This window comes from Kribbella sancticallisti, from assembly GCF_039530625.1.
Taxonomy (GTDB): domain Bacteria; phylum Actinomycetota; class Actinomycetes; order Propionibacteriales; family Kribbellaceae; genus Kribbella; species Kribbella sancticallisti.
In genome coordinates this window covers 1-115343 of record NZ_BAAAOS010000008.1, presented here as the reverse complement: position 1 = coordinate 115343, position 115343 = coordinate 1, and the positions used below count along the sequence as shown (strand labels likewise).

The 115343-nt window shown below is 66.4% G+C and carries 107 protein-coding genes and 2 pseudogenes (1 of these 109 running past the window's edge); 54 read left to right on the top strand and 55 right to left on the bottom strand.

The features are described 5' to 3' along the window. Nucleotides 1-2216, bottom strand: the 5' portion of a protein-coding gene (locus tag ABD255_RS06265; protein ID WP_344210745.1) for a S8 family peptidase. Its footprint begins 1225 nt before the window's first position; the window shows 2216 of its 3441 coding nt (coding positions 1-2216); its start codon is at nt 2214-2216; its stop codon lies off the left edge, out of view. A 196-nt stretch (nt 2217-2412) separates the two neighbouring features. Here ABD255_RS06265 and ABD255_RS06260 point away from each other — a divergent pair, with 196 nt between their 5' ends. Further along, nucleotides 2413-3384, top strand: coding sequence for a winged helix-turn-helix transcriptional regulator (locus tag ABD255_RS06260; protein ID WP_344210743.1), 972 nt, complete (start codon nt 2413-2415; stop codon nt 3382-3384). A 429-nt stretch (nt 3385-3813) separates the two neighbouring features. Here ABD255_RS06260 and ABD255_RS06255 read toward each other — a convergent pair whose 3' ends face one another. The 3 genes from ABD255_RS06255 to ABD255_RS06245 all read right to left on the bottom strand — a co-directional run bounded on the left by ABD255_RS06255 (nt 3814) and on the right by ABD255_RS06245 (nt 7080). Continuing rightward, nucleotides 3814-4590, bottom strand: coding sequence for a hypothetical protein (locus ABD255_RS06255; protein ID WP_344210741.1), 777 nt, complete (start codon nt 4588-4590; stop codon nt 3814-3816). A 528-nt stretch (nt 4591-5118) separates the two neighbouring features. After that, nucleotides 5119-6702, bottom strand: a complete 1584-nt coding sequence (locus ABD255_RS06250) for a hypothetical protein (RefSeq protein WP_344210739.1) — start codon at nt 6700-6702, stop codon at nt 5119-5121. A 228-nt stretch (nt 6703-6930) separates the two neighbouring features. Beyond that, entirely contained in the window at nt 6931-7080 is a 150-nt protein-coding gene (locus tag ABD255_RS06245; RefSeq protein ID WP_344210737.1) for a hypothetical protein, read from the bottom strand. A 586-nt stretch (nt 7081-7666) separates the two neighbouring features. On the opposite strand from ABD255_RS06245, the gene ABD255_RS06240 reads away from it, so the two are divergent. Both ABD255_RS06240 and ABD255_RS06235 read left to right on the top strand, forming a co-directional pair. After that, complete coding sequence (locus ABD255_RS06240; protein ID WP_344210736.1) at nt 7667-8251, top strand: hypothetical protein; 585 nt, start codon at nt 7667-7669, stop codon at nt 8249-8251. Between the two features lie 380 nt (nt 8252-8631). Continuing rightward, nucleotides 8632-8859 carry a hypothetical protein gene (locus tag ABD255_RS06235; protein ID WP_344210735.1) on the top strand — a complete coding sequence of 76 codons (228 nt, stop codon included), beginning with the start codon at nt 8632-8634 and terminating at the stop codon, nt 8857-8859. 323 nt (nt 8860-9182) lie between these two features. Here ABD255_RS06235 and ABD255_RS06230 read toward each other — a convergent pair whose 3' ends face one another. The 3 genes from ABD255_RS06230 to ABD255_RS06220 all read right to left on the bottom strand — a co-directional run bounded on the left by ABD255_RS06230 (nt 9183) and on the right by ABD255_RS06220 (nt 10825). After that, nucleotides 9183-9818, bottom strand: coding sequence for a LysE family translocator (locus ABD255_RS06230; RefSeq protein WP_344210734.1), 636 nt, complete (start codon nt 9816-9818; stop codon nt 9183-9185). A 443-nt stretch (nt 9819-10261) separates the two neighbouring features. After that, nucleotides 10262-10504, bottom strand: a complete 243-nt coding sequence (locus tag ABD255_RS06225) for an alpha/beta hydrolase family protein (RefSeq protein WP_344210733.1) — start codon at nt 10502-10504, stop codon at nt 10262-10264. Nucleotides 10505-10657: 153 nt separating this feature from the next. After that, complete coding sequence (locus tag ABD255_RS06220; RefSeq protein ID WP_344210731.1) at nt 10658-10825, bottom strand: SDR family oxidoreductase; 168 nt, start codon at nt 10823-10825, stop codon at nt 10658-10660. 10 nt (nt 10826-10835) lie between these two features. On the opposite strand from ABD255_RS06220, the gene ABD255_RS06215 reads away from it, so the two are divergent. The 3 genes from ABD255_RS06215 to ABD255_RS06205 all read left to right on the top strand — a co-directional run bounded on the left by ABD255_RS06215 (nt 10836) and on the right by ABD255_RS06205 (nt 13042). Continuing rightward, nucleotides 10836-11669, top strand: coding sequence for an acetyl-CoA C-acetyltransferase (locus tag ABD255_RS06215; protein WP_344210729.1), 834 nt, complete (start codon nt 10836-10838; stop codon nt 11667-11669). Between the two features lie 208 nt (nt 11670-11877). After that, complete coding sequence (locus ABD255_RS43635) at nt 11878-12333, top strand: CoA transferase subunit A (protein ID WP_425554385.1); 456 nt, start codon at nt 11878-11880, stop codon at nt 12331-12333. A 4-nt stretch (nt 12334-12337) separates the two neighbouring features. Further along, nucleotides 12338-13042, top strand: coding sequence for a 3-oxoacid CoA-transferase subunit B (locus ABD255_RS06205; RefSeq protein WP_425554384.1), 705 nt, complete (start codon nt 12338-12340; stop codon nt 13040-13042). Here ABD255_RS06205 and ABD255_RS06200 read toward each other — a convergent pair. Next, entirely contained in the window at nt 13017-13601 is a 585-nt protein-coding gene (locus ABD255_RS06200; protein ID WP_344210727.1) for a TetR/AcrR family transcriptional regulator, read from the bottom strand. The two genes, ABD255_RS06205 and ABD255_RS06200, sit on opposite strands and share 26 nt — an antisense overlap. A 32-nt stretch (nt 13602-13633) precedes the next feature. Here ABD255_RS06200 and ABD255_RS06195 point away from each other — a divergent pair, with 32 nt between their 5' ends. The 11 genes from ABD255_RS06195 to ABD255_RS06145 all read left to right on the top strand — a co-directional run bounded on the left by ABD255_RS06195 (nt 13634) and on the right by ABD255_RS06145 (nt 25658). Beyond that, nucleotides 13634-14560: an alpha/beta fold hydrolase gene (locus tag ABD255_RS06195; protein ID WP_344210725.1), complete on the top strand. Its 927-nt coding sequence runs from the start codon at nt 13634-13636 to the stop codon at nt 14558-14560. Continuing rightward, entirely contained in the window at nt 14560-15444 is an 885-nt protein-coding gene (locus ABD255_RS06190) for an alpha/beta fold hydrolase (protein ID WP_344210723.1), read from the top strand. The genes ABD255_RS06195 and ABD255_RS06190 overlap by 1 nt, the downstream gene beginning before the upstream one ends. A 301-nt stretch (nt 15445-15745) precedes the next feature. Further along, the gene (locus ABD255_RS06185; RefSeq protein ID WP_344210721.1) at nt 15746-16783 is read left to right on the top strand and encodes an acyltransferase domain-containing protein; all 1038 of its coding nucleotides are present in this window, start codon (nt 15746-15748) and stop codon (nt 16781-16783) included. Between the two features lie 86 nt (nt 16784-16869). Then, nucleotides 16870-18231 carry an ABC transporter substrate-binding protein gene (locus ABD255_RS06180; protein WP_344210719.1) on the top strand — a complete coding sequence of 454 codons (1362 nt, stop codon included), beginning with the start codon at nt 16870-16872 and terminating at the stop codon, nt 18229-18231. Then, nucleotides 18231-19100, top strand: coding sequence for a carbohydrate ABC transporter permease (locus ABD255_RS06175; RefSeq protein ID WP_344210717.1), 870 nt, complete (start codon nt 18231-18233; stop codon nt 19098-19100). The genes ABD255_RS06180 and ABD255_RS06175 overlap by 1 nt, the downstream gene beginning before the upstream one ends. A gap of 89 nt (nt 19101-19189) precedes the next feature. Next, nucleotides 19190-19921, top strand: a complete 732-nt coding sequence (locus tag ABD255_RS06170) for a carbohydrate ABC transporter permease (RefSeq protein ID WP_425554383.1) — start codon at nt 19190-19192, stop codon at nt 19919-19921. Between the two features lie 218 nt (nt 19922-20139). Beyond that, a complete protein-coding gene (locus tag ABD255_RS06165) occupies nt 20140-21216 on the top strand; it encodes a dipeptidase (RefSeq protein WP_344210713.1) in 1077 nt (358 codons plus the stop codon). A 62-nt stretch (nt 21217-21278) separates the two neighbouring features. After that, the gene (locus ABD255_RS06160; protein ID WP_344210711.1) at nt 21279-21818 is read left to right on the top strand and encodes a DUF3995 domain-containing protein; all 540 of its coding nucleotides are present in this window, start codon (nt 21279-21281) and stop codon (nt 21816-21818) included. A 5-nt stretch (nt 21819-21823) separates the two neighbouring features. After that, complete coding sequence (locus tag ABD255_RS06155; RefSeq protein WP_344210709.1) at nt 21824-22777, top strand: alpha/beta fold hydrolase; 954 nt, start codon at nt 21824-21826, stop codon at nt 22775-22777. Beyond that, complete coding sequence (locus ABD255_RS06150) at nt 22774-23919, top strand: M20 family metallopeptidase (RefSeq protein ID WP_344210707.1); 1146 nt, start codon at nt 22774-22776, stop codon at nt 23917-23919. Before ABD255_RS06155 ends, ABD255_RS06150 begins: the two co-directional genes overlap by 4 nt. Nucleotides 23920-23987: 68 nt before the next feature. Beyond that, nucleotides 23988-25658 (top strand): CocE/NonD family hydrolase, encoded by a 1671-nt coding sequence (locus tag ABD255_RS06145; RefSeq protein ID WP_344210705.1) that lies wholly within the window; start codon nt 23988-23990, stop codon nt 25656-25658. A 59-nt stretch (nt 25659-25717) separates the two neighbouring features. Here the strand turns inward: ABD255_RS06145 and ABD255_RS06140 are convergent, their stop codons facing one another. The 6 genes from ABD255_RS06140 to ABD255_RS06115 are packed head-to-tail and all read right to left on the bottom strand — an operon-like array spanning nt 25718 to nt 33973. Then, a complete protein-coding gene (locus tag ABD255_RS06140; RefSeq protein ID WP_344210703.1) occupies nt 25718-27310 on the bottom strand; it encodes an N-acyl-D-amino-acid deacylase family protein in 1593 nt (530 codons plus the stop codon). 60 nt (nt 27311-27370) lie between these two features. Further along, nucleotides 27371-28612 carry an NAD(P)/FAD-dependent oxidoreductase gene (locus tag ABD255_RS06135; RefSeq protein WP_344210701.1) on the bottom strand — a complete coding sequence of 414 codons (1242 nt, stop codon included), beginning with the start codon at nt 28610-28612 and terminating at the stop codon, nt 27371-27373. Between the two features lie 22 nt (nt 28613-28634). Continuing rightward, nucleotides 28635-30494: an ABC transporter ATP-binding protein gene (locus ABD255_RS06130; protein WP_344210699.1), complete on the bottom strand. Its 1860-nt coding sequence runs from the start codon at nt 30492-30494 to the stop codon at nt 28635-28637. Next, entirely contained in the window at nt 30491-31366 is an 876-nt protein-coding gene (locus ABD255_RS06125; RefSeq protein ID WP_344210697.1) for an ABC transporter permease, read from the bottom strand. Before ABD255_RS06125 ends, ABD255_RS06130 begins: the two co-directional genes overlap by 4 nt. Then, nucleotides 31366-32325 (bottom strand): ABC transporter permease, encoded by a 960-nt coding sequence (locus tag ABD255_RS06120; RefSeq protein ID WP_344210695.1) that lies wholly within the window; start codon nt 32323-32325, stop codon nt 31366-31368. The genes ABD255_RS06125 and ABD255_RS06120 overlap by 1 nt, the downstream gene beginning before the upstream one ends. Before the next feature lie 46 nt (nt 32326-32371). Further along, entirely contained in the window at nt 32372-33973 is a 1602-nt protein-coding gene (locus tag ABD255_RS06115) for an ABC transporter substrate-binding protein (RefSeq protein ID WP_344210693.1), read from the bottom strand. A gap of 196 nt (nt 33974-34169) precedes the next feature. Here ABD255_RS06115 and ABD255_RS06110 point away from each other — a divergent pair, with 196 nt between their 5' ends. Then, nucleotides 34170-35531 (top strand): serine hydrolase domain-containing protein, encoded by a 1362-nt coding sequence (locus tag ABD255_RS06110; protein WP_344210691.1) that lies wholly within the window; start codon nt 34170-34172, stop codon nt 35529-35531. Between the two features lie 139 nt (nt 35532-35670). Next, nucleotides 35671-36564: a GNAT family N-acetyltransferase gene (locus ABD255_RS06105; protein WP_344210689.1), complete on the top strand. Its 894-nt coding sequence runs from the start codon at nt 35671-35673 to the stop codon at nt 36562-36564. Nucleotides 36565-36583: 19 nt separating this feature from the next. Here ABD255_RS06105 and ABD255_RS06100 read toward each other — a convergent pair whose 3' ends face one another. Next, nucleotides 36584-38176, bottom strand: a complete 1593-nt coding sequence (locus tag ABD255_RS06100; RefSeq protein WP_344210687.1) for a PucR family transcriptional regulator — start codon at nt 38174-38176, stop codon at nt 36584-36586. 178 nt (nt 38177-38354) lie between these two features. After that, nucleotides 38355-39464 carry an o-succinylbenzoate synthase gene (menC, locus tag ABD255_RS06095; protein WP_344210685.1) on the bottom strand — a complete coding sequence of 370 codons (1110 nt, stop codon included), beginning with the start codon at nt 39462-39464 and terminating at the stop codon, nt 38355-38357. A 1151-nt stretch (nt 39465-40615) separates the two neighbouring features. Between menC and ABD255_RS06090 the strand changes: the two genes are divergently transcribed. Further along, a complete protein-coding gene (locus ABD255_RS06090; protein WP_344210683.1) occupies nt 40616-43813 on the top strand; it encodes a M36 family metallopeptidase in 3198 nt (1065 codons plus the stop codon). Nucleotides 43814-44068: 255 nt separating this feature from the next. Here the strand turns inward: ABD255_RS06090 and ABD255_RS06085 are convergent, their stop codons facing one another. Further along, entirely contained in the window at nt 44069-45355 is a 1287-nt protein-coding gene (locus tag ABD255_RS06085; protein WP_344210681.1) for an ATP-binding protein, read from the bottom strand. Nucleotides 45356-45652: 297 nt separating this feature from the next. On the opposite strand from ABD255_RS06085, the gene ABD255_RS06080 reads away from it, so the two are divergent. The 4 genes from ABD255_RS06080 (at nt 45653) to ABD255_RS06065 (ending at nt 48157) form a co-directional block, all read left to right on the top strand. Beyond that, entirely contained in the window at nt 45653-45907 is a 255-nt protein-coding gene (locus ABD255_RS06080; RefSeq protein WP_344210679.1) for a hypothetical protein, read from the top strand. Between the two features lie 68 nt (nt 45908-45975). Continuing rightward, nucleotides 45976-46455: a hypothetical protein gene (locus ABD255_RS06075; protein WP_344210677.1), complete on the top strand. Its 480-nt coding sequence runs from the start codon at nt 45976-45978 to the stop codon at nt 46453-46455. A 109-nt stretch (nt 46456-46564) separates the two neighbouring features. Further along, nucleotides 46565-47053 carry a hypothetical protein gene (locus tag ABD255_RS06070; RefSeq protein WP_344210675.1) on the top strand — a complete coding sequence of 163 codons (489 nt, stop codon included), beginning with the start codon at nt 46565-46567 and terminating at the stop codon, nt 47051-47053. A gap of 594 nt (nt 47054-47647) precedes the next feature. Next, nucleotides 47648-48157 (top strand): hypothetical protein, encoded by a 510-nt coding sequence (locus ABD255_RS06065; protein WP_344210673.1) that lies wholly within the window; start codon nt 47648-47650, stop codon nt 48155-48157. Nucleotides 48158-48490: 333 nt separating this feature from the next. On the opposite strand, the gene ABD255_RS06060 is transcribed toward ABD255_RS06065, so the two are convergent. From ABD255_RS06060 to ABD255_RS06015, 10 genes are all read right to left on the bottom strand, one after another. Then, the gene (locus ABD255_RS06060; protein WP_344210671.1) at nt 48491-50842 is read right to left on the bottom strand and encodes a DUF4838 domain-containing protein; all 2352 of its coding nucleotides are present in this window, start codon (nt 50840-50842) and stop codon (nt 48491-48493) included. Between the two features lie 134 nt (nt 50843-50976). Continuing rightward, nucleotides 50977-52401 (bottom strand): rhamnulokinase, encoded by a 1425-nt coding sequence (locus ABD255_RS06055; protein ID WP_344210669.1) that lies wholly within the window; start codon nt 52399-52401, stop codon nt 50977-50979. After that, a complete protein-coding gene (locus tag ABD255_RS06050) occupies nt 52398-54617 on the bottom strand; it encodes a family 78 glycoside hydrolase catalytic domain (RefSeq protein ID WP_344210667.1) in 2220 nt (739 codons plus the stop codon). Before ABD255_RS06050 ends, ABD255_RS06055 begins: the two co-directional genes overlap by 4 nt. A gap of 20 nt (nt 54618-54637) precedes the next feature. Then, complete coding sequence (gene rhaI / locus ABD255_RS06045; RefSeq protein ID WP_344210665.1) at nt 54638-55813, bottom strand: L-rhamnose isomerase; 1176 nt, start codon at nt 55811-55813, stop codon at nt 54638-54640. Nucleotides 55814-55930: 117 nt separating this feature from the next. Next, the gene (locus ABD255_RS06040) at nt 55931-56926 is read right to left on the bottom strand and encodes a LacI family DNA-binding transcriptional regulator (RefSeq protein WP_344210663.1); all 996 of its coding nucleotides are present in this window, start codon (nt 56924-56926) and stop codon (nt 55931-55933) included. Next, nucleotides 56923-57645, bottom strand: coding sequence for an alpha/beta fold hydrolase (locus ABD255_RS06035; RefSeq protein ID WP_344210661.1), 723 nt, complete (start codon nt 57643-57645; stop codon nt 56923-56925). Before ABD255_RS06035 ends, ABD255_RS06040 begins: the two co-directional genes overlap by 4 nt. A gap of 220 nt (nt 57646-57865) precedes the next feature. After that, nucleotides 57866-58783: an NADP-dependent oxidoreductase gene (locus ABD255_RS06030; protein WP_344210659.1), complete on the bottom strand. Its 918-nt coding sequence runs from the start codon at nt 58781-58783 to the stop codon at nt 57866-57868. Nucleotides 58784-58866: 83 nt separating this feature from the next. Then, entirely contained in the window at nt 58867-59514 is a 648-nt protein-coding gene (locus tag ABD255_RS06025; protein WP_344210657.1) for a nitroreductase family protein, read from the bottom strand. 60 nt (nt 59515-59574) lie between these two features. Beyond that, entirely contained in the window at nt 59575-60369 is a 795-nt protein-coding gene (locus ABD255_RS06020) for an isocitrate lyase/PEP mutase family protein (protein ID WP_344210655.1), read from the bottom strand. 107 nt (nt 60370-60476) lie between these two features. Next, nucleotides 60477-60860, bottom strand: a complete 384-nt coding sequence (locus tag ABD255_RS06015; RefSeq protein WP_344210653.1) for a carboxymuconolactone decarboxylase family protein — start codon at nt 60858-60860, stop codon at nt 60477-60479. Between the two features lie 604 nt (nt 60861-61464). Between ABD255_RS06015 and ABD255_RS06010 the strand changes: the two genes are divergently transcribed. Together ABD255_RS06010 and ABD255_RS06005 are read left to right on the top strand one after the other, a co-directional pair. Further along, complete coding sequence (locus tag ABD255_RS06010; protein ID WP_344210652.1) at nt 61465-61695, top strand: hypothetical protein; 231 nt, start codon at nt 61465-61467, stop codon at nt 61693-61695. 86 nt (nt 61696-61781) lie between these two features. Next, complete coding sequence (locus ABD255_RS06005; RefSeq protein WP_344210763.1) at nt 61782-61994, top strand: MmcQ/YjbR family DNA-binding protein; 213 nt, start codon at nt 61782-61784, stop codon at nt 61992-61994. A gap of 630 nt (nt 61995-62624) precedes the next feature. Here ABD255_RS06005 and ABD255_RS06000 read toward each other — a convergent pair. Further along, nucleotides 62625-63383: a class II aldolase/adducin family protein gene (locus ABD255_RS06000; protein ID WP_344210650.1), complete on the bottom strand. Its 759-nt coding sequence runs from the start codon at nt 63381-63383 to the stop codon at nt 62625-62627. A gap of 67 nt (nt 63384-63450) precedes the next feature. Here ABD255_RS06000 and ABD255_RS05995 point away from each other — a divergent pair, with 67 nt between their 5' ends. Then, the gene (locus ABD255_RS05995; RefSeq protein WP_344210648.1) at nt 63451-63717 is read left to right on the top strand and encodes an alpha/beta fold hydrolase; all 267 of its coding nucleotides are present in this window, start codon (nt 63451-63453) and stop codon (nt 63715-63717) included. Nucleotides 63718-63772: 55 nt separating this feature from the next. Continuing rightward, the gene (locus tag ABD255_RS05990; RefSeq protein WP_344210646.1) at nt 63773-64777 is read left to right on the top strand and encodes an MFS transporter; all 1005 of its coding nucleotides are present in this window, start codon (nt 63773-63775) and stop codon (nt 64775-64777) included. A 112-nt stretch (nt 64778-64889) separates the two neighbouring features. Here ABD255_RS05990 and ABD255_RS05985 read toward each other — a convergent pair whose 3' ends face one another. Continuing rightward, nucleotides 64890-65891 carry a GNAT family N-acetyltransferase gene (locus ABD255_RS05985; RefSeq protein WP_344210644.1) on the bottom strand — a complete coding sequence of 334 codons (1002 nt, stop codon included), beginning with the start codon at nt 65889-65891 and terminating at the stop codon, nt 64890-64892. 188 nt (nt 65892-66079) lie between these two features. Beyond that, nucleotides 66080-66850: an SDR family NAD(P)-dependent oxidoreductase gene (locus ABD255_RS05980; RefSeq protein ID WP_344210642.1), complete on the bottom strand. Its 771-nt coding sequence runs from the start codon at nt 66848-66850 to the stop codon at nt 66080-66082. Between the two features lie 408 nt (nt 66851-67258). On the opposite strand from ABD255_RS05980, the gene ABD255_RS05975 reads away from it, so the two are divergent. Beyond that, entirely contained in the window at nt 67259-67915 is a 657-nt protein-coding gene (locus ABD255_RS05975) for an MFS transporter (RefSeq protein WP_344210640.1), read from the top strand. 55 nt (nt 67916-67970) lie between these two features. Next, the gene (locus tag ABD255_RS05970; RefSeq protein ID WP_344210638.1) at nt 67971-68321 is read left to right on the top strand and encodes a GNAT family N-acetyltransferase; all 351 of its coding nucleotides are present in this window, start codon (nt 67971-67973) and stop codon (nt 68319-68321) included. A 196-nt stretch (nt 68322-68517) separates the two neighbouring features. Here the strand turns inward: ABD255_RS05970 and ABD255_RS05965 are convergent, their stop codons facing one another. The 3 genes from ABD255_RS05965 to ABD255_RS05955 are packed head-to-tail and all read right to left on the bottom strand — an operon-like array spanning nt 68518 to nt 70429. Next, nucleotides 68518-68655 (bottom strand): hypothetical protein, encoded by a 138-nt coding sequence (locus tag ABD255_RS05965; RefSeq protein ID WP_344210636.1) that lies wholly within the window; start codon nt 68653-68655, stop codon nt 68518-68520. Nucleotides 68656-68679: 24 nt separating this feature from the next. Then, entirely contained in the window at nt 68680-69801 is a 1122-nt protein-coding gene (locus ABD255_RS05960; RefSeq protein ID WP_344210634.1) for a hypothetical protein, read from the bottom strand. Between the two features lie 55 nt (nt 69802-69856). Beyond that, nucleotides 69857-70429 (bottom strand): GNAT family N-acetyltransferase, encoded by a 573-nt coding sequence (locus ABD255_RS05955; RefSeq protein ID WP_344210632.1) that lies wholly within the window; start codon nt 70427-70429, stop codon nt 69857-69859. 230 nt (nt 70430-70659) lie between these two features. Between ABD255_RS05955 and ABD255_RS05950 the strand changes: the two genes are divergently transcribed. The 5 genes and pseudogenes from ABD255_RS05950 to ABD255_RS05935 all read left to right on the top strand — a co-directional run bounded on the left by ABD255_RS05950 (nt 70660) and on the right by ABD255_RS05935 (nt 73272). Continuing rightward, nucleotides 70660-71625, top strand: a complete 966-nt coding sequence (locus tag ABD255_RS05950) for a GNAT family N-acetyltransferase (RefSeq protein ID WP_344210630.1) — start codon at nt 70660-70662, stop codon at nt 71623-71625. A 189-nt stretch (nt 71626-71814) separates the two neighbouring features. Next, nucleotides 71815-72021 (top strand): annotated as a pseudogene (locus ABD255_RS43630) (TetR/AcrR family transcriptional regulator); the annotation flags it as partial. Next, nucleotides 71982-72452: an LmrA/YxaF family transcription factor gene (locus tag ABD255_RS05945; protein WP_344210761.1), complete on the top strand. Its 471-nt coding sequence runs from the start codon at nt 71982-71984 to the stop codon at nt 72450-72452. The pseudogene ABD255_RS43630 and the gene ABD255_RS05945, both read left to right, overlap by 40 nt. 3 nt (nt 72453-72455) lie before the next feature. Then, nucleotides 72456-72836 carry a CorA family divalent cation transporter gene (locus tag ABD255_RS05940; protein ID WP_344210628.1) on the top strand — a complete coding sequence of 127 codons (381 nt, stop codon included), beginning with the start codon at nt 72456-72458 and terminating at the stop codon, nt 72834-72836. After that, entirely contained in the window at nt 72820-73272 is a 453-nt protein-coding gene (locus ABD255_RS05935; RefSeq protein WP_344210626.1) for a CorA family divalent cation transporter, read from the top strand. Before ABD255_RS05940 ends, ABD255_RS05935 begins: the two co-directional genes overlap by 17 nt. Nucleotides 73273-73305: 33 nt before the next feature. Here the strand turns inward: ABD255_RS05935 and ABD255_RS05930 are convergent, their stop codons facing one another. Together ABD255_RS05930 and ABD255_RS05925 are read right to left on the bottom strand one after the other, a co-directional pair. Continuing rightward, the gene (locus ABD255_RS05930; protein ID WP_344210624.1) at nt 73306-74034 is read right to left on the bottom strand and encodes an SDR family NAD(P)-dependent oxidoreductase; all 729 of its coding nucleotides are present in this window, start codon (nt 74032-74034) and stop codon (nt 73306-73308) included. 184 nt (nt 74035-74218) lie between these two features. After that, nucleotides 74219-74857: a TetR/AcrR family transcriptional regulator gene (locus tag ABD255_RS05925; protein ID WP_344210622.1), complete on the bottom strand. Its 639-nt coding sequence runs from the start codon at nt 74855-74857 to the stop codon at nt 74219-74221. A gap of 336 nt (nt 74858-75193) precedes the next feature. On the opposite strand from ABD255_RS05925, the gene ABD255_RS05920 reads away from it, so the two are divergent. The 4 genes from ABD255_RS05920 (at nt 75194) to ABD255_RS05905 (ending at nt 76894) form a co-directional block, all read left to right on the top strand. Next, nucleotides 75194-75634: a DUF5709 domain-containing protein gene (locus ABD255_RS05920; RefSeq protein WP_344210621.1), complete on the top strand. Its 441-nt coding sequence runs from the start codon at nt 75194-75196 to the stop codon at nt 75632-75634. A 13-nt stretch (nt 75635-75647) separates the two neighbouring features. Continuing rightward, nucleotides 75648-76241: an SDR family NAD(P)-dependent oxidoreductase gene (locus ABD255_RS05915; protein ID WP_344210620.1), complete on the top strand. Its 594-nt coding sequence runs from the start codon at nt 75648-75650 to the stop codon at nt 76239-76241. Between the two features lie 118 nt (nt 76242-76359). Beyond that, nucleotides 76360-76536 carry a hypothetical protein gene (locus tag ABD255_RS05910; RefSeq protein ID WP_344210619.1) on the top strand — a complete coding sequence of 59 codons (177 nt, stop codon included), beginning with the start codon at nt 76360-76362 and terminating at the stop codon, nt 76534-76536. A gap of 64 nt (nt 76537-76600) precedes the next feature. Beyond that, entirely contained in the window at nt 76601-76894 is a 294-nt protein-coding gene (locus ABD255_RS05905) for a DUF427 domain-containing protein (RefSeq protein WP_344210617.1), read from the top strand. 34 nt (nt 76895-76928) lie between these two features. Here the strand turns inward: ABD255_RS05905 and ABD255_RS05900 are convergent, their stop codons facing one another. Beyond that, on the bottom strand, nt 76929-77528 hold the full coding sequence (locus ABD255_RS05900) for a sulfite oxidase-like oxidoreductase (RefSeq protein ID WP_344210615.1): 600 nt from the start codon (nt 77526-77528) through the stop codon (nt 76929-76931). A 134-nt stretch (nt 77529-77662) separates the two neighbouring features. Further along, nucleotides 77663-78331: a sigma-70 family RNA polymerase sigma factor gene (locus tag ABD255_RS05895; protein ID WP_344210613.1), complete on the bottom strand. Its 669-nt coding sequence runs from the start codon at nt 78329-78331 to the stop codon at nt 77663-77665. Nucleotides 78332-78753: 422 nt separating this feature from the next. Between ABD255_RS05895 and ABD255_RS05890 the strand changes: the two genes are divergently transcribed. Further along, the gene (locus ABD255_RS05890) at nt 78754-79365 is read left to right on the top strand and encodes a uracil-DNA glycosylase family protein (protein WP_344210611.1); all 612 of its coding nucleotides are present in this window, start codon (nt 78754-78756) and stop codon (nt 79363-79365) included. Here the strand turns inward: ABD255_RS05890 and ABD255_RS05885 are convergent. The 6 genes from ABD255_RS05885 to ABD255_RS05860 form a co-directional block, all read right to left on the bottom strand. After that, nucleotides 79356-79682, bottom strand: a complete 327-nt coding sequence (locus ABD255_RS05885) for a hypothetical protein (RefSeq protein ID WP_344210609.1) — start codon at nt 79680-79682, stop codon at nt 79356-79358. The two genes, ABD255_RS05890 and ABD255_RS05885, sit on opposite strands and share 10 nt — an antisense overlap. Nucleotides 79683-79824: 142 nt before the next feature. Then, nucleotides 79825-80208, bottom strand: coding sequence for a DUF4440 domain-containing protein (locus ABD255_RS05880; protein WP_344210607.1), 384 nt, complete (start codon nt 80206-80208; stop codon nt 79825-79827). A gap of 153 nt (nt 80209-80361) precedes the next feature. Continuing rightward, nucleotides 80362-80598 carry a DUF6510 family protein gene (locus tag ABD255_RS05875; RefSeq protein ID WP_344210605.1) on the bottom strand — a complete coding sequence of 79 codons (237 nt, stop codon included), beginning with the start codon at nt 80596-80598 and terminating at the stop codon, nt 80362-80364. 5 nt (nt 80599-80603) lie between these two features. Then, nucleotides 80604-81353 carry a ferredoxin reductase gene (locus ABD255_RS05870; protein ID WP_344210603.1) on the bottom strand — a complete coding sequence of 250 codons (750 nt, stop codon included), beginning with the start codon at nt 81351-81353 and terminating at the stop codon, nt 80604-80606. Further along, nucleotides 81323-81919, bottom strand: coding sequence for a sulfite oxidase-like oxidoreductase (locus ABD255_RS05865; RefSeq protein WP_344210601.1), 597 nt, complete (start codon nt 81917-81919; stop codon nt 81323-81325). Before ABD255_RS05865 ends, ABD255_RS05870 begins: the two co-directional genes overlap by 31 nt. Beyond that, entirely contained in the window at nt 81919-82416 is a 498-nt protein-coding gene (locus tag ABD255_RS05860) for a Dps family protein (protein WP_344210599.1), read from the bottom strand. The genes ABD255_RS05865 and ABD255_RS05860 overlap by 1 nt, the downstream gene beginning before the upstream one ends. Nucleotides 82417-82561: 145 nt before the next feature. Here ABD255_RS05860 and ABD255_RS05855 point away from each other — a divergent pair. Next, nucleotides 82562-82951, top strand: a pseudogene (locus tag ABD255_RS05855) (ATP-binding cassette domain-containing protein); the annotation flags it as partial. Nucleotides 82952-83012: 61 nt separating this feature from the next. Further along, nucleotides 83013-83507, top strand: coding sequence for an aminoacyl-tRNA deacylase (locus ABD255_RS05850; RefSeq protein ID WP_344210597.1), 495 nt, complete (start codon nt 83013-83015; stop codon nt 83505-83507). Nucleotides 83508-84038: 531 nt separating this feature from the next. On the opposite strand, the gene ABD255_RS05845 is transcribed toward ABD255_RS05850, so the two are convergent. The 6 genes from ABD255_RS05845 to ABD255_RS05820 all read right to left on the bottom strand — a co-directional run bounded on the left by ABD255_RS05845 (nt 84039) and on the right by ABD255_RS05820 (nt 89234). After that, nucleotides 84039-85172 (bottom strand): epoxide hydrolase family protein, encoded by a 1134-nt coding sequence (locus ABD255_RS05845; protein ID WP_344210595.1) that lies wholly within the window; start codon nt 85170-85172, stop codon nt 84039-84041. Nucleotides 85173-85208: 36 nt separating this feature from the next. Further along, complete coding sequence (locus tag ABD255_RS05840) at nt 85209-85766, bottom strand: NADPH-dependent F420 reductase (protein ID WP_344210593.1); 558 nt, start codon at nt 85764-85766, stop codon at nt 85209-85211. 75 nt (nt 85767-85841) lie between these two features. Further along, a complete protein-coding gene (locus ABD255_RS05835) occupies nt 85842-86804 on the bottom strand; it encodes an SDR family oxidoreductase (RefSeq protein ID WP_344210591.1) in 963 nt (320 codons plus the stop codon). An 80-nt stretch (nt 86805-86884) separates the two neighbouring features. Continuing rightward, nucleotides 86885-87508 carry an NADPH-dependent F420 reductase gene (locus ABD255_RS05830; RefSeq protein ID WP_344210589.1) on the bottom strand — a complete coding sequence of 208 codons (624 nt, stop codon included), beginning with the start codon at nt 87506-87508 and terminating at the stop codon, nt 86885-86887. Between the two features lie 298 nt (nt 87509-87806). Beyond that, nucleotides 87807-88430 (bottom strand): NADPH-dependent F420 reductase, encoded by a 624-nt coding sequence (locus ABD255_RS05825; protein WP_344210587.1) that lies wholly within the window; start codon nt 88428-88430, stop codon nt 87807-87809. Nucleotides 88431-88499: 69 nt separating this feature from the next. Further along, nucleotides 88500-89234 (bottom strand): SDR family NAD(P)-dependent oxidoreductase, encoded by a 735-nt coding sequence (locus ABD255_RS05820; protein WP_344210585.1) that lies wholly within the window; start codon nt 89232-89234, stop codon nt 88500-88502. A gap of 219 nt (nt 89235-89453) precedes the next feature. Here ABD255_RS05820 and ABD255_RS05815 point away from each other — a divergent pair, with 219 nt between their 5' ends. After that, on the top strand, nt 89454-90365 hold the full coding sequence (locus tag ABD255_RS05815) for a LysR family transcriptional regulator (RefSeq protein ID WP_344210583.1): 912 nt from the start codon (nt 89454-89456) through the stop codon (nt 90363-90365). Between the two features lie 455 nt (nt 90366-90820). On the opposite strand, the gene ABD255_RS05810 is transcribed toward ABD255_RS05815, so the two are convergent. Next, on the bottom strand, nt 90821-91342 hold the full coding sequence (locus ABD255_RS05810; RefSeq protein ID WP_344210581.1) for a malectin domain-containing carbohydrate-binding protein: 522 nt from the start codon (nt 91340-91342) through the stop codon (nt 90821-90823). A gap of 18 nt (nt 91343-91360) precedes the next feature. On the opposite strand from ABD255_RS05810, the gene ABD255_RS05805 reads away from it, so the two are divergent. Continuing rightward, nucleotides 91361-92371, top strand: coding sequence for a LacI family DNA-binding transcriptional regulator (locus tag ABD255_RS05805; protein WP_344210580.1), 1011 nt, complete (start codon nt 91361-91363; stop codon nt 92369-92371). A gap of 1 nt (nt 92372) precedes the next feature. Here the strand turns inward: ABD255_RS05805 and ABD255_RS05800 are convergent, their stop codons facing one another. Next, nucleotides 92373-95567 carry a family 78 glycoside hydrolase catalytic domain gene (locus ABD255_RS05800; protein ID WP_344210578.1) on the bottom strand — a complete coding sequence of 1065 codons (3195 nt, stop codon included), beginning with the start codon at nt 95565-95567 and terminating at the stop codon, nt 92373-92375. Nucleotides 95568-95827: 260 nt separating this feature from the next. On the opposite strand from ABD255_RS05800, the gene ABD255_RS05795 reads away from it, so the two are divergent. Genes ABD255_RS05795 through ABD255_RS05780 form a run of 4 tightly spaced genes read left to right on the top strand, consistent with a single transcriptional unit; the run spans nt 95828 to nt 101567 of the window. Continuing rightward, nucleotides 95828-97162: an ABC transporter substrate-binding protein gene (locus ABD255_RS05795; protein WP_344210576.1), complete on the top strand. Its 1335-nt coding sequence runs from the start codon at nt 95828-95830 to the stop codon at nt 97160-97162. Between the two features lie 57 nt (nt 97163-97219). Further along, the gene (locus ABD255_RS05790; RefSeq protein WP_344210574.1) at nt 97220-98173 is read left to right on the top strand and encodes a carbohydrate ABC transporter permease; all 954 of its coding nucleotides are present in this window, start codon (nt 97220-97222) and stop codon (nt 98171-98173) included. Beyond that, complete coding sequence (locus ABD255_RS05785) at nt 98173-99000, top strand: carbohydrate ABC transporter permease (RefSeq protein WP_344210572.1); 828 nt, start codon at nt 98173-98175, stop codon at nt 98998-99000. Before ABD255_RS05790 ends, ABD255_RS05785 begins: the two co-directional genes overlap by 1 nt. Nucleotides 99001-99032: 32 nt before the next feature. After that, a complete protein-coding gene (locus tag ABD255_RS05780; RefSeq protein ID WP_344210570.1) occupies nt 99033-101567 on the top strand; it encodes a family 78 glycoside hydrolase catalytic domain in 2535 nt (844 codons plus the stop codon). Here the strand turns inward: ABD255_RS05780 and ABD255_RS05775 are convergent. Beyond that, on the bottom strand, nt 101553-104552 hold the full coding sequence (locus ABD255_RS05775; protein WP_344210568.1) for an MGH1-like glycoside hydrolase domain-containing protein: 3000 nt from the start codon (nt 104550-104552) through the stop codon (nt 101553-101555). The two genes, ABD255_RS05780 and ABD255_RS05775, sit on opposite strands and share 15 nt — an antisense overlap. Nucleotides 104553-104949: 397 nt before the next feature. On the opposite strand from ABD255_RS05775, the gene ABD255_RS05770 reads away from it, so the two are divergent. The 5 genes from ABD255_RS05770 to ABD255_RS05750 all read left to right on the top strand — a co-directional run bounded on the left by ABD255_RS05770 (nt 104950) and on the right by ABD255_RS05750 (nt 111455). Then, nucleotides 104950-107367, top strand: a complete 2418-nt coding sequence (locus tag ABD255_RS05770; protein WP_344210566.1) for a DnaJ-like protein C-terminal domain-containing protein — start codon at nt 104950-104952, stop codon at nt 107365-107367. Nucleotides 107368-107399: 32 nt separating this feature from the next. After that, nucleotides 107400-108092 carry a glycoside hydrolase family 78 protein gene (locus tag ABD255_RS05765; RefSeq protein ID WP_344210564.1) on the top strand — a complete coding sequence of 231 codons (693 nt, stop codon included), beginning with the start codon at nt 107400-107402 and terminating at the stop codon, nt 108090-108092. Nucleotides 108093-108307: 215 nt separating this feature from the next. Further along, nucleotides 108308-109630, top strand: a complete 1323-nt coding sequence (locus ABD255_RS05760; protein ID WP_344210562.1) for an ABC transporter substrate-binding protein — start codon at nt 108308-108310, stop codon at nt 109628-109630. A 62-nt stretch (nt 109631-109692) separates the two neighbouring features. After that, nucleotides 109693-110631 (top strand): carbohydrate ABC transporter permease, encoded by a 939-nt coding sequence (locus ABD255_RS05755; RefSeq protein ID WP_344210560.1) that lies wholly within the window; start codon nt 109693-109695, stop codon nt 110629-110631. Beyond that, entirely contained in the window at nt 110628-111455 is an 828-nt protein-coding gene (locus tag ABD255_RS05750) for a carbohydrate ABC transporter permease (protein ID WP_344210558.1), read from the top strand. Before ABD255_RS05755 ends, ABD255_RS05750 begins: the two co-directional genes overlap by 4 nt. 15 nt (nt 111456-111470) lie before the next feature. Here ABD255_RS05750 and ABD255_RS05745 read toward each other — a convergent pair whose 3' ends face one another. From ABD255_RS05745 to ABD255_RS05735, 3 genes are read right to left on the bottom strand one after another with little or no spacing between them, the layout of a single operon-like run. Continuing rightward, on the bottom strand, nt 111471-112676 hold the full coding sequence (locus ABD255_RS05745; protein WP_344210556.1) for a cytochrome P450: 1206 nt from the start codon (nt 112674-112676) through the stop codon (nt 111471-111473). A 2-nt stretch (nt 112677-112678) separates the two neighbouring features. Beyond that, a complete protein-coding gene (locus ABD255_RS05740; RefSeq protein ID WP_344210554.1) occupies nt 112679-113911 on the bottom strand; it encodes an NAD(P)/FAD-dependent oxidoreductase in 1233 nt (410 codons plus the stop codon). Then, complete coding sequence (locus tag ABD255_RS05735) at nt 113908-114099, bottom strand: ferredoxin (protein ID WP_344210552.1); 192 nt, start codon at nt 114097-114099, stop codon at nt 113908-113910. The genes ABD255_RS05740 and ABD255_RS05735 overlap by 4 nt, the downstream gene beginning before the upstream one ends. Nucleotides 114100-114241: 142 nt before the next feature. Between ABD255_RS05735 and ABD255_RS05730 the strand changes: the two genes are divergently transcribed. Beyond that, nucleotides 114242-115126: a helix-turn-helix domain-containing protein gene (locus tag ABD255_RS05730; protein ID WP_344210759.1), complete on the top strand. Its 885-nt coding sequence runs from the start codon at nt 114242-114244 to the stop codon at nt 115124-115126. Nucleotides 115127-115343 lie beyond the last annotated feature (217 nt).

The window sequence follows — 115343 nt, the reverse complement described above, 5'->3', positions numbered from 1 at the left end:
TTGCCCTTGGCATCCGTTCGGAGGTAGTTGGCAACCACGTTGTCAATCTTGGTGACGCGTCCGGCGACCGCGGCCTGGATCGGGCTGGCCATGGTGGTGTCGACCGTGATCTCCGTGTCCTCGGTTACGTCGATCTGATCGTTGAACACTGAGGAGCTCGTATCGATGCTGCCGTCATCGTTGAACCGCATTATCTGGCTGGCAATTGCATAGTGGCCTGGTACGACCCGCATCGACACGTCTCCGCTCACTGGCGTGGAAGGCGGACCGGTCAGGCGGCTCGCGTCGTCGACATTGAAAACATGTACGGATCCAGTCGCGGGCGCGCCTTGGTCGCGCATGTGGACTGTCAGCTGGACGTGCGGTGTGTCTCGGACCAAACCAATCGGCACATGCAGGGCGACGCCAGAAGCGTCTGGTGTAGCGGTGAGCATGCCACTGTATGCACCGACGGCCAGCCCTCTCGGGTCGGCAGTGACCGTAACACTGCCGGACTCACCAGCATCGAGGACGACCTGCGCAGGCGAGACCGTGACCGTACCGGCAGGTGCGGCTGCCCCGTCCGGCCCAACGACCGCGGCCGCCATGTTCAGTGTCGCCTTGGACGCACCGGTGTTCGTCAGCGTCACGGTCTTGGACGACAGGCCGGACGTACCGGCATCGGAGACGCCGAAGTCCAGGTTGTTGATGTCGGTGATGATCCGTGCAGAGATCGCCTTACCGATGTCGAGCCGACCTCCGCCTTGCTGGTAGACGTTCAGTCCGGGCAACACGGTCGCGGTGACCTCGAGCATCGCTTTGATTCGCGCAGCACTCCAATCCGGATGCTGCTCGGCCAGGATCGCTGCGGCCCCGGAAACGTGCGGCGTGGCCATCGACGTCCCGGACGCCCTCGTGTAGAGGTCATTGAGCGGCTCACCAAGCGACGTTCCGGCAGCACGTGCCTGAATGATGCCCACGCCGGGGGCCGTAATGTCCGGCTTCATGGCGAGGTCGCCCGTTCGGGGTCCACGCCCGGAGAACGAGGCCAGCGCATCGTTTGCATCAACGGCACCAACCGTGAGGGCCGCGCTGGCCGCGCCCGGCGCCGTGACTGTGCTCTGCCCCGGACCGTCATTACCTGCGGCGATGACGAACAACATGCCGCTGCTGGCCGTCAGCGCATCGACAGCCTGGCTCAGCACGTCCGAGCCATCGGTGAAACCACCGCCGAGGCTCATGCTGGCGATGCGCGCGTCGTGCGCGGCCGCCCACTCCATGCCTGCGATGATCTGCGAGGCGAGGCCGACACCGTCGTCGTCGAGCACCTTGACGTTCAGCAGGTCGGCGCCGAACGCGACCCCCTTGCGGCCCCCATCAGACGCGACCCCCGAGCCCGCGACCGTCGCCGCTACGTGCGTTCCGTGCCCTACGCGATCACCGGCATCAGCCGAACCGGTGAAGTCGACCTCATCGACCACCTTCCCGGCAAGGTCCGGATGACTGGTATCTACGCCTGTATCCAAGACCGCGACCGTGACGCCGTCGCCGTCGAAACCTGCACTCCAGGCCTCCGGCGCGCTGATCTGGCTCAGGTTCGGATCGAGCGCAGTCGCGTGCACCGTGTGGTCGAGCCAGATGCGGGTAACGCCGGCCAACGGACCACGATCCGGATGGTCGAGTGCAGCGCCGAGCTCCTCGGCGCGGGCGCGTGGCGCGCGAACCGCCATCGCTTGCACGCTGGGCAGAGCACGAACATGCTGCAGTCCCACCGAGTCATACGACTGGCTTGTAGCCGTGCTCGTGTGTTGCACGATCAGCGGCAGGCTCGGGGCGTGCGCATCGTCGTAACCCTCTTCAACCAGGCGAGTGACGTTGAACAAGCTGCGATCCAGCATGCCTCCAATCAACGGTGCGACGTCGCTGGGTAGAACGAAGATGTCGCCCGCGACCTGCTCGATATGGAACGTGACAACATCTCGTCCCGGATCTCTGGCCGGAATCACGTTGATCGCCGGACGCTCTCCGCTGGCCGGGCCGACCAGCACCCGGTCGCCTGTCACCAACGTCAGCTCAGTCTGCTGTCCATTGACGCGCAGTGGCCCGAAGTTGGTCGTCTGACCTGGCGGCAACGGCGGCGGCGCCGCCTGCCCAGTCAACGCGCCACAGAGCATCGTGACGCCTGCGATTGCCAAGCAGATGGCGAACCGGCGACGACGACGGTCTGGCACACGCATACTCATGCTCCTTGTGAAGTCATCGGGACACATTGCAGCCGCGCCTGGATACCGAAGTCAGACGGGCCGACCCTTCGCGGATAAGCTTCTCTAGAAGAACCGACTGGTCATTGCTTGTCCATAGTCGAGGTGTCCACTTGGAGTCGATCGCCCTTTCCGGCCAGCTCGACCAGGCGCATGACGGATTGGGGAGCCCGTGTTGGAAGCGCTCGGTGTCGATGGGATCAGCGAACGTGTCTACCGAGCCTTGCTGGCCCATCCCGGTTCGTCGATCTCCGCGCTAGCCACCGCAGCAGGCGTCTCGCCAGCTCGTGTCCGGGCCTCACTTGACCGGTTGCAGTCCGCGCGCCTGGTGCAACGGCTGCCCGACGGGTCCGCCGAATTCACGGTCACCCCACCAGACGTAGCCATCACTGCCTTGGTGAACGAGCGTCAGCACACGCTGGACAACGCCCGACTCGCCATCCAGCCGCTACTCATGGAATACCGCGCTGCCAGTGCTAGGGCCGATCCCAGCGCTCTGATCGAGGTGCAGTCCGGTCCGACGATCGCAGCTGAGCGGTTCCGCGAACTGCAGGCGACGGCGACACAAGAATTACTCGGCTTCGACCGTATGACAGCGCATGAGGAGAGCGGGAAGCCAGAGGTAGAAGCGGAGGCGCCGATGCTCGAACGCGGTGTCCGATGCCGCGCGATTTATGAAACAGCAGCGCTGACCTCGCCAAGCCGCCTCCCGTACATCCGGCAACTGGTTGCGTTGGGAGAGCAGGCGAAGGTGACGGACACACTGCCGTTCAAGATGATCATCGCCGACCGGAAAGTGGCGATGTTGCCGCTCGTCGCTGACGGGCCCCGTACCGACAGCCTGCTTATCGTCTACTCATCGACCCTGCTGGACGGACTGATCGACCTCTTCGAATCGTACTGGCACAGGGGAGCACCAATCCGCGCATTGTTGGCGCAGGCATCGCCAGTAGAGGGCCTGTCGCAGGAGGAATTGGAGGTGCTCGAACTCCTCCACACAGGTCTCAAGGACGAGGCCATCGCCCGCCAACTCGGCGTCAGCATTCGAACCGCCCGCCGCCGAGTCACCAGTCTGCTCAATGCGCTTGGCGTCGGAACACGGTTTCAAGCAGGTGCTGAAGCCACGCGCCGCGGGCTGATCTAGTTGCGTCCAACGGCGTGAAGCGGCTCCCTGCTCGAACTCGCACGTGCTGGTGTCTTCCTCCTTCCAACGGACACCCGCACGCAGGTGCGAGGACCTAACAGGCTGCTTCGGCAACGTCAAGACGACCGCATGTGATCCCACCAAGTCATTCCCGAACACACCGATGCCGCCGCCAGCGATCAGCTGACGACGGCACGGTCGGTGCTTGACTCCTAGAGTGCCAGCATCCAGTCGAATTCGCCGAGCCGACCCAGTGCCTCGAGGGTCTCAGCACAGTGCGGCAGGCTGCAGCATCGCCAGATCGTTGTCGCTAGCAATCACTTGGAGGACGACCGGAGAACGACAGTAGCGGTCATACTGCGCGACGACCTCGTCCGGACGTTCGCAGAGACCAGCGCCCGATACGCCGAATGCGAGTAGGTCGTGGGATCACTCCCCCGCCATGTTCGGATCCGTCAAGTTGGTCCGCCGGAAGTAGACCGGATCGGTGAAGGATCCTGGCACCTTTCCGAGCCCTCTGATTGCTGTGGCCGTTCCATTGGCGTGCCCAACCGAGTACAGGTAGCCGGAGCCGGTGTCCTTGTCGATGCCGAGCAGCAGCGTACCGGTGCCGCAGGGCGCGGCCACCAAAGACTCGAACGCCTGCCAGGTCGAGCTGCGAACCTGCTTCACGACGCCCGGGATGATGTGGCCACCAGCCAGCGGCAGCCGTGCGGTGTAGAGCTTCCCGCTGGTCAGTGTCATCAGGAACGTGTCGTACGTCGAGGTTTGGCTGATCAGCGTCATCGCCTTCACACCCTTGTAGCCTGACTGCCACCCGGTGATCCGCCGGGACGGCTTGCCGTCGGTGTACGTGACGCTGCGGCGGTAGATCGTCCCGTCCAAGTGCAGCGCGTACTCGGTGTCGCGCTGACTCCCGGCGGTGACGTATGTGGACCGGTCGAGTGTCCGGTAGACGTCCCATCCGGCCCCGACCCGGACGACCTGCTTCTGCGACACGGCCCCACCGCCAGCCGGCGTCAGGTAACTGGTGTCGTACATCGTCGACCCCATGATGACCGGGCCCTCGTGCGCGTCGCCGCCGACCTCTGCCGCCCCGTAGCGGATCCTCGCGCTGAGCCGGACCTGCCCGTCAGGATAGATGTCCCTCCCGACGATCTTATCGGTGGTTCTGGTGACCGGGGACGTCGCCGCGAAGGTTTGCATCCGATGATCCCCGCCAGCCGTCACCGAGCCGACCGAGACCGCACAAGCCGCCGACGCTTTGTGCTGCACCGCAGAGGCGGGCAGTGGCGACAGCATCCCCGCAGCAACTACTCCAACGGCCAAGAATCCGCCGTACCTGGTTGCCTTCTTCAAGGTTTCCCACCCCTCCAAGTTGATGTAGACGGTGGTTGGACACCAACATGAACCCCGGAGTTCGCCATCGCTGATCCTTTCGAACCAGGTCGAAACGAGATCAATATCCTTCACCTGCGCCGTGTCTCGATTTGTGCGGGCACCGAGGCATCCCTCCGCTACGCCCGGCCAGAGCACCGGGTGGCAGAGCTTCACCTTCGCCCGCATCGACGGACAGGAGGGCGTTGATGATCGACTGCGAAAGGACCGCCGAGATCCGCCCCTCACCGCAGGCGCTAGCCGGCGAGCCAGAGCATTGCCGCAGCCCAGGCGCCAATGCCGATCTCCACGCCGGACCGGGAGAGGTGCTGGTTCAGCCGTGCCTGTCAGCCGGTATCAGCGGTCGCCGGCGACGAGGATGCGGGCAGCGAAACGTTCATGCACATCGAGTGTGAGAGGCAGGCTGGAGGCCGGTGTCGCCTCCACCCAAAGCCCGAAGCCCATGAGCCCGATCACCCGCGGATGGCGCGCCGCCAGGTCCGCATACTGACGTTGCAGCACGGTCAACTCGGCGTCGGTCTGGTAGCCGGGCCTGGTGCCGCACGCCTTGAGCGGCGTCGTCTGCGGGAGCAGGAACAGGCGCTGAGTCTCGGTGGTTCGCGATTCCAGCGTGCGCAGCGTCCGCTCGATCCGGTCGATCGGCTCGCAGTACCAGTCGAAGCCGACCCAGTCCACGTCGGCCGGCACGACCATCGTGTCAGTGACCTTCGGTCCGGCTTCGACCATCATCACCGGCTTGTCGGGGTACGTCTCCTTGATCGTGCGCGCCGAGATCGCCACCTCCTCGGGTGATGCGCCACGGTGGTACGGCTCATCCTTGAGGTAGAACCCGGCAATTTTGCTGAGGTAGGGCTCGACCACCTTGGCCAGCCTCAGCCAGCGGTCCCGGTAATTCGCATACAGATCGCAGTTCGGGCTGTTGGCCTGGTCGCAGCCGGTGAAGAACTCGTGGCCGGTGTAGACAATGCAGGAGTTCGGGGCGCACTGCTCGAGCACCTCGGGGGCGTACCTCGAGAAGTCGCTGATGTTGACCCAGTTGAGATTCGTCCGGCCCTTGATCTCAGGCAGATGGTTGCCTCCGGCCTCTGTGATCCGGGCGGCGAAGTAACCGAAGTACCGCAGTTGCGTCGCCGCGATGGCGTCGACCGGCGCACCCACGGCAGAGGCGGCCAGGTCGTCGAAGGTGCTGACCATCTTGTCGTTCGCCAGGTACGCACCCAGATGAAGCCACGTCGAGCTGGGCATCGCCTCCCCCAACTGGATCTCGGCCAGCACCGCGCCGACCTGGACCGTCGCGCTTGGCCTACCCGGAGCAGCGGTTACACGGATCCGGAACGAGCCATTGTTGTCCGGCGTCGCCCGTTCTGCAGGCTCCGCGACCAGCCTGCCACGATGGAAGACCTGAATGCCGCCACTGGAGCGGACCAAGACGGCCAAGACTGCGGACTTGTCGGTCACGTAGCCGCTGCCGCTTCTGTCGGCGGACAGCACGAGCGACGTCCAGCTGCCGGCAGTTGTGTCGCCAACGACTGGATCCGCGCTGACGGCCGCCGTCAGCAGGCCGTCCGCCGCCGTGACTGGCGCTTCGAGCCGCACCGCTGACGTGCCGAGCCAGAACGACAACCGGCCGCCGTGAGCGGCGTGGTTAACCTGCGAGTACCACGGCCGCGGCGCGGGAGCCGCGTACCACACGCCCGGTACACGGGTGTAGGTGATACCGCGATGGGGGCCCGCCTGCCGGGTCACCAAGCCATCGTTCAGCCCGTAGGTGGGATCGCGGTCGACGGCCCCGTCGAAGGAATCGGTGAACCCCGGTTCGGTAGCCGCCGTCTGTTGTTCAGCAGTCGCGTCACGGAGCGGCCCTGCCAACGCGGCTACGACCAACCCCACGGCCAGCAGAATCACTCCCCAGATGCGCATGGGCCCGGAACATAGCACTGCCCAAGCGCGTCGGCCGCACCATTCGATCCAGGCCATAATTTCGCGTCGGCCTCATGAGTCTCACCTCCAGCGCGCGTGGCTTCAGCCCGACTCGACGCTCGTGCTGCGCGAAGCGCAGCCGTGGCATTCCAGTGTCACCGATCCGGCATCTGCGGCCACAACCTTGGCTCGGCCACCAGGTTCTTGCCGTGTCCCGTTCCAGCGGGTTCAGCGCCAGAACGTCGAACTCGACGCCTGGATCCGCGATGACGGCGAGTGGCTCGCGGAATCGGCCTCGTTGAGGTTCTCGACGTACCACAGGACCACCACATTGCGTTCGCGCCGGGTCAGAGCAGCCAGCGCCCCGAGCAGATCCACCCGCTGGGTGACCCTGACCGCCGGAGCGTCGACGTACGACGCCGAACGCGAGGCGGAGTGAACCTCGCCGACTGTCCAGCCGGTCTACCATTCCTTGAACGATTGCAGGCTCCAGGTGCACCGACCCGGCATTTGGTTCGTTCCGGGTCGAATCTCTTGGCTTGAGAAGAACACCGTGCTCATCTGGCGGTTTGCGATGGACCAGCAAACACACCCGATGCTCTGCGGCGTAGCGAGGACGTTGATGGTGTCATAAGGCATCCGGTGCTGTGCTGTGTGCCGCGCTGCTCGAGTCCTCGGCGGTGCAGCAACCAACGGAGTCGCGGCGGTTGGCTGGGTGCGGAGTTTGGCCCGGGTTACCGCCGCTGGGACGCCACGCAAGGGGTTTCCGCCGGCGGCCTTGCCCACACCTGTGCCCCTTCGATGCTTAGTCTTGACCGAAGCGTTGTGGAGGGCGGGAAGCGTCGAGGAGCCATATATGTCCGCAATCGTGGGTCCGCTGTGCTTGTTGGGACTGGCCGTCATCGCTGCCTTCGTCAGTCGGTCGCTGCTTCGTCCCCGGAATCGGAACCAGGAGTTCTCTCGGTTGGCGCAGCGGCTCGGTCTGTCGTACTCGGTCCGGGATCAGGCGATCGCTGAGATGGTGGCCGGGGAGCATCCCACCTACAAGTTCCGGCGAGCGAACGATGTCGTCCAGGGCAACTTCTTCGGGTTTCCAGTAACGGCCTTCAACTACTCCGGATATGGCGAGCCCTCCGGCGGCGGAAAAGACAGCGACGTCCGTCATTACGACGGGTACCGGTACGGCTATGTGTGGATCACGCTTCCGGCTCGGTTGCCACGGCTCGACGTCACCCGGGCCGATGCACTGATCAACAACTGGGATCGGATCCTTGGCTGGCAACCGGTGCGCACCGAAAGCGCCGCCTTCGACCGGTTCTTCAACGCCAAGACCGTCGACGACCGGTTCGCACACGCAGTACTTCACCCCCGGATGATGGAGTTTCTGCTCGCCCGGAACGCGCCGGCGATCGATATCGACGGCGATCGGGTGATCCTGCGCCGGAGTGGCTGGTTCTCACCGGAAGATGTGTGGTGGGGTATCCATTTCTTACGGGAGTTTGTTCAACTAATTCCTCCGTTCGTCCTGCGCGACTACGCTCTCAAGTGATTCTCGCGACCCGGGCTCGCTCGAATGCGGGATGACCGCGGGCGCTATGCGGCCGACGTATCACAGTGCCATGATCTCTGCCCTGTTCCGCGAGCTTGCATGGACTCGATGCACAGACGGGGCGATCAGAAACGTCGAGGCTAATGGCGCGTCATGCACCTCAGGTGCACGGCTTCTCAGGTGGTCGCGCTTCGTGCCTGCCGCAACATGCAGCGGCGGCGTATACCTGACGCTCCGACGCCCGCTCCTGGTCCCTGCACCCTCTGCGCTGCGCTCTGTGAGAGAGGGTGCCCAGTGGCTGTGGCAGCGCCGATTCCCAGGGGTCGGCCGATTCCAGGGGCGGGGAGTGATCGGGCTGCACCATCGCTCACGGAGCCGCCGTGCGGGCCCTCCGGCGCCTCGAGAATCCCGAGCAGGAGGATCAGCGGGCGCTGGACCACATGCGGCGGGTTATCGACCTGGAGGGTCCGAGCACGATCGCGGCGGTGATTCTCGAGATGGTTCCGGGCGCAGCCGGTGTCCTGACGCCACCGCGAATGAGAACCGCCCCCTGTTCACCTGACTCCCCCGACGACGCCAGGCACGATGTCGCGCACCTGCTGCACTGATCACGCTGACAACGCCGCCGCCACAGTATCGCCTTCACTTCGCGGGCCTGGGTCATCGACCCGCCCGCTGGTCAGCAAGGGCCCCACGGCACCAACCTGGAGGCCGTCGCCCTGACCGCACTCGTCCTCGGGTTCGGCGTACTGGAGATCGTGCTGCTGGCCTGTATGGCGGTCGCGGTCGGCGCACATCGCCAGACCCGTGAGCTCGACCTCAAGCTGGCCGCCGGCGGGAACCCGCGAGACGTCCGCCGGTCGCGGTCCATCGCCCACGACTGGCTTTCGACCGCCGCGACACCCGTGGCCAGGCCCGCGAAACAGCCCCTTCAGCCCGCGGAGCGACTGCTTGCCATCTTGACGGCGAACGCGCCGAGCAGAGTTCCGGTGACCCACCGTTGGACGCGCATCCATTTCGGACGGGCGCGCAGGAAGCCCGCCAGGGCAGCAGATCCCACCACGATGAGAAGGTTCACGCTGAGGGCGACAGCGATCTGAACCCCGCCGAGGATCAGCGCCTGGACCCATACAGGGCCGCGGTCAGGATCGACGAACTGCGGGATCAGCGCCATGTACATCAACGCGATCTTCGGATTGAGAAGGTTCGTGACCAGACCCATCAAGAACAGGCGCCGGGACGCGTCACGAGGCAGTTGACGGGTCTCGAAGGTCGCCATCTTGCCACTGAAGACCTGCCAAGCCAGATAGGCAAGGTACGCGGCACCTAGGAGTTTGATCACCGTGAACGCCACCGGTACCGCAACGAGGATGGCCGTGAGGCCAGCGGCGGCGGCCACCAGGTAGCAACCGAACCCGACAGCGACACCTGCGAGTGAGACCAGCCCAGCACGCCGACCCTGGCTGATCGATCGGGAACTCAGGTACATCATGTTCGGCCCGGGAGTCAGGACCATGCCGAGCGCCACCAGGGACACTCCGACGACCGAGGCCGCGGTGACGATCATCAAATCACTCCTGTGCTGTGTCGACTGTCTGACGGTGTTCGCCACAGCCATTAGCGTCACCGACCCGCAGAGTATTCCGGCCGGCCTGGCCGATGGGCGGCATGCCCTGGTCAGGGTCCGGCTCCAGTGGAGCGCCTGCGAGCAGCTCGCCGAACCGCACGGCGTCCACCCGGTCGGGATGGACGACCTGGCGATACCCGCCCCACTCAGTGCGGATGCGACAGCCACCGAGCAGACGGCAACCGCACGATGTGCGCCTGGACACTCGTTCGCACATTGACTGGCAGGTGCTCGTCCCAGACTGCGTCGGCGAGCCGCCCGGTCGACACTGGCCGGCCCGCCTCCATCGTCAGCACTGCCCAACACTTTGGCCGATATCGAATGCGTCAGCAGGGCAAGGCGGCTCGCATCGGGAAGCTGTGAACGAGACCGCGAACGCCGCCTCATAAGTAGCGCAGGAACCAATCACGGCAGACCACGGCTGCTTGCCTCGTCTTCTCCGGATCCCGGTAGAGCTGATGGTGGTCGGTATCCGGAACGACGTGCAGTCGTTTCTCCGGCGTGGGAATCGCCTGATAGGTACGGGTCTCAAGATCCGACCAGGTGAAGTCGTCGTTATCGGCCAGCACCATGAGTGTCGCCGTGTCGACCAGTTGACGAATGTGCGGTTCGACGGCGTACTCCATCAAGAGCTCCGCGGACGCGACAGTGTTGCGGTTGTCGTAGGCTGGCGCTTCGTTTTCCTACAGCATCTGGAAGAGTGGGGGGCTGCCTGGGAACGGCCAGGTGCACAGTTCGGACCGAACTCCTTGCTGGTAGTGGTGAGGACGGTCAGGCAGTCAGCCGCCGTCGACGGGGAGCACTGCACCCGTGATGTAGGGGGCCTCGTCAGACGCGAGGAAAGCGACAGCCGAAGCCTGCTCGGCTGCCAGTCCGAACCGCCTCATCGGGATCCGGGCGGTGAGCGCGGCGGCCTTGCTCAGGTCCCCACGCAGCGCCAGGTTCATTCCCGTCGCGGTGACGCCGGCGCGACCGCGTTTGGCTGTGGTGGGCGTTGGCACCGAGGTAATGGGCCTGGGCCCGATCCCCGCGACGGCGCTGGCGGGGGACAAGGCGGGTCTGTCGCTCGATGAGATGGAGCTGATCGAACTGAACGAGGCGTTCGCGGCCCAGGTGATCGCCTGCCTGCAGGAGTGGAAGCTCACGCAAGACGACATCAACGAACGGCTGAACGTCAACGGCTCCGGCGTCTCCCTCGGTCACCCGCTGGGCGCCACCGGCGCCCGCGTACTCGCCACCCACGCGCATGAGCTGCGCCGCCCGCTATGGACTCGAGACCATGTGCATCGGCGGTGGCCAAGGCCTGGCCACGATCTTCGAGACCGTCCGATGAACGTCCCGGCGCAGCGTGAACCGGCAGGCGGGTGCTGTACAGCGTCGATGGTCCCGCCGATGCGTTGGCCGTCGTGCTGTCCGACGCTCGCGGCGCCGCGTCACGGATGCGGGATCAACAGCAGCTCGACCGCGCTCGCTGCTCAGCGTCCGCGCGTGCGGCCGGTTGTCCTGTGTACGTCGGGGCTGCTCCGGTCGGCGTCGATTTGGCAGGAGTGGGCTCTCCTGGTGCGAGTGCGAGTAACGGCGGCCGTCTCGCAGGCTGTCGTGTCCCGCTGGTACACGAGGGCCTTACGCGAGAACCGCATCGAGGCCGTTGAGAGCTCGGAGCGCACCCTCGCGTCGACATCGCCCGGCGAAAACGCGTCGTGCCGCGAGGCGATCGCCACGACGGACCTCACCGGCGACCTGCCCACGATCGCGGCGCCGACCGCGGCGATCCTCGGCGCGACAGGCTGATCATGGACAAGGTCGTTGCGGCCGCTGCCGAGGCGGTCGCGGACATCCCTTCGGAGCGAGTATCGCGGTCGGCGGGTTCGGCTTGGCCGGAATCCCGTGGGTGATGATCGAGGCGTTGCTGGACCCGGCAATACCTGGCCGGTGAACTCGAGGTGGAGCTGACGCCGCAGGGCACCCTGCCGAACGGCTTCGCGCGGGTGGCTCCGAGATCGGCGCCTTCTTCACTCCGACCGGCGTCGGGACGCTCGCCGAAGAAGGCGGTCTGCCGTGGCGTTACGCTCCAGACGGGACGGTCGCCGTCGCCTCATCCGCGAAGGAGTCCCGCACCTTTCACGGCCGAACGATGGTGCTGGAGGAGTCGATCGTCACTGATTTCGCCCTCGTCCGCGCAGCCGTCGCCGACCGCGCGGGCAACGCTGTGTTCAACGCCTCCGCCTGCAACTTCAACCCGGCTGCCGCCATGGCAGGCCGTCGCACCATCCTCGAAGCCGAATCTCTGCTCGAGGTGGGCGAACTCGACCCAGATGCCGTCCACCTCCCGGGCGTTTCGTCCACAACGTCGTCCCCTCCACCCCCGCGCAAGCCGGTCTCAAAGGCGTCGAGAAAACGCACCACCCGCCGCCCCCGCCCAGTCGAGGGAGGGCAAGATGCCCTGGACGCGTGAGCAGATGGCCGCGCGAGCAGCGGAAGAACTTTCCGATGGCCAGTATGTCAACCTCGGTATCGGCCTGCCCACGCTCATCCCGACCCACCTCGGCCCGGACCGTCAGCCGGTTATTCACTCCGAGAACGGCATCATCGGTGTCGGCCCCTACCCGTACGAGGACGATATCGACCCCGACCTGGTCAACGCCGGCAAGGAAACGATCACCGTCCTCCCCGGCGCGTCCCATTTCGACTCTGCCACCAGCTTCGCGATGATCCGCGGCGGCCACATCGACGTTGCAGTCCTCGGCGGCATGCAGGTCTCCGCCACCGGGGACCTCGCCAACTGGATGGTGCTCGGCGGGATGGTCAGAGGTATGGGCGGAGCCATGGACCTCTGCCAAGGCGCCAAACGCGTCATCGTCCTGATGGAACACACCACCAAGGACGGAAACCCGAAACTCGTCGACCAGTGCACCCTGCCCTTGACCGGCAGGCCCTCGTCCGACGCGTCACCAATCTCGCCGTCCAGAACATTGCCGGCGGGAGCTTCCACGTGGCCGAACTCGCACCGGACGTGTCGGTTTCCGACGTCCGATCCGCCACCGCGGCCTCCGTCGTACCGGCACTCGCCCGGAGCTGAGGAAACAGGATCGGCCACCTCGGGACGGTATGACGTGTACATGCCGACTCAGGAGGTGCCTACGAATCATCACCGAACGCCGTAAGGAGTCCCGCGATGGCGGGATTCGGAACGGCATCGGGGTCAGCGAGATGCTCGAGAGCGAGCCCTCGCCCGACCGCCAGGCCGAGGAGGGCGATGAGGTCGGCTGGAAGCGGCAGGGCAGAGGCACGGGCTTCGGCTCGGTGCTCCAGCGCGGCAGCGACGTGCGAACGCATCTGTTCCATACGCTTCGCGAACTGCAGGCGGACCTTCGGCTTGCGCACGGCATAGGCCCAGAACTCGATGAACACCAGGAACTGGTTGGCGCTCTCATCGGTGAGCGTCAGCCATCGCATCACCGTGCCAGCGAGATCCGGCTCGTCGAGACGGGCGGTGACCTGCTCTTCGAACCAGTGGACATGGTTGTCGAAGACCGCGAGCAACAGATCGTCCTTACCGGCGAAGTTCGAGTACAGCGCTCCGATGGACAACCCGGCACGCTCGGCAATCTGGTCGACCGCCGCGGCATGGAATCCGCGTTCGGCCACGACGTCAGCGGCGGCCTTGACAAGGCGCTCCCTGGTGCGCGCACGCCGCTCGCTGGTGGGCTGTCTCGAGACCATCTTGTAGACCATATCTCTGGGTACGGCGTCGCGTGACCAGACCCATCATTGCATTCATAGTGAGCGCTCGCTATTCTCAGCCCATGTCCAGATCTTCGACCATGGCCACCCCGCAGGACCTGCCCATGGTCGCCGACCTCGAACACCATGTCGTCGACATCGACGGGCTGCGGATCCACTACGCCGTAGCCGGCGAAGGCGAACCGCTGATCCTGCTGCACGGCTGGCCGCAGCACTGGTGGTCATGGCGCCACGTGATCGGTCCACTCTCCGAGCACTACCGCGTCATCTGCCCCGACCTGCGCGGCATGGGCTGGTCCGATGGGTCGCAACGCGGGTACAGCCTGGAGCGCATGGCTCGCGACGTCGTCGACTTGATGGACGAACTCGGAGTCGACCGTGCGCGGTTGATCGGGCACGACTGGGGCTTGGCGATCGGGTACCGGACCTGCCTCAACTGGCCTGACCGCATTCTGCAATTCGTGGCGCTCGCAGGGGTCCATCCGTGGACACTCGACGGCGCCCCATTTCGGCTTTGGCGCGCCCCGTGGCACATCTACCTCATCTCCCTACTGGGAAACACTGCGACGACGCGCCTCGGTGTCACCGAGCGCTGCCTTCGAGCTTGGCGTCATGCGGGGGAATTCACGCCGGAAGAAGCCGAGATCTTCATGCGGCAAATGCGCCGGCCGGTTTCCGATGACGCCACGATCCGGTACGACCGCAACCTCTTGCGGCGTGAACTGCCGTTCTTCATCAACCACTACCGAGCCCTCCGCCAACGGGTCCAAACCTTGCATCTCAACGGCGAGTATGACCCGCTGACGATCGGCGTCCCGGACAGCTACCGCGACTACGCCGACGACATGCGTCTCGAACTGGTGCCAGACTGCGGGCACTTCATCGCCGAAGAGCGACCGGAATGGCTCGTTGAGCGGTTGAAACGATTCCTCAACTAATGCCCGAAGTCACTCTCGCCAGCGGCCGCATCCGCTATCGGGATCGCGGCAGCGGTTCCCCGATAGTTTTCGTCCATGGCCTGTTCGTCAACGGATCGCTGTGGCACAAAGTCAGTGATTCCCTTGAGGCAAACTTCCGCTGCGTTTGCCCAGATTGGCCGATGGGCGCCCACACCCTCCCGATGACGGCCGAAGCCGACGTGAGCCCGCTGGGCGTAGCTCGCATGATCGGCGAGTTCCTCGAAGTCCTCGATCTGCGTGACGTGACCCTGGTCGCCAACGACACGGGCGGTGCCGTCACGCAACTCCTTCTCGCTGAGGGATGTGATCGCGTAAGCCGCCTGGTCATGACGCCGAGCGACTCGTTCGAGAACTTTCCACCCCGCGGCTTCCGGCCGCTGCAGTACATCGCGCGCGTGCCCGGCGGCCTCACAGTTGGCCTTCAAGTGCTGCGCGCGCGGCCGTTCCACCGGCTACCGATGGCCTTCGGCTGGCTCGCCAAAGATCCGCTACCAGCGGAAACGACCAGCGCCTGGCTGCGGCCTTTCCTCTCCACCCGCGGAATCCGTCGCGACGCTCGTCGATTCGTGCGTGCCTTCGACAACATCGACACGCTCGCCGCAGCCGATCGACTGAGCGCCTTCGACAAGCCCGTGCTGCTCCTCTGGGCGCCGGAGGACCGATTCTTCCCAATCAGCCATGCCCACCGGTGGATGGAGATCTTTCCCGACGCACGGCTCGTCGAGGTGCCCGACAGCTACACTTTCGTCGCACTCGATCAGCCCGAACTGGTCGTCGACGAGATCGCGCGATTCCTCGGTTCGCCGATCCACGGCGGGCAGGGACGGAGCGGTGTCGGACCGCCCCCACCACCGCGACGGTGAACGGTTCCGATCCAACACGCTCCGGTCGCACCATCTCCGCGAAACTCGGCGCGCCGAAACTCGGCTGAGCCGACAGAGCGGTGCATCGCCGACCCTTCGAGCGGCCTGCCGGCGCGTCGATGGCGTTGGGTCGGATCGACAACCGACGGTTCCGACATCGGCTGCAGTCTGTCCGCAGCGCTTGACAGAACGATGGGGCCCGCGCATATTCGACTCAGCAGTTGCAAGATACAAGATTTAATTTCGATATTTCGAATCTTGAGAGGCTGCGGCGAGTGACCAAGTTCGCAGAGTGGGCACCGTGTTCCGGGTAGACGATGACGACGCGGCGGCGCCGGGCGACAATGTCGAGCGCGCACGTCGAGCCCTCGGCCTGACAGACGGCGATCTGGATGATCTGGCACACCTGGCGGCGTTCGATTCCTCGCCGGACAGGTTTCGGCTACCAGACGGCCCCGAGGCCGACAGGTATCTACGCGATCTGGGCGTCAGCGATATCGACCGAACCGAGATCCTTGCTGCCCGTCCGGACCCCCGGGGTCATCCCGAACTCTGGTGGCTGCTCGAGAGGTGCTACCAGCACCTGGCCGGGAACCTCGGCCGGCCGGGAAGGCTTTCACCAGCGTGGCCGACCCTGTCGAACTTGGGTGCCGTCGGCCGGTTCGCGTATGTTTGGGTGTTCCTGGCCGCCGTCCCACACGCCCGGCGCTACCACGCTCTCCACCACGTCCCGGACGAAGTGTCGTGGGACAGCCTGGGAGTCGTCGCTGCGCAGATGGTCAATCACCGCGCCATCTACGGAAGCGGCGGCCTGCACACCCAGGACTGGATGACCCATCACTTCCGTGGCGCGGTCTACGCGCTGGGGCGGCTGCACTACGAACGGCTGATCGTGCCGCCCGGGACCGTGACCGACGATGGTGGACCGGAACCTGGCGACCGCGTCCTTGGCCTGCATATCCCCGAAGGCAGGCTGACGCCCACATCGGTGGACGACTCCGTCGGACTGGCTTGCTCGTTCTTCACACGGCACTTTCCGCACGAGAAGTACCGGTACGCCGTCTGCACCTCATGGGTGCTGGACCCTCAATTGATGGAGTACCTACCCGTGGACTCCAACATCATCCGCTTCCAGCAACGCTTCACGCTCCGCCCGGTCGACCCGGCCAGGGACGACTCCGCCACCGTGGTCGAGTTCCTTTTCAAGCGACCCCTGGCGGATCTCGCGCTATTGCCCCGGGCCACCACTCTGCAACGAGCTGTTATCGATCAGATCAGAAGGTGTCGGCCCTGGCATTTCCGCGAGGGCTGGTTCCGGCTCGGCTCCGGGCCCGCCTAACCGCGCCGCCTACCGCATCTGACCCATCTCTAGCCAAGTCATCGCGGTCCCAGCGAGCACCGCATGCAACCTCTAAGGAGAGCCACATGACCGGCATGGCGCGCGCGGCGGGAAGCATCGACCGCCGGAAATTCTTGAAACTGACCGCTGGGGTGGGCAGCGCCCTGCTTCTGAGCAGCTGTGGGGACGACGGCGAGCGAGCCGGGAGCGGCCAGCCGGTCTACTGGACCCAGCCGAACGCCGGACAGAAGGAGATGCAAGCCTTCCTCACCGAGATCGAGAAGGGCTTCGCTGCAGACAACCCCGGAATGACGGCCAAAACGCTGCTGGTTCCCTGGGAGGACTCACTTACCAAATACACAGCCGCCTTCTCTGCCGGCAACCCGCCGGACGTGACCTACCAGATCATTCCCTGGATGAACAAGTGGCGTGACTCCGGTGTGCTGGCCGACTTCCGGGACATCGCCCCGAAGGAGGACATCGACAAGCTGCTGGAAAATGTGAACCCGAGTCTGCTCAAGGTCGCGCAGGGAGCCGGCGGCGAACTGCGGGCGATCCCCTACGTGACCGACAGCGGCCACAACCTCACCGTCAACCTGAACGTCTGGGAGAAGGCCGGCAAGCCGCCGTTCCCGACCACCTACGCCGAGATGATCGACTTCGCGAAGGCGATGACCGTCGATGCCAAGGGACGCAGACTGGGCGAGGCCGGCTTCGACAAGTCGAAGGTCGACCACTATGGAATGACCTGGCCGACGGCGCCTGCTATCCAGGAGAACTACGTCTGGCATTACTTCTGGTCGTTCGGCACCGAGTACATCTCCGAGGACGGCAGGGACATCGGGTTCGACAACGAGGCCGGCCGAGGCGCACTGGAGAACATGAAGGAAATGGTCGACTCCGGCGCGGCCACTCCGCCGGGACTCTACACCGACGAGTCGAAGTGGGCCAACGCCATGGTCTCCGGCAGGTCCGGCATGCAGTGGACCCACGCGCTGTCGGCGGATCAAGCGAAAGCCTTCCCGGCTGCCCGGCTCAAGCTCCTCGAGCCGCCGAATGGTCCGGGAGGTGACCAGTTCATGGTCGGTGGGTGCGGATACATCGCGGTGGCGGCGAAGAGCAAGAACAGGGAGGCCGCCTACAAGCTGGCCAAGCACATCCTTTCGCCCGGTCCCAAAGAGCGCTATACCCGGCTGATTCTCGGTCTGCCGATCAACGGGTCTGCCGGTGCCTTCTACACTGAGCTGCCCGATCCGCGCATGAACGAGTTTATGAACGAAGCCTCGAAGATGACCAGGTTTCAGCGGATCCCGCCGGCGTTGAAGTACCAGCCGAACGAGTACCTGATCGGAAAGATCAACGACTACGTCACCGGCCGCCAGTCACTGGACGACATGATCCGCGACGCCCGCAACCAGATCAAGCAGATGGCCGCGGCGGCGGGCTGATGCGGCGGCCGATCCGGGAACTGGCGGTCGCCACGCCGTTTGTGCTGTCCAAAGCAGCGGTGTTCGGCTTGTTCATCGCAGTACCGTTCGTCTACACCTTTGTCCTGACGTTCCAACGTGGCAGCATCCTGAGCGGGCTACGCTTCACCGGGCTGGACAACTACCGCACCATCTTCGCCGACACGCTCTTCCGTGACTCCTTGCGCAACACGCTGCTGTTCATGTCCATCTCCACACCCGTGACGCTGATCGTCGCCGGCTCGGTGGGTCTGCTACTGGCCTCCAAACTTCGGGGAATGGTCATCCATCGCACGCTCATCTATCTGCCCTCTCTGCTGTCCGTGGTTGCGACCGGATTGATCTGGAAGGTCCTCATCGACCCGGAGCAGGGACCTCTGCACCTGCTGATGAGAAGGGTCTTCGGCCTCGAGATCCCCTGGCTTACGGATGGGACGACCGCCATCGTCTTCCTGGCCCTGATCACGGCATGGAGCGGCTGCGGCTTCTACGGTCTCGTCTTTATGGCCGGGTTCAACAGCATCCCTGGTGACCTCCTCGAAGCGGCCCGGATCGACGGCGCCAGCACCTGGCAGGTGCTAACCCGGATCAAGTTGCCGCTGATCCAGCCCGTCATCCAGGTGGTACTCGCTCTGGTCACGATCAATGCTGTCCAGGTGTTCGACCTGGTCTTCATCATGACCAACGGCGGCCCGGGAACCGCGACGTACACCGCGATGTGGTACGTCTACCAGAACGCTTTCAACGGCGGGTCCGTCGCCTACGCCGCGACCATGAGCGTCATCCTGCTCGGGATCACCGCCATCATTTCTGCGGCGTTCCTCGGCCGCCGCGCGGCGGTTGACCAATGAAGGCAGGTCTTTCGAAGTGGCCATCTCTACTTGCCATGCACCTGACGGCTACGCTGACCAGTCTCTTGTTCGCCGCACCGGTCCTCATAGTGGTGGTGGTGTCGCTCAAGTCGACGACGTTCCTGGAGTTCTCGTTGTCACCGGCAACCTGGACGCTCCAGAACTACCGGGAGGTCTTCAACGACCCGCTGGTTCCGCGGTACGTCGCGAACAGCCTGTTCGTCGGCGGAGCGGTCACGGCCCTCACGGTGCTGGTCGATCTGCTGGCTGCGTACGCGTTCGCCAAGCTGAGGTTCCCGGGCAGAGACCTCAGCTTCGGGCTGCTGCTGGCCACGCTGATGTTGCCCTTCTCAGCCACCTTGGTGCCGGTGTACCTGATCGCGGCCAGGCTCGGCATGGTCGACACCTACGCAGGTCTGATCATCCCGTCGTTGGCTGGGCCTTTCGGTGTCTTCCTGCTGCGGCAATTCATTCGTGGTATTCCGGACTCGCTGCTGGAGTCGGCACGCATCGACGGTGCCTCGGAGCTGCGCATCTTCGGCAGCGTGGTACTTCCGCTGTGCCTCCAGCCGATGGCCGTGCTTGCGATCTTCACCTTCGTGGGCAGCTGGAATTCCTTCCTGTGGCCGCTGCTGATGGCCCAGTCCGCCGAGATGCGCACCCTCACCGTGGGCATCGCCACGACCAACACCCAGTTCACCCAGAACATCGGCGGCACCACAGCCGTCGCAATGCTTAGCCTGTTGCCGATGGCGATCCTCTTCGTCGGTTTCCAGCGATACTTCGTGCGCGGCGTCCTCGCCGGCGCGTTGAAGGCGTGATCACGGCCCAGTCCGGCGACGCCCGGCATCCCGTCTGCATCACCGGAGATCGACGCGTGGGGCCGAGTGGCCGCGACGGTGTACCGACGAGAACGACCCCTAGTGCTGACGGACGAAATTGTCGTAGTGCGAGTGTGCCAGAAAACCATGACGGACGGACCTCCGTTGGACATGCTGTTACTCGACTTCCGTGAGAGAGAGAAGGAAGAAGTGCGCACGTGAATGAGGCGGAGCAGCTGCATCACGACTCCCTGGTCGTTGACGCCCACAGTGACCTGCTGATGCTCGTTAGTCTCCGGCCGGGGATCCAGCAGTCGCGATACTTCCGCGAGCACTGGATTCCTCAGCTGCGGGCCGGTGGGATCGACGTGCAGTGCTTGTCGGTCTTCGTCGGCGAAGACGTCGCTCCTGAGAGCATGCTCCGGCGAACCGTCCGGATGATCGAGTGCGCCCACCGCATCGCGGAGCAGAACGCCGACCAGGTGACGTTGTGCCTGACCGGCGCGGACGTCGATTCGGCCGTCGCTGCAGGGCGCATCGCCTTGGTCCTGGCGCTGGAGGGCTGTGATGCGATCGGCGTCGACGTCGACCTTCTCCAGACGCTGTTCAGGCTGGGAGTACGGATTGCATCGCTGACCCACTTCGGCCGCAACCCACTCGCCGACGGAAGCGCGGAGGAGGACACGCACAGCCGATTGACGCGCGCCGGCCTCGAGGCCGTCACTGTGATGGAGCGCATCGGAATGCTGGTCGACGTCTCACACCTCGCCGGTTCGGGTGTGGACCACCTCGTCCGGCACACCCGGCGTCCGGTCGTCGCTACGCACTCGTCGGCCTGGGTCCAACGCCCGCATCACCGCAACCTCACCGACGAGAGACTCAGGGTGCTGGCCCAGAGCGGCGGGGTCGTCGGAGTCGCTTTCGTCGCCGGCTTGATCGACCCCGATCGCCCGACGCTGAGCCGGATCGTTGATCACATTGCGCACGTGGTGTCGGTGGCAGGCATCGAGCACGTTGGCCTAGGGCCTGACTTCGTCAAGGAGGTTCACGAGGAAACGCTGCGCTCTTACGGAGCCAGCGACGACGTGGGCTTCGACCGACGCAGGTTCGTCCCCGGCCTCGGAGGACCCGAGGGCTTGCCGAAGGTCACCGAGGCCCTGTTGAGCCACGGCTTCAGTGCAGACCAGGTGCGGCTCATCCTCGGCGAGAACTGGGTCCGCTTGTTCCGTGCTCAGTTGGGGATCCCCGGCGACGGGCAGCAGGAGCGGTCCAATATGCCCGCCGACGCATGCTGACTGAGGCCGACCGAGAGCATGCCGACGACACACAGGAGGGATCACCAGTGCCGAAGAGGTCGATGAGAGGAGCGCCCGGTCCCCGCGACCCGGCGGCGCAGATCACCGTTCCCGCGCCTCGACTCGCCGCCGCAGGCTCTTCGGCCGTGTGGTCCGCAGCCTTCGCCGCCCTGCACCTGTATTGGGCCGCCGGTGGGCGCAAAGGGCTCGGCGACACGTCCGACGCGGCCGACCAGGCATTCGCGAAGACGTGGTTCATCAGGTACAACTACGTGGTCTCGATCCTGGCGACCCTCGGCGCAGTCCTGGCGGTCGCTTCCCTTCGACCGTCGCGAGGAAGCCAACTGACCCGCTTGGTGCGCCTCTTCGCCACGGTCGCCAGCGGTGCCCTGTTGTCTCGTGGGGCACTCGGCCTGACGATGCTCGCCGTCGAGCGGAGCAGGCCTCCGGCAAGATCAACCCCGCCGCTGCTCGTCCTCATCGAGCCCGGATTCGTCCTCGGCGGTCTGGCCTATGGGTTGCTGGCTCGTGGCCTTCGCCGCTCGGGCGGCGGCGCCCACCAGCGGACTGATCGACTCGACACCCACACAGCGAGGAAATGAGGAGCATGTCCGGCAGTGACACAGAGCACGACAGCAGCGTCGACGGCAGCGACGGGATACGTATCGCAGTGCGTGATTATGGCGGCAAGGGCCAGCCTATTCTCCTTCTGCATGGAGCCGGCCGCACGCTGACCGACTGGTCGCCGATGGCCGAGCACCTGGTGCGGGGCCATCGTGTCGTCGCCATGGATCTCCGCAACCACGGCAGGTCGGGTGACGGTGCATGGATTTGGGAAGCCGTCCTGGATGACGTTCGGTCCGTCGTCACCGCCCTCGGACTCGAGCGGCCGGCCGTCGTGGGACACTCCCTCGGCGGCATGGTCGCCGCCATGTACGGCGCCGACGAGGTGGACTGCGCCGGGGCGGTGAACCTGGATGGTCATGGGATGGGTCGTCCCGAGCAGTACGTCGGCATCGACCGCCAGACCGTGATCGAGCACCTGGCCGACATGAGGAGCCGGCGTGCGGCTGCGCTCGCCCAGCGTGGCCACGCGTTGACTGAATCGGAGCTCGCCGCGGTCAAGGACGAGTTCCTCGAAGAAGCCGCGGAGCACGGGATGCCCCGGGAGTTCGGCCTGGCCGCCTTGGAGCGAACGGTGACGGTCGATGCCGACGGTCGCTATCGCCTGCGCCCCGGGATCGAGGCGGCCGAGGAACTGAGCGCTCGGATCGGCGAGCTGGACCTGATGGCTCTCTACCGTCGCGTCCGTTGCCCGCTGCTCGTCTACTTGTCGCTCGGACGTGAGCCTGGAGGAGAGCAAGGACGGTCGGAAGAAGAACCGTCGTCGCTACTAGAGCTGATGGCCGCCTATCGGGTCGGGCTGCGACAAGATCTCACCGCGGTGACCGAGGACTGCCCCACCGTCGAGTTTCGACAGGTCGAGGCGACGCACGGGATGATCGTCGAGGTGCCTGAGTTCCTGGCCGCGCAAATCAGCGAATTCCTGCGCGCAGGATGACGTCGATCAAGGACGAGCTGGCGGAACGCGTACACGCGGCCGCCGACGACCTGATCGCCCTGAGCCACCGGATCCACGCCCACCCGGAGACCGCGTTCGAGGAGGTACGCGCCTGCGGCTGGGTCGGTGACCTGCTCGAGGCGCACGGCTTGCCGGTCGAGCAGGGCGTTTACGAGCTCCCGACTGCTCTCCGGGCCACAATCGGCAGTGGCCCGGTCCACGTGGTGATCTGCCTGGAGTACGACGCACTCCCAGGTGTCGGGCATGCCTGCGGCCACAACGTGATCGCCGCGGCCGGCGCGGGTGCCGGTCTGGCGCTGGCGCCGTTCGTCGACGACCTGGGGCTCACACTGACCGTGCTCGGCACCCCCGCCGAGGAGAGCGGAGGTGGCAAGATCATCATGCTCGAGGGTGGCGCCTTCGACGGAGTCGACGCAGCGATGATGGTGCACCCCGCGCCTTTCGAGCTCGACCAGATGCCTTGTCGCGCGTTCACCCCGTTGGACGTCACCTACCGCGGCAAGGCAGCGCACGCTTCTGCCTTCCCGGAGGCGGGGCTGAACGCGGCTGACGCACTCACGGTAGCTCAGGTGGGGATCGGCCTTCTGCGGCAGCATCTACACCCCGGTGATCGGGTCCATGGGATCGTCCGGCACGGTGGCGACGCCCCGAACGTCGTGCCCGACCAGACCAGCGGGCAGTGGTACGTGCGGGCGCCTGACCTCGATAGCCTCGAGGTGCTGCTCGACCGGGTCAACGGTTGTTTCCGGGCCGGAGCCGAGGCAACGGGCTGCGACGTGTCGGTGGAAAGTGGGCGGACCTACAGTCACTTCGCCCATTCCGAGGAGCTGGCCGGCCGGTACCGCTCGAACGCAGAGGCGCTCGGTCGTAGCTTCGCCGAGTTCTCCGCTGAGGCGCTGGAGCGGATGGCCGGGTCGACGGACATGGCCAATGTCAGCCAGGTCTGCCCCGCCATCCATCCGACCCTCAATATCTCGAGCGGTGATGCTGTGAATCACCAACCGGAGTTCGCGGCGGCTTGCGCTGCCCCGCCCGCGGATTGGGCGGCTCTCGACGGGGCGACCGCCATGGCGTGGACCTGTGCCGATCTAGCAAACGCTGCCAGCAAGGAAAGACCGTGACGAGCAACCGTGTGCCAGCTCACGATGAAGGTCCGCCGCTGCGGCGGCTTCGGGACGTGGCAGTTCCGATGAGGGACGGCACCCGTCTGTCTGCTGACATCTACTTCCCGGAAGCCGGTCCCCATGGAGGCCCGTATCCGGTCGTCCTGCACCGCACTCCCTACAACAAACAGCGTCCGAGCTACGTCGCGACCGGACAGTATCTATCTGACCACGGGTACGTCTTCATCACACAAGATGTCCGCGGTCGCCACGACTCCGAGGGGCACTGGACCCCATTCCGGTTCGAGGGCGTCGACGGCTACGACAGCGTCGAATGGGCCGCCGCACAGCCGTGGAGCAACGGCAAGGTCGCGACGATGGGCGGGTCCTACAGCGGGTGGTGCCAGTGGGCCCTCGCCCGCGAACGGCCGGAGCATCTGACGACGATGGTCAGCACTGCCACCAGCGGCAAGTGGTTCCAGGAGAATCCATACCACAACGGCTGCCTCATGCTCGTCATGCTCGCCTGGCTGAACATCGCCGGCAGGCGTGTCGTGCAGGATCCCGGGCTGGTGGACAACTGGCCCGAGGTGTTCAGGCATCTGCCGCTCGTCTCGATGGACGAGCGCCTCGGACGCAGGCTGGAGACCTGGCGCGAGTGGCTGACGCACGCGCGGCTCGACGACTACTGGCAGTCGCAGCGACTGGACGACGACTTCCGCCGCATCGACATCCCGGTGCTGCATGTCACCGGTTGGTACGACGACGACCAGCCCGGCTCGCTCTACTTCTACGACGCCATGAGCAGTGAGTCTCCTCGAGCCGACGACCAGCACCTCATCATCGGTCCGTGGGATCACGGTGGCACCCGCAAGCCGCGTCAGGACTTCGGCGGCGTCAACTTCGGACCCGGCGCACTGATGGACATGGACGATGTGCACAGGGCCTGGTTCGACCGCTGGCTCCGCGACCTTCCGGCAGCAGAGCCGGACAGTGAGAAGATCCGGCTCTTCCTCACCGGTGCCGACACCTGGGTGGCGACCGACAGTTGGCCGACGTCGCCGGCCAACTGGGCCACGATGTACCTGCACAGCGACGGTCAGGCGAACACCTTGACCGGCGACGGCCGGCTCACCTCCCAGTCCCCTGTGGGTCCGGAGCAGGCCGACTCGTACCACTACGACCCCGCTGATCCGGTGCCCAGTGTGCTGGACGAAGAATTCTTCTCCCCGACCTGGTCGGAGGCCCCGCTGGATCGGCGCTTCCAGCAGAGCCGGAGCGACGTACTCGTCTTCACCGGTGACGCCCAGCCGGAGGACCTGATTCTCCTGGGGCAGCCACGCTTGCACCTCTTCGGCAGCTCTAACTCACCGGACACCGACTGGTTCATCGCCCTACACGACGTCTCGCCCGATGCCGGCTCAATGCTTCTGGCTGAGGGTCGGCTGAGGGCGCGGTTCCATGCGTCCCTGACCGAGGAGACACTCCTCGACGCTGGTGAGGTCTACGAGTTCGTCATCACCCTGGGTGGAGTGGGCCATGTCGTGAAGACAGGGCACCGGCTGCGGTTGTCGATCACTAGCAGCGACTTCCCGACCTGGGATCGCAACCCCAACACCGGTCACCCGCTCGGACAGAGCGATGAGCTGCGGATTGCCGTCAACGCCGTGCACCATTCACCGGCGTCCCCTTCGAGGATCGAGCTCCCGATCGGCTCCTCTCTCCGATCCCAGCTTGCACGCCGCCAGGGCGCGTGACCTCGATGGCGAACCGAGATGGGGCCGACGTGGCCTCGTCCGACCGGCGTGAGGTCGGTTCATGAAGCGATGGTGGAGGCACCGTGCCGGAGTATCCGGCCGGAACGTGAGCCGTTGAAGACGCCGTCGTCGACGACCACCTCGCCGGCCAGGAGGACGGTGTGCACGCCGGTCACGGGGCCTGACGGATCCAGGTAGTCGGCTTCGTGCCCGATCTTCTGCGGGTCGAACACGGTGACGTCAGCGATGTAACCGGGCAGCAAGGCGCCGCGTCCGGTGAGGCGGAACTGCCGCGCCCCGAAGGACGTCGCCTTCCGTAGCGCTTCAGGCAGGTTAAGGACGGCGAGCTCACGGACGTAGCGACCCAGCACCGTCGGGAAGGACCCCCAGGTGCGCGGATGCTGAAGACCGAGTGGCAGACCGCTGTCCGACCCGATCCCGACGAGAGGGCTCGCCATGATGGTCCGCACGTCGTTCTCTGCCATCAAGGTCAACGCCGCTTCTGCGCGTGGGTCCTCGCCGACCAATCGACACAGGGCCTCGAAGGGGTGCTCGTCACGTAATCGGCACACCTCCGCGAGCGTCAGCCCCACGACGCCTGCGTCGGTGTGGTCGATGATGAGGACGTCGTCGGGCGTGCACGCGGCCCACAGCCCGTCGCCTGGCTCGCCCCGATCGGCATCGGACCGCAACGAAGCTCGGACGGAGGGATCGCGGAGCCGCTCGGTCAGGGCGGTGGCGCCTCCGGCTGTCGCTCTGGTTGGCAGAAGGGCCAGCAGGACCGTCGACCCGGCGGCATACGGGTACTGGTCGCCGTATACGTCGACGCCGTCGAGTCGGGCAGCCTCCAGCATGCTAACCAGAGCGGCGGCCTTGCCGTGGTTCCCACGTCCGGCCACTTTGCAGTGCGAGATCTGGAGCCGGGTCCCCGCCTGGCGAGCGACCGCCACCGCTTCGGCCATCGCCGCTTCGAGTCGGCGGCCCTCGTCACGCATGTGGGTGGCGTACAGGCCGCCGAACCGAGCGGCGACTCGCGCCAGGGCGGTAAGCTCCTCGATGCCGGCGAAGCTCCCGGGCGGGTAGATCAAGCCGGTGGAGAACCCGACAGCGCCGGCCTCGAAGGCCTCCGCGGCAAGTCGTTCCATGCGCGCCAGTGCCGATGGCCCCAGCTCCGGTTCGGTGCCGTTGGCGCTCAGCCGCAGCGCGTTGTGCCCCACCAACATCGCCATGTTGTTTGTCGGGCCGGCGTCCGCTAACCGATCGAGCAGCGCGGCGAATCCGCCCGGTTCGAGGGCCACTCCTTTGGCCAGATTGCCGACCAGGTCCGCAGCACTCTCTAAGGCCGCATGGTCCAGGGGTGCGAAGCTGATGCCGCAGTTGCCCACCACCTCGGTGGTGACGCCCTGCAGCAGCTTGAACGGCTGAGGGTCGGGCAACAGCGGGACCACGTCACTGTGTGCGTGGGTGTCGACGAAGCCCGGTGCGACCGCCCGACCGGTGCAGTCGATTCGCATCGCCGAGGGGACTTTGAGCGGTACGTCGGAGATCGATGCGATGCGACCGTCACGGACGAGCACGTCCGCGGTCCTCCCGGGCGAACCGAGACCGTCATAGACGGTTCCGGAGCTCAGCAGCACGTTGTCGTTTCCCATGGCCTCCATCATCTCTGTGCGACCCTGCCCGGATGAGGATGTCGCTGGCAGGAGCGGATTTCAAGCACCGAAGCGGCGCGGACTGAAGGGTTCGAGTACCGCCGGAACGTGACCCTCGGTCATGGCTTCGGCCATCACCGACCCTGTCGCCGGTCCCAACGTGAGGCCTAACATGCCGTGGCCGGCAGCCACGTAGCAATTTTGCAAGGCGGCGAGACGCCCCATGACTGGCAGGCCGTCGGGAGTCATGGGGCGAGCACCCGCCCAGACGCTCTGGGCCGGCGAGGAGGGGTTCCAGTCATTCAGGTACTCGACCGGGGCCTTGGTGATCGCTCGGACACGTCGTTCGTTGACCTTCAGATCCAGGCCGGCGAACTCCATTGTGCCCGCGAGCCGCAACCAGCCGTCGAACGGGCTCAAAGCAACTTGCGGTTCCATCAGCTTGACCAGGCTGCGCAAGGCGAGCGGCGACTCGGTGTAGTCCAGGCTGTAGCCCTTGCCCGGCCGGATAGGCAGCCCGGCACCGAACTTGCGGGAGAGCGAGCCCGACCAAACTCCGGCGGCCAGAAGGAACACGTCAGCGGAGTACCGCCCGTCGTCAGTTTCGACCTCCACCACCCGCCCGGCTCGGTCGTGCACGCGCTGTACGGCCGCACCCTCGATGAGCTTTCCCCCTAGCGCGAGGCAGCGCCTGGCCAGGCCGTCAGCCAGGCTGTCCGGCCGGACGTGCCGTTCGTCGGGGAAGAAGATGCCGCCACGAAGCCCGGATCGAAGTGCCGGTTCGACGCGGGTCAGTTCGGTGCCGTCGAGCAGCTGCGGCCGGAAGCCGTGGCCGCGCAGGAGATCCAGCCCCGCCACGTGGTTGTCGAACTGCTTCGCGGACGCGAACACCTGGAGCAGGCCCTGGGCGTGCATCTCGAAATCGATACCGTCCTGCTTGTAGTCGTCGAGGAGCTGCATGCTGCCCTCCGCGAGGAGCAAGTGGGCCAACAGACCTGCCCGGAAGCTCTTCTCGTTGCAGTGACGCCACATCCCGTACATGAATCGGATGAAGCCCGGACTCAACGACGGCCGGATGTAGAGCGGACTGTCGGGGCGCAGCATCCAGCGCAGGGCCTGGGCGACCATGCCGGGGGCCGGCACGGGACGCATCTGGGCAGGCACCATCCACCCCAGGTTCCCGAAGGAGGCACCCGAGCCGGCAGTGTGTGCCTCCAGAATCGTCACCTCCTCCCCCCTGCGCAGCAGCTCGTAGGCGCAGGCAAGACCGATCACTCCACCGCCGACGACGACGACTCTCACGTGCTTCCTCCTGGACGACGGCTCATGCTCGTGGAACCGCCTGCACGAGCCGCTTGGTGTATGGGTGCTGGGGATCCGCGAAGACCTCACCGGTGACGCCTTGCTCGACGATCTCGCCTCGGTGGAGCACGACGACCCGGTCGGTGATCTGCCGTACCACCGCAAGGTCATGGGAGATGAAGAGCATGTTCATCGACAGCTCGCGTCGCAACTGTCGGAGGAGCTCGAGCACTTGAGCTTGCACCGACACGTCAAGGCCCGCCACCGGCTCATCACAGATGAGGAGCCGAGGTCGAATCGCCAGAGCACGCGCGATCGCCACCCGCTGTCTCTCTCCACCGGACAGCAACGCCGGTCGCCGACTGCTGTACGCACGGGGGAGCCCGACCAGCTCGAGCATCCGGTCGACCTCGACGGAAAGGTCGACGGCATGGCCTCGCACGTTGACCGCCTCCCTCAGGGTGGCGCCGACCGTGCGCGCGGGATTGAGCGAGGCGTACGGGTTCTGGAAGACGCACTGCACCAGGTGCCGCACCTTGCGGAGGTCGCTCGGTTTGAGCTTGCGATAGTCGGTGATGTCGATGCCATCGAGGTGGATGTTGCCTTCGGTGGGACGGTTCAGTCCGAGCAAGCAGCGCGCGATGGTCGTCTTTCCTGACCCCGACTCCCCGACCAGTCCCACACTCTCTCCGACGCCGATCTCGAATGACACCCCAGCGAGTGCTTCGTGGGTCCGTGCTGGTCCTACCATCCCTTCGACGCGGTAGACCTTCCTCAGCTGGTGGACGCTCAGGATGGGGCTGTCGAGGGAGGCGGGCGGCGCGGGCGGCACGGCCGCATCGTCGCTGGTCTGTCGTTCCCGAAGGCCGGGTCGGATGTCGTCGATGCGTCGGCATGCGCTGCGATGGTCCGACTCGACCACGGCAAGAAGTGGTTTCCCGGCGCGGCACTCGGGCGTCGCCCAATCACACCGTGGACTGAAACCGCAGATGTTCTTGACGGTGTCCGCGGACGGAACGTTGCCGGGGATGCTGGACAGGTGCGCCCGGGCATGGGTCAAAGGCGGCTCAGCGCGCAGCAGTCCGAGTGAGTAGGGGTGCTGCGGAGCCGCCTTGACGGCGGGCGACGGGCCGTCCTCGATGACGGTACCGGCGTACATGACCATGATGCGGTCGCAGACGGACAACGCCACGCGCAGGTCGTGGGTGATCAGGATGAGGCCCATGTTGCGATCGCGTTGGATCTGCCTCAGCAGCAAGAGCACGTCGTGCTGGATGGATGCGTCCAACGCAGTCGTCGGCTCGTCCGCGATCAGCAGGCTCGGGTTCTTGGCCAGGGCGGCGGCAAGCGCGACCCGCTGTTGCATGCCGCCGGAGAGCTGGAAGGGATACCGGTGCGCGGCGTCGGCGTCTTCGATGCCGACCTCGGCAAGGCGCCGGCGAACCTCTCTGGCACGTTCGGCCCGCGACAGTCGCCGGTCCGAGGCAAGAGACTCGTCGATATGCCTCGCCGCTGTCTGCAGCGGATTGAGCATGGTGAAGGGGTCCTGCAGAAGCAACGAGATCTGGCTGCCCCGCAGGCGCCTCAGTTCCCGCTCGGGGCGGCCCACGAGCTGTTCACCCCCGAACGTCGCGTTGCCTCCGGCACGGACGCCGGGCGGAAGCAGCCCGACCAGAGCCTTTGCGGTCATCGACTTGCCGCTGCCCGACTCCCCGACGATGCCTAGCGTCTCCCCCGGCCGCAGCCGGAATGACACATCCTGCACGAGCGTGCGCGACGCACCACCCGCCGTCGCGTGCACGGTCAGGTCGCGGACCTTGAGATGAGCCTCGCCGCGGGCGACCTGATGGACCTGATCGGTACCGGTCTTCACCGCCTTCATGCGCGGCCTCGGTCCTGCGAGAGACGGTCATAGAGCCAGTCGCCAACGACCGTGCCCGACACTGCCGTGAGAATGATCATCAGGGCCGGGCCCAGCGCGGCCCAGACGTTCAGATCCATGATCGACCGCTCCTCAGCGAGCATCAGGCCCCAGTCGGCTGTCCCGGGCGCCACACCGAGTCCGAGGAAAGCCAGGGACGACAGGCCGACCAACGCACCGACGAAGTCGAGCATGCCGGTCGCGACGACAGTGGGCAGGATGTTGGGCAGCACGTGCCGGAACAGGATGCGGGGCGTGGAGAGTCCCAACGTCCTGGCCGCATCGAGATACGCGAGCTTTGACTGTCGCAAGGTTGCGCTGCGGGTCAGTCGGATCTCGGTCGGGATGGAGAAGAAGATGAAGACCGCCCAGGCGATGAGCGAGCCGCCACCGACCATACCGACGATGACGACAACCATCAGCAGGGCGGGCAGGGCGTAGACGAGGTCGGCGAACCTGCAGATGAGCGAGTCCACCCGGCCGCCGCGCAGGCCGGCCAGCATGCCCAGCGTCGTCCCGATGAGCACAGTGCCGATGGCCACCAGCAGGGGGCCGACGACCGCGTTGCGCGTACCGGCGATGAGCCGGGAGAAGACATCACGCCCCAACCCGTCCGTGCCGAGCCAGTGGTCGGCACTCGCTGGAGCCGGCCCCAACGCGAGGTCCTGGGCGCCCGGGTCATGAGGCGCGACTGCGCTGCCGGCGACCGCACACACGGCGACGAACAGCAAGACGCCCGAGCAGGCGATCAGGAGGGGGGAGATCCGTCTGCGCCTGCTGCGGCGAGTCGGGATCGCGATGAAGGTCGGATCGATCGTCGGCGTGTCTGACATCAGGCCGTCCCGGCGTAGCGAGTGCGTGGGTCGATGGCGAGCGCTAGTAGGTCCGTGAAAAGGTTCCCGAGCACGACGATCGCGGCGGTCAGGAGGGTGAGCCCTTGGACTACCGGGATGTTCCTGCTGTTGATCGACTCGATCAACAGCGACCCGACGCCCGGAAGCCCGAACACCGTTTCGACGAAGACGGCACCCGAGAGGCTGAACACCAGGAGGAGTCCGACGGTCGTCACGACGGGCAGGGCCGCGTTGTGGAACGCGTAGTTGAGGAAGATGGTTCTTCGCGAGAGCCCGCGTGCTCTCGCGAAGAGTACGTAGTCCTGGTCGATGACACCTAACGCCGCTGCCCGCGTCTGTCGGACCACGATGGCAAGCGCGGCGCTTGCCAGAGCCAAGGCCGGCAGCACGAGATGCCTGAGCCGGTCCACGGCGCCGTCGCCTACCCCGAACGGCGGGAGCCAGTCGAGCCACACGCCGAACATCAGGATCAACAAGATCCCCACTGCGAACGGAGGCGCGCTCGCCAGGAAGATGGCCGCCGAAGTGACGACGCGATCGAAGCTGCTGCCACGCCGGAGACCCGCCAGCATTCCCACCGGCACACCGACGAGCAAGACGATCGCGGCCGCGAACAGACCGAGCTGCGTGGTGAGCACGAGCCGCTGGGCGATCACGTGGGTGACCGCCTCACCCGACTCGGTGGAACGTCCGAGGTCGAGATGCGCCACGTCGGCGAGCCAGTTCCAGTATCGCCGCAGGAGGGGCTGGTCCAGGTGGTACTCCTCCCGGATGGCCTCGACCGACGCCGGGTTGGTCCGTGCCTCAGGCCCGAGCAGCGCCTCCTCGGGGCTGCCCGGGCTGAGGTCGAGCAGGCTGAACACGGCAAAGGACACGATGAGGAGCAACAACGCCAGCGCGACCAGGCGCCGCTGGATGAATACGGTGGTGAACTTCATCTGCGCTCCATGTCGGTGAACAGCGTCGAACTGGCTCTCGACCTGGCTACGAGACTGGCTCGATGTGGTCGATCCAAGCGCCCGTCGAGTAGTCGCCGTAATCAGCCCCAGCCGGGTCGTACCTGAAGCCCTCGCTGGTGACGGTGACCGACTCCTTGTTGAACAGCGGGATGTAAGGCACGTCCGTGGCAATGGCTTCGAGGATGCTCTTGGCGGCGGCAAGTCGCTGCGCCTTGTCTGGGCCCCCCGTCAGTGTGGCGACGTCGGAATCGAGCTGTTTGGACGTGAAGTTGGCGATGTTCTGCCCGCTCGGGACTGCCTCCGCGCTGCTGACCATCAGGCTGAGGATGCGTGCCGGGTCCGCGATGAGAGGCCCGTAGCTGAAGGTCTGCATCCCGAGGTCCTTGTGCGCGATCAGCGGTGCGGTCCACTCTTCCTCCGACACCGGGTTGATTTCGATGTCGATACCGAGCGGCTTCAGGTTCTCCTGCAAAATGAGCATCGTCTTCTCACCGTAAGCGATGTTCGACCCGACATTGACCTTGATCGAGAACCCGTTGGGATACTTCGACCTTGCGAGCTCGGCCTTGGCTGCGGCCAGGTCGTAGTCGTATGTCGGCAGGCCGCTGAGGATCTCCTCGGCCTCCATCGGGGAGGAGATGCTGGAGAGCTCCTCGGGTGTCAGCATGCCTGTCAGCGGGCGCGCGCGTCCGCCGTAGACGATATCGATCAGCCCCTTGCGGTCGACGGCGTGGGCGAACGCCCGGCGCACGTGCACGTCGTCGAACGGCGGCGCAGCCACGTCGAAGGTGAGGTAGTCGATCGAAGTGGTCGGCAGGGCGGCCAAGCTCGCGCCCGGCACACTCTCCCATTGCCTGGCCGTGCCCACGTCACGGAGGAACTTGACGTCCAGGTCTCCCGATCGCATGGCGAGTCGAGCGGTGTTGTCGTCAGGGACGAACGTGGACTTGATCGTCTTGAACGCGGGCGCCTCACCCCAGTAGGTGGAGTTCTTGTCCAGCACGACCTCGTCGGTGCTGAACTTGCTCACCACGTAGGGCCCGCTCCCGATGGGCGGCGCAGACGCCGATCCGAAGTCCTTCGGGTTGGCCCCGACGTTCGCCTTCTCGACGACGCGCACCGCGAAGGCGATGTTGTTGCGAAGAGAAGGGTCGCTTCCGTCGCTCGTGACCGTGACCTGGTGCGGGCCGGTCGCAGCGACGTCCTTGACGGCCACCAGCAGGGAGGCCGCTACGGGCGCGGTCTTCGGATTGGTCAGCCGCTTGATGGAGAAGGCCACGTCTTCGGGGGTGACCGGCTTGCCGTTGCTGAACTTGGCAGACGGCTCGAGGTCATAGACGAGCTTCTTGGGCGCCACGCTGACCGAGGTCGCGAGTCGAGGGGTGAAGGTGCCGTCGGACTTGGTCCTCTCGAGTGGCTCGGTGACCAGGCTGGCGATCGAGCGCTCCACCTCGATCTGGGCGACATCGAGGGTCTTGATGGGCGCGATGGCCGCCACCGTGATCTGTGTGTCCGGGGGCTTGCTGCTACCGCTGCTCTCGCTGCAGCCGGCGGTCGCGAGGAGCGCGATGATCGCGATCGCTACACGGGACGGCGCCGCACGCAGAGTGGCACGTGAACGAGTCATGAGACCCTCCTTGGCATACTGGCCACGGGCGCGGTCAGGGTGCCCCAAGCCTTACGCGCGGCCCTCTGGGCTGTCTTGGGAGCACGTAACAAAGTCCCCTGCGAATTTGGTACTCCGGCCCAACCATGGGATTCCTCTCTTTGCGTCATGATGTCTGTGACGTGGCACGGCTCGCCCCCGCGAAAGGTTCCATGGCATGGAGCACACCCTGCAAGACAGCTTGGACGAGAGGTGTCACGAGTATCAGGTCGTCGGCGCCAGCCTCGCTGTCTACGCTGACGACCAGACTGTCGAAGTAGCCTCCGGTGTCCTCAACGTCGACACCGATGTCGAGGCGACAACCGACTCGGTCTTTCAGGTCGGCTCGATCACGAAGGCTTGGACCGGAACACTCGCCCTCCAGTTGGTCGACGACGGTCTCGTGAGCCTCGACGAGCCGATCGCCACCTACCTGCCTGAGTTCCGGGTGGCCGATGCGGAAGTTCGTGACCGCGTCACGTTGCGGCATCTTCTGTCGCACACCAGTGGCTTGGAGGGCGATCACTTCGCTGACACCGGTCGTGGGGACGACTGCCTGCGAAAGTACGTCGAGTCCTGTGCCGCTCTCGCGCAGACGCATCCGCTCGGCGCAACGATGTCGTACTGCAATTCCGGCTACTCGATCGCAGGACATCTCGTCGAGAAGGTGCGCGGCAAGCCCTGGGACGAAGTGCTGATGCAGGGACTGATCGAGCCTCTCGGCTTGTCGAAGACCACCACGATGCCCGAGGAGGTGCTCCGATTCCGGGCGGCCATTGGCCATGTGGGCGACTTGACGCGACCGAGGACGTCTCCGCGCTGGGGACCGCCGCGGTCAGCAGGGCCCGCAGGCCTGGTCTGCTCGACTGCCGGCGAGGTTGTGACGTTTGCCCGCATGCACCTTGACCACGGACGCGCCCCCGGCGGTGACCGTCTCCTGACGCCTGAATCGGTTCATGCCATGCAGTCGGCCCAGGCCACCGTGCCAGACGCTTGGACCCTGGGTGGCAGCGCGTGGGGGCTGGGCTGGGCGTTGTCGGAGACCGAGAGTGGGCGACTGTACGGTCATGATGGCTCGACCTTCGGGCAACGGGCCTTCCTCCGGATCGCACCCGAGGCTCGTGTGGTCATCGTGCTGTTGACCACCGGCGGACGGGCGACGGAGATGTTCGACTCACTTGCTTCGGAACTGCTCGAGGGGCTCGCAGGATTTGCGATGCCCGCTCGCCCCCGTCCAGCCGGTGATGTCGACCCGGGAGATGCCCTGGCTCGCGCAGGCATCTACCAGAGCCCCAGCACTCGCCTGGAGTTCACTTCCGGTGAGAGCGGTGCACTGCAGCTCGAGATGACGGACACCACTTCGTTGGCCGGCATCCTCTCGGATCCTACCCGGCGTCTGGACCTGCTTCCGGTGCGGCCGGGCTTGTGGGTCACCAGGCTCTCAAGTCAGCACCATTGGGTGCCGGCCGTCTTCTTCGAACTGGAGGACGGTCAGCCGTACGTCCACTTCGGCGGCCGGGCGACACCACGCGTTGCATGACCGCACCGGCCAGCCGGCTGCTTGAACGCAGCTGGAACCTGATCGTGCGATCGGCTCTGTCCAGCGGCACATAAGTGTGCGTCGGCATCTGTGTCTCGGGCACCATGACGCCTGTCCAACGACCTTCGACAATGGGTGGATGGAACAACAACGCCTCTCGCCGATAGCGACATCGAAGGAGGACGTATGGTCGATCGGCGAGGCGGCCGCCGCCGCACGAGCCGCGGCCAACGCGGCCCGGGTCACGGTGCGCAACCTATCTTTGCTGTCGGAGTTCGATGAGGTCTGTGCGCTCTACAACGAGATCTGGCGTCCGGAGCCGCAGAACCCGCCGGTCACGACTGAGCTCCTGCGGGCGATGGTCCAGGCCGGGAACTATGTGGCGGGCGCCCTGTCTCAGGGTGCCCTCGTGGGCGCCTGTATCGGGTTTTTCGCTCCCCCTCGTGCCGCGACCTTGCACAGCCACATCGCGGGAGTATCCGGACGGGCACAGGCACGCGGCGTCGGCTTCGCCCTGAAGCTGCACCAGCGGGCATGGGCCTTGGAGCACTCCGCCACAGCCATCGAGTGGACCTTCGACCCGCTCATCCGCCGGAACGCGTTCTTCAACTTGACCAAGCTGGCCGCGGTGTCGACTCAGTACCTGCCGAACTTCTACGGTCGCATGGGTGACCAGATCAACGCTGGCGATGACAGTGATCGGCTGCTAATCACGTGGCCTCTTCGAGCGACGAGCGTTGCAAGAGCCTGCTCCGGCGATCTACACGAGCCGAAGCTGGCGGCGTTGCTTGACGCTGGGGCAGTCATCGGTCTGGATCGCGACCGTGCCGGCTGGCCGGTCGAGGGAACGGCGGACGGGCGGACAGTACTGCTCGCAGTCCCCGCGGACGCCGAACGACTGCGCAGCGAGGATCCGGCTTGCGCGCAAGCTTGGCGCCGTGCGGTGAAGCAGATGCTCGAGCCGCTCCTGCGGGCCGGCGGCGAGGTCCGCGGGTTCGTGCGTGAGGGTTGGTACGTCGTCGAGCGACAGTGACGGTGGCGGGATGGAGCTGTCACCCGTGCACGCCGGCGGCGCTACGCCGTCCCTGACCCTCCATCAGCCGGAGCTGGAACATGGCGGCGAAACGAACCTGGGGGTCCGACAGATCGAGCTCTCCGATCTCGACCAGCCGCTTCAGCCGATATCTGAACGTGTTCGGGTGGACGTTGAGCACCGCAGCCGCCGCTTTGACGTCGCCGAAGGCGTCGAGCCAAGCGTGCAGGGTTTCCACCAAGACGGTACCGTGCGTCGAATCGTAAGCCAGCAACCCCGCGATCGGCTCTGTCAGCGGCTGTTCCTCGGCAGCCATCAGGTCGCCCAGTTGCAACAGGAGCGAGTCGCACCATACGTCGCTGATCGTGCTGACGCGCTTGGCCGATCCCTGCGAGCGCAGCACCCGGACGACGCGGTCAGCGTCCCGGCGCGACTGTGCCAGCGCCGCAACGTTCGCAGCGATCCTTCCGACGCCTATCACTCCGGCGCCTCGCGAGCCGGTGCGACGGAGGAAGTCTTCGGCAATTCGTAGCGGGCGGTGGTATTCATCACAAGCGCCGTGCTCGATCGGCAGGATACCGTAGACCACGCCGCCCACCAGAGCAGCAGCCGAGCCCGGATGGGCCGCTGACAGGTTCATTGCGTAGGCGCTGGCCAGTCGTTCCCGCTCCGCCTCGAGCCGGGCGGCGGACAATCCAGGTTTCGTGGTTTGCGCAAGGGCGAGGACGACGGCGCGTTGCGTCAGTCGCAACCGGCTGGCGGCCTCACGGGCGCCGGGACCTCCCTCGAGCACGGTGGCGACCAGGTCGGTCCGCAGCCTGCGCTCGACGTCCGCACCAGCGCGGTGTCGCAACATGTGCAGGGCGACTAGTTTGGCACAGTCGACGAAACCTTGCTCCCGCTCGGCGGTCAACGGTTGTCGAACGGCTGCCCACATCGACCCCAGGATCTCGTCGCCCGCCCGGACAGCAATCGCCACCCGCGGGTAGACCACGTCGGCGAAGTCCAGGGACATCGGGTCCAAGAAGACCGGTCGACTGCTTCGGTAGAGCTCCTGCAGCATCCCGCCCTCGTCGAGGGCTCGGATGAGACGCTCGGGCACCTGCCGGCCGAGCACCGTTTCTACCCGGCTCTGGTCAACCTCGTCCTGCCGTCCGGAGAAGGCCAGCACACGCAAGTTGCGGTCCTCGATGGTCACCGGGGAGTCCAAGAGCGCGCTGACCGCATTGGCAACCGCGAACAGATCGCCCGCCGGGATGCCGCCCAGTGACTCCGAGCCGGTGACGCCAACCTCCTCGCCAGCCAGCGTCGACCGCAAGAGGGTGGTCAGCTGGGTCCACGAGGCGCCGCGGGTGAGACCGAGCAGGACGACCCCCGTGCGGCTGACGGCGTCTTGAACCTGTTGATCGACCGACACGGGCGCACGAACCACGAGTACGGCGGCACCCTGGTCTGCGACATGAGTGACCAGATCCGCGATCGCGCTTGCTTCCCGCACATCCACGGCGAGCACCATGGCACTTGTGGGAAGGGGCGCCTCGTCGTGTGGGTCATGGATGGCCACTCCACCGATCTCTGTTACTGAATCGGGCTTGCCGAGGACCAGGTCCAAGAGGGTCGAACCTACGTCGTCCAAGACGCGGCCCAGACTGGCACGGGGGTGTCGTGTCACGGTGTGCCGCATCCCCTCACCGTAGGGCACCGCTGGTTTGTGCTCAAGCACGAGATTCCTTCCAAGATATATTGCGCAACGGGCAACCCGCGGGAACGGAGATTGCTCCTTGCAACTACTAGAAGGAGATGGTTTCGGTGGAAACCGTCAGCTCCTCGAGCCAAGGCACGTCCGGCTCCACCCCCAGGCCCGGCCCAACAGGCACAGTCATGTAACCATCGTGGGCGAGCGCCGGCGTCGTGACCAGGTCGCGATGCCAATAGCGGTCGGACCCGGAGATGTCCCCGGGCAAGGTGAAGTTGGGGAGTGCGGCGAGCGCGGTGTTAGCCGCCCTGCCGAACCCCGTTTCCAACATGCCACCGCACCAGACCGGTACGCCGTGAGCGGCGCAGACGTCGTGGATCCGCCGCGCCTCGAGATAGCCACCCACCCGGCCAGGTTTGATGTTCACGATAGAGCAAGCGCCCAGCGCGATAGCGTCCGCAGCCGAACGAGCGGAGACGATCGACTCGTCGAGACAGATCGGAGTCGTCAGCCTCTGCGCCAGCTCTGCATGACCTCGAAGATCATCCTCCGGAAGTGGCTGCTCGATCAGCAGGAGATCGAAAGCATCCAGCTTCGCCAAGTGAGCCGCATCCGCCAATGTGTAGGCTCTGTTGGCGTCCACCTGCAACGCCATGTCGGGGAACTTGGATCGGACTGCCGCCAGGGGCGCAATGTCCCATCCCGGCTCGATTTTGAGCTTCACGCGCCGATAGCCGGCTTCGACGTAGCCCTCGACCTCCTCCACCAGTTCTGGCAGGGTGTCGGCGATCCCCACGGAGACGCCCACGGAGACGGCGTCGCGCACGGCGCCGAGATGGCGGCCGAGCGAGACGCCCAGCTCACGCAGCTCCGCGTCCAGGACAGCCATCTCTGCGGCCGCCTTCGCCATGGTATGGCCTTTGATGGCCGCCAACGTGGGAGCCACCTGATGTGCAGTCAGCTCCGGCACCGCCGCCAAGCGGGGAAGGAGGAACTGTCTGATCAGCATGTGGGCGCCTGAGACATGCTCGCTGGAGTACAAGGGCGCGCTGTCCGCGACACACTCGCCCCAGCCCTGCGCTCCGCGATCGTTCACGACCCGGATGAGCAGCACATCTCGTTTGACCTCCGTTCCGAACGACGTACGGAACGGGCGGACGAGCGGCAGACTCAGTCGTCGCAGCTCTACTTCGGTGAGGCGCATGGCCCGTTCAGCTCCCTTTCGGGGTCGGAGTCGACCAGGCGGTTCCGCGCCGCCTTGCCGGCGTGTCTTCGGCCACCGGTTAGCACCGCGTCGGTCCTCTCGTCGTGCCACCTGGATCTGGGAACGGGGTGTGCGCTCGTCAGCGGATGATTCACTCCCGACACCGCGGCCGGTGCGCTGGAGGCCAGCCTCAGTGCTGTTGCCTCAGCCCGCATCGTCGAGACGGATGAAGATCCCAGAAGCCTTTGGCCGCTACGCACAGTGACATGCAACCCGAGGTGAGCCGAGAGGCTATCCAGCCCGCCGAATTCGGGAAAGCTCGCCTGGATCCGATCCCACGCACCCCGCAAAACCACAGCCATAGCCCTCGACCGAGCCGGCCAAACCGCACGCCAATTCGCCGACCAACTAGGACAAGCCAAGATCTCCATCACCCAAGACACCTACCTGAGCCGCCAACCCCGCCGCCGCCCCGTTCGAGCAGCTTCACCGTCTCCTTGACCTTGCCGGGTTTCGGTCGCTTTCGTGTGCTCCTCGAGCGCCGCCGGCAGGCGGCATCACACCGGCGGGAAGCGCTTTCCCGACAAGCTTGCAGGTCGCTGAGGTGCGCAGACAGGCGGGGACGGGTGGAGGTCGGAGCTTGATCAGGCGGCTGTTGGTCGGTAGTTATAACGTCTCCGCGCTGGGCCAACAAGGCCTTGCGGATAAGCGCCGGCGTCCACTTTCGGTTACTCCTTCCGCCCTGCTGCCCAAGGGATGTGGACAACCCGCAGACCGCGCCCCTCCGCCGCAGAGAAGTGAGATCGGCTCAGTTGCCGACATAAGGTTGCCGCAAGCAATGACATCGCCCGGACGCTCAGTGGCGTGGGATGTCGACTCGGCGACCCACTGCCTCGACGGCGCACTCGAGGTTGCTGACAGCATCAATGTAACGCCACGGCGCTCCGCTGCGATGTTCCAGCCGACGGGATCTCGCTCGCCTCCCCAACGGGCGGGGTTCCGCCCTTGCGTTGCCGAGCCGCTCGTGGTCAGATCCGTCTGTTCGTCACTTGCACCGGATCGAGTCATTGACAGGTCAGATTCACCGCCCGAATCTCGTTCGCCCTTGGTGGCGAACCGTGCTCAGGAGTACGACCGTGCACATTCCGCCCATGTCCAGATCCATCGCCCTGATCGCCGTCGGTGCCACAGTCCTCGCGGGTCTCGGCGCCGCGTCGGGCGCTTCGGCGCTCACCGAACCACCAGGCTCCGGGCGACCGCCCGGCGACTCCGTCGTCGATGCCCGCTCCGCGCTCGGGAATCTGATCCGTCCGACCACCGAGCAGGTGTCCGCGGTGGCCAAGGTCCTTGCCGTGGGTGGTAAGGGTTCCCGCGTCAGCTGGGATCCTCGGTACGGCACGCCGCGGACGATCAGGCCGGATGTCGGCGGAGCCCTGTCGGGCCCGCGCTCGGGTTCCGCGGTAATGGTCGCTCGGGAGTGGCTGACCGAGCATCGGGAGATGCTTGGACTCAGCGCGGGTGACATCGCGGCGATGGTGGTTCGCCGCGACCACCTGCTGCCGGGCACCGGGACACACGTTGTCGATCTCACCCAGGTGTTCGATGGGATCGCCGCGGCCCGCGGTGGTTCGGTAGGCCTCGCGGTGGCCTCGGACGGCCGGGTGCTGAGCTACACCGGCTCCACCAGCCGCACGAACGGCCTGGCCGGATCCTTCAACTTCAGTCCCGAGTCGGCCTTGTCGAAGGTGGCGAGCTTGCTGACACCGGCGGCGAGCTACACCCCGTCTCTCACCGGGGCGACGCGGGCCGGATTCCAGGTAGTTGCTGCCGGCCCCTTCGCCGCCGAGTCCTACGTTCGCAAGTCCGCGTTCGGCACAGCGGCGGGTGGGCGCGCGGCGTACCAGGTGCTCTTCCTGAAGGCACTGAACGAGGCGTACGACATTCTGGTGGACGCGCGAACCGGTGAGGTGTTGTACCGCCGCAGTCTGGTCCGCCACGAAGGACCGCTCGACCCGGAAGGCACCGTCTACCGCAACTATCCCGGCGCACCAGGCGGAGGTACCGCGGAGCGGGTGTCGTTCGGGCGCACGCCGCAGTCACCCAACGGCTGGGTCGATCCGCTCGGCCTGACCGGCACCGGTGTGACGACCTTTGGCAACAACGCCAACGCCCACGCGAACTGGTCGAACTTCATCGGCCCGGTCGACCCGGGTCCACGGCCGATCGATCCGCTCGGCAAGTTCAACTACGTGTTCACCGACCAGTGGGGCACCCAGCAGTGCGCCGTACCGTCGTACAGCCAGGACGTCAACCCCTCGACGACGAACCTCTTCTACCACCACAACCGGATTCACGACGAGTTCTACGCTCTCGGCTTCACCGAGTCGGCCGGCAACTTCCAGATCGACAACTTCGGCAAGGGCGGCCTCGGCGGCGACGCGATCCAGGGCCTGGTCCAGGCGGGAGCGGTGTCCGGCGGCGCACCGACGTACACCGGCCGCGACAACGCCTACATGCTCACGCTGCCGGACGGGATCCCGCCGTGGAGCGGGATGTTCCTCTGGGAGCCGATCAACGACGCCTTCGAGGGCAAGTGCCGAGACGGTGACTTCGACGCCGGCGTCATCGAGCACGAGTACGCCCATGGGCTGTCCAACCGGTACGTCGGCACCGAGGACGGCGCACTCGGCGGGCATCAGTCCGGCTCGATGGGCGAGGGATGGAGCGACTGGTACGGCCTGAACTACCTGCATCGCGAAGGGCTGCAGACGACCTCGGAGCTTGGCGCCTACGCGACCGGCAACGACATCCGGGCCATCCGGAACTGGCCGTACGACGACAATCCGACGACCTTCGCCGACATCGGGTACGACCTCACCGGGCCCGAGGTGCACGCCGACGGCGAGATCTGGACCGCCACACTGTGGCAGCTGCGCAAGGCTCTCGTCGCGAAGTACGGTCAGGCACTCGGCGCCGACATGTCGGCCCGCATCGTCACCGACGCGATGCCGCTGTCGCCCAACGACCCGTCCATGCTGGACGTCCGCGACGCCATGATCGTTGCCCTGGACAACCGGTACCACTCGCGCCCGGATGCGGGTCAGCTGGTCGACCTGGTCTACACCGCCTTCGCCCAGCGCGGGATGGGCACCTCGGCCCGGAACCACACCACCGCCGACGATCCGACCGGGACGAACGACACCGACCCGGTTCCGGGCTTCGAGCACCGCAACCCGGCCCGCAACGGCAGCATCACCGGCACCGTGCTGAACGCCTCCACCGGGCAGCCGATCGCCGGGGCGAAGATCATTCTCGGCGTCTTCGAGGCCAAGGTCACGCCGGTGGCGAAGACCGGCACGACCGGCGCCTTCACCGTTCCCGCAACAGCCGGCACCTACTCGGTCACCATCCAGGCGCCAGGCTTCGGCGCGCACACCTTCCCCGCCGTCACCGTCTCGGCCGGCAAGGCAACAGCCAAGCGGTTCACCCTCGCGCCCAACCTGGCGTCCGCAGCCAACGGTGCCGAGGTGATCTCGACCACCAACCCCGACGGCGCGAAGCCCCTGATCGACGACACCGAGGCGACCACGTTCTCAGCCGCCAAGGGCACCGGAAACGCGGTGATCAAGGTTGCGAAGTCCGCAAGCGTCTCCGCGGTGCAGGTGTCGGCGTACACGTCCTCGCGGTTCGAGGCGCTGAAGTCGTTCACGCTGCAAACCAGCACCGACGGCGTCAACTGGACCACCGTCTCCGGGGCCTTCGGCAAGGACGCGTTCTCCTACCAGGCGCCTCGGCCGGTCGTGCCGGATGTGCACTACAAGACGTTCAAGCTGGCCAAGCCGGTGACCGCGTCGTACGTGCGGTTCTGGACCGATGAGGCCATGGGTGACACCAAGACATCCGTCCAGACCGGCGAGCTGCAGGTGTTCTCGGGCACCGTGAAGCAGGTGGATCCGCTGCCGCCGACACCGCCCGACGCACCGGTGACCGAGGAGTTCACCATCAGTGCCGGCGACCCGGCCAACGTGGTCGATCCAGGCGTCACCGGGACAGAGTTCGTCACGACCTGCACAGCCCCACCCGCGAGCCAGGACGCCGACGGACATGTGACCACGCTGACCGGTGAGTCAGGCGACGGCGCGCACGCGATCACCATCAAGGGCGCGGGCGTCGGCATTTGGGACCTGGACATGTACTTCTACAACTCGTCCTGCCAGCTCCTCGGCCAGGTCGCCACCGCGGCAGCCGACGAAACCGGCGTCATCCCCTCCAACACCAAGTACGTCGTGACCCACCTCTACCTCGGCGCGGCCCTCCCAGTCACACTCACCATCACCGACACCCAGTAACCACTCCGACCATGGGCACGGAGACGCCCAACGCCCCGCGGGCGTCCCGTGCATACCTGCCAAACCAAACGCGCTGTCCCGATGCGAACGGCCAGATGCCTTCATTTGAGAATGTGACGCCGAACGCGCCCGACATCCCCGCCAGAAGATCACCGATGGGCACGCCGGCCCTGGTCGGGTTGGCGGCGACGGGCCGGTGAGCGCCATCAATCCCGCCTCAGCCGGTCCGTGTGGCGAATCATCCTCGGGCCTGATTCACGGCTTCAGTTCCCAGAGCGCGCTGATCGGCATGGCGCGCAGCTTGGGGCCGAATGGGAGCGTGTGTGGCCCCGTGTGCAGGACCACACCGGCGATGAAGTCATCCCCGAGTCGATCTTGGAGATGCCGTAGGCCGCGGAAGTCGTCGGAGCGTGGGGTGGACGACGCTTTGACCTCGATGCCCACCACCTCGCCGCGTCGGTTCTCCAGCACGGCGTCGACTTCAACCTGATCGCGGGTGCGGTAGTGGTACAGATCAACACGCGTGTCGTTCCAGCTCTGCTGCCGCGCGAGCTCCATCAACACAAAGCCTTCAAGCAACGGCCCGAACGAGCTCTTTGGTCGCTTGAACTGTCCCGTATCGGCGCCCACCAGGTTCGCCGCGATCCCCGAATCCGTCACGGCGACCTTCGGGGTACCGGTGACTCTGGTGCTGAGGTTGCGGGACCATGCAGGGATCAGCTTGATCAAGAAGATCTCCTGCAGCAGGCTCACGTACCGCGCGACCGTGTGATTCGCCAGCCCCGCTTTGCCAGCCAGCTCGTTGATCACCAACTGCCCGCCGGAACGCGCAGCGATCAACCGGACCAGCTTCTCCATCTCGCCGACCTTCTCGATCTCGCCGACCTGGCTGACATCGCGGCTGATGAGATTGCTGACATACGAGTCGAAGAATCGCTGCCGCCGGCGCGGCTGATCACGGGCAACCGCCTCGGGGAAGCCGCCCCGCACAACACGGTCGGCATAGTCGGCGCGGTCGAGACCGGATACGTGGCGCAGATCCGGACCATGGCTGAAGATCGCGTCGATAAAACGATCGGGTCTTCCGTCGATCTCACCTTGCGCGAACGGCCACAGCTCGATCGTCTCCATCCGGCCCGGAAGCGCATCCGGCAACGTGCGCAGACCCAGGACACGCGCTGACCCCGTCAGCAGGAACTGGCCGGCCAGCGGTCGCTCGTCGACCCGGGCCTTGATCGAAAGGAGGAGCTCAGGGAGCCGCTGGATCTCGTCGATGATCATCGGCGCCGTCCCGGCAACGAACTCCCTGGGATCCTCACGGGCCGCCTCACGGATGTCGGCGTCGTCGAACGTGTACCACTGCGCGTCCACGGCAGCCCCGACCAGGCGCACCAGGGTGCTCTTACCGCTCTGCCGCGCACCGTTCACAAGAACAACCCGAGTGTCAGCCATCGCCTCGTCGACGAGCGCACGCGCATGCCGGGGCAGTACACGTCCCAACGGAGACTCAGGCTCAGCTCGGGGTTCCGATTCATCGCTCACCCCTCCGAGTATGCACCAGACTGCAAATCTGCCGCCAGTTAGCCTGCAGATCTGCCGGTCGGTGACTGCAAATCTGCCGACACGCTTGCTGCAGATCTGCCGCTCATGGTGATATTTCAACAGTTGCGCATCGCCCGTTCTCGGGCAGACCCTGCCGGGCGCCGTAGCCAGCCACTCAACTAGCCGTCGACACGACCGGACTCAGGACGAGCTTCGATTCTGGAGAGCCGACCTCGCAGTCCCCTGTTCGGCGACTTCGATTTCGATCGGCACCGGTGGATCCGTTACCGGGTGGCGATGTCGGAGTTCGACAACACCTTGACCAGGATGTACGACAACTATGGGCCAGACGGCTACGAGCACTTCGTCAGGCAATACGGCGCTAACAACCCGAGCTACGAGATCGGCAGCGTACAGATGACCCGCCGCGAACGCGAACTGACCGCCGAGCTGATGCGGCATGCCGGCGAATCCGCACAAAAGAAGCACCCGCCGAGTGCCGGCCGGGTTCCGCAGCCGGCGCCACTCCTCCGAATCCTGCCGAGGCAATGATGAGGACTGCGGCCTGGATCGCGGCCCTCGTCGGCTGCGGCCTAATCCTGCTGCGAGCGAGCCGGCCAATGGCGAGAACGGCGGGCGATCTCCGCCAGACCGGCGGACCCGACATCGTCGCCTTCGAGCTGGCCGGATCCACCAAGCAGTCCCGGGAGATTCTCACCGCCTGGGGTCCCGCCGGTTGGCAGGCGGCCAAACGGAACATCCATGCCGACTTCCCCTTCATCCTCGGCTACACCGGTGTTCTCGCGATCCCTGCCTTGGTCTCGGCCGACACGATCGGCCGCCAAACCTGGCCCTCGACTGAGGGTATCGGCATCGCCATCGCAATCGCCGTCGTACTGGCAGGCCTGCTGGATGTCGCGGAGGATGTGCTTCTGCTGTCGGTCCTGAGCAGTGCAAACAAGGCCGACGACCTCCAGCCGCATGCACTCGCGGCGAAGGTCTGCGCACTGATCAAGTTCAGCCTGATCGCTCTCGCCATCGTCTGGCTAATTCTCGTCGCGTTCCCGGTCGTCCTGACGGCGGCCGGGACAAGCTCATGACCCTGGAGGGACGACTACGGCACCGGTGACCCGACAAGCTGCTTGGCGGACCGGACCGGTCAACGGATGGCACGACGATCTGATCTGGTACGCGGCGGCGATCCATCAGATGAAGACCCTGACCTTCAGGCTCGACGAGTTCCCGGAGGTCTTCAATGATGCCCTACCACAGGGCTTACCTCTGCAGCAGCGCAGGCAGATGGCGGCGATCGCCCGCACCTGGTCCGATCCGCTGAGCCTCGGCTACCAGGCGCAGGTCCACGCCACCTTCGCCCCGGCGGCATCGCGGCCGAAACACCAAGGCCGGATGGCGATCTGGCACCAATGTGCACACAACCACTGGTTCTTCCTGCCCTGGCATCTATCTCCTGGAGTTCGAGGCCGTCGTCCGCGCCCACATCAAGGCGCTGGGCGGTCCGGCCGACGACTGGGGCCTCCCTACTGGAACTATTCGGATCATCAGACCCAGCCGGAGGCGTTGGGGCTGCCCAAGCCGCTTCGCGGCGCGGATCTGCCCGCCGACGTCACCATTCCCGGCGTACCAGCGCGCGTGGACGAATCGTTCCCGAATCCACTGTTCGATCCCACTCGGTCATGACCGGAGACCCGGATCCGCGCGACGGCACCGCGTGGGCGACAGTGACCGCGGCTCTTATCCGGCCGCACTACGCCAATCAGCAGGACACGGGGATGGTCTCGTTCGGGGCGGCGTGCTGGACGATCCCAACAACGCGGCATAGTTCCATCGTGCACAGGAGGCCGGAGAGCTCGACCGTCAGCCGCACGGTTCGGTGCGACCGAAGACCGGATGCGTAGGAACCTTGCGCTGTACATGTGGTCGGACTGCCGGCTGAACACGCGACCATCGGGCAGAATGTGGTTTGCGCTGCAGCTCGAGATCGTCGTCCTAGCTGTCGAGCTCGTAGCTTTGGCGCTTGAACTCGGAGGGACCTGAGATGCCCGACGAGACACGGCCGACTGCTCCTGCTCCGCAGCCCGACCTTCCGTATCCCGGAGTCCCGGAACGGAGAGATAATCCGCGGAACGACCCGCCTACTCGACACCCCGTAGACCCGCCGATTCACCGCCGCTAACGACGAGCCTCAGCCCGGGCCGGAACTCGCTCAAGCTAGACCGGTGGATGCTGCCTCAGTCACCGAGAGCCTGGGCTATCTCTGGCATGCTTGGGGTCATGCTGTCGGTCGACGAGGTTGAGCAGTCGCTCGCAGTCGGCCACGAACTGCGCGCCTTCGAGCTCAAAGGTCCCGGCTCGTGTGACAGCAAGCAGTTCCGCGCAAAGGTCATTCGCGCGGCGCTCGGGATGGGGAACCTCCGCGATGGCGGGCATGTGGTGATCGGGATCGACGATCGCGACCCGGCGGCAATGTTGCCTGGATTGAGCGCCGACGACCTCCGCTCCTGGAGTTCGCACGATACGGTCGCGAGCCGGTTCGCCGAGTATGCGGATCCTCCGCTGCAGTTTGAGCTGGCCAAGATGACGCTGTCATCAGGCGCGGATTTGGTGGTCCTCGCAGTCGATCAGTTCACAGACATTCCCCATCTCTGCGCAAAGGACTATCCCTCAGACCTACGCAAAGGAGCGCTCTACGTCAGGGCCCGGAGGATGCGCGAGACGGTTGAGGTCGCCACGGCTGCGGACATGCGTGATGTGATCGACACACCCAGGCCCAGGCGAAGTTGAAGACGATGACGACCAGGCGCATCACCGGTTGCGGGCCACTCGGCCAGCAGCGCACCGCCCACCGCGCTCACGGCGAACAGATGGGCAAAGACCCTCAGTGCATGTGCGATACGGCCCCTCGGCATACCGCATGATCACCTCTCCGGCCATTCTCCGACAGGGGGTTGCCTCCTGGGCCAGCCGGGCGGCGGTCAGCTGGATCGCTCGGCGGTTGACCGACTCGATCACGGCCAGCGCCGCCTCCAGGCTGTCCTCGCTCTCAATGGCACGACAAGTCGCGACCGACGTGGGTCATCAAGGTCTGACCGGGGACGTCACAGCGCGCTGCCTTGATCACGCCTTGATCGCATAGATGCGGTCGACGCTCACGGAGTTGACTGCGGCGTTGCCGGGGGGAGCGACGTACGCGTAGGTGCTCGCGTCGGCGGTCCGTTCGTATGTGCCGGGGAAGGCGATGTGGTGGTACTTGCCGTCGGCAACCTGGCTCACCGGTACGCCGGTGGACGGGCCCGGGTGGACGCCGAGGGTGAGCGCGGACGCGCCCGGGGCGGCCGTGCCCGTGTCGACCCGTACCGAGAGGTGCAGGGTCCACCGGCCCTCGGGCAGGATGTCGAGCGGCAGTTGGACCGCCCAGTCCCTACTCCGGCCAGGCATCCTGACGGTGTGGCCGTTCGAGGCGGAGCTGTCCTCCGCGACCGTGACCGCGGGGGCGTAGAGGACCAAGACGTCCTCCTGGTAGTCCGCCCAGTCCGAGGCCGGCAGCCCTTCGGCCGCGTCTGGGCGGGTTGCCGGACGGCCGGCGGCCGCGGCGATGCCGCGGAACACCGGGATCAGCGTCTGCGGGTCACCGCCGCCCTCCTCGAGCTGGGTCAGCCCGGCGGCCTTGAGCTCGACCTCGAACCGGCGGGTCCGGGCCTGCGTGTCCGGGCTCCAGTCGATTCCGTCCCGCTCGGCGACGAGCCGGAAGTAGCCGCTGCGCTGCAGGAGCAGGAGGTCGATGCCGAGCCGGAGCGCGTGCACGTGCCGCAGCAGGGTCGCGTCGCCGCGTATGGCTGCCTCGGCCTCGTCGAACAGCTCGTCCGCCCGGGCCAGCGTGCGAAGCCCGAGGTATGGCGCGTCGTCGGGGGTGTAGGCGCCGAGCATGGTCGACGTCTCCTCGACGGCGTCGCGCATCAGCTGCATGTAGGTGTAGATCGGCTTCGCCGCGGCGCCGTAGTACCCGGCGAGGAACTCTCGGATCAGGGCGTCGGGATCGAGCGACGGGTCCCAGAGCAGCCGGCTGATCACCCAGATGCGCAGCTGGGTGAACTCGGCACCGATGGCGTTCCAGGCGCTCTGGCCGAAATAGCCCTGCATGGTCGGGATCTCGGCCAGCGTCTTGATCGCGTCGCCCAACGCCCACCAGTCGGGGAAAGGCTGAGTGTACGAGCGGAACGTGCACAGGTAGGTCCAGAGCACGTTGTGCTCGGAGATCTTGCCCCAACGGCGGATGCTGTCGCCGATCTCCTGGTTCGTCTCGCTGAACAGTGACTGACCGAAGTCGGCGTGGATCGGCGCGATCGTCATCACCACGTTCTCGTTCACCCGCAGGCCGTTCGGCGGGGTGAAGCTCCACATGTAGCCCTGGGTCGACAGGCGCGCGTTCGGGATCTGCTTGCGGACCTGGCCGACGACATCGTTGATCATGTCGACGACCGGCGCGGCCAGGGAGCCGCCGTGCGCGTCCGCGAAGGCCTGGCTCGCCGGGTCCGGCGACGTCCACCAGCGGTCTTCCTGGTAGAACGACGTGGAGACGTCCTGCCCGGCGGCCACCCGCTCCTTGATGATGTCCACCAGCCCGCTGACCGCCGCCGAGCGGGTCTCGGGGTTCATCAGCGTGATCTGCCCGCCGTACCAGTGCTTCGGGTCGGTCACCACCTGCTGGAACGGGTACTCGACCTCCTCCGGCCAGTACGTCGACCAAGTGTCGATCCCGGCGGCCCGCGGCACGGTCCAGTACTGGTCGCGCAACCCGTTGAGCATGTTGTGCTGCCGGTACGCCGCGTCGTTCGCGTCGCCAGCCAGGACGGTGCGGAAGCGGAAATGCGGCACCTGGTCGCCGTTGAGGCGAGCGCGGGAGATCGAGAGGTCGGGCGTGCGCGGCACCTTGGTGAAGTCCGGGCCGAACCAGCGGACCCCGAACAGCCGGTCCAGCACCCAGTAGGCGCCGTACAGGGTGCCGCGGGAGCTGTCACCGGCGATGACGACGGTCTGGCCGTGGGTGCGGAGCGCGAACCCGTCGTCGGACAGCGCGCCGTAGTCGATTCCGGCGCGCTGGGCGACCAGGTTGTGCCGGCCGACCACGATCAGGTGATCGGTCGACCGCGGCCGGTCGGCCACCACGACCGGGAACGTCGCGGTCGTGATCGACTTCAGGTACGTCGCGAGCTCGTGCGCGGCATGCCGGACCACCGCGTCCTCGCCAGCGCCGACGTAGATCGTGTACGCCGTCCGCCCGCCGCGCGCGAACCGGATCGACGGGGCGCTTCCGGTGGCCAGCGCCTGGCCCGGTGACAGCGCCATCGCCCCGGCGGCGAGACCCGCGCCGGCCTGCAGAACTCTTCGTCGCGGCAGTCCTCCCGGCGCGGTGCTGTCCGTCTCGGCGCCGTTCGCCACGGTGCCGTTCTCGACGCTGTCGTTCGACATGCGCGATCCCTCCCCAGTCCGGTGCTGAGCTGCAATATGGAGCGCTCCAATTGGCCGCTTCCGGCACAGTAGGAGGTGGAGTTAAGCAAAGTCAATGGCTAAGTCCCCAGGTGGACGGATCGAGTTGGAGCGCTCTAGGCCGGTTGGAACCGGCGCGCGGCGGCAGACCCGGCGATGCTGGCGCGGACGTCCTCCAGGTTTCCCGTGGCGGCGCCGTGGGTTCGGGCCTGGATGAGGACGTTGCCGAGCGCCGTGGCCTCGACCGGGCCCGCCACCACCGGTACGCCGGCCAAATCCGCCGTGAGTTGGCAGAGCAGCGTGTTGCGGGAACCACCGCCGACCAGGTGGATCGCGTCCAGGGTGCTGCCCGCCAACGATGCCGCGCGGTGCAGAGAGCGCGCGTAGGCGACGGCCAGCGAGTCCAGGATGCAGCGGGTCACGGCGGCCGGACTTTCGAGCGGCCGGTATCCGGCGGCGACTACCGCCGCGTCGATCCGGGCCGGCATCCCGCCCGGCGCAAGGAAGTCCGCGCTGTCGACGTCGACGACGGGACCCCCCGAGGGCAGCGCGTGCGCCTTTGCCAGCAAGGCGTCGAGCCCGTACGGCGTACCGGCGGCGGCCCACGTTCGTTGGGACTCCTGCAACAACCACAATCCGCTGAGGTTGCGCAGGAACAAGACGCGGTCGTCCACACCGCTCTCGTTGGACAGGCCGGCCTGCAATGCCTCAGGGGTGACGACAGGCTCATCGAGTTCCAGCCCGGCCAAGGACCAGGTGCCACAGGACACGAAGCCGAAGCGGGGTGCCGTCGCAGGCAGGCCGACCACTGCGGAGGCGGTGTCGTGCGAGCCCACGGTCGTGACGACTGTGCTGCTCGGCAGCCCTGTTCTGCGGACGATCTCGGGTCGCAGTGGGCCCACCACCTGACCCGCGTGGCGCAGTGGAGGGAGGAAGTCGTCGGGCAGGTCGATGGCTGCCCTTGCCGCTGGTGACCACCGGCGGGTCCGTGGATCCACCAGCCCGGTTGTCGAGGCGATCGTCAGTTCACTGCCGAGCTCACCGGTCAGCCAGTAGACCAGCAGGTCTGGCAGAAGGACCGCGCGCTTCGCCGTCGGGTATTCCGGTGAAGACCGCTCGGCGCAGAGTTGATAGATCGTGTTGAACCGCAAAGGCTGCAACCCGTTGACGGCGTACATGGCCTCGGGGCCACCGACCTCGCCGTGCAGTTGCGTCAGCGCGGAGCCCGTCCGCGCGTCGCGGTACGAGATGGGTTCTGCGAGCAGCCGGCCGTCGTCGTCCAGCAGGCCGTAGTCGACGCCCCAGGTGTCGATCCCGATCGACACGACGTCGGGGTACCGACTGGCCAACTGGCGGAGGCCGGTCAGCACTTCCTCGAAGAGGGCCGTGAACGCCCAGCGGAGGTGTCCACCCTGAACGACGGCTTCGTTGCGGAAGCGGTGCACTGTGTGCAGGCGCGTTGTTCCGTCGTTGACCACTCCGGCGATCACCCGCCCCGAGGACGCGCCGAGGTCGACGGCAGCGAAGACAAGGGAGGTCATCGCTTCACCACGTCCGCGGCGTCCTCCTCGTCGATCGATGACTTGAACAGGTGTGACCCCTCGGCGACCTGACGTACCGCGCCGTCCGGAAGTACGACGGTCGCGATGGTTTCCGGCGGTACCGCTACGTCGAGAGTGAAGGTGGAGCCATCGAGGACCCACGCGCTGCGCAGGATCCCAGTGGTGGTCCGATAGTCGGCCGAGGCCCGGGTCAGCCCGCCGCACGGGCGTGGGCGGATCACGACCTTCCTGAATCCGATGTCGTCGGCGGCCTGCTGGAGACCGGCGACGTGCGCGAAGAACCAGTCGTCGATCGCGCCGTTCATGAAGTGGTTCTGGCTGAAGCCGAAGGTCGGACCGTCCCACGTCTCGGTGAGCGACGTGGCGCCGTGCTTGAGCATGTAGCCGTATCCCGGCCGGTCGTCGCCGTGTGTCAGCCGGTAGACGGTCTCGTGCCGGTCATGTTCCGCCAGCACCTCGACAAGAGCCGCCATCGCGACCTCACCGACGTCGAGGTAGTAGCAGTCGGCAACGATCAGGTCCTCCAGCCGCTGCACGGCCGCGGGTATTTCGGCCTCGGTCAGCACGCCGCTGTTGATGGCCACCGCGAGTTCCGCGACGCTGCCGGTGCCGACCGTGCCATCGAGGTGCACGAACTCGCCGCGAAGCAGCGCCGTCAACCGCCCCTGGACAGCGGTCCAGGACCGCTGCTCGTCCTCCTTGCCGAGGACGGCGGCGATGGCGGCCAGGACGCCGAGCGCCCGGGCCAGCGTTGCCGTCGCCACCAACGGGACGAAACGAGGGTCTCGACCGTTCCAATCGCCGAGCCCGTAGGTGACCAGGCCGTCGTCCCGGGAGGCAAGCAGGTACTCGACGTAGCGGCCGGCGGCGGCGTAGTTGTCGGCGAGTACCGTCTCGTCGGCGTAGCTGCGGTACAGCTGCCAGGGCAGGAAGACGATGGCCAGGCCGAAGTTGACGTCCCCGCGCCAGGGGTCCGGGAACGGGTCCCACTCCGGGACGTACAGCGGGAGATGTCCAGTCGGTTCCTGCGCCTCGCGGGTGATCCGCAGGCTGTTCTCGAGCAGCGCCTTGACATCGTAGTTCCAGCGCAGGATCGGGAACACCAGGTGCAACTGTTCGAGGTACCCGAGCTTTTCCCGCTGGGGGCAGTCGGTGAACATCGAGTACATGTTCGACGTGATCGCGCGGCGAATGATCCGGTGCAGATCGGACAAGCGGCGGTCGGACGCCGCGAACGTTCCGGTCGGCTCAGTGTCCGCCGCCAGCACCAGCCCGCGGACGGATTCGGCGGACGGTGGCTCGGGGAGACCGCTGAGCTCCAGGTACCGCAGGCCGTTGTAGGCGAAGCGAGGGTGCCAGGTCAGGCCGGCGTCCGCCGTACGAACGGTGTGGTAGACGGGGCCCCAGCCCTGGGTGACCGGGTCGATGTTGCCTTCGGCATCCAGCAGCTCCGCGGGACGCAGCCGTACTTCGGTTCGTGGTGGCAGGTCGAGCTCGATCCAGCCGGCGAAGTTCACACCGAAGTCGACGACATGGACACCCGGCTGCGTCTCCCGGACGTCGAGTGCCGGCAGGCGCTCCACGACTCGCACGGGTGGAATGGTCTTCGGGCACAGGCGTATCCCGTCCGGGACCTGCGCGGTCACGGCAGGAGGCCAGGTCAGGACTACGGCAGTGTCGGTGTCGAACGCGGACGTGGCGTCGTAGTCCTCGCCGCCCACCCAGTTCGACCACGTGACCGGACCGGTCGTGCCGTGCCAGGACGCGTCGGTGCGGAGCAAGTTGGTGCCACCGGCATCGATCCAGTCGAGGGTCGCGCAGGTGCCCAGGTCGCCGTAGTCCGTGGCGATCTTGGCCCAGCGGTCGTCGATGGTCTTGGAGCGGTAGCAGCCCGGACCGAGCTCGACCGTGATGACGTTGTCGCCGGGCCGCAGCAACGCCGTCACGTCGTACGTGCAGAACTCGGCGCGTCGACTGTAGTCGCTGTACCCCGGTTCGAGGGGGTCGCTGACTACTTGGCCGTTGACGCTCGCGATGAAGACGCCGAGGCCGGCGATGCGCAGTACGGCGCGTTGCGGCGGGCCGACGACTGGGAAGACAGCGGCGACGACGGGGAGCGGACCGTCCGGCGCGGCCTTCCAGGCGGCACTGATGATCCACTCGGCCCGAACGTCGGGCGCGTGGGTGCTGGTCATGAGCTTGGAGCGATCCAGAGTCACCAACCCGCAGGGGTGCCGACGCGTTCGGCGGCCCGCCGGGCCGGGGCCTCGGAGTCGAGATAGGCCCGGAGCGGATCCGTCCTCGCACCGAGCCGTTCGCGGGCGCGGGCGAGCAAGGGCCGGACGTCGGTCTGGAACGCGGAGTCGACGATGCTGTTGGCACCGACGACGTCGCCCGCGGTCTGCGCCCGCAGCAGTGCCTCGCGGTCGATCAGCAGCGCCTTGGCGTACGCGATCTGGCAGGCCTCGACGCTGCGGAGCATGGCCGGCAGCTTCTCCTCGACCATCGCGCACTGGTCGATCTTGAACAGCACCTCGCGCGCACCGCCGGCCACCACCGCGTTGTCGTCGTTCGCCGCCGCCGCGATCTCAGCCATGATGAGGAAGAGCTCGTACGGGTTGGTCGAGCCCACCATCAGGTCGTCGTCGGCGTACCGCTTGCCGTTCAGGTCGAAGCCGCCCAGTCGGTCGCGGTCCAGCAGCGTCGCGACGATGTGTTCGATGTTGACGCCGAGCGCGTGGTGACCGAGGTCGACCAGGACCTTCGCGCGGTCGCCCAACTCCTGGCACAGCAGCAGCGACTGGCCCCAGTCCGCGATGTCTGTGTGGTAAAAGCCGGGCTCGAACAGCTTGTACTCCAACAGCATCGACATGTCCGGATCGAGCGCCTGGTACACCTCGCGCAGGCTTTCCAGCAGCCAGTGGCGCCGGCGGCGGAAGTCGCCCTGGCCGGGATAGTTCGTGCCGTCGGCGACCCACATCGACATCTGCGTCGAGCCGGTTTCGCGCATGATCCCGACGCACTCGACCGAGGCCTCGACCGCCTTGCGGCGGATGGCCGGATCGGGGTTGGTGAACGAGCCGTGGTGGTAGTCGTCGTCCTGGAACAGGTTCGGGCTGATCGAGCCGATCCGGACGCCTTGCTCGGCGGCGTACTTCGCCAGCGCGGCGTAGTCGGTCCGGTCCCACGGGATGTGCAGGGCGACCGTCGGGGTCACGCCGGTGAGGGAGTGGACCAGCGCGGCGTCGTCGACCTTCTCGTGCACGGTGCGCGGCGTACCGGGGGTGTTGAACACCTTGAACCGGGTGCCGGTGCTCACGTACCCCCAGGACTGGGTCTCGATGGTGAAAGCGGCGATGCGCTCGACGACCTCGTCGCGGCTGGCGGCCATGCGTCCCCCTCGGATCGAAAAATTTGGATCGCTCCAATGTAATCGTGGCCGAAGGCGATTGGGAAGGGGAGATCAGCGGCCCGCCGTCGGCTTGTCGGCCAGTGGCGGCGGTGGGGGTCAGGCTTGGCTGGTGGAGCGACGGACGACCAACTCGGGGGCGAAGCGCTCGCCGCGGTGCGTGTGGTCCTTGCCGGACACCTCGTCCAGGAGCAGCTCGAACGCCGCCCGGCCCATCGCGTCCATCGGCTGACGGACGGTGGTGAGCGGGATCGCGAGGTGCTGCGCCAGGTCGATGTCGTCGTACCCGCAGATCGCCACCTGGTCCGGTACGCGCACACCGCGCTCCTGGAGGCCGAACATGATCCCTATAGCGATCAGGTCGTTGCCGCAGAGCACCGCGAGCGGCGCCGACAGGTCGCCGACGGCGATGACCGCCGCCGCCTCCCGGCCGCTCGCGACGTCGTCGTTGGCGACCTCCAGTTCCTCCACCGACAAGCGGTCTTGGGCGAGCGTCTGCCGCAGACCGGCCAGCCGGTCCGCGTGCTGCGTCGTACGCCGCGGCCGTCCGGCGAACGCGACCCGGGTGTAGCCACAGTCCAGAAAATGTCGGCCTGCGAGCCGGCCGCCCTCGACGTCGTCCACCGACACCGAGCACTCGTCGTCCCCGCCCGGCGTGTCCAGCAGCACCACCTTGGTGCCGATATTGCGCAGGCTGGCGACCGCGGTGGCGCGCAGCGCGGTCGTGGTCAGCAGCACCCCTTGGGCGCGTTGGCGCATGAGCAGCCGCAGTGCGTTGTCCTCGCGGGTGGGCTCGGCGCCGGTGCTGGTCAGCGTGACGACATAGTCGCGGTCGAGCGCGATGTCCTCGACGGCGCGGGCGATCTGGCCGAAGAACGGGTTGCTGGCGTCGTGCACGACCATGCCGATGAAGCGGCCCATTCCGCCGGCCAGCACCCGGGCGGACTCGTTCGGCACGTACCCGAGCATCTCCATGGCGGCGGTGACTCGCTCGCGCGTGGTGGTGGCGACGATCTCCGGCCGGTTGATGACGTTGCTGACGGTCGAGCGGCCGACGCCGGCGAGGCGTGCCACGTCCTCGATGTTCGCGATCACACGGCACACCCTTCGTCGAGACTGCCGCGCGTCCCCGGAACCGCGGCTGGAGCGCGCCAATCGTAGCGCCACAGAGCGCTGGCGGCGGCGTCCAGGGGCTGCCGTCGGCGCACCGCCACGCTCCGGCTGCTGCCGCCTTCGCAGACGGAATGCAGGTCCATGTTCCAGTTGTCCGGGCTGATCGTCGTCGGATCGGGGTGACCGGTCAGGTAGATCGCCTTGACTGCCTCCGCCTCCAGGAACGTTTCGGGCGGTACTTCGATCTCAGCGTCGCGTCCGGCCCAGACGGCGTGACGGATCCCGTCCCAGGCCGCCACGAACCCCTCTTCGTAGATGTTCGCGTTCTGGATCACCTGCCACTGGAGCCAGTCCGGATGAAGCGAGATGAGCCGGTTCCCGATCGGGCCTCCGTAGCCCTGCATGTACAGGCCCATCCGTCCAGTGAAGTCGATGGCAAGCAACGTCTCATCGACGATCTCCGCGAGATGGTCGAAGGTGTAGTCCCACTCCGCTGGATCCGGCATCTCGGTGTTTCCGAAGCCGGGATAGTCGATCGAGATCAGGTGGAATCTGTCGGCGAGTGCCGGCATCAGGTTCCGGAACTGATGCGACGAGGACGGGAATCCACCCAGCAGCAGGAGTTTCGGTGCTCCAGGCTTTCCCGCTTGGCGGTAGAAGACCTCCAACCCGCCGGCCGACACGGTCTGAAAACTCGTCATGGCACTCCACACTCATTCCACAGGGACGGGATCGAGCGCCCGCTCGTCAGCCATGTCGTTCGGAATCGGACGATCGGTCCAGCGCCCGCGCTCGTACGAGTTGGCCTCCGCGACAGATCGGTTTCTTACCTGCCAATTTGCTGCTCGACCGCGAGGGTTCGCAGGATCGGGCCTCGTGGTCAACCTGACCCCGAGGCCCGATCACTTCTTCCATGAATCCTTACGGCCGCATGCGGACGACGGTCTTGCCTTTGGCCCGCTCGGTCGCGTTGAAGGCGGCGACCGCATCGTCGAGGGTGGTGGTCGTTCCGATGTTCGTGCGCAGTCTTCCGTCCTGCACCCGTCGCGCGATCTCACCCAGCTCGGCGCGGTCGGCCTCGACCACGAAGTCCACCGCCAGGCCGTCAGCCGGCCTGGCCTCGACCGGGCCGACGATCGATACCAGCGATCCGCCGGCCTTGATCATGGCCGCGGACCTTCGCTGGACGTCGCCGCCGATGACGTCGAAGACCAGATCGACCTGGCCGACGTCTTCCAGTGCGTCGTTCTCGAGGTCGATGAACTCGTGTGCGCCGAAGTCGAGCGCCTTGTCACGGTCGGCGGCGCGTCCGGTACCGATGACGTAGGCACCGGCCTCGCGGGCGAGCTGGGTCACCATGGTTCCGACCGCGCCGGCCGCGCCGTGCGCGAGGACGCTCTGTCCCGCCTGGAGGCGTCCGTGCTGGAACAGCCCTTGCCACGCGGTCAGCCCTGAAATCGGAAGACTCGCGCCCACCGTGAAGTCGATGTCGCCCGGCAGCGGTGCGAGGTTGCGAGCCTCGATCGCCACGTACTCTGCCAGAGTGCCGTTGCGATGCCAGTCGGCGAGGCCGAACACTCGCTGTCCCACCGACAGTCCGGTCGTACCGTAGCCGAGGGAGGCGACCAGTCCGGCCAGCTCGTGTCCGGGGGTCGACGGTGCTCGGTTCTGGTCGGCGCGATCGGTCCAGGTCGAGGGCCACTCCAGCTCGGTCGAGATCCAGCCCGACGCATGAACCTCAACGACGACGTCGTTGATGGCTGCTTTCGGCTCAGGACGCTCGGCCAGCGTCATCCCAGCCGTTCCCGCTGCCTCGTCGTTCACAACAATCGCCTTCATCAGGCACCTCCTTGTATCCAGTCTTCGAGTAAACAACCATTTCGGCCCATAAGCGGTACCGGTAGCAGACGTGCCGCGGGTGCTCAGACGAACGTGAACAGCTGGTCCATGTCGAATCGCGAGATCGGATTGCTGTACTGCTTCTCAGGGTCGGGGTAGCCGAGCGCCAGCAGCACGGTCGTGGCGTGCCCGGTTTCACGGATCTTGAACGCCTTGTCGACACTGGTCGGGTCGAACCCCTCGAGTGGCGTGGCTTCGACACCGAGCTCAGCGGCCGCCATCATGGTCAGACCCACCGCCATGTAGGTCTGCTTCTCCATCCAGTGGTTCAGGTCCTTGTAGCCGTAGTTGCGCATGTTGAGGAAGTCCCGGGTCATTGACTCCCACAGCGCCTGCTTCGCCGGGTCGGGGAACCGACCGTCGGTCCTCTCCTTGGTGAAGACCGCCTCGACGTGGCTCTCGGGCAGATCTGCCCGGGTGGTGAGGATGATGGTGTGCGACGAGTTCAGAATCTTCTCGGCGTTGTCCTGGAATCGTTCGCCCAGGTTGTCGGCCAGCCGCTTTTTGCCTTCGTGCGTGGCGAGGACGTAGAAGTGGTTCGGCTGGATGTTGGTCGACGAGGGCGCGGAGCGCAGGAAACTCAACAGCTGCTGAAGAGTCTCCTCCGGGATCGTCCTGCTGGGATCGAAGTACCTGGTGAGGTGCTTGCCCATGAGCTTGTCGAGATCCATGTCAGGTCTTCCTTCTTCTTGCAGTCAATGGGTGAGGACGAGTGGTTGGTGGAGTCTGGACTAGTTCTTGCTGCGGGCGAGTAGTTCGCCCATGCGCTCGAAGCTGATTCCCGTCGTCGCCGAGGCGAGGTCGCCCGCGACGAGAGCATTGGTGGCCTGCTCGAGCGCCCCCATGGCGTGGACGTAGAGCCACGGACCCAGGCTGATGCGTTTGACCCCGGCCTTCTGCAGTTCAGCGACGGTCAGCACCTTGTCCGCCGGTGACACCAAAACGTTGACCGGTGTCGGCGCGACCGCGGTGATGATCGCGCGCAGCGCGTCGAGGTCGGGTGGGTACGGGGCGTGGAGCACATCTGCGCCGACCTCCGCGTAGGCCGTCAGGCGCCGGATGGTGTCGTCGAGATCGGGCCGCCCCTGGATGAAGTTGTCAGTGCGGCCGGTGACGACGATGCGCTTCTTGGCCGCGTCGACAGCGCTGCGCACGCGATCGACCGCGTCGTCGAAGTCGCGGATGGGCTGACCGGGATCACCCGAGGTGTCCTCGATGCCGATCCCGGCCAGGCCGGACTCGACGGAGGCTTCGACCGTCCAGGCGACGTCTTCGGGCGTGTCGCCGTAACCGTCCTCGAAGTCGCCGTTGACGGGCAGCCCGGTGAGCCGGCCGAGCAGTCCCGCATGCTCGAGATGCTCGTCACGGGTGACTTCGTGGCGTCCGTCGGACCTGCCGAGCGTAGCGGCGAGCGCCACCGACGACGTCGCGATCGCCTCGAAGCCGGCATCTGCCAGCATCAACGCCGAGAGACCGTCCCAGGCGTTCGGCATGACGAGGCCACCGTCGCGAGTGTGCAGCGCCATGAATCTCTCATAAAGTTCGGAGCCCGCCATATCGCATCTTCCTGAATGATCGTTGGGGCAGTGAGGGTTCACCGGGCCGTGAGGACGGCCTCGACGGGATCGGCCGATCAGCCAGGCATACCGGCCGAGGTGGCGGCGGGGATGTCGATGTCTGTCTGGAGCTGAGCGAAGTGAGCGGCTGCGGCGCGCTTGGGGTCGACCGAGGTCCCGGCGCGGCTGAGATCGATGTCGTCGTTCGACATACCGCCGAATTCGGACGATACGTAGGTGTGGATGGCCAGGCAGTAGTCGCAGTCGTTGGCTTGCGACACCGCCAGTGCGATGCTGTGCCGGGTCTTCGCGTCCAGAACCGCGGCCCATGGTGGCTTGCAGGGTCGTGACGGCCTCGTGAACGGTCGGGTTCGACGCGATGGTGGTGAAGATGGTCGGGACGAACCCGAGCCGCGCGCCAACCTTGTCAAGGATCTGCCGAGCGCCGGCGGGGACGTCATCTGGAGAGGGGGGCTCAGTCGTGACACAGCGATCCAGCCTTCGACTAGGGGGTGTGGGTGGTTAGCGTCGAGCCCCATCCGGTTCTTACCGCCGCACGGTGCGATCGCGTTGGGGTCCAGGGCATCGATTGGGCCGACTAGCCCACTTCCTGCAGCTGAGACCGGCCGATCTGGGCTGTCAAGCCCAGTTTTCGGCATCGTGCTGAGCATGGAGTCCACTGAGCGAGCTCGAGGGCCTCGCGAATTCACGGACAAGGGGCAGGCGACGCGCGTGCCCGCATCCTGGAGCACGCTGCGGACCTCATCTACGCCAAAGGCGTCCACGCCACGAACAACGCAGCCATCGACTACGTGCAGACCTTCACGACGTCTCCCCAAACGGACGTGCGCCAACCGTGATTGCCGCCAATGCCGCCGAGTGCCGGTCGCGACGGCCGCGACTCCAGGTCACTGATTGCTAGTGGCAACGGACTTGGATCGTCGTACCCACGTAACTCTTCCGGTGAACACCGTAAGATCCGCACTTCTTCGATCACCAATGGATATCTGAAATGGCGGCCGAGAGGCTGTCCAGGCTACTGATCACAGGTAGGGGTTGAAAGTGATGACCGGGTGGCAGGAGGACCTCGAGCGATTCCTGGCGACCGATCCGCGAGACGTCGGGTGTGATGAGGCGATGGATGTCATGCACATCTACGCCGAACTACTCGCGGCCGGAGTCGATGCTGCTGAGCGCTATCCGGGGTTGGCATCACACCTGGCTTCGTGTGGACCGTGCGCTGAGGATGTGGAAGGACTGTTGGCCGCGGTGCGGGAGCACGATCCCGAGATCTGAGTCCCCTTTTGGCTGCGTGGGTCAGGACACTCGAATCGACCAGGAGTTGATCACGTTGGACGCACTAGAACTGGCGCCCCGTCGTAATCCTGAAAGCCGATCCGGACAACGCGGCGGCTCTGCGTGAGCAATACGCAGACATCACCCCCGGCTATCACATGAACAAGAAGCACTGGATCACAGTGGAAAGCGGCGGCACCGTCGACGAGAAGCTGCTGAAGCAGCTCGTGACCGATTCCTACCACCTGGTGGTGGGCGCCCGCGGGCCGGTGTGGACTCCACGGCAAGAGGACACCTGAAAGGCCTGGGGTGCGCCGGTCGGTCGGCAGAGTCGAACTGCACGACAACCGTCAGGCAACCGAAAGCGACGGCCAGGCCTCACGGACCAGCCTTGGAACGCGCCCGCGGTCGGCGACCTGGTAGCAGTTTCTCACGAGCCCGCTCATTGATTGATCCTGTCCTCGGCGAACTCTCACGCCGCCAACCAGGGCTGGGCGAGCCGAGAAAGGCATCGGAGAGCCGAAGATCATCGAGCTGCAGACCTCCATCTTGGCAGCCGACCTCAGCGTTCAGCCACATTTCGGCCGGCGACGATGTCGGGTAGGCACGTGAGGGCTTAGGTGAGGGCGGACAGGCCGGCGGAGCCGATCCGGTCGAACACCAGCACCGCGAGTGACGCGGGCAAACTTGTCACCGGCCACCGACGCCAGTTGCGCGAACCACACGCATGGGCATAGGAGCCTGACCGCCATCTGAACCCGTGAGCGCCACGGCGGCAGCCCGACGACATCCCGGCGGCACCTTCCGTTGCGCGCCCATCCGAACATCCAGGTGCAGCTGGCCCCGTCCACGAACGTGAGCGTGGACCTGCCGTTTCGCCACGGACGGAAGTCGGTACCGCGGAGTGGCTCACCCGAGTCCCCTCGCGGTCAGCGTCCGTCGAGCACCTTTCGGCGGAGCAACTCGTCCGGGCGGGTGTGGATCCGGTCGGCCAGTACGTCGTCCAGGTATCGCGGTTGGCCGATGGCGAGCGTGTCGCGGAGGACCCGGGCGACCTTGTCCGCCATCACGGTGATGCGCCGAGCTTGATCCGCGGAGCTGCCAAGGGCGACGAATCCGTGGTTGCCCAGGTAGACGGCGAGCGGGCGTTCGCCGGTCCGGGATCGGTAATCTCTGACGGCCGCGCGAAAGGACCTGCCGAGGTCGAGGCCGGGGTCGACGTACGGCAGCAGGATCTGCTCGCGACCGAGCACGACGATCTGGTCGGGGAACAGCGCGCCGTCGACCAGCGCGGAAGCCCGGTTCGAGCAGACGATCGCGTTGACCGACTGCGGGTGGCAATGGGCGACCACGTCGGCTCTCCCGTCGGTGAGCGCCACCGCGTGCATCAACGCCTCGACCGAGGGCTGCGGCGCCTCGGGATCGACCCGGCTGCCGAGCAGCGCCTCCCGGACGTCGCCGTCGTCGGCATCAGGCTGGTCGAGAAGCTCGAGCAGCGGTCCCAGCCGCACGGTGACGAGCGTTTCCGCCGTCGCTGTGGCGAGCGACGACCCGCTCGCCTTCACCAGCATGTGGTCGGCATCCAGGCGCGCCGACATGTTGCCCTCGCCGAGTACCGCCAGGTCCCTGCTGCTGTCGCCAAGCCAGCGGGCCAGTGTGCAGAGTTCGTCGGCGGTGCGGTCAGTCATCAGCCTTCCCCTTTCGTTTGGAGCGCTCCACAGCGTACACTTTCTGGCGCGGCCGAACGCGCACCGGGTGCAGCTGGATCTGCTCTACGACGACCGGACGAACGCGTCGCGGTACACGGCCTGGCAGGCGCGACTGCGCCGTGACCAACCCAAAACGCTGGTCTTCTGGGGCCAAGGAGACTTCTTCTTCACCCCGGCCGGCGGAGAGGCGTACCTACGCGATCTCCCCGACGCCAAGCTGGTTCGCCTCGACTCGGGACACTTCGCGGTGGAGGACTGTCTGCAGGAGATCGTTGACGGGATCAACAGCTTCTACGACGAGAGCGTCAAGTAGCTCCGCCCAAGCGGTTCGTCAGAACGAGAGAAGGGCACACACCTCGATGCGACAGGTGACAGGGGCCACGAACCGGGCCAGTCGGGACAGAACGCTCCGGCTGGCGTTCGTCTCCGCTGTGGTCTCGTTGGTGGCCGTGTTCGCGGCGGTGGGCTCGACCATCCCTCTTTTCAACATCCACCGGGCGGAGGACGGGTTCACGAACGCTGACATTTCGTTGACTGTCGTCGACGCCGCGCCCACCAGGCCGGCTTGGCTGGCCTCCGTTGCTTCGAGCCAGACCGTCATGCTCGGTCTCGCTGTCGGCGCCATCGCCTCCGGTGCCCTGGTCCAGTTCGGCCCCTGGCCACGTGACCTCATCTACGTTGTTGTCATCAGCGTGCTGCTGCTGACTGTCCTGCTCATCGCCATCAGCCCGGAGACGGTGACCCGGGCCCCGGGCGGTTGGCGATCACTGCGGCCCAGCGTTCACGTTCCAGCCCGAGTCAGGCGTTTGCTCCCCGTGGCGGCCGCGGTGTTTCTGGCCACCTGGGCGACCGGAGCCTTCTACCAGGCCTTCGTACCCGCACTGATCGCAGATCAACTCCACACCAACAACTCACTGATCCTCGGACTGGTCTTCGCCGCATACATGGGCCCCAGCGCCCTGGGCGCTCCCCTCGCCGGCCGATTCACACCCGCGGCAGCCCAACGCATCGGCATGACCGCCTTCCTGGCCGGATGGGTCGGACTGATCACCGCGATCACGACCGGTGCATTGCCCTTGTTCTTCGCCGCGTCCGTCACTGCGGGAGCCGCACAAGGCATCGCCATCAGCGCCGCCACGCGTGGGCTGCTGTTCGGCAGCGCCCTGCCCGACCGGGCCCCCACCTTCTCCGTGGTCTATCTCCTCAGCTACAGCAGCGCGACCATTCCCAGCCTCGTCTCCGCCCGACTCGCCAACGTCTACTCACTACGGCACATCGCACTCGGGTACGGCGGGCTCGCGCTCCTCTGCACCCTGTTCACCGTCGTTGGTGCACGCAACCCGCGCCCGGACACGCCCAGCACGGTGAGCTGAACCGAAGTGCCGAGACGGAACGACGTGGTGCGGTTGACCTTGTGTGCGAAGCGGAACAGCGGCGTACGGCCTCCGTTGATCAACGTCCGCTCGGTGCTCACGGATCGGCCACCTACAGGTGCTCGTCCGCCTCGTCATCGATCCGGCTGCCACGCAGATAGTGGGAAAAGGCGGAGTCGTGCTTCGGGTGCCGGCGGTATCGCGCCGGTACCACCCTGCCTTCGAGGTCGTCCGCGGTGCTGTCCGCGAACCGCCACAATCGCCGGATGAGACGGCCGGCAATACCGGTGTGCGGGGAGTGGGGGTGGGTACGCGTCGGTGAGCTGTCCTGCGAGATCATCAGGTCCTCGGCGATGACGGCTACAGCATCCCAGTCGGAGTCCGTCGCGATCCGTGCGGCGACCACGTTTTCGAGTTCCTCGTGCTCGGACAGGAGCCGGTTGATCACTGCCCACACTTCGTCGTGTCCCAGGTCCAGATAGCGCTTGTCGCCGTACTGGCGGCCTTTCAGGACGCGCAGGGACTGCTCGAGCTTCTTGAGGTTACCCAGGTATCTGGAGGCCTCGTCCGATGGCCAGCTCTTCGTCTGCTTCAGCAGCACATCCGCCGATGCGGCGAGATGCTGGGCGGTGTACGCCGTGAACAGATCCGCTCCGTGGCGGCGATGGTGCGAGGCGACCTGACTGCTCTGTGGCACCGCGGCAAGGTCGTGCAGCCGCGCATGCTCCGAACGCAGCGCCGCGTCGAGGCGTGTTTCCGGTGCTCCGCTTCGCGTCAGCGCCTCCCGGCCGGACATCCCTGGTTGCAAGGAGTCGATCACACGATGATGCTCCGGATGCTTCCTGAGGTAGCGATCGATGGCGGGGCAGTAGTTTGTGACCTGAGCACCCGACGTCTCCAGGTCTGTGAACACAGTCCGGATCAGCAGCGTGGCCAGACCGCGTCCACGAAGGTCCGACCGAACTTCCGTGAGCCCGAAGACCCGTCGATCGTCCACATCTCGATAGTCGAGCGTGCCGGCGGTCTCATGACCGAACCGGAGCTCGTAGTATCCGAGCTCCGGGTTCTCGACGACTCTGATCCGGGCATCTTGGTCGTCCAGGAGGATCTTCACGACGCAGGAGCCTCCTCATCAAAGGGTTCGCGATTTCGCAGATCAATCCGATGGTGTCACCGCAGCGCGTGAGTCTTACCTCGATCGTCCGCCGGTTGCGGTGCATGGTGGTTGTGGCAGGTTGCGTCGGGCAACATCGCCGCCGGCGTAGCCCACCGGCGGCGACATCACTCTCGGGTGCTTCCTGATCAGCTCCGCCCAGCCATCACTCCGCCATCCACGTTCAAGATCGCGCCTGTGATCCAACTCGCCTGCTCCGACAGCAGGAAGGTGATCGCCGACGCGATGTCGCCGGCTGTGCCCACCCGGCCCAGCGGGTGGAACGGGTTGAATTGCTGGATGGTCTGCTCGAGCTGGTCCTTCGGGATGAAGCCCTCGTAGAGCGGTGTGGCAACCACCGCCGGCGCAACCGCGTTCACGCGGATGCCATCCGCAGCCAGCTCCATTGCCAGGTTGTGCGTCAAGGCATGCAGGCCCGCCTTTGCCATCGAGTATCCGGTGGCAGGAGTGACCGCGACTGCCTGGTGCGCCCACATGGAACCGATGTTGACGATCGCGCCACCATGGCCGGCAGCCTTCATGCCTCGGACCACGGTCTGGGTCAGGAAGAACGTCGCGCGACTCAGCTCGAGGTACGCGTCGTAGTCCGTGCCCTCGTAGTCCAGGAAGCTCTTCGGGATGAAGAAGCCTGCCGCGTTCACGAGCAGGGTGGCGCCCGAATGCTCTTCCGCAAGCCGCTTCTGGACTTCGTCGACCTGGCCGCGGTCGGCCAGGTCCGCGGTGATTCCCCAGGCCCGGCCCTCACCGAGCTCAGCGACAGTCTCGTCCACCTTGGCCTGGTTGCGGCCGACGATCACCGCACTGGCGCCCTGCGCGACCATGTCCGCGGCAGTCTGACGACCCATCCCGCTGCTGCCACCGATCACCACAAGTTTGCGTCCGTCGAAGTTCCCGGTCATGACGTACTCCCCTTCGGATCGAGCTTTCTGTAGTCCATGCCTTGTGGCGAAGCGAAGGCCCGTCCTTACCCCGGCCGCTCACGCGACCACGACGCGCGGCACGCACCTGACGAAGCCGCAGACCGGCGCGGACCCGGTGGAACAGCATCGAGGAGCGCACGAAATTTGTGGCCTTGCCGGTAAGACGGCGCGGACGGATCGACGCTCACCAGATGGACAATGACCGCCACTCGTCGAGTCTTCTCGGCGACCGGCGCCCGCCCACTTGATACCGACACGAGCCGAAGCTCGTCGGTGTTCGAGACCGGAGGAAGGCACGCCTCGATGCAAAATGTGGCCCCGGCGATCAACTCGGCCCACCGAGGCAGAACGCCCCGGCTGGCGTTCGTCTCCGCGACGCTATCCCTGTTGGCCGCGTTTGCCGCGTCGGCCGCGCCCATCCCCCTGCTCAACACTTACCGGGGCGAGGAAGGCTTCACCAACGCCGACATCTCGTTGACCATCGTCGTCTACGACCTCCCCACGTTGGCCGCACTGCTGATGATGGGTCGGCTGTCCAACCATCTGGGCCGCCGACCCACCGCGCTGGCCAGCCTCGGACTGCTGGTTCTGGGCTGTCTGCTGCTGCTGAATGTGCACGACGTCAGCACCCTGCTGGCCGGACGGGTCCTGATGGGCCTCGGCGCCGGGCTGGCCAGCAGCAACGTCACCGCCTACATCGTCGACGCCGCACCCAGCAGGCCGACCTGGCTGGCCTCCGCTGCCTCCAGCCAGACCCCGATGCTCGGCCTCGCTCTCGGCGCCATTGGCTCCGGGGCAGCCACCCGCGGACTGCTGCACGGCAGCACGGTCGCCGACCGGGCACCGATCTTCAGTGTCATCTACCTGATCTGCTACAGCGCCGCCGCCTTTCCGAGCCTCGTCTCCGGCCAGCTCTCCAAGACCTTCTCGCTCCCGCAGATTGCCCTCGGATACGGCGGACTTGCCCTCGTTGCCACGCTGTTCACCGTCCTCGCCGTACGTGACCCGGACCCCCAGCACATCCAAGAAGGGCCAACATTGTGAGCGGTCAGCATGATGGACTTGAAGCCTCGTATCGACCGTGTGAAGGGACGAGGCGATGAGCAGCGAAGAAGAGCTGATCGACAACCTCGATCAAGGCCGCTTCGAACTCCACCGCGACGGCAACTTGGTCGGCTGGCTCTACTACACCCGCCTGAGGCCCAACCGGTACGCCCTCCGGCACACCGAAGTCGAGCCGCGTCATCAACACCAGGGCGTGGCAGGCGCGATGGTGCGGCGGGTACTCGACGAGCTCCGCAGCCGCGAGGGCACGGTCACCGCCATCTGTCCCTTTGTGGTCGACTTCCTCTCGCGAACGGCAACCTATGCCGATCTGATCGATGCCAGACACCCGGGCTACTCAGATCGCGCCGCTGCCGAGGCAGCACAGCGGACGCCGGGCGGCTGAGCCGTCAGGCGGCACCGGTCGAGGTGACAGCAGCCGCCTTCGCTTCGATCTCGAACGCCTTCCGTGGGTCCTGGACCGTCGTCCCCCGCAGCCCACGCGTCGGGCACGATGTGTCCTCGGTGCCGATCCGCAGATCGGCACGGACCTGGACCAGGCCTCGCGGCGTGTGTGGCAGATCGGTGTGGTTGCGCAGCAGTTAGGTGGCCGCGTCTCCCGCGGTCCACACGATCAGCTCGGTGTCGAACTCCGTCCCGTTCGACAGCCCCACGTGGCCGTTCTCGGCCGAGTCCATCGTCGTGCTCAGGTGCACGCACGCACCACGACGTTCGAGCATCCTCACCCGCGTACCCGCCGCCGATCACCAGGATTCTTCGCACCGACTCATCCCGGGACGTTCGGTTTCAGGGTGCAGAATCGGGATCCCTCGATTGATCATGACCGCGACGGTGTAGTTGCTGGCATGCCACCCGCGTACCGCACCGCCGGCGAGCTGTTCAAGTTCCTCGTGCGTCTGACGTCGCCACCGGGGTCGGCCGTACGGCTCCTCGAAACTGACAGCTTGAATCACGCCGAAGTCGGCATCCGCGTCCTGGAACTTGCCCGGCGGGTCGACTTGAACCCATTGGTACGCGTCCTGCGTGCCGCCACCAAGCACGTACTCGGTCACGACGGCCGCGACTTCGTGCACCACATTCGTGATCGACTGAGAATGGTTGTCGCTCAAGTCGCCGATCACCACGACGGGCAGCCTGCCGGATGGCCTGAACACCCGTACATGGAACCGGCTCTCGTTGACCATGCCCGGCAGCCGCCACTCCAGAACGACCTCGGAGTCCAGTGTCGACCCGTCCTTGTGGCCGGCTCCCGCTACGGCGTTGACCGTGTGCTGCAGGTTCGCGATCTGCCCGGACAGTTCCTCCAACTTCACGGCTGCCTCGCCGAGCAGGGCCGCGATCATCTCGGCCATCCCTCGCTGATATGCAGGCTGGTTCGAGAGGCTCTTCGCGCCGGCCGGCGACGGGGCGACGACGCTGCCTCGGTCGAGGTTGTCGAGCACCGGTTCGATTGCGTACGGGATCAGGCCGGCCAGCAGCTCACTGACCCGAGAAGCCTCGAACAGCGCGCTCGCCGCGTCGGCCGGCCAGCCGCGCTCGACGCCTCCCGACGAGAACTCGCTGACACTGGTGAGATGGTCCAGCCGCGCGGCGGCGTGACGCAGTTCTTCGCCGGCATCCGGCTTGGCGCCGTACTGATGGTCACGGGCTACTGGTGCACCGCCGGCGCGCGCCGAGGCGTCCGTGCAGAGTACGTACCTGAGCTCGTCACTGACCAGTTCCCTCAGTTGCAGCTTCAGCGCAGGTTCTTCATGACACGGATCCCGCAGTACCAAGTCAGTGACAGCCACCCCGGCGCTGCCGTCGTCGAGGCTACCGACCCATGCTCTGACAGCGTCGAAGAGCTCACGCATGCAGTCGTTCACGCGTCCCCCCTCTTGATCGATCTCCTCGGGTGCGGTCAGAGGATCCACGCAGAGGTCAGGATTCGGTCGCACGGTGCAGTGCCGCCAAAGGCGCGGCGTCGAGCTCGGCCGCGCGGATGCGATAAACCTGCATGGCCAGGCCGTAGTACTTGTCGGTCTCGCCGACCCATTCCATGCCGAGACGCCGCGCTGTCGCGCAGGCGCGGAGGTTCTGAGGTCGAGCGACCGCGTACACCTCGTCGATCGAACCGGTCGCAAATGCCCATCGCATCAAAGCGTGACTCGCCTCGGTCGCGAATCCATGACCCCACGCTGCCGGTTTGAGCTGCCAGCCGATCTCGAAGTCCTCCTCGTACGGCGGTAGCAAGCTGAGCACCAGGCCGCCGACCACTTCACCGTCCGCCTTGTTCACTACTGCCCACCGCCCGGCGGGCGGTACGAGACTCTTGCCGGCCTGGATCCAGCTGCGCAGCACCAGGCGCATGGTCGCTTTGTTCGGTATCTGGCCCATCGCGGGCGCCAACCAGCGCGCCACTTCGATCGAGCCGAAGATCGCCAGGGCGTCGTCTGCGTCGGCCTCGCTCCACTCCCGGATCTCGAGCCGGTCACTTTCCGTGATCACTGTCATTTCGCATCCTGTCGATCGAGAGATTCCACCGCCGAGCCGGGCCACTCAGAGGTGTCTGCCTCCCGGGCCGGTCGAGGTCAAAAGGCGAACTGCCTCAGCCAACAACAGGCCGGTTCGGTCCACTTTCCGAGACGGAAGTCTCTCATGACCTTGCGGTGTCTGACCGCGGCATGAGCCGTGATTCAGTCGGTGGCAGTTACGTTGCGGTGTTGTCGACAGGTCGATGGCCGATGGTGGGCGGACAGGCTGCATCATCGCTCATGATGGACGATATAGTCCACTCTCAGAGCGCGACGCGGCACCCCGCCCGCGGCGTCGCGGTGTGTTCACAGAAGACAAAGGAGGTAGTGATGAGTGATCAGGTTCTTCGACCCGATGGAACAGGCTTCTACCTCGCCGCCGGCGAGCTGACGCTGGCAGATTCCGCCGAGCAGACAATCGCATTCGACCAGCCTGTCGACTTCAGCGTCACCGCAGGTCTGTTCGGCGGTGCCGACCTGGATGTGATGCTCGCGAGCTGGAGCACTGCGCAGCCACACGATCTGGACGGCGTGCGGCCGCAAGACGGGCGCATGGTCCTGCCGTTGCGGACCCAACCGCTGATGCTCAACTCGCTTCCGAGCAGTGTGCGAGTGCAACTGCGAACAGCGGCGGGGCTCCACGACACCGAGGGCATCTGGCAACTCACTCTCCACTTCCGCAACGAGGCCGGATCAGGACTCACGTGGCACGCGAGTCTTCCCACTGAAGCCTTCGGCGCCGGCTGGCTGGCTCCTTTGTCCGACCTTCTGACGATCGACAGCGCAGACCGCCCCCTGTCGACGCCTAGCGGACGTGGTGGCGTGACTGCCCGCACAGGCGGTCAGGCGGCCGGTGCGCAGGGCACGGGCACACTGGAGTCAACAGCAGTCACCGTTGCTCACCACGCGGACGACGAGTACTACGAGCTCCTCGTCGACAGCCATCGGGCCGGGATCCTCGTCTACCACGTGATCGGTTCGCACCTGTCGATCACGCACACGGTCATCGAACAGACCTACCGCGGACAGGGACTTTCATGGGTACTGGTCCGTCGCGCTCTCGACGACATCCGCACGAGGTCGGTGACGGTGTCGAGCTACTGCGCGATCGTGAACCGATTCGTCGAGAAGAACCCTGAGTACCGCGGCCTCTTCAGCACGCCGCGGCCGGCCTGATTCCTTCCTTGGGCAAGAGATGTCCCGTCGCCGACTCAGCAACTCCGAAGGCGCCTCCTCGGTATCGGCAGATCAGACCCTGGATCGCCCAGACCTCGCATTGGAAGGAGCCATCGACCGTGGCACCTGAACAGCAACCGGATCGGTGTTGGCCACTCGTTCGACACACCCGTCAGGACGGGTGAAGCCATGTCCGATCAGAGGGCAACAGACGGCCCAGCGGCGGACGCCACCCGAAACGGGTGTGACCTCGAAACTCGCACCCGCATCGTCGACTCGGCCGTCAGACTCTTCTATCTCAAGGGAGTCGGATCGACCACACTCGACGATGTCCGGAAGGCCAGCGGCACCAGTGAATCACAGCTCTACAACCACTTTCCGGACAAGATGGCCCTGATCCACGCCGTGATCGACGTCCAGTCCCAAACGGTGCTCGCCCGGGAGGAAGACCGACTGGGAGGCGTGAAAACCTTTCCGGATTACGAAGCTGGCGCGACGCGCTCATCCAGTCCAACACGCTGCACGACGGATCCTACGGATGCGCTCTCGGCGCGATGTCCACCGAGCTGTCGGACAAGGACGAACGGTCGCGCACAGCACTGGCCCGGGCTTTCGGAGACTGGCAGCAGCTCCTCGTCGAAACGTTGACCCGCCTGCGCGATCGCGGGATTCTCGCGGCTGACGTCGACCCGCACAGGCTCGGAACCGGACTGTTGGCCGCCTTGCAAGGCGGATACATCCTGGCCCAGAACGCCCACAGCTCTCAGCCGATGGCAGACGCGTTGGACATGGCCCTGGACCGCATCAACTCCTTCGTCGAACGCTGACCGATGATCGTTCACAGTGAGCTGTACTGCGGCGGACAACGGACGCCTGACACCCCGGAGATCGTCGCCAGGAACCGGACGGCGTCGGACACCGCGTTCGCGTGGATCGATCTCCACGAGCCGTCGGACTCGGAGTTGCGTCAGGCACAGCGCCTGTTCGGTCTGCATGATCTCGCCGTGGAGGATGCGCAGGCACCGCATCAGCGACCGAAGATCGAACGGTACGGTGATGCTCTGGCCGTCGTGTTGTGCACACTGCGCTATCTCGACGAGGTCCAGGAAGTCCGCACCGGACAGGTCAGCGTCTTCGTGGGCCACGACTACGTCGTGACCGTGTGGAGCGGCGATCGAGGCGGCGGTCTTCGGGGTGAGGTGCACCAGTGAGGCCGAGCGGATCTACATGCTGAAGCGGGAGGTGCTGGAGATGCGCCGGGCCGTAGTTCCGTTGCGCGAGCCGATCGAGCAGTTCGCCCTCGCCGCTGTTCTGCACGTAGACTCCGATGCCGCGGTCTACTTTCGGAACGTCGCCGGTCACGTCGCCAGAGTGTGTGAACAGACCGACTCCCTCGACAAACTCCTCGGCTCCGCACTGGATGCGCACATCGCGCGGGTGTCGGTTCAGCAGAACGACGACATGCGCCGCATCTCCGCGTGGATCGCAATCGCCGCCGGGCCGACGGTCGTCTGCGCGATCTACGGGATGAACTTCGAGCGGATGCCGGGACTGCAGTGGCGCTACGGCTACTTCGTGGTCCTCGGGCTCATTGCGGCCGGCTGCGGCGCGCTCTACGCGAGCTTCCGCCGCTCTGGCTGGCTCTGAGTTCCGCACGGGTTCCCGTCTTTGCCAAGGGCATCAGTCCGTCGGAGCGGCACTCCAAACGCGACCCGTCTGCGTCGTGACCAGGTGATCCAGCAGCGTTGCGGCCGAACGGTCGGAGTCGACCGTCCCGAGACCGGTCTGGTGGAGAACGAATCGCCGGATCAGGGGATCGTCAACCGCATCCGGATCGATTCCAGCCAGCCAGGTCCGCAGCGCTGTACCCGCCCACTGTGCACGGAGAACGTTGACCGTGATTCCGGTGCCGGCGAGCTCCTCGGCCAGGTTCACACTGTGAGCATCCAGCGCAGCGACGCAGGCCGCGTAGACGTTACCACCAGGCCACGAGACCAGATGGCCGACCGAACTGCACACGTTGGCGATCCGCCCCCAGCCCTGACGGGTCATCGGCGGTATCACCGCCCCGGCCAGCGCCACCGCGCTGGCGACATTCAGGGTGAGGGCACGCAGTACAGCTGCCGGATCGAGCGTGGTGACAGGGCCGAGCGGCGCCACCGTGGCAGCGTGGTTGACGAGGATGTCGATCTGACCGAACACCCGCTCGATGCCGTGAACGAGAGCAGGAATCAACTCGGGATCAGCGAGATCGGCGGTGAACCCGTCCGCCTCGCCCCCGGCGGCGCGGATGGCTTCCACCGTAGCGTCCGCACGAGCTGTCGACCTGGCGACGACAGCGACTGCGGCACCGGCGGCACTCAACCGCTCGGCAATCGACCGCTCGATCCGACTGCCTGTCCCAGTCACCAGAGCAACTCTGCCGACGAAGGGTCGTGCTGAACTCACACTTGGCAACATGGTTGTTGGAGCCCCTACGACGCCCGCTTCTTACCTGCAAGACGGTGATCGCCGCGCCATGGCCCGGCGTTGAGTCAGGGCCGCGAGCTGCTGCCTGTCAGCTGAAGGGCCGACTCAACCGGCCGATGGCCGCCTACTTGTCGCTGGGCGACTTCGCGTGGGCTTTGACCGAGTCCATCGCCAGGTCGAGCGCGATGTGCATCGGTCCCGGATCGCGGGCCGCTTGAGCGAGAACGTACCCGCCCTGGAGCGCGGCCATGATGCCCGTGGCCAGAGTTGCCGGATCAGCGTCCTCGGACAGTGTGCCGTTGGACTTCATCCGCTCGAGCACACCGGAAAGGAGGGAGATCCAGGTGGTGATGTGTGCGTCGAGATCGATCCGTGCGGCCTCGTCCTGGTCGGACAGCTCGGTCGACAGCGCGCCCAGTTCGCAGCCCCGCGCTCCGCGGCGTGCTGTGACTCGCTGAAGAATGGCCCTGCACCAGCGATCGAGACCACTGAACGAGTCGACCCTTCGGAGGTACTGTTCCTCGCGCTCGAGCACTCGGCTGCCCCGCAGTGCGATGACGGCCTGGACCAAGGCGCTCTTGTCCGCGAAATGTCGGTAGAACTGCGACTTGCTCGTCCCGCTCGCCGCCGTCACCTCGTCGAGCGTGGTCGCCGCGGCCCCCTTGAGGGACATCAGCTCGTCGGCGGAGGCGACGATCCGGGCTCTCGTGGCCGCTCCACGCGCCGTCAGGCGGCGGTCGAGATCGTTCATTGTCTCGGGCACGCAAAGAGCTTATCTGGGCCGCGCGACGATTGCCGCCGCTTCGTCGAGATGCTCGACGTGGAGCAACACGCCTGCCGGCTCACGAACCCTCGACAACCAGGTCCACCGAGCCGGCCAGTGTCCGACAGGTGTCGGCGAGGAGTCCGCCATCAGACCAGCGTACCTGGCGGCAACGGTCCATGATCGAGGATGTCCAGGTCGATGAGTGCCCTGTACGGCCAGCCGGCCTGATCCCTCGAGCGCTGACGACCTCGAGCCGAGTAAGCCTCGATGCTGGGGACGACACCAACTCTTGTGAGGAGCCGGCACGCCGTCGGCCGGTCGACAGGAGGACGTATGAGCGAGGTCAGTCGGGAGTACTACGGCAGTTACAGCGTGGATGACGAGGACCAGCTCCAGTCCTCCGACACGCTCGATGAGCGGGGGGTCTCCGACCTGCTCGACGAAGGCTACTCACCCCCGGAGAAGTGGTCGGCCGGCGAGGGCTTCGGTACCACCGCCGCGGAGGCACTGCAGGGTGAGACCTTCGAGCAGCGCCTGGCGCAGGAGGAGCCGGACATCGACCCGTACGCCGAACCGTCGGAGGATGTCGACGGCCCGGAGGTGGGCCGCGTCCGCGCCGGCCGGCTCGTCGCGCCCTACGAAGGGGCCCACTTCGATCTCGAAGAAGAGCTCATCGCGTCCGACGTCGGGATCGACGGAGGTGCTGCGAGCGCGGAAGAGGCTGCGATCCACGTCGTGGACGACGAGCCGCTCGAGCTCGACGACGTCAGCTGAGCTGCGCAGCATCGTGTCCGCCCAGGAACGGGCAGGGCCGGCTCCCGATCGGCACACAGACAGGGGCATCGAACAGTTGCAGGAACAACTCGCGGCAGAGCATGCCGATGCGACGCTGCTGGTCAACGCGGCCGGATTCTTCGCGCCCAGGAAGTTCCTCGACTACGGCCAGGACAACTACGACGCCGACCTGGAGCTGAATCGAGCTCTCTTCTTCCTGACCCAGACCGTGGTGCGAGGCATGACAGCGGCGGGCAGTGGCGGTGCGATCGTCAACATCGGCAGCATGTGGGGACATCAGGCGGTCGCGGCGTTACCTGGAACCGGCTATTCAATGGCGAAGGCCGGCCTGCATGCCTTGACTCACAACTTGGCCATGGAACTGGCGGCGGACGGCATTCGCGTCAATGCAGTGGCTCCCGCAGGGGTGGCGACGCCGGTGTACAAGGAGGCCGTGAAGGGATTCGACAGTTTCCACCCGTTGGGACGGGTCGGAACCGCCCAGGACATCGCCTCCTCCATCGTCTTCCTCCTCTCGCCGGAATCCAGCTGGATCACCGGAGCGCTCCTCAACGTCGACGGCGGTGTGATGGCCGGCCGCAGCTGACCAAACAGCAGCGGGAGCTCCAAGCAAGAACCCGACTGTTGCCGGCGCGCCCAACGCTGAAGTGCGCGTGCCCGCGCCGGAAGACCTGACAGACCATCATCCCGAGGAGTTCGACTTGATGCCCATCAGGCCTGCAACAGGGGGCCGGCTGCTGCGGCCGTCGCAGGTCTGTCTGACCGTGGAGGACGGGCTGGTGAGCATCGAGGTCGACATGTCCGGCTTCATCGACGAGATCCAACGGGACTGCTGGATGTCCGGATATGCGCTGCGGTCGACCGCGGGACTGGGCCAGTAAGACCGAAGCTCGACCAGGACACGAGTCTTCGAAGGCCTCCATCGAAAGGACGACAGTGCGAGCAATGATCGACGGTGTTCTCCTCGCCGACGCGGACGCGCAACACATCATCTCGATCGACGGGAATCACTACTTCCCTCCGGACTCCCTGACAATCGGCACCCTGAAGGAGAGCCCGACTCCCTATGTGTGCCCCTGGAAGGGACGAGCCCGCTACTTCAGCGTGGAAACTCCGCACCACGAGTACGTCGACGCTGCATGGTCCTACCCGCATCCCAGGCGCTCGGCGATCGAAACGGTCCGGCATGACTTCACCGGCTACGTCGCGTTCGACACCACGGTAGTAGTGGTCGAGTAGGCCCACGCGGCCGGCGCCGGTTGATCCGTACCAGTCAGTCGAACTCGTAGCGTTGCTCGCGCCACGGGTCACCGTGGTTGTGGTAGCCGGCTCGCTCCCAGAAACCTGGCTCGTCCCGCGCCAGCAGTTGCAGACCGTTCAGCCACTTGGCTGACTTCCAGAAGTACAGATGCGGGACGAGCAGACGAGCGGGACCGCCGTGCAGTGCTGCGAGGTCGTGGCCCTCGTACCGGTAGCAGATCCAGGCCTTCCCACCGCGGAGCTCGGTCAACGGTAGGTTCGTCGTGTAGCCACCGTAGGAACCGACCATGACATGGGTCGCCTCAGTGGTCACGTCCGCGAGGACGGCATCAACGGAGACTCCTTCCCAACGGGTGCCGAACTTCGACCACCTGGTGACGCAGTGGATGTCGGCGACCACCGACTCGGCCGGAAGGGCGAGCAGATCGCGCCACTTCCAGCGTCGCTGCGCACCGGTCTCCGACGTGACCGTCAACTCCCACTTGTCCTTCGGGATCAGCGGAGTCACGCTCGCCGACAACACCGGGAAGTCGTCAGTGAGATGCTGACCTGGCGGGAGTCGGTGGTCCTCAGATCCGCCCCTGCCGGCAAAGCCGTGGTTGACGATCGCCATCTGCACCTCCACGTCGGCCGGCCGCTCGCACTTCGCTCCGCCCGCTCGGCCAGGCCGAGTGGGACTCGATTCGGGAACCGCAGCCGCCGATCGGATCGACAGAGCGGCGGCAGTCCGCTGTTCTCGAGACGTTCTCAGACGATCAGCTGCTCCGGCAGGTACCCAGCGTCGACCAGGGCTGCCCGCAGCTTACGGCGGGCGTCGAACATCATCTTGTAGATCGCGTTGTGCGTCGCTCCGAGCTGATCCGCGAGCACGTCGGTCGGCATCCCGTTCAGCACCAGCGCGACAAAGACAGTCCGTTGCTTCTCTGTCAGTCTCTCGTCGACGGCGCGATGCACAGCTTCCATCAGATCCCGGCTTTCAGCATGAGCCTCCGGCTCGATCCCCAGCCGGGCGGGGAGGCGATCCCAGTCCTCGTCGTCGAACGCGACACCCGCCCGCTGCCAGAAGTGCCGGTTGACCTTGGCCGCCACATCGAAGATCACGAACTTGTACGCCCATGTCGTGAACTTGCAGTCACCACGGAACGTCTCGACTTTGCCGCAGATCGCCAGCAGCGCATCCGCGGCCGCCTGGTGCGCGATGTCGTCCAGCTCCGGTCCGGCGAGTCGCAGCCCGGCGGCCCGCCGGCCCACCTCTGACCTGGCCGCCCGCAGAAGAACCTCGTACAAGCGCCGGCTCGCGAGTTCGCGCTGATCACCACTGCTGCTCAGGTCGCGAACCCACACGCGGTTCTCTGCCGCCGCCTCCGCAGAGACAACCCGCACCTGAGACAAGGACTTGGAAACTTCGCTCTTCATGGATCTCCGGCGATCAACGCGACGTAGTGACCACGGGGCCGGCTCGTCTGTGGGCCGGTTGGAAACAACATGATGGACGATACCGTCCATTTTGCCTCACGTCCACTTGTCTCGGGACGACGACCCGTCAGGTGATAGGTCAGCTCTGCCGCCAGCGGACACCAGGCTAAGCAGGCAAAGGAAGAAAGACAGACAGGCCGTGCCGAATCGCGTTCAACCGCTACCCCTGTGTGATGCGACGGCGACGCCTGGAGGAGACCGACGAACGGGTCTATATCGTCCCGTTTCCGATTGGCTGCGGCACACGCCTCGGAAACCTCGAAGCACTCGGAAAGGTCGGCCGGGCAACTTGATACGAATATGCAGCCGGTGTGTCGTACGCCGGCACAGAGCCAGACTTCTCGGACGAATTGAGGTTCCCTGTGGATGAGCTGGCAGAGCTGCAGAACGAGATCAGGAACCACCCCTCGAACGCGTGGGCGCTCGAACGTGGCTACGAGCCGATCTACTCCGTGTCGCCGAGGTCGAGGATCGCCGTCATCGGCCAAGCACCCGGCAGGCAGGCTCAGGAGAGCCAGATCCCGTGGAACGACCTCAGCGGCACCAAGCTGCGGAAGTGGATGGGGGTCACCGACGCCCAGTTCTACGACCCGGACACGATCGCCCTCCTGCCGATGGACTTCTACTACCCGGGCAAGGGGACGCACGGCGATCTGCCTCCGCGCCCCGAGTTCGCGCCGCTGTGGCACCCGAGAATCCTGAAGTTGATGCCGGGACTTCGTCTCACGGTACTCATCGGCACCTATGCCCAGAAGCACTATCTCGGTGCCGGTGACAAGAAGAATTTGACCGAGACCGTCCGCGCCTATCGGGACTACGCCCCGGACCGGATTCCGCTGGTCCATCCGTCGCCTCTGAACTTCAGGTGGCAGGCCAAGAACCCCTGGTTCGAGACGGACGTGATTCCCGCTCTGCGGTCAAGTGTTGCGGACGCCCTCTCGGAGGCACCCGGGCCGCTCCTGAGCTACTCGTAGCGGCCCTCGAACGTGACACCGTCCCTGACCCCGGTGAACTCGAGTCCGACGATCCGTGTGTTCTCAACCATCCAGCGGAGCACGTAGCAGGCCCGGTACGACGGCGGCCAGAACGAACAGAACCGCCCATCGTCATCTACGTACCACTCGCCCGCGCTGTCGCCGCGCGGTTCGGAATAGGTGGTCAGCCCGTCGGTCGTGAAGACCTGACTCGCACCGTCGACGTACACCAGCCGGCCGGCCGTCACCGCCTTCGGGATATCGGCAGCGGCAACGGCCGCGCCGTCCTCGGCTTCGATCCCCTGCAACTTGTCCATCATCGTGCCGTAGCCCTCTCATCTTTGGTTTCTTCGACTCGTTGCTGCCCTCTTGTCCATCGATCGCCCAGGACCCAAGTCTGCAGTCGTCGTCCTGCACAGCAGCCAGCAGGCGACCGGCCGCTCCTCAGCACGCCCCGAGTCAGGGAGCGATCTGGAGATGCGCGATGAGGTCGTCGGCGAGGGTGAACCTGTAGATGACGTCAACGACTCCGCCGGGAAAGTCGCCCTCGAGGTGAGTGGTGACGACGTAACGAGTGTCGTCGAACTTCTCGACGTGGCTGATCTCGACCGTGTAGGTGTACTCGCTGGACTCGGCCGCCCGCCAGCGGTGGATCTCGTCGTGCCCGGTGTAGGTGGTGCCGTCATCATCGACCACGGTGGCGTCAGTCGCGAAGGCCGCCAGCAGGTCGTGAGCATTCGCCTTGTGCTGGGGGTCAGCCTCGCGCAGGAACCTTTTGATCGCGTGCGGCAGGTGCTGGGCCATGTCGGCGGCGGTCGGGTCGGGCGGGGTCTGGATGGTCATCAAACGCCTTTCAAGGTGACGGTGAAGTGAGCGGCCGAGGGTAGGCCGTCGGTCTGAAGTTCGAGAGCGTTCTCAGCCGGCTTGGTGCCGGCGGGGTGAATCCGCCTTCAAAAGCACGCCGCTGAGCGACGGTCAAGCCGGAGGGAGCACTGACTACGCCAATCCCGGCGTGTCGATGCAGTACATTCCACGGCGCTCGGTGAGCATCACGAGGATCGCGTCACAGTCCCTGCAACGCGCCACCGTTCCGGGTCCTGACATGTACACCATCATCTCCGCCAGAACCCCCGTCCGGCCACAACTTCCGCACTTGTATCCGACGGTCGTCATGTCTCGCGCGAAGAGGTCGTGCATGAGGCCGGCCATCGCGTTGCCGTCGACGATTCCCATCTTCGTCACACCCCTGTCCCGCCGAAGCGTTCGGTCCGGATCCGTCCCGGGTCGTATCCCATGGTCACCAATCCGTGGGCAGCCGCCTCGACAAACGCCGTCGGTCCGCAGATGTAGGTCAGCGGTTCTTCATCGGTGGGCCATCCGACCTTGGACAGCAGCGCCGGGTCGATGCGACCGCGGTGACCGTGCCAGTCGTTCGGGGCCTCACGAGTCAGTGTGATCGAGACATCGATGAGGTCGCAGGCAGCCAGCTCCATGAGCTCCTGACGGTAGATCAGGAGCTCGATCGAGCGGGCTGAGCACAGCACCCGGACAGGCACTCGACTGTCCCTCGCACGGTGATGCCGAAGCATCGCCCGCAAAGGGACCAGTCCTGACCCGCCGGCCACCAGGAACAACGGGCCGCCGGTCTCGTCGTCCCAAACGAAGTGTCCGCCGATCGGACCACGGAACTCGAGTTCATCGCCTTGCCGTAACTCGTCGACCAGGTACGGGGAAACCTCACCGTCGTCGAGCCGCTCGACGGTGACTGACAGGTGCTCGTCCTCCGGCGCTGAGGCAATCGAGTAGCTCCGTTGCGTCTGATACCCGTCGGGTGCTGTCAGCCGCACATCCAGGTGCTGACCCGCACGATGTCCAGGCCAGCCCGGCACGGCGAGCGTGATGGTCTTCACTCGCGGAGTCTCGACGGTCGTCGCGATCACCGTACCGGTCTGCCAGGTCAGTCGCCGTAGTAGCGCTGCTCTTTCCACGGGTCTCCATAGGTGTGGTAGCCGTACATCTCCCAGAAACCGGGCTGGTCGTCGGTCAGCAGGTCCAACCCGCGGATCCACTTCGCGCTCTTCCAGAAGTAGAGGTGAGGCACCAGCAGTCGCGCTGGCCCACCGTGCTCCGGATCGAGCGGCTGCCCGTCGTACTCGTCGACGATCCAGGCCTTCCCGCCGCGTAGGTCCGCCAGCGGAACGTTCGTGGTGTAGCCACCGTCGGAGAAGGCCATGGCATGCGCTGCCGGGGTCGACACCGCGTCAAGGAAGGTGTCGAGAGGTACCCCCGCCCAGGCCATGTCCAGCTTCGTCCACTTCGTCACGCAGTGGATGTCGACGGTGAATCTCTCGTGAGGCAGAGCCTGGAACTCCGCCCACGACCATGAGACCGGGTTGTCCACCGATCCGCGGATCGTGAAGTTCCAGGCATCCAGGCGCGTGTGCGGAGTCGGTCCGGCGGACAACACCGGGAAGTCTCGAGTGACGTACTGCCCGGGCGGCACCCTCGAGGAGTCTGCGGGGGGCCGTCCGAGGAACCCCCTGGTGACGGCCATCAGGCCTTCTCACCGAGCTGGACGCGCAGCAGCCACTGCTGCTTCTCCAGCGTCCCAACCACCCTGGTCAGTACCTCTTGAGTCACCAGATCCGCCGCACCGACCGGCACAAGCCGCGCACGAATCCGCTCAGCCACCGCCGCCACTCGACGTCCAAGTTCCCAGACCACCACGTGATCGAGCAGCGACCGCACCTGGACAGGGTCGACACGTGACCCGCTCGCCACAGTCGCGCTCTGTCCGTCGGGGATGAACCCCAACGTCACCGCACGCTCGGCGACGACATCTGCGAGCTCCCGCCACTCCTCCACCAGCTCATCGAGGAACAGGTGCACGCCATGAGCGGCCGCACCGACAACGCTCCAGTGCAACTGCTTCCCGATCAGCGACAGATCGACCAGATCCTGCAGGGCAGCCTGCAGCTCCGCACCAACAGCCGCTCGCTCGTTCGGATTCTCGAGCGGCGGCAACTGCACCGAGTTCGCAACAGTTTCCATAGACATATCTCCCCTGTGTCACGACCAGCGCCGAACCTTTCCTCACGGACTCGGACCAATCGCTTCCAGGACCGGATTCACAGCAAGTCGGTCGGCAACAGTCCTCACACGTCGAGATACTTGCACCGCTCAGAGATGTGAGCCCGACCTCGAGATCGAGGACGGCGAGTTCATGGTGCTCGTCGGACCGTCGGGATCCGGCAAGTCAACGGCCCTATGGATGCTTGCCGGGCTCGAAGAGGTGAACGCGGGAGTGATGGCCATCGGCGATCGCGACGTCACCAACGCTCCGCCGAAGGACCGCGACATCGCGATGGTGTTCCAGAACTACGCGTTGTACCCGCACATGACAGTGGCCGACAACATGGGCCTCGCCTTGAAGATGCAGGGCATCCATCACGACGAGCGCGCCCTGCGCGTACGGGAGCAGCCATGGCATGCCGAAGGTGTTCTGGACCAGGTCCGGGACGGGGCCCGGGTCGCCGAGCTGACCGGGCTGACTCGACCGGTTGCTTCGTGCTCTGGAGCCCGCCGGTTATTGTCATACTCGTGCGTAGGGTCACATACCTGCGCGCTCAAGCCCGAGAGGTGGAGGAATGAGCGACGCAGATCGTGTGATGGACGGCGCGGAGCGGTTCGAGGCGGACGCGGTCGCGCGCGGACTCGACGTTGAGATCGTCGAGCATCTGGAGGCGCAGAGTCTCGCAGAGGTAGCCGAACTGCTCAGCATCGAGCCGGGCGACATCGTGAAGTCGCTTGTCGTGAAGCGGCACGACGGAAGCTTCCTGTTCGCGCTGATCCCCGGCGGCCGCCAGATCTCGTGGCCGAAGCTCCGCGCGGTGGTGGGCGTCAACAAGCTGCGGATGTCGGACGATGGAATGGCCCTCGACGCGACGGGCTATCGGCACGGAGTCACGCCGATCGGGTCGACCACGGCCTGGCCGGTCGTCGCCGACGAGCGAATAGTCGGCCGCCGTATCGCCGTGGGCGCGGGGACGGGCGGGCGCATCGCCTTCGTCGACGCGGACGCCCTAGTCGCCGCCTACGGCGCGACTGTCACCGACATCAGCGCTGAGCAATCGCCTCACTGACCTCCGCGCCCGGTCCTCGGATTCCGGTACGTTCCTTCAGAAGGTCTGCAGTTGGCATCCACCACGACTGCCCGTCACGCACCAACGCTCCGTGGACGAAAATCAGTTCCATTGCTTGTTCCTTCCGTGCGCTGGTTACGACGCATCCACCTCTTCCGGCGTACAAGCCATCTTGCTCCGGTATGGGCCCGCCCACACGATTGATCAGTGTCCGAACCATTTCGCCGTGGCCCCGGCGGACGCTACTGGCGCGATCCGATCTCGACGATCGACGCGCTTCGCATCGCGGCACGCGTCGCGACAGCGCAGGGTTGGTCATGGTCACGTCGCCGAAGCCCAGGCCTCGGGTACAAACGGCAACGACCGTCGAGGTGACCTCCGTTCCGTCGCCGAGATGGCCGTTGACTGTATCGCCGACACCCACGCCCGCCGCTAGCGCCGCATCGGAACTCAGCGCGATGGTTTGCTCGCCGGTCAGAGCCTCGCAGACATGACGTCCGCGGAGCCGCTCCGACTGCTGCAGGGTTGGTCTCAGCGCAGTTGGCGGAAGAACTCGGTGATGTCGTCGGCGAGCAGTTCGGGCTCTTCGTGGGCGGCGAAGTGTCCGCCGCGTGGCATCGACGTGTACCGAGTGATGTTGTAGGTGCGTTCGGCCCAGGAGCGCGGGGGCTGGGTGAGGTCGGCGGGGAAGACGGCAACAGCGGTGGGCACTTCGACCTTGTCGACGCGCCGGGTCAGGCCGCGGGCGTACTCGTAGTAGGGCCGGAACGACGTCGAGATCGTGCCCGTGAACCAGTACAGGGACGTCTGGGTGAGGACGAAGTCGTCGGTGAACCGCGACGACAGGTCGCCGCCCGAGTCGCTCCAGGCGCGGTACTTCTCGACGATCCAGGCCAGCAGGCCGGTCGGAGAGTCGGACAGAGCGTGGGCCAGGGTGAGCGGGCGGGTGTTCTGCTGGTGCTGGTAGCCGCCCTCCTCCGCGCTCCAGGTGGCGACCTGATCGAGGTAGGCCTGTTCGTCCAGGGTGAGGCTGGCGGCGTCGTACTCCTGGGGTGCGGCGACGGCGAGCAGGTGGACGCCGGCTAGCGACTCCGGGTAGGCCTCACCCAGACGCGAGGTGATCCCCGCGCCCAGGTCGCCGCCGTGGGCGGCGTACCGGTCGAAGCCGAGCTCGTCCCGCATGAGCCGGTGCCAGACCTGGTGAGTCTGGAGCGTCGGCGGGAGGGACGGTCGTTGCGGCGAGAACGCGTAGCCGGGCAACGAGGGGACGACGACCGTGAACGCGTCGGACGCGTCGCCGCCGTGCTTCGACGGCTCCGCGAGACGCCGGGCGAGGTCGGTGAGCTCCAGGAAGGTGCTGGGCCAGCCGTGGGTCAGGACGATCGGCAGGGCGCCGGGCTGCTCGCCGTCGAACCGGAGGTAGTGGACGGGCGTGCCGTCGATGACGGCCATGTGGTGCGGCAGGGCGTTGATCCGCGCCTCGTGGGTGCGCCAGTCATAGCCTGTGGCCCAGTACTCCGCCAGGCGGCGCACCTCAGTGGTGTCGGCGCCCGCTTCCCAGCCATCGACGGGCCACCGGGTGGGCCACCGGGTGGCGCGTAGCCGCGCGCGCAGGTCTTCGAGTTCTGCATCGGTCACCGCGATCAGCGGCGGATGGTCGGTCATGTGCCTCTCCTGATCTTGCTCACGTGCTGGTCGTGCTCACGCGCGGTGCGACAGCGCCTGGACCTGGTCGACGACCAGGTCGGGACGGGTGACGAACGGGTGATGCCCAGTCGGCAGCTCGACGGAGCGCCGCGGCCTGATCGGCAGGTAGGAGCGGTCGGCCGCCCCCACCGGGCGGGCGAGTGACAGCAGGTGCTTGAAGTAGATGGTGTTGAACGCCTTCACGAGCCCGGCGTCCGGGATGTACCGCAGCAGCAGCTCGCTCGAGGTGAGCGACGTGCCGTCGAGCTCGGGGATGTCTCCGTCACGATCGGGGCCGTAGTTGCACGTGTCGATGACCGTCTTCCCCGCCAGTGGCGCGGCGGGCAAGTTGGGGAAGGCCTTGACCGGCACCGTGACCACGACGATGTCACCGGCCGCCGCGGCCTCCCCGCTCGTCGCCGCGGTCGCCCGCGGACCCAGTTCAGCGACCGTGTCCGCGAGCGTCTCGGGACCGCGCGAGTTGCTGAGCACGACCTGGTGGCCGGCCTCGACGGCGAGCCGCGCGATTGTGCTGCCGATGGATCCGCTTCCAATGAATCCCACAGTTGTCATGTTCTCGAACGTCCCTTCAGAAGAAGAGCCTTGTCCCCGCCATGGGCGGGACCCTTTGCGATGAAATCCCTGCCCTCAGATGGCGGGGACGTCAGCTGACGGGAAGTAATGACCGTTGTCCAGATCGGCGAGCAGGCCGGGCTGAGCGGGTTCCCAGCCCAGGGTCCGGCGGGTGATGAGGTTGGAGGCCGGGTAGTTCTGCGTGACGATGTTCGCGAGGAAGCCGAAGTGGCCCGGCAGCATCAGTTCGTCCATCGGCACGCTCACGGCAGGCAGGCCCAGACGGCTGCCGATGGCCTCAGCGATCTCGCGGACCGGGATGCCCCCGTCCCCCACGGCGTGCCAGTACTTGCCTGCCGGGCCCTTCTCCAGCGCAAGCCGGAACAAGGAGGCGGCATCGCGGGCGTGCACGGCGTTCCACAGGTTCGCGCCGTCTCCGGGGTAGCCGGCGAAGCCTTTCTCCTTCGCGAGCGCGATCAGCGTGGGGAGGAAGCCGGCACGATCGGTCGTGCTGTGCGCGATGTTGGCAATCCGCACGACCGAAGACCGCACTCCCCGCTCGGCGAGGCCGATCACGGCGGTCTCCACGACGTTACGAGCCCGCAGGGTGCCCCTGTGCTCGTCGCCGACGGGAAGGGCCGGGTCGTCCTCGGTGGCCGGGCGGCCCAGGTTCCCTCCCCCGTTCCCGGGCGAGCCGATGCTCCCCGCTACGACCAGCGGCTTTCCGCTACCCGCCAGTGCCTCGCCGTACGCGAGCATGACAGGGAGCTCCGCGGCGGCCACGGCGTCGATCCCGCCGGACGGAAGCAGGTCTTGCCGGTGCGCGACGTGGATGACGCCGTCGGAGTCCGCGGCCGCCTCCTTGAGCCCGTCGAGGTCCTGGAGGTCGCCGCGGCGTACCTTCGCGCCGAGTGCGGACAGCACCGTGGCGGCCGTGTCCGACCGGGCCAGGCCGGTGACCTCGTGCCCGGCGGCGATGAGCTCGGGGATGATGTGCGAACCGGAATGGCCGGTCCCGCCAGTGACGAAGACGTGCACGTTACTGCTCCTTGTCAGTGATGCGGCGTGAGTGATTTGGCGTGAGTGATGTAGCGGAAGAATGGTGGTGCGGGGTGCGCTCAGCCGGGGAAGTCGACGCCGAAGGCGACGTCGAAGGTCCCCGCGCCGTTGCGGGCCAGGCCCATCAGCAATGGCCCGACCCCTTCCAGCCAGCGAGCCATCTCCAGGCCGCCGACATCGAGGGGACGCAGTCCGAGGCTTTCGATGAACGCCGACACGCTCGCCTTGGACTGCGCGTCATCTCCGGCGAAGAACACGTCCAGCGGACGCTCCTGGACCAGGACGTGGCCGAAGACGGTGTTGAACGCCTTCACGACGTGCGCGCTCGCCGGGGCCGCCTTGGCGATCTCCTGCGCACCGGACGTGCCATCAGGGACGACCAGCGCGGTGGCGTCGGCGTTGAAGGTGTTGGAGATGTCGATGATGACCTTGCCGGCCAGTGCATCCCCGTAGTGGGCGACGACCGGCACAGCGCTGGCGTACGGCACGGCCAAGACAACGATGTCGCCAGCGGGTACGGTGCCGGCTGTCCCCACCGTGGCCCCGACGCCGAGTTCGGCAGCCAGGCCCTTGGCCTTGGCCGGGTCGCGGCCGATGAGTTCGACCGAGTGGCCGCCCGCGACGGCGCGGGCGGCGATGGCGTGGGCCATGCCACCCAGTCCGATGAAACTAATGCTGCTCATGGTGAGTGCTCTCTTTCTTACGTGGTCGTGTCTTCGGTGGCCGTGTCTTCGGTGGTCGTGTCTTCGGTGGCCGCTTCTTCGGTGGTCACAACCGGCCGGTACGGTCGATCACCTGACCGGCGAAGTCGAGCAGGTGATCAAGGCTGGTGAACATCGCGAAGGCATCGAAGTACGCCTCATGCGATGCGCCTCCTCAGGCGAAATTTTCGCCACTGTTGATTTCCGACATCCGCGAGTCGGTGGTCCATCAACCCGTCAGAGCGCACGGCGCTCTGTTCGCCGACTGCTCAGCCCGGGGTCAGTCCGTAAATTCGTTGACGCCCAGGGCGAAGTTCCCGTGGCCGATCCCGTTGCCCGCGAGGCCTACCGTGAGCACACCCGCTCCTTCCAGCCAGTGCGCCATCTTCAGGCCGCCGACGTCGAGCGGGCGCAGTCCGAGGCTCTCGATGAATGCCGCCACGTCCGCCTTGGCCTGCGGGTTGTCGCCGGCGAAGAAGACATCGGGCCGGCCCTCCGCCAGGACGTTACGGAAGATGGTGTTGAAGGCCTTGAACACGCTGGCGCCGGCCGGGGCGATCTTGGCGACCTCCTGCGCGATCGATGTCGGCTCGCTGTGGGCCAGTCCGTCGAACGTGGCGTTGAAGGGGTTGCTGATGTCGACGATGATCTTGCCCGCGAGGGCGTCTCCGTACTCGGCGACGGTTGAAACCACACCGGCGTACAACAGGGCCGTGATGACGATGTCCCCGGCCGGGACGGCGCCCCACTTTCCTGTCGTGGTGCCGCCGCCCAGGACCTTGGCCAGGTCGTCGGCCTTGGACTGATCGCGTGCCATGATCTCGACGGTGTTGCCGCCCGCCACCGCGAGCGTGCCGATGGTACGGGCCATGTTCCCCGCACCAAGGAAGGTGATGCTGCTCATGAACTGTGCCTCTTTCTGTTTTCGAGGCGCCTGTTCTTCAGGCGCCGCTCTGACTCGTTCGTGTGTGGCTCAGACGGCGGTCGCGCCGCCGTCGGCGACCAGTTCCAGGCCGTTGACGTAACTGGAGTCGTTGGAGGCGAGGAAGAGGGCGATGCTGGCGATCTCTTCGGGGCGGCCCATCGTTCCGCGGGGGATGAGGGACTCGAATGCGGCTCTTGTTGCCTCGTCGAACAGTTCTTCCTGTTTGGCGGTGGCGACCTGGCCGGGGGTCAGGACGTTGACCCGGATCTTGCGGTCGCGCAGTTCGTTGAGCCAGACGCGGGCCCAGGCCTGCTGGACGGCTTTGCTTCCCGCGTAGAGGCTCCAGCCGGGGAAGGCGCCGAGGGAGGCGTTGGATCCGGTCATGAAGATCGAGCCGTTGTCGTTGATCAGCGGCAGTGCCTTCTGCACGGTGAACAAGGTGCCGCGCGCGTTGAGCCAGAAGGCGCGGTGGAACTGTTCCTCGGTGATTTCGCCGAGGACACCGGGTTCGCCCGTCCCGGCGCTGGCCCACAGCACGTCGATCGAACCCTTTTCCCGCTTGACGGTGTCGTACAAACGGTCCAGGTCGTCCAGGTCGGCCGCGTCACCCTGCACGGCGGTGACGTTACGGCCGATCAGCTTCACGGCGTCGTCCAATGCTTCCTGCCGCCGGGCCTGGATGAAGACATACGCTCCTTCCTCGACGAACAGCTTGGCGCCGGCCAGCGCCAGGCCGGTGGATCCGCCGGTGATCACTGCGACCTTGCCATCGAGCTTTCCCACGATTTACTCCGTTGAATTGATGGGTTTCGAAACAGGAACGGAAGAGCCCAATTCTTGATGTGGTCATTCTGGTTTTGGGCGCTGCTATCAAATACCGATCCCGAATACTTGTACCGAATTCTCTCGGCCCCATGAACAATGCCACCGGCCTGAGCGGGTGTCCAAGACCTGTTTTAGCCGTGGTGATACCCTCGAGGCATTGCCGGACCGGGAGGCCCCATGGATCTGGACCTGCGCAAACTGCGCTATTTCGTCGCCGTCGCCGACAGGCTGCACTTCGGCCGCGCCGCCGATGAGCTGCACATCGCGCAGCCGGCGCTCAGCCGGCAGATCCGCGCGCTGGAACAGGATCTCGGCGCCTCCCTGTTCACCAGGGACAGCCACGGCGTAACGCTGACCGACGCGGGTCGACAGCTGTTGGACGACGTCGGTCCGCTGCTGGCCTCCGCGCACGCGGTCCGGCGCCGGGTGTCCGTGGCCGCCCGCGGCGGCCAGCGGCTGGTGGTCGGCTTTCGGGCCGGCATCCCGGTCATCCCCGCGGCGCGGGAGTTCGGGGTCCGGCATCCGGACGTGGTCGTGGATGTGCAGCGGATGGAATGGGATGACCAGGCCCCGATGCTGCTCGACGGCCGCGTCGACGTCGGCTATGTGCGGCTGCCCATCGACGAGACCGGCCTGCGCCTGACTCCGCTCTACACCGAACCGCTCATGGTGGCGCTGCCCGCCGATCACCGGTTGGCAGGCAAGGAGGGGGTCACCGAGGCAGACCTGGCCGGTGAGCCGCTGATCTGGCATGCCGGTGCGAGCACGCAGCCCACCACGCGCCCGCACCCCGACTCCGGTCTCCGGGTGCGCGAGGTGGAGGAGAAGCTTGAGCACGTCGCGGCCGGCCGCGGCATCTCGTTCGTGGGGCGTTCGGAGACCGTGTTCTACTCACGCCCGGACATCAGCTACGTGCCCGTCCCGGACCTGGCGCCCGACCAGGTATTCGTCGCGATGGCGGCGTCGCGCACCTCGCCGCTGGCCGACGACTTCTTCGCCGCGGCTCAGGCGACGGCTGAGGTCACGGCAGAATGCGGGAACTATGAGATGTGGCAGCTTGCGACCGACGCCGCTTCAAAGCGCGGTTGAGTAACTCGGCTGACAACAGCCGGACCCGACCTCCAGTGCCCGCATGCCCTGTTCGATCCTGGCCTGACGCAACACTCTGGCTTGCAGCCACGGCGCGAGCTCGTCGGCCAGGGCCGCACGCAACTCCCTGGAACTCGACGTGCCCGAGTTATCCCACACTACGGAAAAGAGTGGAGTCGGCGGGATCTACCTTTGTTTCTTGGGAGATAGCCCAATTGACAGGGACGACGCTACCGCACCCCCCGGTGGAAAGGCTTGGGGCCAGAGGGCACATCTGGATTCAATTTGTTGCGTTTCTGTTGCGGTGCTCAAGTTCTACAAACCTCTCGGGCCCGGAGATCCGCGGATCTCCGGGCCTGATTTCGTAGCAGGGGGCAGGATTGTCATCACCAACTCTGCATCAACAACCTCGTCTACCAAGAGGTCATAGACCAGCACGACTGCCAGCGCCGTCCCTAGGCGATGGATCTCCAAATCGGGATCGGCAACAGGAGGCTTACCGTGGCCCATAGCCTCCTTGCCGGCCTGCGCACCGATCCGGGTAACGATGGCTGCGTCGACATACTCGTCCTACGTCGCCACTTCGGAGCACCCCGCCACCCGCACTGCCCGCCCACCTCCGCCTGAACATCGTGGTCGTAGAGCACCGGTGCGCCGTCGAGCAGCACATCGAACTGGCGCTTTCCGGCCTTGGCGTGGTCGATCTCGGCGAAGGTGAGCCTGATGATGTAGGTGCCGGCGGGCGCGTCCTCGAACACGTACGAGAACTTCTTGCCGGTCCGCTGAGTGCGGAACAGTTCGTCGTCCCTTGGGCCCGCGATGTGGGCGTTGGTGACCTTGCTGGTGCCGCCGACATAACCCCACGAGCCACGGGACCGTTTTGCCTGATCCGCAGACCAGGCAAAGCCGGCAGAGGTGACCACCTGAGGACGTCCGCTGTCTCGCGCGCCTATGATGGGGGCCTCTGTGTAGTGCACGAGGCGTGGGGGAAGCAGATGGCCGGGCCAGTCGGGATTCGTGAGGTGGCCGCCCGCGCGATGGTCTCCGTCGGTACGGTTTCGCACGTCCTCAACCGGCCCGAACTGGTCTCGACCGCCACGCTGAAGCGCGTGCTCGCCACGATGGATGAGCTCGGCTTCGTGCGCAACGACCTCGCACGGCAGCTCAAGATGGGTGGCGGCACGACACTCGGCATGATCGTGCTCAACGTCGCCAATCCGTTCTTCGGTGGTCTGGCTCATGCCTGCGAGACCGCGGCGGAGGCCCTCGGGCACACCGTGATCTTCGGCAGCAGCGATCAGCTGGACGGACGCGAGGACCGCTACATCGACCTCTTCGAGGAACAACGCGTCCGCGGCATGATCATCGCGCCACTGGGCGGACAGACCGCACGGATCGAACGTGTCATCCAGCGCGGGATGCCTGTGGTGCTCTTCGACATCCATGCCAACGAGGGCGACTTCTGCTCGGTGGCACTCGACGGCAACGCCGGCGGTTACCTCGCGGTCCGTCACCTGCTGGACGCCGGACGGCGGCGGATCGCCTTTCTCGGAGGTCCGCTCCATCAGGTCGACGACCGGTGGAAGGGCGCCCTCCGCGCTGTCGCGGAGATCGACGCCGCAACCCTCACCCACTTCGACACAGTCGACCAGACCATCGCCGACGGCAGAGCGATCGGCGACCAACTGGCCGCGCTGCCCGCCGACTCCCGGCCAGACGCGGTCTTCGCGGCGAACGACCTGCTGGCCCTCGGCCTGATGCAGTCGCTCGTCATCGCCGACGACATCGACGTCCCGCGCGACATCTCCATCGTGGGCTATGACGACATCGACTATGCGGCCTCCGCCATCGTGCCGCTGACCACTGTCCGCCAGCCGAAGGAAGCGCTGGCCGAGGAAGCGGTTCGGCTGGTGCTCGACCACGCCGCGAACGCCGAGGAGCACGTGCACGAGCACCTGCTGCTGCCCCCTGAACTCGTCGTTCGAGCCAGTACGACGTCGGCCTGATTCACCAGGTTCGGCGGACGGTGCTGTAGCCGACGTCACCGAGGTGGAACCCCAACGGCACGTCGTTGTCCGCGGATCCCGAGGAGTCTGCGGAGTTCGCCCGGATGCGAATGCTGACCTCGACCGACTCGATGGCCGTTCGCGTGGCCAGAGCCGAGACATCGACAGTCACCCGATTCCAGCCGGCGGGCCAGATCGTACCGGTCCCCTCGGTCGTACTGCCGTCGGCGCCGCGAACGACGAGAAACGACTCCAGTGGTCGTTGCGGATTCTCCAGACACAGGTCGAGCATCGCGTAGACGAACGTCGCGTCGGACAGGTCGGTGCCTGCAGCAACGACGGGAAGGCGTACCGACAGCGCCGCGGCTTCTCCGGCCACGGTGAGTTCGCTACTACGCACCAGCGCCACCGGCGCGTCGGGCTGCTCGTGAGGCACGGGCATGCAGCGCAGGCCGTCCGGTAGCACCACGACGGGTTCGCTGCCTGTGGCTTCGATGGTGTTGTCGGCCAGCGCCCGCCGGAGCCAACCGCGCTCGCCGACCACATCCGGAGAAGGCGACGGCCGAGATGGCGGCCGCCAGGGTTTTTCGGCCGAGTAAGCCGTTCGGCGCGTCGTCGTACGGACCAGTGCGGTAGCGATCGTGCGTTCGTGCCATCCCGGGCCGAGGATGTCGTCCCGTCCAGCGAGTCGAAGGACCGCCTCCGAGCCCACCGGAACCGTGAGCTCGACGACTGTCTGCGGTCCACTGACCCGGTACCGCAGCTCGAGCGTCCCCCGCACCGTCCGCGACCTGAGAGACAGAGAGTCGACGCCGTCGACGAACTGCGGCGCGACCTCGAACCGTGACCAGCCGGCGGCGATCGGCTGTACGCCGGCGAGCCACTGCCAGGCCCAGCCCGCGAACGGTCCACCGAGGCCGATGTGATCGAGCGACCCGGTGCCCGTGTTCTGCGGGTCGATCCACCAACACTCCCAGAACGTGCCGGGGCCATGGTCGAGCATCGCCCCGATCCCCGGCTCAGCCGGCTGGTGAAGGGTGTCGAAGATCGTCTGTGAGTGGCCGGTGCGCGCGAGGGCCCGGATCGTCGTCCGCGTCGTGGCGAAGCCGGAGGTCAGGCGATCGTTGCGAGCGCGGACGTCTTCGGCGATCCGGCCGGCCGCACGCTCCGCCTCGGCGCCGGTGAGAGCGCGAGATTCCACGGCGATGGCGTTGGCCGCCTGGGTGCCGTTGCCGAACACGTCGCGTTCGTCGTCGTAGAACGCCGTACGCGACGCTGTCCGCAGTACGTCGGCCTGGGCACGTCGTACCGCGGCGGCATCCACACTGCCGGTGGCTTCTTCGAGCGTCGCGAGTGATTCCAGGCTGTCGATGGTCGCGGTCGTGTGGTGCAGCGGCGGCGGAGTCTGCTCGAGGGCGAGCCAGTCCGATCCGTAGCTGATCGGAGCGTTGCCGACGACGCCGTCCGCGGTCCGGAGCATGAGTTGGTAGTCCGCCCAGCGCCGCAGAGCCGGGAGTGTCTCCCGCACGACCCGTTCGTCACCGTAGTGCAGCCAATGGCCGAGGAGCACCCGCTGCAGCGCGGCACCCCAGACGGGGTCGGGGCTGATTCGGACCGCACGGATGTCGGGCGAGATGGCCGGGATACTGCCGTCCCCTTGCTGGCTCGTGCGCAGATCGGCGAGCCACTTCGAGAAGAAGGTCTGCAGGTCGAAGGCCGAGAACTCGAACTCGGTCACCGACGCGGTGTCCCCCGTCCACCCTGCCTGCTCGCGGGTCGGGCAGTCCTCCGGGATACCGTGCACGTTGTTCAGCAACGTACGGCGTGCCGCTCGGACGAGGGCGTTGACCTGCGGGTCGTCGGTCTCGAGTTCGCTCACACTCGCCAGATCGGAGTGCAGGCTCCAGGCCTCCACCGTCACGTCGGCGTCGGCAGCAAGCCCGAAGATCTCGAAGTACCGGAATCCGTGGTACGCGAACCAAGGTTCGAGAACCTCGCGCACGGTCCCCTCGATGACGTACTCGACGGCCTGGCGTACCCGTCCGTGGTCGAACGGCATCGTGAGATTGGTGGTGTCGAGCCTGCCGGCCGCATCGAGGTGTTCGCCGTGGACGACTCGCACCACGGTGCCGGCGGGGACCGGATCCGTCACTGTGAGCCTGGTGCGGCCCGCGATGTTCGTTCCGACGTCGTAGACCCGGCTGACGGCGGACCGGCTGAGCTCCGTCACCTCGTGGACAGCGACGCGGTGCAGCGGCGGTGAAGGGTCTGGTGCGATCGAGGACGGCGGCGTCGCGATGGAGGCCGGGTCCACCTCAGGCTCGAGTACACGCAACGCATCAGACGCACCGAAGACCGCAGCGTCACCGATCCGTTCGTGGCGCTCGAGATAGAAAGGCTCCTCCCGGGTGACCTGCGCGTCGGCAGCGTCCATCTCCGCGCCGGTACCCGCACGCATGATCGTGCCGTCGTCGGCGTGTGCGACGAGTTCTGCCAGCAGGCGCGGGTCCTCGCCGGAACGTTCCCAGTGCCCCAGACCGAGTGCGAACTCGATGGTGTTCTCGCCGACGGCGAGAAGGTCGGTCACGTCATAGCTGCGGTACAGCGCCCGGCTCAGGTCGGTGCGCGACGGATCGGAGGCATCGGCGTTGACGGCGACGCCGTTCACGGATGCCCTCACCAGGCCCTGAGCGGTGAGGTGAAGTCGGGCCCGTTCCGTCGGCTGCTCGAGAAGCACCTTCCGCCGCAGAACGGTGAGTGCGGGGTGAGCGACCCACTCGGCGGACCAGTCGTCGTACTGCCAAGGTCCGGTTTCGCAGCTCGCCGGATCGGCCCACTGCGACCACGCGCCGGCTTCGTCGCGCACTCGAACGGTCCAGGAATACAGGCAGTCCGCCGCGAGATCGATGCCGAGTTCAACGAAAGGGTCACCGGCTTCGACCTCGCCACTGTCGAAGACGAGCAAGGTGTCACCACCGCGAGGGTCCGACGTCCCCGCACTCACCCGCAGCCTGAAAGCGGTTTGCCGCTGTCCGTTGCGTTCGAGCGGCACGACCCACGAGAGCCGGGGCCGACGTTCGGAAGCGAGCGCGACGAAACGATCGGCCGGTCTGATCATGGACTCGCCGGGAGTTGCCTGCGCGGCGGCAGTGGAACGCCCGTCCACGCGCAGCGTCATCGGTGTCGGACTCGTCACGGTAGGACCCTTCGCTGTTGATCAGCCGCAGCCTGGACCAGAACTGTCGCAGCCAGGTCACCGGCCGGTCTCGCGTCGTCCAGCGACTCGCGGCACTCACTCTTGACACCGTGACCCAACCCACACATCATAGCCTGAAAGCTTTCATCTGAAAGGTTTCAACGCCCGATAGACGCGCTCAGACGCAGTCGGAGCACTCGCTCGTCGAGGACTGGGTTCGGCCTTCGTTCGGCATTCACAGCAAGGAAGGAAGGCTGACAATGACGTCACGTACAGCGCGCCGCCGGGTGCTCGTTGCCGTCGCGGCAGCGATGGTTCCCGTGCTCGCGGCCTGCGGCGGGAACGCCGCCACCAGTTCCGGAGACGCCGGCAAGGTCGACGGAAGTTCCATCGTCTTCACCACCATCACCGCGCTCGAACCGCAGTTCAAGAAGTACGCCGAGGCGTATACGAAGCAGTTCCCCGACCGCTCGGTCGAGGTCCGCAGTACGACGGACAAGGCCGACGAGTACGCGCAGCAACTGGCGACCGCGCGTCTGAGCGGTGAACTGCCGGACGTCTTCTTCAACGTGGACTTCCTGGCCGACACGCTGGCGACCAACAACGTCACCCTGGACCTGGCTCCGGGGCTGAAGGAAGGCAAGCTCGCCGGCCTCACCGCCGATTCGTTCCTTCCGCAGTTCGTCGGTCAGTACCGGCCGCTCGCGAAGCCGGAGCAGATCACCGGCCTGCCGGTGAGTGCCGACTCGGTCGGGCTGTTCTACAACAAGTCCCTGTTCGACCAGCTCGGGGTCAAGGAGTACCCGAAGGCGGACTGGACCTGGGAGGACATGCTGCGGGTCGGCAAGGAACTCCAGGCCAAGGGCGGCGGCAAAATCACCGGCCTGGCCGCTCCGCTCGGTGACGGCAGCGCGCAGATCGTCTACGGCCCGGTCATCAAGGCGTTCGGTGGCTCGGTCTACGACGCGAAGACCGGCAAGTCCGGCATCGGTCAGCCGGAGGCGATCAAGGCGTGGAAGCTGATGCTCAGCGCCTACGGCACCGCCTCCGGCGCGTACACCACGACGACGGACGACCCGAAGCTCAGCTTCGGCTCGGGCAAGGTCGCCATGGCCATCGCCTCACGTGGCTCGGTTCCGCAGGTCAAGACGACGCTCGTCAACGCGAAGTGGGACGTGCAGGTTCTCCCGACGATCGACGGCAAGTCGACCGCGGGCGGCGGGTCGTACGGGCTGTCGATCTCCCAGACCAGCAAGAACCAGGATGCCGCGTGGGCGTTCCTGAGCTGGTTCTACGACACCAAGACCGGCATGAAGGTTGCCCAGGACGTCGGTGGCGTCATTCCACCGACCGACGACGGCATCGACAACGGCACCTGGAAGGACGGCACCCCGCCGGACAACATCGCCGTCTTCGGCGAGTCGGCGCGGACCGCGGTTCTGCTCACCGCCATGCCGGGGTCGACCTCGACCGTCATGTCGGACGCCACGAAGAAGGCGACCCAGGAGGTTTTGCTGAAGAACCGCTCGGTCGAGGAAGCCTTCGCGGAGGCGGAGAAGACCGTCAACGCCGCCATCGAGAAGCAAGCCAAGTAACTGACGGATGACCCGGGCCCCGCCCCACCCGGGTCTACCTAGCATCGGAGATGCGTAGTGCCGACCTCAACCCTGGACCCCCCATCGCCTCGGCAGGACGAGGAGAAACGCCCCCCGGACCGAAGTCACGGCTACCGGCGCGGCAGACGCGTCGACGCGCTCACGGCCGCCGCGTTCCTGACGCCAGGGATGCTGGCCTTCGCGCTCTTCGTGATCCTCCCGGCCGTGGGCGGCCTGGTGCTGACCTTCTTCCAGTGGGACCTGTTCAGCACACCACAATGGGTCGGGCTCGAGAACATCATCCGGTTGTTCAGTGACGCCGAGATGTGGCAGGCGCTCGGGGTCACCGCCCTGTTCGTCCTGATGGGCGTCCTGCCGACAATCCTGATCGGCTTCGTCCTGGCCGTCCTGGTCAACACGAAGCTGCCGGGGATCGCGGCCATCCGCGTCTTCTACTTCGCGCCGATGATCGCCTCGGCCGCGGTCTCCTCCCTGATCTGGGTCAACCTGTACAGCACGAACGGGCTGGTCAACCAGGCGCTGTCCTGGATCGGCGTCAACGGGCCGAACTGGCTTTCCGACCTGACCTGGGCCCGCCCTGCCCTGGTCATCATGATGATCTGGGGCGGTCTGCCCCTCGTGATCATCCTGTACCTCGCCGGGCTCCAGCGGGTGTCGGACGACATCTATGCCGCGGCCTCCCTCGACGGCGCGAGCAAGTGGCGCCAGGTCTGGTCGATGACCTGGCCGAACGTCTGGGGCACGACCATCCTGATCGCCGTACTCCAGGCCGTCAGCTTCGTCAGCGGTTCGTTCGAGGTCGCGCTGATCATGACCGACGGTGGTCCGCTCGGCTCCACCCAGTCGATCGCGCTCTACTCGTACAAGGTGGCCTTCGGTCAGCGCGACATCGGCTACGCGAGCGCCCTGTCGCTGTTCCAACTCGTCCTGATGATCGCCCTCGTGGTTCTCGTGCGCGGGATCGTGCGGTTCCGGAAGGAGCGCAGCTGATGCGTACGCCGCTGTCCCACAACGTCCTTCGCTACCTGGCGATCGTGCTGGCCGGCCTGGTGATGGCCACCCCGCTGCTGTTCATGGTCTCCGGCTCGCTGAAGTCCGCCGCGGAGATCAGCACCTTCCCGCCGCCACTGTTGCCCGAGACACCGATCTGGCAGAACTTCGTCGACGCCTGGAACTACCTGACCCCGCGGGTCATCCTCAACACCTTCATCTTCAGCCTGGGCATCGTCGGTCTGCAGCTCCTGCTCTCGCTTCCCGCCGCCTTCGCGCTCGCGAAGATCCCCTTCAAGTGGGCGGCGGCGGTGGTCGCGGCGCTCGTCGTACCGCTGTTCATCCCAGGCAACCTCACGCTGATCCCCCTGTTCGTCGTCACGTACCAGCTGGGGTGGCTCAACACCTATGCCGGCCTCATCATCCCGATGGCGGCCCAGTGCGCGTTCGCGATCCTGCTCTTCCGGGAGTTCTTCGCCGGCCTGCCGGCCGGTCTGATCGAGGCGGCCCGCATCGACGGAGCGAGTTGGGGGCGGGTGCTGACCTCCATCGGTCTTCCGCTGGCCAAGCCCGCGCTCGCCACCTTCTGCTCGATCAGCTTCCTGACGGCGTGGAACATGTACATCTGGCCGCAGGTCATCGCCCCGAATCCGGCCAACCGGGTGATCAACGTCGCGCTTGCGCCACTGGCCGGCGGTGAGAACTCGACGATCTCCCCGTCCGTCGGTCTCGCCGGCGCGGTGATCGCCATGCTGCCGGTGCTGATCGTCTTCATCGTGTTCCAGAAGTGGTACCTCAAGGGCATCGTCGGAACGGGTCTCGAGTGAGCCCTGGGCCTGGAGAAGTGGCTGGGACCGCTGTGACCACGCGACTGCGTGCGGAGTACCAGGATCAAGCGTTCGGCATTGGCTCGGCCACCCCACGCCTGTCGTGGTGCCTGGAGTCCGCGCCGGACGGGTGGCGCTCGGATCGCTACGAGGTCCGGATCGAGAGAGCCGATGCGAGCGTGGAGTCCGTGGTCGTCGAGTCCGGCGAACAACTCTTCGTGCCTTGGCCGTTCGCCCCGCTGAGCTCTCGTGAGCGGGTCCGAGTGAGTGTTCGGGTGGGAAGCGGTGACGCCTGGACCGACGTCAGCGAGCCGCTCACCATCGAGGCCGGTTTGCTCGACCACCGGGAGTGGCAGCAGGACCTCATCAGCCCGTCGACCATCGGCGGCCTGGCCGACGGCGCTCCCCTGTTGTTCGGCCGAGCCGACCTCACGGCGCCGCCGGTCTCGGCAAGGCTCTACCTCACCGCCCACGGGATCGTGGAGTTCTCCATCAACGGCGAGCGGGTCGGCGACGACGTCTTCGCACCGGGCTGGACGGCGTACGAGAAGCGGCTGCAGTACCGCACGTACGACGTCACAGGCCTGCTGCATAAGGGATCCAACAGCCTCCAGGCGTTGCTGGGCAACGGTTGGTACCGCGGTCAGCTCGTGTGGCCGGGGAACCGGTCGAGCTACGGCGATCGCCTCGCCGTACTCGCCCAGCTCGAGGTCACCTACGCCGATGGAACACGGCAGACCCTCGGAACGGACACCACCTGGGGAGCCGTTCACAGCAGCATCCTGTCCGACGACTTCTACGACGGCCAGCGGCGCGATCTGCGGATCACCGATTCGCCGGAGGGCAAGCCGGTCGACACGGTCGATCTCCTCGACGGCGGGTTCGCCCGCCTCATCGCCCCGTCCGGTCCCCCGGTGCGGGTCACCGAGACGCTGCCCGCCGTACGGCTGCTGACCTCGCCGTCGGGCCGGACTCTCGTCGACTTCGGCCAGAACCTCGTGGGCTGGGTCCGGATCAGGGTCAACGGCGAAGCCGGGACCGAGGTCACCGTGCGGCACGCCGAGGTTCTCGAGTACGGCGAGCTCGGCGTCCGCCCGCTCCGCAGCGCGAAGGCGACCTGTACCTACACGCTGGCCGGCGACGCGGTGGAGATTCTTCAACCCACCTTCACCTTCAACGGATTCCGGTACGCCGAGATCGAGGGCGTCCCGGACCTGGCGCTCGACGACGTCGAGGCACTGGTGCTCGGTACCGATCTCCGCCGTACCGGCTGGTTCGAGTCGTCGGACCATCGCGTCGATCGCCTGCACGAGAACGTGGTGTGGAGCATGCGGGGCAACTTCCTCGCGCTGCCGACGGACTGCCCGCAACGCGACGAGCGGCTCGGGTGGACCGGCGACATCCAGGTCTTCTCCCCCACCGCGACCTTCCTGTTCGACACCGCCGGATTCCTCTCGGAGTGGCTCGGCGATCTGTCCGCCGAGCAGAAGGCGGACGGCGGCGTCCCCTTCGTGATCCCGGACGTCCTGCGGGAACCCGATCCCGCGGCCGCCGCCTGGAGCGACGCGGCCACGATCGTTCCCGACGCGGTGCACCTTGCGTACGGCGACGCCGGCGTCCTCGAGCGGCAGTACCCGTCGATGCGAGCCTGGGTCGAGAAGATGCGCGGCATCGTCGGCGAGGACCTGCTGTGGTCCACCGGACCGCAGTTCGGCGACTGGCTCGACCCGACGGCTCCGCCGGACGACGCGGCGAAGGCCCAGGCCGACCCGGCCGTCGTCGCGACCGCGTACTTCGCCCGTTCGGCCGGGATCCTCGCGCGGTCGGCCACGTTACTGGGGCGGCACGCCGATGCCGAGGACTATGCGCGGCTGGAGCGGGACGTGCGCGCGGCGTTCATCGCGGCGTACGTCAGCGAGGACGGCCTGGTGCGCAGTGACTGCCAGACCGTGTATGCGCTCGCCATCGTGAACGACCTCTTCGCCGACGAGCGCCAGCGCGCCGGTGCGGGCGATCGGCTCGCGGCGCTCGTCCGTGCCGCCGGCTATCAGGTGAGTACTGGTTTCGTCGGAACGCCGGTCATCCTCGACGCGCTGTCGACGGCCGGCCGGCCGGACCTCGCCTACCGGATGTTGCTGGAGGAGTCCTGCCCGTCGTGGCTGTACGCCGTCACGATGGACGCGACGACGGTGTGGGAGCGCTGGGACTCGATGCTGCCGGACGGCTCGATCAATCCGGGCGAGATGACCTCGTTCAACCACTATGCCTACGGCGCGGTCGCCGACTGGCTGCACCGCCGCGTGGCCGGACTCGCGCCGACCTCACCGGGGTATCGCACGATCGAGGTGCGTCCGCTCGTGACGGGCGACCTGACGAGCGCCGCGGCCAGGCACCTGTCGCCGTACGGCGAGATCGCGGTCGGGTGGCGTTGCGAGGGCGACCGGATCGAGCTGTCGCTGACGACGCCGTACGGCGTGAGCGCCGACGTGTGGTTGCCGGGTTCAACCACCTCGGTGGAAGTTGGCCACGGCAACCACACGTTCAGCTCGGTCCTAAAGCTCGTCTGAACCGATCCGCACCGACTTGCCGGACTTGTACCGGCGCTTGACCGCCACGCCCTTGCCGGTCACGGTGACCGTGTCGCGCGTCACCTGCACTTCGAGCTGCCGTCCGCGCCAGTGGAGGTTGCGGACGCCGGCGTTGGACAGGGCCGACGGCAGGTTCGGAGTGATGACGAGGGCCTCCGGCTCGGCTTCGACCCCGACGAAGGCGTAAAGGAAGCTGGCCGGCGCCAGGCCGCTCTCAGGGAACGGGACGTCCGTTCCGACCGAGTGTGCGCCCGGCGCGTCGACTGTGCCCTCGCCGCGGTACAGCGGTGCACCGCCGCAGATGTGGTCGGGTTCGCTCCACCGATCGAGGATGGCCGTCATCCGGGCCCACGCGTCGTCAGCGGATCGGTAGCGGGCGCGCGCCATCACGTCGAATCCCGAGGTGTAGAGGATGGCTCCGCCGTCCTGCACCTCTTCTCCCCAGGGCGTCGTGAGGTGGGTCAGGAAGAACCAGTAGCTGTTGCGACGCGTCGTCGACCTCGGAGCGAAGACCCACTTCGAGTAGATGTCGGCGGGTCCCTCGAAGTACTCGCCGAGTGCCATCACGTACCTGTTCGACGCATCGGTCGCGGGCTTCCCGTCCGAGTACGCCCTCGCGCCGGGCACGCTCTTTGCCGTCGACCACCAAGCGAGCGTGCCGGTGACCCCGGAGACTTCGAGGTAGTACACGCCGGGTGGCTGCTTCGGCAGATCGAGGTGCGCCACCCGGCCGTCGAACCAGTCGCTGAACTTCCGTTCCGCGATCTTGACCGGCGCCTCCCCCGGCAGGCCCCGGTAGAACGTCATGGTGAACGCGGCTCCGCGCTCGGCGTAGGTGGCGAACCGCGCCGCAACGCTGACGAACCCGGCATCCGCCGTGAAGCTCTGCCCCAGCGTGTGGCCGGCGGTGATTTTCGGAGCCAGGCCGCCCTCTTCGATCTGGACGACCGCTTCCTGCAGTTCGGTCCGGCCGTGGTCCAGCCACTCGAAGATCCGCGCGGCCTGGTCCTGGGTGGGGAGGCCGAACGACGCCGCCTCGAGATTGACGTAGGTCGAGCCGTAGTCGTGAGCGACGCCGTCGGCGTCGATGGACTGCACGTACCGGCCGGCCGTCCCGTTCCAGAACAAGGTGTTGTAGCGCTGACGCGTCAGCTTGCGCACGGTCCGCAGCTCGTCGGCCCTGGCCGCGCCTCCGACGTGCTCCTCTAGCTGGGCCATCGCCTCGAGCGCGCCGTAGAAGTAGGCGTTGAGGAAGGCGTCCTGATACCCGAACGACGTGACGTCCCAGTAGTTGGAGGGCAGATAGCCGTCCCGGCCGCTGTGATCGGGCGAGTCGATCGTGACGATCCCACTTTTGCCGCCGAGTGATTCGAGGTAGAAGGTCATCGCCCGCCGCACCCGCGGCAGCATCGTGGCCAGGAAGTCGGCGTCACCCGTCCACGAGTAGTACCGCCAGGCGCCGAGAATGTACATCGCGTTGGAGCTGAAGTGCCGGGCGTCGAACAGCTTCGGATCGGGAAAAGGCCACTCGGCCCGATCCGACCATGACCAGACGTAACCGTCGGGTTCCAGCTGCGTGTTCAACAGGGAGTCGGCCTGCGCCGCACGGCCCGCCGTCCCGGTCCAGTCCAGGATGCGCCCGTTCCAGTCGGCCCAGTCCATCGCGTGCCCGCTGAACCGGAAGCTGAACGCACGCTCCCAGTAGAAGGAGGACACCTGAGATGCCCTGCGCTGATCGGAGGCCGTGAACACCGGGAAGATCGTTGGCAGCGCGTCCGAATGCGGCTGGACCTCCACCGCGAGCGATCGCGCGATGGTCTGCGCCGCGTCCGCGGTGCCGGAGTTGAGCGACATCACCATCGACTGGGCGGTCATCGTGCCGTCGAGGACCGGTTCGTTGCCGGTGAACCGCAGATCGTACGGACCGTTGCCTCCGGCCGTCACCGCCTTCGATCCGGACACCGGGTTCGTCCAGGCGTCCCGACGCTTCAGCTGCTCCGACGGCATGTAGATGCCTTGGTCACCGTAGAAGCGGTTGAACAGCACGCCGTCCGCCGCGGCGACGGAGTATCCGTCGCGGCGCCACGAGGTGGTCAGTGTCAGGCCGGGATCGGCCCGTGGGTCGGTCTTCCACTGAATGTCGTAGGCCATCGCCAGGTTCCGGCCGGACAGGTCCAGCTTCCACGACGCGACGCCGTCGACGTTGAAGCCCGCCACGTCGATCGTCATGGTGCGATCCGCCTGCACCTGCCGGTCCTGGTACGCCGAGCCGCCCACGTCGACCGTGGCCGCGCCGAGCCGGCTCCACCAGCCGGGGGTTCCAGCGGTGTGGGAGATCTCCAGGTAGTAAGACCCGGCTGGCTGATCCGGGACGTCGAGGTAGGCCCATCCGTTGTCCTGCAGCGGGTTCACCTCGCGCGTGGCGATCTCGGCGAGACCGGTCGCCGGGGTCCCCGCAAAGAGCGTCATCCGCAGCGCCGCGTTGTTGCTGCTCCAGGTGGGGAACTGGCCGCCGACGCGCGAGAACCGATACATCGACGCGGTGAACGACTGGCCGATCGTGTGGCCGGCGTTGAGCGGGACGGGTGAGTTGGTTTGCGCCTGCTTGAGGCTCTTTGTCGACGGCAACTGAATGCCCGCCAGGCCCAGCGAGGTGCCGGTCGCCGTCCAGGTGACGTCCTTGTTGAATCCGGCGTCGAAGAAGTCGGTCGCGCCGAGGAACACCGAGCCGAACGACGTGGGCTGGTATTGGCCGGCACCCGTCGGATCGCAGGCGAACCGGGTGAGCTTTCCGTACGCGCCGGACAGGCTGATGAACCCGTTCTCGAGCTGGTAGGTCTCGGCCGTTGTCGCCATGGCCTGGAGGGGTCGTGCCATCCCGCTCGCGGCCAGGAGCAGGCCACTGCCCGCGCCCTGGAGGAAGAGGCGCCGACTCGGGCGGAAGCGTTTGTTGCCCATGGCCATGGGAGTCTCCAGTCGTTCGTTCGCGGAGTGATCGGTGGCAGGTCGAAGCCCAATGACCGCGCCGGAAGGAGCGTCGGACCGCCAATCATTGAAGGACTTGAAAGCTTTCAGGTAGGCTCACAGACGAGCCTTCCACTGTCAACCGTCTGCGGTCTGACTGTCCGGGTGCGGTCACCTGCTGACCGTATGACCGGCGCTATCGCGAGTAGACGGTGGCCACGCTGACGGGCTCGACCCGAACAGGGCCGCGAAGACCGTAAGGAGCGGTGCGGGTGCTGCCTGCCGATCGGTTGCGGCCAGCAACTTCCGGCTCGGGCACGCCGCCTGGTCCGGCCGGTTCCGGTCACTCTCCGCGGATCCATCGACCCCCGACGTCTAGCGCTGCTAAGAAGACGACATGATCACCCGCAGGTTGTTCGTGTCCGGTTCTGCTGCCGCAGCCGTCACGGGCGTCGCCCCCCGCCCCGCAGCGGCCCAGCCACCACCGCAGACCTCGTCCGACGGACGGGATCGCCCCATCGACAGGAAAGCCGTGGTGGCCCGGCACCGGGTGGTGCGCGACTCGATCAATACGCACAGCCCCCTCCAGGTCGGCAACGGCAGGTTCGCGTTCGGGGTCGACGTCACGGGCCTGCAGACGTTCGTGCCGTTCAACACCATGTCCGAGTGGGGATGGCACAGTTTCCCGCTGCCGCCCGGACAGCAGCCCTCGGACTTCCACGGCGAGGTCTGGGACACCCACGGCCGCGCGGTCGAGTACCCCATCCCGAACCCGGACCAACCTGAACTGTCCCGCTGGCTCTACGCCAACCCGGCACGCATCAACCTCGGCCGCATCGGTCTGGAGCTCACCCTGCCCGGCGGCCGCACCGCCGTCGCCGGCGACCTGACGGGCATCCGCCAGGAACTCGATCTGTGGACCGGCATCATCGACAGCCGCTTCGAGCTCGCCGGCGAACCGGTGCACGTCCGCACCTGCTGCCACCCCGACCAGGACGCTGTCGCCGTGGAGATCGACTCGCCACTGGTCGCCGCCGACCGGCTGGCTGTCTTCCTCGACTTCCCGTACGCCGATCAGCAGGAGTTCGCCGAGCACGTCGGGACCTACGGCGAGCCGGATGCCCATCGAACGACAGCGACGGCGCACGGGAATCGTGCCGACATCACCCATCGGATGGACTCCACCGAGTACCACGTCGAGGTCGCCTGGCAGGGACGCGGCGTCTTCGCGCGCGCGGAAGCGAACGGGGGTGAGCTCGTCATCCGCACCGCCCAGTACGGCACCGAAGGCCACTGGGCCGACGTCGCCGGAAAGCTCTCCGAGCTGGTCGTGGACAACTCGCTCACCGCGCTCGTCGACTACCGCCTCCTCGGCGACCCGGCCCCGGGCCAGGCCAAGCGCCTGGTCCTCGGCTACACCTACGGCGGGCGGGACTTCGAGATCGTTGTCCGCGACAACGAAACCTTCTCGATCGGTGCCGCGGCCAGTCGGCATCGCTACCGTCTCGCCGCGGCCGGCGGGACCGATCGGCTGCACTTCGTCTGCACGTTCGCGCCGGCTCCCGCGGCCCGGACTCCTTCGGCACAGACGTCGCCGGCAGCGTCGTCCAGCGCGACGTTTGCGGCGAGCCGTCGCAGCTGGCGGCAGTACTGGCTGTCCGGCGGCGCGGTCGATCTGTCCGAGAGCAAGGATCCGCGCTGGCGTGAGCTGGAGCGACGGATCGTGCTCTCGCAGTACTTGCTGCGCGCCAACGAAGCGGGCTCACTCCCACCGCAGGAGTCCGGCCTCGTCAACAACAGCTGGCACGGCAAGTTTCACATGGAGATGTACTGGTGGCACGGCGCGCACTGGGCGCTGTGGAACCGCTGGCCAATCCTCGAACGCAGCCTGACTGTCTTCGACCGCTTCCACGACTCGTCGCGGGAACGCGCGCAGGAGCAGGGCTTCCGGGGAGCGCGGTGGCCGAAGTGCACGACAGCCGACGGCAGCGAGGCGCCGCACGTCATCCATGCCCTGCTGATGTGGCAGCAGCCGCACCCGATCTTCCTCGCCGAGCTGGACTACCAGGCACATCCCACCACGGCCACACTACGGAAGTGGCGCGACATCGTTGCCGACACCGCCGACTTTCTCGCCTCCTGGGCGTTCTGGGACGACAGCACGAGCCGCTACGTGCTCGGCCCGCCGATGCACCTCGTGTCGGAGAACACCGATCCCAAGACCACTCAGAACCCCACCTTCGAGCTCTCCTACTGGCGGTTCGGCCTCCGGGTCGCACAACAGTGGCGCGAACGGCTCGGGCTGCCCCGCGATCCGGAGTGGCAGCGCGTCCACGACGGGCTCGCGGCACTGCCGGTCCAGGGCGATTCCTACGTTCTGCACGAGGGCGTCGAGAACATGTGGACGGAGAAGAACTACGAGCACCCGGCGCTGATCGGCGCCTTCGGCTGGCTGCCGGGTGACGGCGTCGACATCCCTACGATGGACCGCACCGCCGACCGGGTCTTCACCGGCTGGAGGTTCTCCCGCACCTGGGGCTGGGACTTCCCGATGCTGGCGATGTGCGCCGCGCGCCTCGGGCGCCCCGACGACGCGGTGGACTTCCTGCTCCACCCGTCCGGTGGCTTCCAGTTCGACGACGCCGGCCTGGCCACCGGCGGGCCGTTCCCTTACTTCCCGAGCAACGGCGCCCTGCTCTACGCCATCGCGTTCATGACCGCAGGCTGGCATGGCGCACCAGACCACCACGCCCCCGGATTCCCGGCGGATCAGCGCTGGGTGGTGCGTTCCGAAGGACTGACACCGGCACTCTGAGCACTGCGGCCGACACAGGATCAAGGGGCGCGATGGCGGACAACAGTGCTTATCAGCTCGTGGTCGCGTCCGGCGAAAGCCTGCTGGCCCGCGACCAGGCCGACATCTGGGACAGCGGCAAGGTCGCTTCAGCACAGTCGGCCGGCGTCCCGTACGACGGTCCGGTGCTGGTCTCGGGGACCAGATACCACTGGAAGGTGAGGTGCTGGACAAGGACGGCCACGCCTCGCCGTGGAGTGATGCCGCCTGGTGGGGAAACCGGAGTGCTAGAGGAGGCCGACTGGTCGGGTGCCCAGTGGATCGGGGCGCCGGCCGGCCGGGTCGAAAGCGATGGGCCTGTCGTGGCCTGGACATTCGACCAGGCGGGCAACACCGAAGGCTGGCAGGCGGAGAACAACGTCGGGCCCCTCCAGGTCGCTGACGGACTCGCCACCACGACGGTGACCGGGCCGGACCCGTTCATCTGCTCCACGAACGTCTTCATCAGCAGCGTTCCGAGGACCGCTCCGCCGGCGACGTGGGGGATCACGAGAATCAGCCGGGGTGTTCAGGATGCCGAGATCACGCATCAGAACGAAGAGCGGGATCAGGCTGGTGCGCATCGCGTCTTCTCCCAGGCAGGGCCAGCTCACGGCTACACAGGGTGTCGATCCCCGGGGTGGCTGACAAGCGCTCGCGGACAAGGTGTCCGCATCTGGTCACGTACTCCGAACCCACCGGCCTAGTTGCCGACGGCAAGCTTGTGGAGACGGGGGCGAGGGCGCCCCCCAACTGACCCGATTCTCCATACTTTGACGAGCTTGTCCCTGCCCTGCCATCTGCGCTGATTTCTAGACTGCCGAGAAACCGCGGCACCTCAGCCCGGTCCTCGAACCGTCCTCTTCCAGGTGGAAATCAGAAGGGGCCGGACGGCTGGCAGCTCGATCACGAGGAAGTGCAGATGAAGTCATCCAACGCTCCGAGGCGCCTGGTCGCCCTGATCGGATCCATGGCAGCCGTGATGTGTTCGGCGGCGTGTTCGGTGGGCTCCCTGGGCACCGGCGACCAGGCCGCCGGCGACACGACGATCACCTATCTGGTGTTCAACGAACCCAGCACCGTCAAAGCCGCGAACGCGCTGATCGCGGCGTTCGAGAAGGACAACCCGCAGATCAAGGTGAAGCTGGACACGATGCCGACCGGTTCGGACGGCGACAACATCGTGAAGACCCGGCTGAGCACCGGCGAGATGAGCGACGTCTTCTCGTACAACTCGGGCTCACTCCTGCAGGCGATCCGGCCGGACGAGTACCTGGTGTCCCTGTCCGACCAGAGCTGGGTCAAGGACCTCGACAAGTCCTACCTGCCCGCGGTCAGCACGGCGAAGGGACTCTACGGGGCTCCGACCGGCGGGAGTACGCCCGGCGGCGTGGTCTACAACAAGGCGGTCTACGCGAAGCTCGGGCTGAAGATCCCGAGGACGTGGGACCAGTTCCGGGCCAACAACCTGCTCATCAAGAAGAGTGGGATCGCGATACCGGTCGAGCAGACGTTCGGCGATGCCTGGACGGCGCAACTGGTGATCCTGGCCGACTTTGCGAACATCGCGGCAGTGGCTCCGCAGTGGGCAGCCGACTACACCGCGAACAAGGCGCGCAACGTGGACCAGCCCGCACTGAGCAGCTGGCAGCATCTCCGGCAGCTCCACGACGACGGCCTGCTGAACAAGGACTTCGCGTCCGCGACGTACGACAAGGGAGTGCAGGCGATTGCCACCGGCAAGGCGGCGCACTACCCGATGCTGGCCGGCGTGATCGACGCCGTACGCCAGAACCACCCGCAGTACCTCAAGGACATCGGCATGTTCGCGATGCCGACCGCAACCGGGACCGAAAGCCACCTGACGCTGTTCCTGCCGTCGGGTCGCTACATCCCCAAGACATCGACCGGCGCGAAGCTCGACGCGGCGAAGAAGTTCGTCGCCTTCACCCAGACGACACAAGGCTGTGACCTGCTCGTCCAGAGCGGCTCGTACGGGCCTTTCATGAACCGGCTGTGCAAGGTACCGGCGGATGCTCCAGCGGCGATCAAGGAGCTGCAGACCTACGTGGCCGCCGGCAACACCGGACCCGCCCTGGAGTCCGTGAGCCCGATCAAGGGTCCGGATCTGCCCCAGCTCGCGGTCGAGGTCGGCTCGGGGATTCGGACGGCGGACAGCGGCGCGAAGCTCTACGACCAGAACGTGAAGCAGCAGGCCCAGCAGCTCGGGCTCCCGGGCTGGTGACTGCCGGCCGTGTCTGACGCGGTCGTCCATCGTGGCTCCGCTGCCCCAGGAGAGGTTCGCCAATGACAGTAGGCACGACGCCAGTGGCGCCGGCCGCTCCGGCCCCGGCCGAGCATCCGCCACCACGCCGGCAACGAGGCAGATCGACGAGATCGCGGTACCCGTTGTGGTTCTTGCTGCCGGGCGGCGGCCTCCTGGTCCTGCTGTTCGTCGTACCGACGGCGACGTCGTTCTACTTCAGCCTGACCCGGTGGACGCTGTTCGACTCGACCTTCATCGGTCTGGAGAACTACGTCACCTTCTTCCAGGATCCACAGCTGTTCGGCAGCTTCGTCCACACCCTCGTCTACGCGGTGATCACCAGCGTCGGCAAGGTGGTGGCGGGGCTGGCGCTGGCCATCCTGCTGAACGGCAGGATCATTGCCCGCGGCTACCTCAGGGCCGTCGTCTTCTTCCCGGTGCTGGTCTCCGCGGTCGGCGTCGGCATCACGTTCAAGGTGTTGTTCGACCCGTTCGACGGGCTGATCAACCGCGCCCTCGGGGTCGTCGGTATCGACGGCCCCGGCTGGCTCACCAATCCGGATCTCGCGCTGGCCTCGGTCGCCATGGTCGACATCTGGAAGGGCGTGGGGGTATCGACGCTGATCTTCATGGCGGGCCTGGTGGCGATTCCCAGGGACTACTACGAGTCGGCGCACATCGACGGAGCAACCGACTGGCAGCTGTTCAGGTTCATCACTTTGCCGCTGGTCGGTCCGGCAACGATGACCGTCGTCATTCTCAACGTCATCTCCGGCCTGCGCTCGTTCGAGCTGATCTGGACGATGACCGGAGGCGGTCCCGGATTCACCAGCGACGTGCTCGCCTCGGTGATCTACAAGAAGTACCAGGCGGGTCTGTACGGCCTGTCGACCGCGGGCAACGTGGTGATGTTCGTCGTCGTGGCGGCGATCACGATTCCGCTGTATCGCTGGTTCCGCCGCCGGGAGGTCGCGCAATGAGATCGCACAGCCACATCGTCCGCGGACTGGTGGCGATCGCCGTTTCCACGATCGTGTTCCTGGTCCCCTTCGCGTTCATCGTGCTGACCGCGTCGAAGACCTCGGCCGAGGCGTCGCAGTTCGAGTTCAGCTGGCCGGGCGACTTCGTCCTGCTGCGGAACATCGCGGAAGTGTTCAAGGTCCGCGACTTCGTCATCGTGCGTGCCTTCATCAACAGCACCACCCTGACGGTGTCGAGCGTCGTGGTGATGGTCGTCCTGGCCGCGATGATGGGGTACGTCGTCCAGCGCCGTACCGGTCTGTTCACGAACGCTGCCAGGATGCTGGTCCTGGCCGCGTTGATCGTCCCGTCCGCGGTGGTGCCGACCATCTGGGTCCTGCAGGCGCTCGGCCTCTACAAGCAGATGCTCGGGATGATCCTGATCGAGGTCACCGGCGGCCTGCCGTTCTGCGTTCTGCTCTGCTCAGCCTTCGTTGCGACGATCCCGCGGGAGCTGGACGAGGCGGCCGCACTGGACGGCGCCGGCCCGCTGCGGGTGTTCTTCAGAGTCATCCTGCCGCTGCTGAAGCCCGTCGTGGTCACCATGGTGGTGGTGCAATCAGTTGCCGTCTTCAACGACTTCACCGGCCCGCTCTACTTCCTGCCCGGTGACGAGAACGCCACCGTGCAGGCCACCTTGTTCAACTTCCAGAGCCAGACCCTCAGCCAGTGGAACCTGCTGTTCGCCGACATCCTGCTGATCACCGTTCCACCGCTGGTGCTCTACGTGTTCTTCAACCGCCAGATCGTCGAGGGCATGGTCAACGGCGCGGTGAAGGGTTAGCGACGTCGGTGGCCGTCACCAGGTGACGGCCACCGCGCCTGCCCGGTAGGTGGGGACCACGTGGGCGAACGGAAGCGGCCGGAGTTGCTCGGCATCGACGAGGGCCAGAGAAGGCACTTGGCTGAACACCGCGCCGATCGCCTCGGAGATCTCCACCCGCGCGAGCTGCTGACCGGCACATCCGTGCGGTCCGAACCCGAAGGCCAGGTGGCCGAAGGCATCCCGCCCGAGATCGAAACGCTCCGGTTCGGGAAAGCGGTCCGCGTCTCGGTTGGCCGACACGGGAGACACCGAGACGGTCTCGCCGGCCTGGAAGCGCACTCCATCGATCTCGAGGTCCTCGATCGCGGTCCGGGGAAAAAGGGCCACGAACATCGTCGAGTAGCGCATGAACTCCTCGATCACCGCCGGGGCTATGGACGGGTTGTCGGTCAACCGCTGCCGCTGATCGGGATGGGTCAGCAGCGCCACCGTGGTGGTGGCGATGGTGTAGGCGACCGAGTCCCGCCCTGACGTCATCAGCACCGCGGCGAGCCCGACGACCTCGTCGTCGGTCAGCCCCGAATCGACCAGGTCGCTGATCACGTCGTCCCCTGGCTCAGTACGGCGGTACCCGACGATCTCGCGCACGAAGTCGACGGTCGCCTGCGCCGAGCTGCCGTGGACGTAGTGCTGGATGTAGTCCTGGACCCGTTCAGCCGGAATGCCGAGGACATGGGCGTGCACGCGGGCCGAGATCGGCTCGGCGACGTACTCGGTGAGATCGGCCGGTTTCGGCTGAGCGAGCAGGATGTCCACCTGCTCGGCCGCGATAGCGCGGATCGTCTCGCGGTGGCCGCGGGCGGCCTTGACCGTGAACCGGCTCCTGATCGTCTTCCGGATCCGGTCGTGCTGCGCACCATCGAGAATCAGCAGATCGCCACTCGCCAACGCGCGCAGATCGTCGGCCGTGACGGACGGCGGTGCCAGGTCGGCCGGGCCGAGCGGGAAGCGCCGCGGTAGCTGGCTGAAGCGCTGATCGGACAGCACGGCGCGCGCGAGAGCGTGGTCGGTGACGAGCTTGCCGACATGACCGTCCGCGTACCTCAGTGGGTGGACCTTGCCCTCCTGTCTGCGCTCGGCGAAGAAAGGTGACGGCTGGAGCGGGGTGCCGTCGGACGGAAGCGTGTGCCCGGTGACCGGGCATCGAAGCTGGTCCGCGGGACTGGACGGGTCAGTCATGATCAACTCGTTTCAAGCAGGTGGGCGGCGGAACCGGCGGCCGATTGCTGGGCGAGCAACGCGGCCTGGTGGGTTCGGAAGGGCTTCGGCAGGTTCCAGGCGACCAGACCGCAGGTACGGTCGCCCGCACGGAACCCGAAGAGCGCTTGGTCGCTGTCGTGATCACCGGCCAGGAGCTCGACGGAGTCGGCGATGTCGAGACGTCCCGACGCCTGGACCCGGGCACCATGGATCTCCGACCAGAAGAACGGGATCGGGTACGGCGACAGGTGTCCCGCCGCGAGCAGCCGGCCGACCGACCGTCCTTGCTCCATCGCCGTCAACTGGTGTCCGCAGGCACGGTGCGTGCCGGTCGCCGGATCGAGCCAGCTCGACGCGTCACCGACGGCGAACACGCGATCGGCGACGCGTCCGTGGCTGTCCGCGAGCAGGTTGCCATCCGTGAGCAGCCCGGAGTCTGCCAACCACGCGACAGCCGGCTCCGCGCCCGCCGCGGCGATGACGACGTCGGAGCCCAACCTGGTCCCGTCGGCGAACAGAACGTCGTACCCGGGGCCGTCGGACGATCGCACCGCGACGACCTCCCCGCCCGTGCGCACCTCGACGCCGTGGGCGGCATGGAGGGCGCGGAGCCGGTCGGAGAAACGAAGCCCGGCGGCGCCCAGGCTCAGGCCGGCACTTCGTCCGACCAGGCTCACCCGCGCACCGCGAGCGGTCGCGGCCGATGCGATCTCGGAGCCCAGGACACCGGTACCGAGCACAGTCACCCGCCTGCCCCGAACCAGCTGACCAGCGACCCTGAGGGCGTCATCGAGAGTGCGTAGCAGGTGGATGGCCGGTGCCGGGCGATCGACTCCAGCACTGTACGACGCCCACGACGGCTGCCGGGCCGACGCACCTGTCGCGATGACCACGGCGTCGTACCCGATCGTGTCGGTCCCGAGGGCCTCGTGGTCGGTCTGGACGGTCCGGGATCGACGGTCGATCCGCGCCGCTCGATGGCCGAGGCGGAAGTCGACCGCCAGAGCTCGCAGTGCCGACGCCTCGACGAGCCGTGCCTGGTCCGGCTCCCAGGTACCGAGCAGGATCTGCTTGGACAGCGCCGGTCGCCGGTAGGGATCCCAGTGCTCGGCTCCGAGCAGGACGACCTCGCCGCCGAAGCCCGCTTCGCGCAAGGACTCCACGGTCGCGAGGCCTGCCGTCGAGGCTCCGACCACCACGATTCGCTCGGTCACTCCCGGACCTGGATCGCTCGGGCCGGACAGAGGGACGCCGCCCGCCGGGCCGAGTCGACGCGGTCCTCGCCGGGATCCTCCTCGATCAGCACCACCAGTCCTTCGTCGTCCTGGTCGAAGAGATCTTCTGCGACCAGGACGCACTGGCCGGCGCCGACGCACGTCGACCGCGTCACCTCGATCGTCATCCGGGGCCCTTCGGTTCGCAGCTGCAGAGATCCGTCATCGGGCGTCCACGCTAGGTGCGCGGAACCATCGGACGACAGCGGAGCCGTGATCAAAATATGGAGTATCCGGTCAGCGGACGGTTACCCTCGGGCCGTGGACGAAATGCTCGCCGAGTCAGCTCCGGACGGCACCGCAGGTCGCCGCGGTGGCCCCGCGCTGATCGGCGCCAACCCCTACGCGTTCCGGGCCGGTGAGCGACTGCGGAACGACCTCGTCGGGAGCATGTGCATCGTCTGGGTGATGTCCGGACGGGGAACGGTCCGCACCGGGCCGCTCACTCTGGAGCTGACCAAAGCGTCCGTCGTGTGCCTGCCCTGGCGGCACGACGTGCGGTGGGAGGCCGATCAGCGTGATCCGTTCCGGGTGGGCACCGTGCACGTGGTTCCCTGGCATGACGCGCGGGTGGAGGTCGAACCGCAGGTGCCGTGGCAGCGTGGTGATCCGCTGCTCGACGCCGACTACCGGCAAGGCGAGCGTGGTGAGGTGATCGAGATTCCGCTGGCCCACGCGGACGCACGGCAACTCGTCACTCTCGGCGGCTACGCGATCGATCGCTTCGATCGCGGCCTCACCTCGGACGTGTCCCTGCGGGCGATGGGCCGGCTACTGCTGGAGGAACTGACCCGCGCGTCCACGGCAGCATCGGACAGCGGTCCGCAGCCGCCCGTCGCCTTCGAGCAGATGCGTGCGTTCGTTGAACAGAACCTGGATCGCCGGTTCACCGTGGCCGAGGTCGCACGAGCCGGCGACTGCAGCGCGTCGACCGCCGAGCGGCTCTTCGTACGGTGGACCGGATCGTCGATCGTTTCGTGGTCGAAGGACCTCCGGATGGAGCGCGCCTCGGTCCTCCTCTCCACCACCGGCCTCCGCGTCGGCGAAGTAGCACGCGCCGTCGGCTACCCCGACGCCCTCTACTTCTCCCGAGTCTTCGCCGCCAACTTCGGCGTCCCCCCAAGCCGCTACACCTCCGTCCGCATCCGCCCCTAACAGTGGATGATCTGAGCTTGGCTCCGCAGTGGCCGTCCTGCTCGCCCCTCACTGACTAGTAGACCGTCGCTTCTAATATTCGGGGTAGGGGTGGCGAAGGCGGGCGCGGGCGTCGCTGGTGGTGAAGTGCCAGGGTTGGGCCGGGTCGGCTCGGGCCGGGTTGGGCCGGGTTGGGCCGGGTTGGGCCGGCATCCTGGGCAACTCCGGTGGGGGCACT

Excerpts from the sequence above, each read along its gene's own strand:
- ABD255_RS06255 (WP_344210741.1), bottom strand. The coding sequence starts at position 4,590 with ATGCAAACCTTCGCGGCGACGTCCCCGGTCACCAGAACCACCGATAAG.
- ABD255_RS06250 (WP_344210739.1), bottom strand. The coding sequence starts at position 6,702 with ATGCGCATCTGGGGAGTGATTCTGCTGGCCGTGGGGTTGGTCGTAGCC.
- ABD255_RS06230 (WP_344210734.1), bottom strand. The coding sequence starts at position 9,818 with ATGATCGTCACCGCGGCCTCGGTCGTCGGAGTGTCCCTGGTGGCGCTC.
- ABD255_RS06225 (WP_344210733.1), bottom strand. The coding sequence starts at position 10,504 with ATGGAGTACGCCGTCGAACCGCACATTCGTCAACTGGTCGACACGGCG.
- ABD255_RS06220 (WP_344210731.1), bottom strand. The coding sequence starts at position 10,825 with ATGAACCTGGCGCTGCGTGGGGACCTGAGCAAGGCCGCCGCGCTCACC.
- ABD255_RS06205 (WP_425554384.1), top strand. The coding sequence starts at position 12,338 with ATGGCCGCGCGAGCAGCGGAAGAACTTTCCGATGGCCAGTATGTCAAC.
- ABD255_RS06200 (WP_344210727.1), bottom strand. The coding sequence starts at position 13,601 with ATGGTCTCGAGACAGCCCACCAGCGAGCGGCGTGCGCGCACCAGGGAG.
- ABD255_RS06190 (WP_344210723.1), top strand. The coding sequence starts at position 14,560 with ATGCCCGAAGTCACTCTCGCCAGCGGCCGCATCCGCTATCGGGATCGC.
- ABD255_RS06180 (WP_344210719.1), top strand. The coding sequence starts at position 16,870 with ATGACCGGCATGGCGCGCGCGGCGGGAAGCATCGACCGCCGGAAATTC.
- ABD255_RS06175 (WP_344210717.1), top strand. The coding sequence starts at position 18,231 with ATGCGGCGGCCGATCCGGGAACTGGCGGTCGCCACGCCGTTTGTGCTG.
- ABD255_RS06160 (WP_344210711.1), top strand. The coding sequence starts at position 21,279 with ATGAGAGGAGCGCCCGGTCCCCGCGACCCGGCGGCGCAGATCACCGTT.
- ABD255_RS06155 (WP_344210709.1), top strand. The coding sequence starts at position 21,824 with ATGTCCGGCAGTGACACAGAGCACGACAGCAGCGTCGACGGCAGCGAC.
- ABD255_RS06150 (WP_344210707.1), top strand. The coding sequence starts at position 22,774 with ATGACGTCGATCAAGGACGAGCTGGCGGAACGCGTACACGCGGCCGCC.
- ABD255_RS06145 (WP_344210705.1), top strand. The coding sequence starts at position 23,988 with ATGAGGGACGGCACCCGTCTGTCTGCTGACATCTACTTCCCGGAAGCC.
- ABD255_RS06140 (WP_344210703.1), bottom strand. The coding sequence starts at position 27,310 with ATGGGAAACGACAACGTGCTGCTGAGCTCCGGAACCGTCTATGACGGT.
- ABD255_RS06130 (WP_344210699.1), bottom strand. The coding sequence starts at position 30,494 with ATGAAGGCGGTGAAGACCGGTACCGATCAGGTCCATCAGGTCGCCCGC.
- ABD255_RS06125 (WP_344210697.1), bottom strand. The coding sequence starts at position 31,366 with ATGTCAGACACGCCGACGATCGATCCGACCTTCATCGCGATCCCGACT.
- ABD255_RS06120 (WP_344210695.1), bottom strand. The coding sequence starts at position 32,325 with ATGAAGTTCACCACCGTATTCATCCAGCGGCGCCTGGTCGCGCTGGCG.
- ABD255_RS06115 (WP_344210693.1), bottom strand. The coding sequence starts at position 33,973 with ATGACTCGTTCACGTGCCACTCTGCGTGCGGCGCCGTCCCGTGTAGCG.
- ABD255_RS06110 (WP_344210691.1), top strand. The coding sequence starts at position 34,170 with ATGGAGCACACCCTGCAAGACAGCTTGGACGAGAGGTGTCACGAGTAT.
- ABD255_RS06105 (WP_344210689.1), top strand. The coding sequence starts at position 35,671 with ATGGAACAACAACGCCTCTCGCCGATAGCGACATCGAAGGAGGACGTA.
- menC (WP_344210685.1), bottom strand. The coding sequence starts at position 39,464 with ATGCGCCTCACCGAAGTAGAGCTGCGACGACTGAGTCTGCCGCTCGTC.
- ABD255_RS06090 (WP_344210683.1), top strand. The coding sequence starts at position 40,616 with ATGTCCAGATCCATCGCCCTGATCGCCGTCGGTGCCACAGTCCTCGCG.
- ABD255_RS06080 (WP_344210679.1), top strand. The coding sequence starts at position 45,653 with ATGTCGGAGTTCGACAACACCTTGACCAGGATGTACGACAACTATGGG.
- ABD255_RS06075 (WP_344210677.1), top strand. The coding sequence starts at position 45,976 with ATGGCGAGAACGGCGGGCGATCTCCGCCAGACCGGCGGACCCGACATC.
- ABD255_RS06070 (WP_344210675.1), top strand. The coding sequence starts at position 46,565 with ATGAAGACCCTGACCTTCAGGCTCGACGAGTTCCCGGAGGTCTTCAAT.
- ABD255_RS06065 (WP_344210673.1), top strand. The coding sequence starts at position 47,648 with ATGCTGTCGGTCGACGAGGTTGAGCAGTCGCTCGCAGTCGGCCACGAA.
- ABD255_RS06060 (WP_344210671.1), bottom strand. The coding sequence starts at position 50,842 with ATGTCGAACGACAGCGTCGAGAACGGCACCGTGGCGAACGGCGCCGAG.
- ABD255_RS06055 (WP_344210669.1), bottom strand. The coding sequence starts at position 52,401 with ATGACCTCCCTTGTCTTCGCTGCCGTCGACCTCGGCGCGTCCTCGGGG.
- ABD255_RS06050 (WP_344210667.1), bottom strand. The coding sequence starts at position 54,617 with ATGACCAGCACCCACGCGCCCGACGTTCGGGCCGAGTGGATCATCAGT.
- rhaI (WP_344210665.1), bottom strand. The coding sequence starts at position 55,813 with ATGGCCGCCAGCCGCGACGAGGTCGTCGAGCGCATCGCCGCTTTCACC.
- ABD255_RS06035 (WP_344210661.1), bottom strand. The coding sequence starts at position 57,645 with ATGACGAGTTTTCAGACCGTGTCGGCCGGCGGGTTGGAGGTCTTCTAC.
- ABD255_RS06030 (WP_344210659.1), bottom strand. The coding sequence starts at position 58,783 with ATGAAGGCGATTGTTGTGAACGACGAGGCAGCGGGAACGGCTGGGATG.
- ABD255_RS06025 (WP_344210657.1), bottom strand. The coding sequence starts at position 59,514 with ATGGATCTCGACAAGCTCATGGGCAAGCACCTCACCAGGTACTTCGAT.
- ABD255_RS06020 (WP_344210655.1), bottom strand. The coding sequence starts at position 60,369 with ATGGCGCTGCACACTCGCGACGGTGGCCTCGTCATGCCGAACGCCTGG.
- ABD255_RS06015 (WP_344210653.1), bottom strand. The coding sequence starts at position 60,860 with ATGACGTCCCCGCCGGCGCTCGGCAGATCCTTGACAAGGTTGGCGCGC.
- ABD255_RS06010 (WP_344210652.1), top strand. The coding sequence starts at position 61,465 with ATGACCGGGTGGCAGGAGGACCTCGAGCGATTCCTGGCGACCGATCCG.
- ABD255_RS06000 (WP_344210650.1), bottom strand. The coding sequence starts at position 63,383 with ATGACTGACCGCACCGCCGACGAACTCTGCACACTGGCCCGCTGGCTT.
- ABD255_RS05980 (WP_344210642.1), bottom strand. The coding sequence starts at position 66,850 with ATGACCGGGAACTTCGACGGACGCAAACTTGTGGTGATCGGTGGCAGC.
- ABD255_RS05970 (WP_344210638.1), top strand. The coding sequence starts at position 67,971 with ATGAGCAGCGAAGAAGAGCTGATCGACAACCTCGATCAAGGCCGCTTC.
- ABD255_RS05965 (WP_344210636.1), bottom strand. The coding sequence starts at position 68,655 with ATGCTCGAACGTCGTGGTGCGTGCGTGCACCTGAGCACGACGATGGAC.
- ABD255_RS05955 (WP_344210632.1), bottom strand. The coding sequence starts at position 70,429 with ATGACAGTGATCACGGAAAGTGACCGGCTCGAGATCCGGGAGTGGAGC.
- ABD255_RS05950 (WP_344210630.1), top strand. The coding sequence starts at position 70,660 with ATGGTGGGCGGACAGGCTGCATCATCGCTCATGATGGACGATATAGTC.
- ABD255_RS05940 (WP_344210628.1), top strand. The coding sequence starts at position 72,456 with ATGATCGTTCACAGTGAGCTGTACTGCGGCGGACAACGGACGCCTGAC.
- ABD255_RS05920 (WP_344210621.1), top strand. The coding sequence starts at position 75,194 with ATGAGCGAGGTCAGTCGGGAGTACTACGGCAGTTACAGCGTGGATGAC.
- ABD255_RS05910 (WP_344210619.1), top strand. The coding sequence starts at position 76,360 with ATGCCCATCAGGCCTGCAACAGGGGGCCGGCTGCTGCGGCCGTCGCAG.
- ABD255_RS05905 (WP_344210617.1), top strand. The coding sequence starts at position 76,601 with ATGATCGACGGTGTTCTCCTCGCCGACGCGGACGCGCAACACATCATC.
- ABD255_RS05900 (WP_344210615.1), bottom strand. The coding sequence starts at position 77,528 with ATGGCGATCGTCAACCACGGCTTTGCCGGCAGGGGCGGATCTGAGGAC.
- ABD255_RS05895 (WP_344210613.1), bottom strand. The coding sequence starts at position 78,331 with ATGAAGAGCGAAGTTTCCAAGTCCTTGTCTCAGGTGCGGGTTGTCTCT.
- ABD255_RS05885 (WP_344210609.1), bottom strand. The coding sequence starts at position 79,682 with ATGGACAAGTTGCAGGGGATCGAAGCCGAGGACGGCGCGGCCGTTGCC.
- ABD255_RS05880 (WP_344210607.1), bottom strand. The coding sequence starts at position 80,208 with ATGACCATCCAGACCCCGCCCGACCCGACCGCCGCCGACATGGCCCAG.
- ABD255_RS05875 (WP_344210605.1), bottom strand. The coding sequence starts at position 80,598 with ATGGGAATCGTCGACGGCAACGCGATGGCCGGCCTCATGCACGACCTC.
- ABD255_RS05865 (WP_344210601.1), bottom strand. The coding sequence starts at position 81,919 with ATGGCCGTCACCAGGGGGTTCCTCGGACGGCCCCCCGCAGACTCCTCG.
- ABD255_RS05860 (WP_344210599.1), bottom strand. The coding sequence starts at position 82,416 with ATGGAAACTGTTGCGAACTCGGTGCAGTTGCCGCCGCTCGAGAATCCG.
- ABD255_RS05850 (WP_344210597.1), top strand. The coding sequence starts at position 83,013 with ATGAGCGACGCAGATCGTGTGATGGACGGCGCGGAGCGGTTCGAGGCG.
- ABD255_RS05845 (WP_344210595.1), bottom strand. The coding sequence starts at position 85,172 with ATGACCGACCATCCGCCGCTGATCGCGGTGACCGATGCAGAACTCGAA.
- ABD255_RS05840 (WP_344210593.1), bottom strand. The coding sequence starts at position 85,766 with ATGACAACTGTGGGATTCATTGGAAGCGGATCCATCGGCAGCACAATC.
- ABD255_RS05830 (WP_344210589.1), bottom strand. The coding sequence starts at position 87,508 with ATGAGCAGCATTAGTTTCATCGGACTGGGTGGCATGGCCCACGCCATC.
- ABD255_RS05825 (WP_344210587.1), bottom strand. The coding sequence starts at position 88,430 with ATGAGCAGCATCACCTTCCTTGGTGCGGGGAACATGGCCCGTACCATC.
- ABD255_RS05815 (WP_344210583.1), top strand. The coding sequence starts at position 89,454 with ATGGATCTGGACCTGCGCAAACTGCGCTATTTCGTCGCCGTCGCCGAC.
- ABD255_RS05805 (WP_344210580.1), top strand. The coding sequence starts at position 91,361 with ATGGCCGGGCCAGTCGGGATTCGTGAGGTGGCCGCCCGCGCGATGGTC.
- ABD255_RS05795 (WP_344210576.1), top strand. The coding sequence starts at position 95,828 with ATGACGTCACGTACAGCGCGCCGCCGGGTGCTCGTTGCCGTCGCGGCA.
- ABD255_RS05785 (WP_344210572.1), top strand. The coding sequence starts at position 98,173 with ATGCGTACGCCGCTGTCCCACAACGTCCTTCGCTACCTGGCGATCGTG.
- ABD255_RS05775 (WP_344210568.1), bottom strand. The coding sequence starts at position 104,552 with ATGGCCATGGGCAACAAACGCTTCCGCCCGAGTCGGCGCCTCTTCCTC.
- ABD255_RS05770 (WP_344210566.1), top strand. The coding sequence starts at position 104,950 with ATGATCACCCGCAGGTTGTTCGTGTCCGGTTCTGCTGCCGCAGCCGTC.
- ABD255_RS05765 (WP_344210564.1), top strand. The coding sequence starts at position 107,400 with ATGGCGGACAACAGTGCTTATCAGCTCGTGGTCGCGTCCGGCGAAAGC.
- ABD255_RS05760 (WP_344210562.1), top strand. The coding sequence starts at position 108,308 with ATGAAGTCATCCAACGCTCCGAGGCGCCTGGTCGCCCTGATCGGATCC.
- ABD255_RS05755 (WP_344210560.1), top strand. The coding sequence starts at position 109,693 with ATGACAGTAGGCACGACGCCAGTGGCGCCGGCCGCTCCGGCCCCGGCC.
- ABD255_RS05750 (WP_344210558.1), top strand. The coding sequence starts at position 110,628 with ATGAGATCGCACAGCCACATCGTCCGCGGACTGGTGGCGATCGCCGTT.
- ABD255_RS05745 (WP_344210556.1), bottom strand. The coding sequence starts at position 112,676 with ATGACTGACCCGTCCAGTCCCGCGGACCAGCTTCGATGCCCGGTCACC.
- ABD255_RS05735 (WP_344210552.1), bottom strand. The coding sequence starts at position 114,099 with ATGACGATCGAGGTGACGCGGTCGACGTGCGTCGGCGCCGGCCAGTGC.
- ABD255_RS05730 (WP_344210759.1), top strand. The coding sequence starts at position 114,242 with ATGCTCGCCGAGTCAGCTCCGGACGGCACCGCAGGTCGCCGCGGTGGC.